The sequence below is a fragment of the Streptomyces radicis genome, from assembly GCF_003626575.1.
In the GTDB taxonomy this organism is placed as follows: domain Bacteria; phylum Actinomycetota; class Actinomycetes; order Streptomycetales; family Streptomycetaceae; genus Streptomyces; species Streptomyces radicis.
In genome coordinates this window covers 1-99,532 of sequence record NZ_RBDY01000024.1, presented here as the reverse complement: position 1 = coordinate 99,532, position 99,532 = coordinate 1, and the positions used below count along the sequence as shown (strand labels likewise).

General features: G+C 71.7%; 95 protein-coding genes, 1 tRNA gene, 1 rRNA gene and 1 pseudogene. 56 read left to right on the top strand and 42 right to left on the bottom strand.

Annotation, left to right across the window (positions count from 1 at the left end; genetic code table 11):
• Positions 1-3: 3 nt before the first annotated feature.
• Both rrf and D7318_RS24585 read left to right on the top strand, forming a co-directional pair.
• A 5S ribosomal RNA gene (gene rrf, locus D7318_RS24590) occupies positions 4-120 on the top strand.
• Between the two features lie 106 nt (positions 121-226).
• Positions 227-724, top strand: a complete 498-nt coding sequence (locus D7318_RS24585; RefSeq protein ID WP_120699387.1) for a GNAT family N-acetyltransferase — start codon at positions 227-229, stop codon at positions 722-724.
• On the opposite strand, the gene D7318_RS24580 is transcribed toward D7318_RS24585, so the two are convergent.
• From D7318_RS24580 to D7318_RS24560, 5 genes are read right to left on the bottom strand one after another with little or no spacing between them, the layout of a single operon-like run.
• Positions 696-1,904 carry a hypothetical protein gene (locus D7318_RS24580; RefSeq protein WP_120699379.1) on the bottom strand — a complete coding sequence of 403 codons (1,209 nt, stop codon included), beginning with the start codon at positions 1,902-1,904 and terminating at the stop codon, positions 696-698. The genes D7318_RS24585 and D7318_RS24580 overlap by 29 nt on opposite strands.
• A 9-nt stretch (positions 1,905-1,913) precedes the next feature.
• On the bottom strand, positions 1,914-3,326 hold the full coding sequence (locus D7318_RS24575) for an ATP-binding protein (protein WP_120699378.1): 1,413 nt from the start codon (positions 3,324-3,326) through the stop codon (positions 1,914-1,916).
• A gap of 43 nt (positions 3,327-3,369) precedes the next feature.
• Entirely contained in the window at positions 3,370-4,926 is a 1,557-nt protein-coding gene (locus D7318_RS24570; RefSeq protein ID WP_120699377.1) for an SCO6880 family protein, read from the bottom strand.
• Positions 4,923-6,227, bottom strand: a complete 1,305-nt coding sequence (locus tag D7318_RS24565) for a hypothetical protein (RefSeq protein WP_120699376.1) — start codon at positions 6,225-6,227, stop codon at positions 4,923-4,925. Before D7318_RS24565 ends, D7318_RS24570 begins: the two co-directional genes overlap by 4 nt.
• The gene (locus tag D7318_RS24560) at positions 6,217-7,038 is read right to left on the bottom strand and encodes a hypothetical protein (protein ID WP_120699375.1); all 822 of its coding nucleotides are present in this window, start codon (positions 7,036-7,038) and stop codon (positions 6,217-6,219) included. The genes D7318_RS24565 and D7318_RS24560 overlap by 11 nt, the downstream gene beginning before the upstream one ends.
• 230 nt (positions 7,039-7,268) lie before the next feature.
• On the opposite strand from D7318_RS24560, the gene D7318_RS35000 reads away from it, so the two are divergent.
• Positions 7,269-7,610, top strand: coding sequence for an STAS domain-containing protein (locus tag D7318_RS35000; RefSeq protein ID WP_120699374.1), 342 nt, complete (start codon positions 7,269-7,271; stop codon positions 7,608-7,610).
• Here the strand turns inward: D7318_RS35000 and D7318_RS24550 are convergent.
• Positions 7,497-8,573: a sigma-70 family RNA polymerase sigma factor gene (locus D7318_RS24550; protein WP_120699373.1), complete on the bottom strand. Its 1,077-nt coding sequence runs from the start codon at positions 8,571-8,573 to the stop codon at positions 7,497-7,499. The genes D7318_RS35000 and D7318_RS24550 overlap by 114 nt on opposite strands.
• 141 nt (positions 8,574-8,714) lie before the next feature.
• Between D7318_RS24550 and D7318_RS24545 the strand changes: the two genes are divergently transcribed.
• Positions 8,715-10,235: a protein kinase domain-containing protein gene (locus tag D7318_RS24545; RefSeq protein ID WP_183091586.1), complete on the top strand. Its 1,521-nt coding sequence runs from the start codon at positions 8,715-8,717 to the stop codon at positions 10,233-10,235.
• 18 nt (positions 10,236-10,253) lie between these two features.
• On the opposite strand, the gene D7318_RS24540 is transcribed toward D7318_RS24545, so the two are convergent.
• Positions 10,254-11,135 carry an Fpg/Nei family DNA glycosylase gene (locus D7318_RS24540; protein ID WP_120699371.1) on the bottom strand — a complete coding sequence of 294 codons (882 nt, stop codon included), beginning with the start codon at positions 11,133-11,135 and terminating at the stop codon, positions 10,254-10,256.
• Between the two features lie 1,375 nt (positions 11,136-12,510).
• Positions 12,511-13,653 carry a hypothetical protein gene (locus tag D7318_RS24535; RefSeq protein ID WP_120699370.1) on the bottom strand — a complete coding sequence of 381 codons (1,143 nt, stop codon included), beginning with the start codon at positions 13,651-13,653 and terminating at the stop codon, positions 12,511-12,513.
• Between the two features lie 161 nt (positions 13,654-13,814).
• Here D7318_RS24535 and D7318_RS24530 point away from each other — a divergent pair, with 161 nt between their 5' ends.
• From D7318_RS24530 to D7318_RS24495, 8 genes are all read left to right on the top strand, one after another.
• The gene (locus tag D7318_RS24530) at positions 13,815-14,480 is read left to right on the top strand and encodes a UbiX family flavin prenyltransferase (protein ID WP_120699369.1); all 666 of its coding nucleotides are present in this window, start codon (positions 13,815-13,817) and stop codon (positions 14,478-14,480) included.
• A gap of 98 nt (positions 14,481-14,578) precedes the next feature.
• Complete coding sequence (locus tag D7318_RS24525; protein WP_113685206.1) at positions 14,579-15,040, top strand: Lrp/AsnC family transcriptional regulator; 462 nt, start codon at positions 14,579-14,581, stop codon at positions 15,038-15,040.
• A 39-nt stretch (positions 15,041-15,079) separates the two neighbouring features.
• Positions 15,080-16,246 carry an aminofutalosine synthase MqnE gene (gene mqnE / locus D7318_RS24520; RefSeq protein ID WP_120699368.1) on the top strand — a complete coding sequence of 389 codons (1,167 nt, stop codon included), beginning with the start codon at positions 15,080-15,082 and terminating at the stop codon, positions 16,244-16,246.
• A 13-nt stretch (positions 16,247-16,259) separates the two neighbouring features.
• Positions 16,260-16,841 (top strand): GNAT family N-acetyltransferase, encoded by a 582-nt coding sequence (locus tag D7318_RS24515; protein ID WP_120699367.1) that lies wholly within the window; start codon positions 16,260-16,262, stop codon positions 16,839-16,841.
• Positions 16,842-16,919: 78 nt separating this feature from the next.
• The gene (locus tag D7318_RS24510) at positions 16,920-17,222 is read left to right on the top strand and encodes a DUF4229 domain-containing protein (RefSeq protein ID WP_120699366.1); all 303 of its coding nucleotides are present in this window, start codon (positions 16,920-16,922) and stop codon (positions 17,220-17,222) included.
• Between the two features lie 375 nt (positions 17,223-17,597).
• Entirely contained in the window at positions 17,598-18,959 is a 1,362-nt protein-coding gene (locus D7318_RS24505; protein WP_120699386.1) for a dicarboxylate/amino acid:cation symporter, read from the top strand.
• 285 nt (positions 18,960-19,244) lie between these two features.
• Entirely contained in the window at positions 19,245-19,697 is a 453-nt protein-coding gene (locus D7318_RS24500) for an ATP-binding protein (RefSeq protein ID WP_120699365.1), read from the top strand.
• A 221-nt stretch (positions 19,698-19,918) separates the two neighbouring features.
• Entirely contained in the window at positions 19,919-21,853 is a 1,935-nt protein-coding gene (locus D7318_RS24495) for an AMP-dependent synthetase/ligase (RefSeq protein WP_120699364.1), read from the top strand.
• Positions 21,854-21,945: 92 nt separating this feature from the next.
• Here the strand turns inward: D7318_RS24495 and D7318_RS24490 are convergent, their stop codons facing one another.
• Positions 21,946-22,149, bottom strand: a complete 204-nt coding sequence (locus tag D7318_RS24490; RefSeq protein WP_120699363.1) for a cold-shock protein — start codon at positions 22,147-22,149, stop codon at positions 21,946-21,948.
• 236 nt (positions 22,150-22,385) lie between these two features.
• Between D7318_RS24490 and D7318_RS24485 the strand changes: the two genes are divergently transcribed.
• The 3 genes from D7318_RS24485 to mqnC are packed head-to-tail and all read left to right on the top strand — an operon-like array spanning position 22,386 to position 26,076.
• On the top strand, positions 22,386-23,240 hold the full coding sequence (locus D7318_RS24485; RefSeq protein ID WP_120699385.1) for a menaquinone biosynthetic enzyme MqnA/MqnD family protein: 855 nt from the start codon (positions 22,386-22,388) through the stop codon (positions 23,238-23,240).
• The gene (locus D7318_RS24480; RefSeq protein ID WP_120699362.1) at positions 23,240-24,823 is read left to right on the top strand and encodes a serine/threonine-protein kinase; all 1,584 of its coding nucleotides are present in this window, start codon (positions 23,240-23,242) and stop codon (positions 24,821-24,823) included. Before D7318_RS24485 ends, D7318_RS24480 begins: the two co-directional genes overlap by 1 nt.
• Positions 24,824-24,882: 59 nt before the next feature.
• Entirely contained in the window at positions 24,883-26,076 is a 1,194-nt protein-coding gene (mqnC, locus tag D7318_RS24475; RefSeq protein WP_120699384.1) for a cyclic dehypoxanthinyl futalosine synthase, read from the top strand.
• 57 nt (positions 26,077-26,133) lie between these two features.
• On the opposite strand, the gene D7318_RS24470 is transcribed toward mqnC, so the two are convergent.
• The 4 genes from D7318_RS24470 to D7318_RS24455 all read right to left on the bottom strand — a co-directional run bounded on the left by D7318_RS24470 (position 26,134) and on the right by D7318_RS24455 (position 29,915).
• Positions 26,134-27,483 carry an ABC transporter substrate-binding protein gene (locus tag D7318_RS24470; protein ID WP_220729787.1) on the bottom strand — a complete coding sequence of 450 codons (1,350 nt, stop codon included), beginning with the start codon at positions 27,481-27,483 and terminating at the stop codon, positions 26,134-26,136.
• A gap of 19 nt (positions 27,484-27,502) precedes the next feature.
• Positions 27,503-28,456: a carbohydrate ABC transporter permease gene (locus D7318_RS24465; protein WP_120699361.1), complete on the bottom strand. Its 954-nt coding sequence runs from the start codon at positions 28,454-28,456 to the stop codon at positions 27,503-27,505.
• 12 nt (positions 28,457-28,468) lie between these two features.
• Positions 28,469-29,383 carry a carbohydrate ABC transporter permease gene (locus D7318_RS24460; protein ID WP_183091585.1) on the bottom strand — a complete coding sequence of 305 codons (915 nt, stop codon included), beginning with the start codon at positions 29,381-29,383 and terminating at the stop codon, positions 28,469-28,471.
• A 172-nt stretch (positions 29,384-29,555) separates the two neighbouring features.
• Positions 29,556-29,915, bottom strand: a complete 360-nt coding sequence (locus D7318_RS24455; protein ID WP_120699359.1) for a hypothetical protein — start codon at positions 29,913-29,915, stop codon at positions 29,556-29,558.
• A 94-nt stretch (positions 29,916-30,009) separates the two neighbouring features.
• Between D7318_RS24455 and D7318_RS24450 the strand changes: the two genes are divergently transcribed.
• Positions 30,010-30,714, top strand: coding sequence for a demethylmenaquinone methyltransferase (locus D7318_RS24450; protein WP_120699358.1), 705 nt, complete (start codon positions 30,010-30,012; stop codon positions 30,712-30,714).
• 128 nt (positions 30,715-30,842) lie between these two features.
• Here the strand turns inward: D7318_RS24450 and D7318_RS24445 are convergent, their stop codons facing one another.
• From D7318_RS24445 to D7318_RS24430, 5 genes are all read right to left on the bottom strand, one after another.
• Complete coding sequence (locus D7318_RS24445; protein WP_120699357.1) at positions 30,843-31,730, bottom strand: helix-turn-helix domain-containing protein; 888 nt, start codon at positions 31,728-31,730, stop codon at positions 30,843-30,845.
• A 99-nt stretch (positions 31,731-31,829) separates the two neighbouring features.
• Entirely contained in the window at positions 31,830-32,102 is a 273-nt protein-coding gene (locus D7318_RS24440; protein ID WP_120699356.1) for a hypothetical protein, read from the bottom strand.
• The gene (locus D7318_RS24435; RefSeq protein ID WP_147437807.1) at positions 32,099-32,476 is read right to left on the bottom strand and encodes a hypothetical protein; all 378 of its coding nucleotides are present in this window, start codon (positions 32,474-32,476) and stop codon (positions 32,099-32,101) included. The genes D7318_RS24440 and D7318_RS24435 overlap by 4 nt, the downstream gene beginning before the upstream one ends.
• Complete coding sequence (locus D7318_RS32465; protein ID WP_147437805.1) at positions 32,473-32,655, bottom strand: hypothetical protein; 183 nt, start codon at positions 32,653-32,655, stop codon at positions 32,473-32,475. The genes D7318_RS24435 and D7318_RS32465 overlap by 4 nt, the downstream gene beginning before the upstream one ends.
• Positions 32,656-32,769: 114 nt before the next feature.
• Positions 32,770-33,960 carry a helix-turn-helix domain-containing protein gene (locus D7318_RS24430; protein ID WP_230424025.1) on the bottom strand — a complete coding sequence of 397 codons (1,191 nt, stop codon included), beginning with the start codon at positions 33,958-33,960 and terminating at the stop codon, positions 32,770-32,772.
• Positions 33,961-34,412: 452 nt separating this feature from the next.
• Here D7318_RS24430 and D7318_RS24420 point away from each other — a divergent pair, with 452 nt between their 5' ends.
• The 3 genes from D7318_RS24420 (at position 34,413) to D7318_RS24410 (ending at position 36,935) form a co-directional block, all read left to right on the top strand.
• Positions 34,413-34,946, top strand: coding sequence for an NUDIX hydrolase (locus tag D7318_RS24420; RefSeq protein ID WP_120699352.1), 534 nt, complete (start codon positions 34,413-34,415; stop codon positions 34,944-34,946).
• 204 nt (positions 34,947-35,150) lie between these two features.
• The gene (locus tag D7318_RS34815) at positions 35,151-35,396 is read left to right on the top strand and encodes a GNAT family N-acetyltransferase (RefSeq protein WP_329604846.1); all 246 of its coding nucleotides are present in this window, start codon (positions 35,151-35,153) and stop codon (positions 35,394-35,396) included.
• Between the two features lie 270 nt (positions 35,397-35,666).
• Complete coding sequence (locus D7318_RS24410; RefSeq protein WP_230424024.1) at positions 35,667-36,935, top strand: geranylgeranyl reductase family protein; 1,269 nt, start codon at positions 35,667-35,669, stop codon at positions 36,933-36,935.
• 172 nt (positions 36,936-37,107) lie between these two features.
• Here the strand turns inward: D7318_RS24410 and D7318_RS24405 are convergent, their stop codons facing one another.
• Together D7318_RS24405 and D7318_RS24400 are read right to left on the bottom strand one after the other, a co-directional pair.
• Positions 37,108-37,866: a C40 family peptidase gene (locus tag D7318_RS24405; protein ID WP_329604629.1), complete on the bottom strand. Its 759-nt coding sequence runs from the start codon at positions 37,864-37,866 to the stop codon at positions 37,108-37,110.
• Positions 37,867-38,191: 325 nt separating this feature from the next.
• Entirely contained in the window at positions 38,192-38,971 is a 780-nt protein-coding gene (locus D7318_RS24400) for a TSUP family transporter (protein ID WP_120699349.1), read from the bottom strand.
• Positions 38,972-39,216: 245 nt separating this feature from the next.
• Between D7318_RS24400 and D7318_RS24395 the strand changes: the two genes are divergently transcribed.
• The 14 genes from D7318_RS24395 to nuoN all read left to right on the top strand — a co-directional run bounded on the left by D7318_RS24395 (position 39,217) and on the right by nuoN (position 56,276).
• Positions 39,217-39,576: an NADH-quinone oxidoreductase subunit A gene (locus tag D7318_RS24395; RefSeq protein ID WP_120699348.1), complete on the top strand. Its 360-nt coding sequence runs from the start codon at positions 39,217-39,219 to the stop codon at positions 39,574-39,576.
• 16 nt (positions 39,577-39,592) lie between these two features.
• The gene (locus D7318_RS24390; RefSeq protein WP_120699347.1) at positions 39,593-40,147 is read left to right on the top strand and encodes a NuoB/complex I 20 kDa subunit family protein; all 555 of its coding nucleotides are present in this window, start codon (positions 39,593-39,595) and stop codon (positions 40,145-40,147) included.
• A gap of 868 nt (positions 40,148-41,015) precedes the next feature.
• Positions 41,016-41,726, top strand: coding sequence for an NADH-quinone oxidoreductase subunit C (locus D7318_RS24380; protein WP_408055528.1), 711 nt, complete (start codon positions 41,016-41,018; stop codon positions 41,724-41,726).
• Positions 41,723-43,060, top strand: a complete 1,338-nt coding sequence (locus D7318_RS24375; RefSeq protein ID WP_408055529.1) for an NADH-quinone oxidoreductase subunit D — start codon at positions 41,723-41,725, stop codon at positions 43,058-43,060. The genes D7318_RS24380 and D7318_RS24375 overlap by 4 nt, the downstream gene beginning before the upstream one ends.
• Positions 43,061-43,110: 50 nt before the next feature.
• Positions 43,111-43,920 (top strand): NADH-quinone oxidoreductase subunit NuoE, encoded by an 810-nt coding sequence (gene nuoE, locus D7318_RS24370; RefSeq protein WP_120699382.1) that lies wholly within the window; start codon positions 43,111-43,113, stop codon positions 43,918-43,920.
• Positions 43,920-45,275, top strand: a complete 1,356-nt coding sequence (gene nuoF, locus D7318_RS24365) for an NADH-quinone oxidoreductase subunit NuoF (protein WP_120699343.1) — start codon at positions 43,920-43,922, stop codon at positions 45,273-45,275. Before nuoE ends, nuoF begins: the two co-directional genes overlap by 1 nt.
• Positions 45,272-47,782 (top strand): NADH-quinone oxidoreductase subunit G, encoded by a 2,511-nt coding sequence (locus D7318_RS24360; protein WP_120699342.1) that lies wholly within the window; start codon positions 45,272-45,274, stop codon positions 47,780-47,782. Before nuoF ends, D7318_RS24360 begins: the two co-directional genes overlap by 4 nt.
• A complete protein-coding gene (gene nuoH, locus D7318_RS24355) occupies positions 47,782-49,152 on the top strand; it encodes an NADH-quinone oxidoreductase subunit NuoH (protein ID WP_120699341.1) in 1,371 nt (456 codons plus the stop codon). The genes D7318_RS24360 and nuoH overlap by 1 nt, the downstream gene beginning before the upstream one ends.
• A complete protein-coding gene (gene nuoI, locus D7318_RS24350; protein ID WP_120699340.1) occupies positions 49,145-49,783 on the top strand; it encodes an NADH-quinone oxidoreductase subunit NuoI in 639 nt (212 codons plus the stop codon). The genes nuoH and nuoI overlap by 8 nt, the downstream gene beginning before the upstream one ends.
• A complete protein-coding gene (locus D7318_RS24345; protein WP_120699339.1) occupies positions 49,780-50,745 on the top strand; it encodes an NADH-quinone oxidoreductase subunit J in 966 nt (321 codons plus the stop codon). The genes nuoI and D7318_RS24345 overlap by 4 nt, the downstream gene beginning before the upstream one ends.
• Positions 50,742-51,041, top strand: coding sequence for an NADH-quinone oxidoreductase subunit NuoK (nuoK, locus tag D7318_RS24340; RefSeq protein ID WP_113690155.1), 300 nt, complete (start codon positions 50,742-50,744; stop codon positions 51,039-51,041). The genes D7318_RS24345 and nuoK (D7318_RS24340) overlap by 4 nt, the downstream gene beginning before the upstream one ends.
• A gap of 13 nt (positions 51,042-51,054) precedes the next feature.
• On the top strand, positions 51,055-52,950 hold the full coding sequence (gene nuoL / locus D7318_RS24335) for an NADH-quinone oxidoreductase subunit L (RefSeq protein ID WP_120699338.1): 1,896 nt from the start codon (positions 51,055-51,057) through the stop codon (positions 52,948-52,950).
• A gap of 10 nt (positions 52,951-52,960) precedes the next feature.
• The gene (locus tag D7318_RS24330; RefSeq protein ID WP_120699337.1) at positions 52,961-54,580 is read left to right on the top strand and encodes an NADH-quinone oxidoreductase subunit M; all 1,620 of its coding nucleotides are present in this window, start codon (positions 52,961-52,963) and stop codon (positions 54,578-54,580) included.
• Positions 54,581-54,668: 88 nt separating this feature from the next.
• The gene (gene nuoN / locus D7318_RS24325; protein WP_120699336.1) at positions 54,669-56,276 is read left to right on the top strand and encodes an NADH-quinone oxidoreductase subunit NuoN; all 1,608 of its coding nucleotides are present in this window, start codon (positions 54,669-54,671) and stop codon (positions 56,274-56,276) included.
• 121 nt (positions 56,277-56,397) lie between these two features.
• Here the strand turns inward: nuoN and D7318_RS24320 are convergent, their stop codons facing one another.
• Together D7318_RS24320 and fahA are read right to left on the bottom strand one after the other, a co-directional pair.
• Positions 56,398-56,910 carry a hypothetical protein gene (locus D7318_RS24320; protein WP_120699335.1) on the bottom strand — a complete coding sequence of 171 codons (513 nt, stop codon included), beginning with the start codon at positions 56,908-56,910 and terminating at the stop codon, positions 56,398-56,400.
• Positions 56,911-57,058: 148 nt separating this feature from the next.
• Positions 57,059-58,288 carry a fumarylacetoacetase gene (fahA, locus tag D7318_RS24315; protein WP_120699334.1) on the bottom strand — a complete coding sequence of 410 codons (1,230 nt, stop codon included), beginning with the start codon at positions 58,286-58,288 and terminating at the stop codon, positions 57,059-57,061.
• A 116-nt stretch (positions 58,289-58,404) separates the two neighbouring features.
• Between fahA and D7318_RS24310 the strand changes: the two genes are divergently transcribed.
• On the top strand, positions 58,405-59,415 hold the full coding sequence (locus D7318_RS24310; RefSeq protein WP_120699333.1) for a polyprenyl synthetase family protein: 1,011 nt from the start codon (positions 58,405-58,407) through the stop codon (positions 59,413-59,415).
• Between the two features lie 174 nt (positions 59,416-59,589).
• Positions 59,590-60,471, top strand: a complete 882-nt coding sequence (locus tag D7318_RS24305; RefSeq protein WP_120699332.1) for a LolA family protein — start codon at positions 59,590-59,592, stop codon at positions 60,469-60,471.
• Between the two features lie 72 nt (positions 60,472-60,543).
• On the opposite strand, the gene D7318_RS24300 is transcribed toward D7318_RS24305, so the two are convergent.
• From D7318_RS24300 to D7318_RS24290, 3 genes are all read right to left on the bottom strand, one after another.
• Positions 60,544-61,383: a S1 family peptidase gene (locus tag D7318_RS24300; protein WP_183091584.1), complete on the bottom strand. Its 840-nt coding sequence runs from the start codon at positions 61,381-61,383 to the stop codon at positions 60,544-60,546.
• Positions 61,384-61,550: 167 nt separating this feature from the next.
• Positions 61,551-63,065: an MFS transporter gene (locus tag D7318_RS24295; RefSeq protein ID WP_120699330.1), complete on the bottom strand. Its 1,515-nt coding sequence runs from the start codon at positions 63,063-63,065 to the stop codon at positions 61,551-61,553.
• A 15-nt stretch (positions 63,066-63,080) separates the two neighbouring features.
• Positions 63,081-63,689 carry a TetR/AcrR family transcriptional regulator gene (locus D7318_RS24290; protein WP_120699329.1) on the bottom strand — a complete coding sequence of 203 codons (609 nt, stop codon included), beginning with the start codon at positions 63,687-63,689 and terminating at the stop codon, positions 63,081-63,083.
• 242 nt (positions 63,690-63,931) lie between these two features.
• On the opposite strand from D7318_RS24290, the gene D7318_RS24285 reads away from it, so the two are divergent.
• The 5 genes from D7318_RS24285 to D7318_RS24265 all read left to right on the top strand — a co-directional run bounded on the left by D7318_RS24285 (position 63,932) and on the right by D7318_RS24265 (position 67,017).
• Positions 63,932-65,179, top strand: coding sequence for a helix-turn-helix domain-containing protein (locus D7318_RS24285; protein WP_120699328.1), 1,248 nt, complete (start codon positions 63,932-63,934; stop codon positions 65,177-65,179).
• A 261-nt stretch (positions 65,180-65,440) separates the two neighbouring features.
• On the top strand, positions 65,441-65,845 hold the full coding sequence (locus D7318_RS24280) for a hypothetical protein (RefSeq protein ID WP_147437803.1): 405 nt from the start codon (positions 65,441-65,443) through the stop codon (positions 65,843-65,845).
• The gene (locus tag D7318_RS24275; protein WP_120699326.1) at positions 65,842-66,114 is read left to right on the top strand and encodes a hypothetical protein; all 273 of its coding nucleotides are present in this window, start codon (positions 65,842-65,844) and stop codon (positions 66,112-66,114) included. The genes D7318_RS24280 and D7318_RS24275 overlap by 4 nt, the downstream gene beginning before the upstream one ends.
• A gap of 304 nt (positions 66,115-66,418) precedes the next feature.
• Positions 66,419-66,748, top strand: a complete 330-nt coding sequence (locus D7318_RS24270) for a hypothetical protein (protein WP_120699325.1) — start codon at positions 66,419-66,421, stop codon at positions 66,746-66,748.
• Positions 66,745-67,017 carry a hypothetical protein gene (locus D7318_RS24265; protein ID WP_147437801.1) on the top strand — a complete coding sequence of 91 codons (273 nt, stop codon included), beginning with the start codon at positions 66,745-66,747 and terminating at the stop codon, positions 67,015-67,017. The genes D7318_RS24270 and D7318_RS24265 overlap by 4 nt, the downstream gene beginning before the upstream one ends.
• Positions 67,018-67,207: 190 nt before the next feature.
• Here D7318_RS24265 and rarD read toward each other — a convergent pair whose 3' ends face one another.
• The 6 genes from rarD to D7318_RS24235 form a co-directional block, all read right to left on the bottom strand.
• Positions 67,208-68,161: an EamA family transporter RarD gene (rarD, locus tag D7318_RS24260; protein WP_120699323.1), complete on the bottom strand. Its 954-nt coding sequence runs from the start codon at positions 68,159-68,161 to the stop codon at positions 67,208-67,210.
• 138 nt (positions 68,162-68,299) lie between these two features.
• Positions 68,300-69,394 (bottom strand): 2-oxoacid:ferredoxin oxidoreductase subunit beta, encoded by a 1,095-nt coding sequence (locus D7318_RS24255; RefSeq protein WP_120699322.1) that lies wholly within the window; start codon positions 69,392-69,394, stop codon positions 68,300-68,302.
• Positions 69,384-71,348, bottom strand: coding sequence for a 2-oxoacid:acceptor oxidoreductase subunit alpha (locus D7318_RS24250; RefSeq protein ID WP_408055527.1), 1,965 nt, complete (start codon positions 71,346-71,348; stop codon positions 69,384-69,386). The genes D7318_RS24255 and D7318_RS24250 overlap by 11 nt, the downstream gene beginning before the upstream one ends.
• A 45-nt stretch (positions 71,349-71,393) precedes the next feature.
• Positions 71,394-72,053 carry a response regulator transcription factor gene (locus D7318_RS24245; RefSeq protein WP_120699320.1) on the bottom strand — a complete coding sequence of 220 codons (660 nt, stop codon included), beginning with the start codon at positions 72,051-72,053 and terminating at the stop codon, positions 71,394-71,396.
• 80 nt (positions 72,054-72,133) lie between these two features.
• On the bottom strand, positions 72,134-73,438 hold the full coding sequence (locus tag D7318_RS24240) for a sensor histidine kinase (protein WP_120699319.1): 1,305 nt from the start codon (positions 73,436-73,438) through the stop codon (positions 72,134-72,136).
• Complete coding sequence (locus D7318_RS24235) at positions 73,435-74,646, bottom strand: sensor histidine kinase (protein WP_120699318.1); 1,212 nt, start codon at positions 74,644-74,646, stop codon at positions 73,435-73,437. The genes D7318_RS24240 and D7318_RS24235 overlap by 4 nt, the downstream gene beginning before the upstream one ends.
• A gap of 187 nt (positions 74,647-74,833) precedes the next feature.
• Between D7318_RS24235 and D7318_RS24230 the strand changes: the two genes are divergently transcribed.
• From D7318_RS24230 to D7318_RS24175, 12 genes are all read left to right on the top strand, one after another.
• Positions 74,834-75,205 carry an NADH-quinone oxidoreductase subunit A gene (locus D7318_RS24230; RefSeq protein WP_120699317.1) on the top strand — a complete coding sequence of 124 codons (372 nt, stop codon included), beginning with the start codon at positions 74,834-74,836 and terminating at the stop codon, positions 75,203-75,205.
• A gap of 12 nt (positions 75,206-75,217) precedes the next feature.
• Positions 75,218-75,778, top strand: coding sequence for an NADH-quinone oxidoreductase subunit B (locus D7318_RS24225; RefSeq protein ID WP_120699316.1), 561 nt, complete (start codon positions 75,218-75,220; stop codon positions 75,776-75,778).
• Entirely contained in the window at positions 75,775-76,524 is a 750-nt protein-coding gene (locus tag D7318_RS24220) for an NADH-quinone oxidoreductase subunit C (protein ID WP_408055526.1), read from the top strand. Before D7318_RS24225 ends, D7318_RS24220 begins: the two co-directional genes overlap by 4 nt.
• The gene (locus D7318_RS24215; protein ID WP_183091583.1) at positions 76,524-77,480 is read left to right on the top strand and encodes a complex I subunit 1/NuoH family protein; all 957 of its coding nucleotides are present in this window, start codon (positions 76,524-76,526) and stop codon (positions 77,478-77,480) included. Before D7318_RS24220 ends, D7318_RS24215 begins: the two co-directional genes overlap by 1 nt.
• The gene (locus D7318_RS24210) at positions 77,480-78,040 is read left to right on the top strand and encodes a NuoI/complex I 23 kDa subunit family protein (protein ID WP_183091582.1); all 561 of its coding nucleotides are present in this window, start codon (positions 77,480-77,482) and stop codon (positions 78,038-78,040) included. The genes D7318_RS24215 and D7318_RS24210 overlap by 1 nt, the downstream gene beginning before the upstream one ends.
• Positions 78,037-78,585 carry an NADH-quinone oxidoreductase subunit J family protein gene (locus D7318_RS24205; RefSeq protein ID WP_120699313.1) on the top strand — a complete coding sequence of 183 codons (549 nt, stop codon included), beginning with the start codon at positions 78,037-78,039 and terminating at the stop codon, positions 78,583-78,585. Before D7318_RS24210 ends, D7318_RS24205 begins: the two co-directional genes overlap by 4 nt.
• Complete coding sequence (gene nuoK / locus D7318_RS24200) at positions 78,585-78,998, top strand: NADH-quinone oxidoreductase subunit NuoK (RefSeq protein ID WP_120699312.1); 414 nt, start codon at positions 78,585-78,587, stop codon at positions 78,996-78,998. The genes D7318_RS24205 and nuoK (D7318_RS24200) overlap by 1 nt, the downstream gene beginning before the upstream one ends.
• Positions 78,999-79,022: 24 nt before the next feature.
• Positions 79,023-80,927, top strand: a complete 1,905-nt coding sequence (locus tag D7318_RS24195) for an NADH-quinone oxidoreductase subunit 5 family protein (protein WP_120699311.1) — start codon at positions 79,023-79,025, stop codon at positions 80,925-80,927.
• 3 nt (positions 80,928-80,930) lie between these two features.
• A complete protein-coding gene (locus D7318_RS24190; RefSeq protein ID WP_120699310.1) occupies positions 80,931-82,514 on the top strand; it encodes a complex I subunit 4 family protein in 1,584 nt (527 codons plus the stop codon).
• Positions 82,511-84,040 (top strand): NADH-quinone oxidoreductase subunit N, encoded by a 1,530-nt coding sequence (locus D7318_RS24185; protein WP_120699309.1) that lies wholly within the window; start codon positions 82,511-82,513, stop codon positions 84,038-84,040. Before D7318_RS24190 ends, D7318_RS24185 begins: the two co-directional genes overlap by 4 nt.
• A 159-nt stretch (positions 84,041-84,199) precedes the next feature.
• Positions 84,200-85,066 (top strand): zinc metalloprotease HtpX, encoded by an 867-nt coding sequence (htpX, locus tag D7318_RS24180; RefSeq protein WP_120699308.1) that lies wholly within the window; start codon positions 84,200-84,202, stop codon positions 85,064-85,066.
• Positions 85,067-85,191: 125 nt separating this feature from the next.
• Entirely contained in the window at positions 85,192-85,602 is a 411-nt protein-coding gene (locus D7318_RS24175; RefSeq protein WP_113690192.1) for a YccF domain-containing protein, read from the top strand.
• A gap of 378 nt (positions 85,603-85,980) precedes the next feature.
• On the opposite strand, the gene D7318_RS24170 is transcribed toward D7318_RS24175, so the two are convergent.
• The 3 genes from D7318_RS24170 to D7318_RS24160 form a co-directional block, all read right to left on the bottom strand.
• On the bottom strand, positions 85,981-86,628 hold the full coding sequence (locus D7318_RS24170; protein ID WP_120699307.1) for a DedA family protein: 648 nt from the start codon (positions 86,626-86,628) through the stop codon (positions 85,981-85,983).
• A gap of 82 nt (positions 86,629-86,710) precedes the next feature.
• Positions 86,711-87,838 (bottom strand): magnesium/cobalt transporter CorA, encoded by a 1,128-nt coding sequence (gene corA / locus D7318_RS24165; protein ID WP_230424021.1) that lies wholly within the window; start codon positions 87,836-87,838, stop codon positions 86,711-86,713.
• 26 nt (positions 87,839-87,864) lie between these two features.
• Positions 87,865-88,353: a YajQ family cyclic di-GMP-binding protein gene (locus tag D7318_RS24160; RefSeq protein ID WP_120699306.1), complete on the bottom strand. Its 489-nt coding sequence runs from the start codon at positions 88,351-88,353 to the stop codon at positions 87,865-87,867.
• A gap of 135 nt (positions 88,354-88,488) precedes the next feature.
• On the opposite strand from D7318_RS24160, the gene D7318_RS24155 reads away from it, so the two are divergent.
• A tRNA-Tyr gene (locus D7318_RS24155) sits at positions 88,489-88,570 on the top strand.
• 171 nt (positions 88,571-88,741) lie between these two features.
• Here the strand turns inward: D7318_RS24155 and D7318_RS24150 are convergent.
• The 3 genes and pseudogenes from D7318_RS24150 to D7318_RS24145 form a co-directional block, all read right to left on the bottom strand.
• Entirely contained in the window at positions 88,742-90,112 is a 1,371-nt protein-coding gene (locus D7318_RS24150; RefSeq protein ID WP_120699305.1) for a tyrosine-type recombinase/integrase, read from the bottom strand.
• A gap of 61 nt (positions 90,113-90,173) precedes the next feature.
• Positions 90,174-90,290: pseudogene (locus tag D7318_RS34995) on the bottom strand (helix-turn-helix transcriptional regulator); the annotation flags it as partial.
• A 305-nt stretch (positions 90,291-90,595) separates the two neighbouring features.
• The gene (locus D7318_RS24145) at positions 90,596-91,339 is read right to left on the bottom strand and encodes an SDR family NAD(P)-dependent oxidoreductase (protein ID WP_120699304.1); all 744 of its coding nucleotides are present in this window, start codon (positions 91,337-91,339) and stop codon (positions 90,596-90,598) included.
• Between the two features lie 185 nt (positions 91,340-91,524).
• On the opposite strand from D7318_RS24145, the gene D7318_RS24140 reads away from it, so the two are divergent.
• On the top strand, positions 91,525-92,400 hold the full coding sequence (locus tag D7318_RS24140) for an IS110 family transposase (RefSeq protein WP_220729785.1): 876 nt from the start codon (positions 91,525-91,527) through the stop codon (positions 92,398-92,400).
• 46 nt (positions 92,401-92,446) lie between these two features.
• Here D7318_RS24140 and D7318_RS24135 read toward each other — a convergent pair whose 3' ends face one another.
• From D7318_RS24135 to D7318_RS24115, 4 genes are all read right to left on the bottom strand, one after another.
• Positions 92,447-93,595, bottom strand: coding sequence for an MAB_1171c family putative transporter (locus tag D7318_RS24135; protein WP_230424020.1), 1,149 nt, complete (start codon positions 93,593-93,595; stop codon positions 92,447-92,449).
• Positions 93,582-94,121, bottom strand: a complete 540-nt coding sequence (locus D7318_RS24130) for a regulator component (protein ID WP_120699302.1) — start codon at positions 94,119-94,121, stop codon at positions 93,582-93,584. Before D7318_RS24130 ends, D7318_RS24135 begins: the two co-directional genes overlap by 14 nt.
• An 85-nt stretch (positions 94,122-94,206) precedes the next feature.
• Positions 94,207-94,680 carry a hypothetical protein gene (locus D7318_RS24125; protein ID WP_120699301.1) on the bottom strand — a complete coding sequence of 158 codons (474 nt, stop codon included), beginning with the start codon at positions 94,678-94,680 and terminating at the stop codon, positions 94,207-94,209.
• Between the two features lie 659 nt (positions 94,681-95,339).
• Complete coding sequence (locus tag D7318_RS24115; RefSeq protein ID WP_120699299.1) at positions 95,340-96,752, bottom strand: helix-turn-helix domain-containing protein; 1,413 nt, start codon at positions 96,750-96,752, stop codon at positions 95,340-95,342.
• Positions 96,753-97,131: 379 nt separating this feature from the next.
• On the opposite strand from D7318_RS24115, the gene D7318_RS24110 reads away from it, so the two are divergent.
• Positions 97,132-98,127, top strand: a complete 996-nt coding sequence (locus D7318_RS24110; protein WP_147447439.1) for a phosphoenolpyruvate carboxykinase (ATP) — start codon at positions 97,132-97,134, stop codon at positions 98,125-98,127.
• A gap of 149 nt (positions 98,128-98,276) precedes the next feature.
• Positions 98,277-98,423: a hypothetical protein gene (locus D7318_RS32975; protein WP_183091581.1), complete on the top strand. Its 147-nt coding sequence runs from the start codon at positions 98,277-98,279 to the stop codon at positions 98,421-98,423.
• Positions 98,424-98,676: 253 nt separating this feature from the next.
• Here the strand turns inward: D7318_RS32975 and D7318_RS32460 are convergent, their stop codons facing one another.
• Positions 98,677-99,186 carry a hypothetical protein gene (locus D7318_RS32460; protein WP_147437798.1) on the bottom strand — a complete coding sequence of 170 codons (510 nt, stop codon included), beginning with the start codon at positions 99,184-99,186 and terminating at the stop codon, positions 98,677-98,679.
• Positions 99,187-99,532 lie beyond the last annotated feature (346 nt).

The following is a 99,532-nucleotide window of genomic DNA, read 5'->3' as shown; positions in this document are numbered from 1 at the left end:
TGTTCCGGTGGTCATGGCGGGAGGGAAACGCCCGGTTACATTCCGAACCCGGAAGCTAAGCCTCCCTGCGCCGATGGTACTGCATGGGGGACCGTGTGGGAGAGTAGGACACCGCCGGACAATTCTTGATAGAGGCCCCGCTGGATTATCCAGCGGGGCCTTTTCTTTGTCCCAAGAGTGGGTGAAAATCATTGCGCCCGTGGCACGCCGGTGCGAGCATCTGGCCATGGCGTACACGATCCGGCAGACGCGGCGCGCGGACTGGGAGAAGCTCAGGCGGCTCCGGCTGGCGGCCCTTCAGGATCCGGTGGCGCCCGTCGCGTTCTACGAACCCTACGAAGAGGCCGTGAGGCTCACCCGGGGCGACTGGGAGCGCCGCGCCTCTGGCGGGCGTCAGGTCACGTTCATCGGCGAGACCGAACACGGCGAGTGGGGCGGCATGGTGGGCGCCTATGTCCGGCTGGGCATCGCGTACGTGATCGGCGTCTACATGCTTCCCGAGCACCGTGGCACCGGGCTCGCCCGGCAGCTCATGGAGGCCGCCATCGACTGGGCCGGGGGACACGAAGTGCGGCTGCGCGTCCACCAGAACAACCCGCGGGCCGCCCGTTTCTACGCCTCACTCGGCTTCGAGCCCACCGGCGACCGCGACGCCGATCCCCGCGATCCCGCCCTGCACGCCTATGAGTTGGCGCTCAGAAGCGGCTCGGCTCCACGCCGCTGACCTCGAGCGTGGGCTGCTCGGCCACCAACGCGTCCACCAGCGCGCCGCGCAGCCCCGCCGTCTCCCTCTGATCCCCCACCACGAACAGCGTCGCGCCCTCGCCCGCCAGATTGGCCAGGGCCAGCGTGTCCGCCCGGCCCGCCGCGCACGCCTGGCGGATGTGCAGCTGGTCGAGGCCGTTCAACGCCCGCCCGATCAGCACCAGGGCCGCGTCCCTGCGCACCGGGTGCGACGTCAGCGTGCTCTCGAGCTCCATCGACGCGCCGCCCGCCGCCCGCGGATGGGCGCGCAGCACCTTCGCGGGCTCTCCCGACGACCTGCCGTGCGCCCAACGGTGCACGTGGGTCAGCCCGTTGCCCGAGAGGGCCGCGGCGTGCAGATAGCAGCGCAGCAGCGTCTCGGCCGCCTCCGCGTCCAGGCGGAAGATGGGCTCGGACGGTCTGATGGGTGCCAGGAGCTGACTCGCGCGGCGGCGGGCGACCGCCATGTCGTCGCAGCCGCGCTCGGGCGCCCAGCGCAGCCGGGCCGCGGCGTCCGTCAGGTGCTCGGGGTCGTACACGTGGACGGGCCCCAGCCTGCCGCGTTGCCGCGCGGTGCTGGCGTGCAGCGAGCCGTCCGGGTCCCGCACGATGAGGCCCGCGGGCGCCGCGAGGACCGCCGCCGTCTCGTCGCGCACCGGGTCGGGCGCGGGTGTCGGCGTGGGGGACGGTGTGGGGACCGCCTCCAACGGGGCCGTCTCATGGGCCTGTTCGGGGAGATCCGGCGGGCGGTGGCGTTCCGCCTCGCGGATCGCGCGGCGCGCCCGCCACGTCGCCACGCGGATCGACACCACGAGCACCGCCGAGAACAGCAGCACAAGCTGGACCAGCAGCATCAGCCACAGCATCGCCGCGCTCGGCAGCTGCGCCGGGGGCGCGTCGGGCCATGCGGCCGCGACGTCGCCCGGCGCCGTCAGCAGCGAGCGGATCGCCCGCGCGGTGTGGACGAAGGTGACGCCATCGGGCCATGCCCCGTGGCGCAGCAGCCCGGCCAGGCCCGTCGCCGTCCAGGTGAGGACGCTCGCGCCGACGAGGAAGGCGAGCGAGCCGACCAGCAGGGCGTCGGGCACCCCGCCGCCGTGCCGTTCGGGAGCCGCGGGGTCCCGCGGGGGGCCGCCGCGCGCGTGCCGGTCATACGCCATGACGCCCCGCTACCCGACGCCCTGTCGCTTCTCGAACGACATCACGCGCGCCTCGGTCTCCGCCTCGAACGGGTCCTCCGCCTCCGGCAGCCGCTCCTCGGCCAGGAGCATCGCGGACGACTCCGTCATCGCGCGGTCGGTGAAGACCAGCGGGCGCTCGGCCTCGGTGACCAGGTGCTTGACCACCTGCACATTGCCGTTGACGTCCCAGACCGCCATGCCGGGGGTCAGGGTCGGGATGATCTCGACCGCCCAGCGGGGCAGGCCGAGGACCTGGCCCGTGGATCTGGCCTCGTCGGACTTCTGGGCGTAGATGGTGCGCGTGGAGGCCATCTTGAGGATGGCCGCCGCCTCCCTGGCGGCCGCCCCGTCGACGACGTCGGACAGGTGGTGCACCACCGCGACGAACGACAGGCCGAGGCGGCGGCCGAACTTCAGCAGTCGCTGGAACAGCTGGGCCACCGAAGGGGAGTTGATGATGTGCCATGCCTCCTCGACCAGGAAGATGCGCTTCTTCCGGTCGGGCCTGATCCAGGTGTGCTCGAGCCAGACGCCCACGATGGCCATCAGGATGGGCATCGCGATCGAGTTCCGGTCGATATGGGACAGGTCGAAGACGATGAGGGGCGCGTCCAGATCGATCCCGACCGTGGTCGGGCCGTCGAACATGCCGCGCAGGTCGCCGTCCACCAGGCGGTCGAGGACGAGCGCCACGTCGAGGCCCCAGGCGCGGACGTCCTCGAGCGCGACGTTCATCGCGTCGGCCGCCTCGGGCAGCGGGTGCCGCAGGCGCTCCACGATGTCGGTCAGGATCGGCTGGCGGTCGGTCGTCGTCTGGTGCACATACGCGTGCGCGACCTTGAGCGCGAACCCCGACCGCTCGTCGAGGGAGCGCCCGAGCGCCACCTCGATGATGGTGCGCAGGAGGGCGAGCTGGCCGGTGGTGGTGATCGACGGGTCGAGGGGGTTGAGCCGGACGTTCCGGTCGAGGGTGGCCATCGGGTCGAGCCGGATCGGGGTGATGCCCAGCTCCTGGGCGATCAGGTTCCACTCGCCGACGCCGTCCTCGCCCTGGGCGTCGAGGACCACGACCTGGCGGTCGCGGAACCGGAGCTGCCGCAGCACATAGGTCTTCTCCAGCGCGGACTTGCCGTTGCCCGACTCGCCGAGGACGAGCCAGTGGGGGGCGGGCAGCTGCTGGCCGTAGAGCTGGAACGGGTCGTAGATGTACCCCTTGCCCGAGTACACCTCGCGGCCGATGATCACGCCCGAGTCGCCGAGGCCCGGCGCCGCGGTGGGCAGATAGACGGCCTGCGCCTGGCCCGTCGAGGTGCGCACGGGCAGCCGCGTGGTCTCGGTCCTGCCGAAGAGGAGGCTCGTGAACGCCTCCGTGATGAGGCTCAGCGGATCGCGCGCCGGCATGACGGCACCTCCTGTCCCCTGGGCGTCGGCCGCGCGGGGATCCTCATCGCCTGATCCCCGTCGCGAAGGGCAGTGTGTTGACGAACGCGCGGTGGTGCTCGCGATCGCACCATTCGAGCTTCAGATAAGACTTACCCGCTGAGGCGCGGATCGTGCGCTTGTCCCGGGCGAGTGCCTCGGGGTGGGGCGAGGAGACCGTGATGTAGCCGACGAGGTTGACGCCCGCCGCGCCGGACGCCAGGTCGTCGCCGCGCTGGTCGACGCGGCTGTGCGCGGCGACGTCGCGGGGGTCGACCGTGCGGTTCATCTTGGCGGCGCGGGACGCCTCGGCCTCGTCGTTGGTCTTCTCGGTGAGCATGCGCTCGATGGCGATCTCGGTGGGCTCGAGGTCCATGCAGACCGCGACCGTGCGGATCACGTCGGGGGTGTGAACGAGCAGCGGGGCGAGGAAGTTGACGCCCACCGGGGTCATGGGCCACTCCTTCACCCAGGCCGTGGCGTGGCACCAGGGCTCGCGGGTGCCGGACTCGCGGGTCTTGGCCTGGAGATAGGTGGCCTCGCGCGCGTCCAGCTCGGCGGGCCAGGCGTTGCGCCGCGACATGGCCTGGATGTGGTCGATCGGGTGGTCGGGGTCGTACATGGAGTGGATCAACGAGGCGAGGCGCGCCTCGCCGAGCGGCTGGCGGACCCGGATGTCGGCCTCGGTGAGGCGGGCGCAGATGTCGGTGAGCTCGCGGGCCATGATCACGGCGAGCGCCTCGTCCTGCGACATGCGCTGCCCGCGGCCCCTGCCCTTCCTGGCGGCGCGGGCGATGGTCTGCGCCTCGTGGCCGAGCTCGCGCGAGTGGTGCATGCAGGCGACCAGGTAGGCGCGGTGCTGCTCGCTCGAGGTGGAGACCATGGAAGCCAGCTGCTCGTAGGACTCCTGGATCCAGGCGGGGGCGCCGGTGTCGCCGCGCTCGCGCACGTCGTTGGCGTGGGCGTCGGGGTCGGCGGGGAGGGTGCGGGCGAGCATCTGGAGGCGGGTGACGTGGCCGTCGCCGTTCGCGACGTGCTTGAGGAGCGTGCCGAACCGCTCGACCAGGGCCTCCTGGTCCTCGCTGTCGCGCAGCCCGACGCCCGGGCCCTCGATCTCGATGGCGGCCGTGACGGTCCCGCGGTCGCTGTGCAGGAGCACGGCGAGCTCGTCGGGGCCGAACGCGGCCGCGAGCCAGCGGACGCCGCCCACGCCGGGGGGCGAGCCGACCTCGACCTCGGTGCCGTCGAGGCGGACCCCGGCCTCGGCGGCGCCCGAGCGGTAGGTGGCGCCGCGGCGGTGGGTGCGGCGGAACGAGCGGTTGATCTCGAACCACTTGTAGAACGTGCGGCCCTGGTACGGCATGTAGACCGCGGCGAGGGCGAGGAAAGGGAAGCCGATGAGGCCGACCAGGCGGAGCGTGAGGGTGGGGATGAGGATGCCGCTCATCATGCCGAGGAACGCGCCCGCGACGATGAGGGCGATCTCGCCCGTCTCGCGGTTCCTGCCGACGAGGGCCTGGGGCCTCGACCGCCCGATGAGGTAGGTGCGGCGGCGGCCGAAGGTCTGGGGTGGAACGGTCACCTGCTACCTCCTCGGTTGCCCTGGCTTCCCGAGCGGCCGGTGCCGCCGCCGGGGGACGAAGACGATGATGACCCGGACTGGCCCGAACGGGTACCGTGCGCGGCGACTCCGCCGGCCACGGGGTTGGCCGGGCGGGCGGCGCCGCCGCCACCACCCCCGCCACCCCCTCCGCCGCCGGCGGCCGCGCCGTCGCGGGTGCCATGGGTGCTCATGCCCTGGCGCAGCATCGAGGCGGGGGTGGAGACGGCGGCCTTGGCCGCGCGGCTCGAGGTGTCGTCGCGCATGGCCCGCTGGCTGACGATCTCGTCGCCGAAGCCGGGCACGAAGCGGTAGATCATGGCGGAGGCGAAGATGGCCAGCAGGATGATGGCCAGGCCCGAGATGATCGACGAGACGGCGGTGGGCCCCTCCTCCTCGGCGGTGGTGAGGGCCCCGGCGAGGCCGAGGACGATGACGATGACGGGCTTGATGAGGATGACCGCGATCATGATCCCGGCCCAGTTCCGGATGTGGGACCAGAGGTTCTTGTCGACCAGGCCCGCGTAGACGGCCGTGCCGAGCAGGGCGCCGACGTAGAGCATGGCGGCGCGGATGACCAGCTCGAGGGCCAGGACGCCGGCGGCCAGGATGGAGATCAGGGAGACGACGATCAGCATGATCGGGCCGCCGCCGATGTCCTCGCCCGCCTCGAGGGCGGCGGCGAAGTCGCCGAAGAACGCGTCGGAGTTGTCCCCTGTGCCCACGACGATCGCGTCCGTGACGCCGTCGGTGGCGGAGACCACGACATAGAGGATGAGCGGGGTGAACGCCGAGGCCATGACGGTCAGCCAGAGGAAGCCGATCGCCTCGGTGATGGCGGTGGTCAACGGCACGCCCCTGATGGCCCGTTTGACGATGGCGAGGATCCACAGGATCAGCGTCAGGACGGTGGAGGCGGCGAAGACGACGGCGTACTGGCGGAGGAACGACGTGTTGGTGAAGTCGACCGCGGTGGTCGAATCGACCAGCTCCGACAGCTCGTTGACGATCCAGGCGGCGGCGTCGGCGCAGGCGCGGGCCAGGGAGGACATCGGGTCGAGTGAGGCGCCCGAGCCCGCGCCGCCCCCTCCGTCGCCGTCGCCGGAGTCGGGGTTCCCCTCGCAGTACTCGCGCGCGGTCCCCGAGATGAGGTCGCAGGCGTCGTCGGGGTCTTCCTCCTGCTCCTGGGCCGTGGCGCGGGTGGCCAGGAGCAGGCCGAGCGCCCCGGCGCTCGCGAACGCCGTGCCCAGCGTCGCCAGGCGGATGCGGAGGCTAGCGCGCATACGTGAACCCTCCGTACTGTTCGACGGCTTCGGCGATCTCGTCGGCTCCGGAGACGCGGTCGTCCCCGCCCACCGGGGTGGGGCCCTCGGCCTGCTCGGTGTCGCTGACCTTCCAGTCCCCGTCCTCCCAGACGAGGTCGAAGGTGATCGTGAACCAGCTGGTGCGCACGGGGTTTCTCGACTCGGCGCCCGCCATGCCGAACAGGCCGGTGCACCAGACGGACACCTCGGCGGCGGTCTCGCCGTACTCGACGGTGGAACTGCCCACGGGCATCGTTCTGTTGACGAAGGTCATGCCGGTGGGGGCGACGCCTTCCGGGTCGAGGCCGATGTCTTCGTTCAACTGGGCACTGTAGCCCGAGTCGTAGGAGGCGCGCAGGTCGTCGCGGGTGGCGGACGCGCTGATGCTGTCGACGATGGTGCGGCGTCGCGCCTCGTTGAACATCTCGACGCCGCCGAGCGCCACCGCGTAGTTGGCCGCGGCGCTCTGGGCGCCCTGCTCGGTCTGCGCGTGTCCGGTGGGGATGCCGTTGAACGCGCCGTCCACGGGGCGCTCGCCGGTGGGCGCGGTGGGCCGCGCGTCCTCGCGGTCGCCGCCGTCGTCGCCCGAACTCCCGTCCTCGCGCGACTGGTTGGCGAACACGATGGCGGCGAGGAGGACGACGATCACCGCGACGACGGTGAGGATGGAACGCCCGGGGGAGGCGGCGGGGCGGCGCGAGGGGGGCTCGTCCTGCTCGGGGAGCCGGGTCCTGGTGGGGGAGGGGACACGACCGGTGCGTGTGTCGTCGTAGTCGTCGCCATAGCTCATGTTCGCGGCCCCCTCAGCAGTGCTTGAGTCTATTGCCTCCTCGCACGACGTTAGCGCCCCCGGCTGACGTTCCGCTCGTGCGTGGGGCGGTTGGGGCGTGGGGGTGCGATGGGGGTTGTGGGCGGCGTGGGGTGACGGCGGGTCGGGTGGGCGTGCGGGGGTGCCGACCGGGGTGCCGATGAGTTCCCCGCGGTGGGTCGGTCTTCCTTGCGTGGGGAAGGAGACCGGCGGTGCGGAGTCAACTGTTCGTGATAAAGGGGCCGGTGGCCCGGGAGGACGTGCCCGGGATCTGTGAGCGGCTCACGGCGCACGTGCGCCGCGGCGGCGTCGGGGACGTGACCGTCGACGTGGCGGAGGTCGGCGGCGCGAACGCGGTGACGCTCGAGGTGGTGGCCAGGCTGCGGCTGACGGCCAAGCGCCTCGGGTGCGGGATCCGCTTCGTCAACATGCGGGCGGGATTACCGGGCCTCGTCGGCTGGCTCGGCCTCGGGGAGGTGGGAGGGAAGGCCGAAGAGGGGGAAGAGCCGTGCTGTGTCGAGGAAGGCGTTGATCCCGATGACGTGCCCCCCTGATATCTCTATGACCTGGAGCGCCCACGGGCTGTGCCCGCCCTCCGGGGCGGGGCGGTACTGGCCGAAGGCCGCGCAGCCGTTGGCGGACGTGGGTATCAGCCGGGAGCCGCGGCACTCCTTGCCCTCGCCCACCATCCAGGCCTCGATGTCGGCCGGGCCGCGGAACCAGAGCGCGAACGGCGGCATGGACAGCGTGGCGTCCTCGGCGAGCAGCGCGGTCAGGGCGTCCATGTCGTAGCTCTCGAACGCCTCCAGATACCGGGCGAGCAGCGCCTTGTGGTCGTCGGAGAGTGGCTCGGACGGGTCGGACTCGGTGGCGCCCGTGGCGGCGAGGGTGGCGCGGGCGCGCTGGAGCGCGCTGTTCACCGAGGCGACCGTCGTGTCGAGCAGCTCGGCGACCTCGCCCGCCTTCCACGCCAGGACCTCGCGCAGGATGAGCACGGCCCGCTGCTTGGGCGCGAGGTGCTGGAGGGCGGCGACGAACGCGAGACGCACCGACTCGCGCGCCTCGGCCCGCTCGGCCGGGTCCTGCGGCAGGGCCATGCCGTCGGGCATCGGCTCGATCCACGCCGTCTCGGCCAGCGGCGGGCCGAGGACGGCGGAGGCGTGCGGGGTCGGGGAGGTGAGGTCCATGGGGCGGGCGCGCTTGCTGCTGCCGCTCAGCATGGTCAGGCAGACGTTCGTCGCGATGCGGTAGAGCCAGGAGCGGACGGAGGAGCGGCCCTCGAAGCGGTCGTACGCCCGCCAGGCGCGGACCATCGTGTCCTGCACGGCGTCCTCGGCCTCGAAGGCGGAGCCCAGCATCCGGTAGCAGTACCCGGTGAGCTCCTTCCTGTACCGCTCGAGGCTCTGCTCGACGCCGGGCTCGGCGTCCGGGGCCTGAACGCGGTCATCGACGTGGTCCTCGACGTGGTCATCGACGCGGTCAGGCCGCTGCTCTTCGGTCGCGACGTTGCTGGTCATCGGGGCTCCCCTGGCCGGTCGACGGTCGTTCGGTGCGTGGTGCGGCCAGAGTAACCAGGGCCACTGACAATGCCCCCCTGGCGCGCTGCGGCGCATAAAGTAAGCGGGTACCGCGGTGAGTTCGCAGGGGGTGCGTGTGTGATGCAGGACCGGGTTCTCGACGGCCGGTACCGGCTCGGTCGCCAGCTGGGCGCGGGCGGCAGCGGCACCGTCTGGGAGGCGGTGGACCTCAGGCTCGAGCGCCGGGTCGCCGTCAAGCTCGTCTCCACCTCCACCGTGGGCCGCGACCCCAGGGCGAGGGAGCGCTTCGAGCGGGAGGCCAAGCTGCTCGCGGGCCTTTCGAGCCCGTTCATCGTCACCGTGCACGACGTGGGGGAGGCGCGTTTCGACGGCGAGACGGACGCCGTTCTCTACCTGGTGATGGAGCGGCTGCTCGGCCGCTCGCTCGACCGGCTGCTCGCCGAGCAGCTGCCGCCGCTCGTGGACGTGGCGCGCTGGGGCGAGCACATCTGCCGGGCGCTCGCGGTGGCGCACGAGTCGGGCGTCGTGCACCGCGACCTCAAGCCCGCCAACGTCATGGTCGGGCCCGACGGCTTGGCCCGCGTGCTCGACTTCGGCATCGCCGCGGTGCTCGCCGAGTCGAGCGACCACGCGCGGCTCACGTCCACGGGCGTGGTGATCGGCACCCCCGCCTTCATGTCCCCCGAGCAGATCGAGGGCGGAACGGTCGGGCTGCCGAGCGACCTGTACTCGGCGGGCTGTGTGCTCTACGCGCTGGCGACCGGGCAGCCGCCGTTCGCGGGCGGCTCGCTGTACCAGCTGCTGCGGCAGCAGATGGAGAGCGCGCCCGCGGCGCCGAGCGCGCTGAGGCCCTGGGTGCCGCGGGAGTGGGACGCGCTGATCCTGGGGCTGCTGGCGAAGCGTCCTTCGGACCGGCCGGGGAGCGCGGCCGAGGTCGCCGACCGGCTGCGTGACCTGGCGTCCTCGGTGGTGCGGGAGCCCGCGGCGCCCGTCGCGGCGGCGTTGACGTACCAGCCGACGCGGCTCGACTCGCGCGCCGATCCGCGGGCGGTGCTGCTGGCCAGCTGCACGCGGGGCGGCGGCGGGCGGCTGCCGTTGGCGACCGGGCAGCGGATGCGGCTCGCCGATGTGCTGCCGGGGGCGGCGGCGTTCTCCATAGGGCTCGACTGGGAGGCGCCCGACGGCATGGACGCCGACGCGAGCGCGCTCGTGGTGGGGCGGGACGGGCACGCGCTGTCCGAGGAGCACTTCGTCTTCTACAACAACCCCGCGCCGCCCGGCGTCGGCGTGCGGCTCGGCGGGGACGAGCCCGAGGTGCGGTTCGGCGTGGACCTGCGGAGCCTCCAACCCGAGGCGGACCGTGTGGTGCTGGTGCTCTCGATCCACGACGCGGAGGCCCGCGGCCAGAACCTCGCGGGCGTGCGGCAGCCGCATGTGCGGCTGATCGATCCGTCGAACGACGAGGAGCTGCTGTGCTTCGGCTTCCCCGCGGGGCCGCTGCGGGGCACCGGCATGACGATCGGGGAGCTGGTGCGGGAGGACGACGGGTGGTGGTTCGCGGCGGTGAGCCGGTCGTTCCCCGGAGGGCTCGCGGAGATCGTCGAGGCGCACGGCGTGGCGGTCGAGGCGGAGGCGGGCTGAACGGGCCAGGCCCGGGCGCTACTTGAGCAGCCGGGAGAGGCGGCGGTCGGCGAGCGGCTTGCCGCCGGTCTGGCACGTGGCGCAGTACTGGAGGGCGGAGTCGCGGTAGGACACCTCGCGGATGGTGTCGCCGCACACCGGGCAGGGCTCGCCGGTCCTGCCGTGCACGCGGAGCCCCGTCTTCTTCTCGCGCTTGAGCTGGGCGGCGGCCAGGCCGTGTGAGCGGTCGACGGCGGCGCGCAACGTCTCGGTCATCGCCGCGTGCAGGGCGGCGGCCTCGTCGGGGGTGAGCCGCGCGGCGATCTTGAACGGGGACATGCGCGCCGCGTGCAGGATCTCGTCCGAGTAGGCGTTCCCGATGCCCGCGAGCACGCTCTGGTCGCGCAGCACGCCCTTGATCTGGCGGCTCTCCCCGGCGAGCAGGTCGGCGAACGCGGCGGGCGTGCAGCCGGGGCCGAGGGGGTCGACGCCGAGGCGGGCGATCCCGGGGACCTCACGGGCGGGGTCGTGCACGCAGTACACCGCGAGGCGCTTCTGGGTGCCCGCCTCGGTGAGGTCGAACCCCGCGCCCGCCGGGTCGGCGAGCGCCACGCGCAGCGCGAGCGGGCCCTTGCCGGGCCGGGGCGGCGCGGCGGGCAGGGCGTCCTGCCAGCGCAGCCACCCGGCGCGGGCGAGGTGGACGACCAGGTGCAGGTCGGCGTCGGGGGCGGCGAGCTCGATGTCGAGGAACTTGCCGTGCCGCGCGACCCCCGTCACCGTCCGGCCCTGGAGGGCGGCGAGGGGCGGGTTGTAGGTCTTGAGAACGTGGAAGGCGACGGGCAGCACGCGGGCCACCTCGGCGCCGACCAAACGGTCGGTGAGGAACTCACGCAGCGCCTCGACCTCGGGGAGCTCGGGCATGTGTTCATGGTAGGTCGCTCCGCTGGGTGAGCCGCGGCGCTTCGCGCCGGGGTCGGTCTGTGGCGCTTCGCGCCGGACCGGTGGGGTGGTTGCGGTTCGGTGGTCCGGTGGCGCGGGCCTATGGCGCTTCGCGCGGGACCGCTCCGCGGGGTCGCTCCGCTGGGTTGGGCGCGGCGTTTCGCGCCGGGTCGGTCTGTGGCGCTTCGCGCCGGACCGGTGGGGTGGTTGCGGTTCGGTGGTCCGGTGGGTCGGGCCTATGGCGCTTCGCGCCGGACCGCTCCGCGGGGTGGTACGTGGTGCTTTGTGCGGTGGGGGCCCGGTGGTCCGGGCTTGTGGCGCTTCGCGCCGGGGCGCTCTGCGGGGTGGGGTGCGGCGCTCCGCGCCGGGGTTGGTCTGTAGCGCTTGGTGCCGGATCGGTGGGGGTGGTTGCGGTTCGGTGGTCTGGTGGGCCGGGCCTATGGCGCTTCGCGCGGGACCGCTCCGCGGGGTGGGGTGGGGTGGGGCGCTTCGTGCCGGGGTCGGTCTGTGGCGCTTGGTGCCGGACCGGTGGGGTGGTTGCGGTTTGGTGGTTCGGTGGGCCGGGTCCGTGGCGCTTCGCGCCGGACCGCTCCGCGGGGTGGTACGTGGTGCTTCGTGCGGGGTGGCTGCGCTGCGTGGGGTGCGGTGGTGGGGGCCCGGTGGTCCGGGCTTGTGGCGCTTTGTGCCGGGGTCGGTCCGTGGTGCTTCGTGCCGGTCTGGTGGTCCGGGTCTGTGGCGCTTCGCGGGGTGGGGTGCGGTCGTTGGTCCGGCGCGGGGGGGCCTGGCGCTTCGTGCCGGGCTCGCTTCTGGTGCGCCGTGCGGGGGTGGCCGGTCGCGTTCCCGGCCAGGGGGCGCCGTGCCCGGAGCCGTAACGGCTCGCGTCCGCAGGGCTGGGGGGCGGCCCCCGACATCCCCCGCCCGGAGGGTGGTTTCGCCGTGGGTGCGGCTGGGGTCGGGCACCGTGCAACAGGCCGCGTGCCGCTGCGGGCGCCGCCCCGCAGGAGTCTCCCGGCCGCGCGGGGGTCGTATCGGCTTGTGCTCGCGGCGTGGGGGTTCGGGGGCGCCAGCCCTCGGCGAGTCCCGAGTGCCACCGCGGGCGCCGCCCCGCGGGAGTCTCCCGGACGTTGCCCCCCCCGCCCGGAGGGTGGGCCCGTGGGACAGGGGTTCAATTCCGGCCGCCGCTGCGGGGGGCGCTGTCCCTGAGCGTCGCGTTGCCTCGCCCGGAGGGCGGCTTCGCCGTGCAACCGGGGGGTTCGGGGGCGGTAGCCCCCGGGCGTCGACCCCCGCGCCCGGGAGGGCGGGTCCCGGCCGCCCGTAGGGCGGCCTCAGCTTGGTGGGCGGCGAGGCCAGCGCAGCGTCATGGCTGGATCGGGCCGGGGATGTCCGCCCTGCGGGGATCTTCCGCGCGGGATTCTTCCTGTTCGTTCAGGTAGAGGAGGGCCACCGACAGGTCGTCCGTGGTCAGGGGGGCGGTCGGGGTCTCAGGGGGGTTCAGGTTCAGGGCCGAGCCGCCCGCCAGGGACAGGCTCAGGGGGAGGGGCGGGGCCGACTCGGGGGCGAACTGGGCCAGGTCGACCGAGGCGTTGGACAGCACGCCGTTCCTGATGGACAGGCGCGCGGTGACCTCGGCGGCCGGGTCGGTGGGCCCGTTCACCAGGCTCGGGATGCCGAAGCGCGCGCTCTGGTCGTCCAGGAGCGCGAGCAGCGGGCCGACCGCGCGGTGCGCGTCCTCCGCGGGCATGCGGACGTCGATCAGCTCCGCGCCGCGCTCGGCGCCCGCCGGGTGCAGCGACGCGCTGGAGCGCAGCGTGCTCTCCGCGCGGCCCACCGACTCCCACACCGCCGCCTCGTCGAGCAGCGCGCTCGCGTCGGCCAGGGCGCCCGCCGCCGCGGTGGCCGTGTCGGCGGGGACGCCGCCGTGCTCGGCCAGCGTCTCCGCGTACGAGGCGAACGCGAACGGCTCGACCTCCACCCACTCGCCGCGCAGCGCGAGGGACGCCGTGGCCAGGGACTCCGGCAGGTTCGCCGCGTCCTCCTGGAAGTGCTCCGCGCGCGTCACCGCCGCCTCGTCGCCGCCGTAGACGTCCTCCACGACCGCCTCGGCGCCCACCCTGACGTAGGTGCGGCCCGCAAGCTGCTTGACGCCCGCGACGTCGCGCCCGCCGAAGTTGACGGTCATCGCGGCGTTGAGCGGGTCGTCGGCGTCCAGGTCGTTCAGCCGTGACTCGTCGGCCGGATCGCCGACGGACAGGGTGAGTTCGAGGTCGGCCAGGAGCCGCGCCTCGGCCAGCGTCGGCTCCTGGGCGCCCGTCGCCACCAGGTAGGCGTGGATCTCCTCGGGCGTCGCGTCCAGCGTCGCCTCGACGGTGACGCCCTCCCACGACAGGAGCTCGTCGACGGCGTCGGAGATCTCGAGACCGGCCCTGGCGTTCTGCACGACCTGGCAGGCCCCGGCCGTCGTGGCCAGGGCCGCGGCGCCGCCGATGGCGCTCAGCCGCATGAAAAACCGTCGGGTACCGATGGCTTCGCTCCTGCCTGTCCGTGGGGGTGGCCGGGGTGGCTCAGCCTCCAGTGTCCACGGGGCGCGGGGCGGCGCGTGCCCGGGGCGCCGTCTGTGGCCGAGGCGTCACCGTCCGGTAAGCCGCTTGTTAGCCTCGGTGCATGCGCCAGCCATGGATCGTGGGGGTCTCAGGGGCTTCGGGGACACCGTATGCCGCGGCGGTGCTCCGCGCGTTGCTCGATGCGGGGGAGTCCGTCGATCTGGTGGTCAGCAGGGCGGCCAGGCTGACGCTGCTGGACGAGACGGGGATCGCGTTCCGCGACGCGCACTGGGCCGACGACCTGCGGGCGTGGCTCGCGCGGGGCGCGGACGGCAAGCCGGACGCGTTCGCGGGGGAGCTCGGACCGCCGGGGTCCTTGCGGTACTGGTCGGCCGGTGACCTGGCCGCCGGGCCCTCGTCGGGCTCGTACCCGGCCAAGGGCATGCTGATCGTGCCCGCGTCGACCGCGGCCGTCGCGGGGGTGGCGCTCGGGCTCTCCAAGGACCTGTTGCAACGGGCCGCGAGCGTGACCCTCAAGGAGCGCAGGCCGCTCGTGGTGGCCGTGCGGGAGACGCCGCTCGGCGGGCAGACGCTGCGGCAGCTGGTCACGTTGAACGACGCGGGGGCCGTGGTGCTGCCCGCGACGCCCGCGTTCTACGCCGGGGCCACGCACATCCAGGACCTGGTGGACTTCGTCGCGGGCCGCGCGCTGGACGCGGCCGGGGTCGCGCACGCGCTCTACGGGCGGTGGGGGGGAACGCTCGGGGGAGGGCGTTCCGAACGGTGAGGGGACCGTTCGGCCCAGCCATCTTCAGGCCGCCGGGGGCTCATGCCTTAGATTCGTCTGTGCACTGGACCGATGGGGACGAGAAAGGCGCGGCGACGATGGACGCGGTGGACAGGCAGCTCATTCAGGCGTTGCGGGAGAACGGACGTGCCTCGTACGCCGAGTTGGGGCGCCTCGTCGGCCTCTCGGGGCCCAGCGTCACCGACCGCATCAACCGCCTGGAGGCGGCCGGGGTGATCACCGGCTACCGGGCCACGGTGGACGCGCGGTCGCTCGGGCTCGGGGTCACCGCGCTGATCGGGATCTCGCTGTCCGACGCGGTGGACCACGAGGATGTCGCGGCGCGGCTGCGGGAGCTGCCGGAGATCGAGGACTGCTGGTTCATCGCGGGGAACGACTCGTACATGCTCAAGGTCAGGGCGGGCGACGTCGACGGTCTCGAGCGCACGATCAGGCGGCTCTCCGGCACCAAGGGCGTCTCCCGTACCAGGACGACCATCGTGCTGTCGACCAAATGGGAGAACCGGGTCGGCGAACTGCCCGACGACGCACAGGCGTAGGCTCGATCGGGTCGGCGTGACGACGAGGAGGCACGAGGCATGGACGCTGGGCTCAAGCGGGATCTCGAGGAGAAGGTCCTCGCGGGGGAGCGGCTGAGCCGGGAGGACGGCCTCGCGCTCTACGCCTCCGACGACCTGGCGTGGCTCGGCGGGCTCGCCCACGAGGTGCGTGTGCGGAAGAACGGCGACGTCGTCCACTTCAACGTCAACCGCCACCTCAACATGACCAATGTGTGCACGGCTTCGTGCGCCTACTGCTCGTTCCAGCGCAAGCCGGGCGAGAAGGACGCGTACACGATGCGCATCGAGGAGGCCGTCAGGCTGGCCAAGGCCATGGAGGGCGAGGCGCTCACCGAGCTGCACATCGTCAACGGCCTGCACCCGACGCTGCCGTGGCGCTACTACCCGCGTTCGCTGCGCGCCCTCAAGGAGGCGCTGCCCGACACGGTGTCGCTCAAGGCGTTCACCGCGACCGAGATCCACCACTTCGAGACCATTTCAGGGCTGTCCGCGTCGGAGATCCTCGACGAGTTGATCGACGCCGGTCTTGAGTCGCTCACCGGTGGCGGCGCGGAGATCTTCGACTGGGAGGTCCGCCAGCACATCGTCGACCACCGCACCCACTGGGAGGACTGGTCGCGCATCCACCGCCTCGCGCACGAGAAGGGCCTCAGGACCCCGTGCACGATGCTGTACGGGCACATCGAGGAGCACAGGCACCGCGTGGACCACGTGCTGCGGCTGCGCGAGCTCCAGGACGAGACCGGGGGGTTCCAGGTCTTCATCCCCCTGCGCTACCAGCACGACTTCGTGGACATGAAGGACGGCAAGGTCCGCAACCGGCTCCAGGCCCGCACCACGATGGCCACGGGCGCGGAGGCGCTGCGGACGTTCGCCGTCTCCCGGCTGCTGTTCGACAACGTGCCGCACGTCAAGGTCTTCTGGGTCATGCACGGCGTGCAGACCGCGCAGCTCGCGCTCCAGCACGGCGCCGACGACATGGACGGCTCGGTCGTCGAGTACAAGATCACCCATGACGCGGACAACTTCGGCACGCCGGACAAGCTCACCCGCGAGGACCTGCTCGAGCTGATCCGCGACGCCGGGTTCCGCCCGGTCGAGCGCAACACCAGGTACGAGGTGGTCCGCGAGTACCCGGGGCCCGACCCCGACCGCCGCGAGAGCCCGCAGCCGATGCGGGTGTGAGCGGGGCGACACCATGAACGACACGCGCGCCGCCGCCCCGCGCCGCGACCTCGGGCTCCGCTACGTCCTCGACCCCGCCGTCACCCCTGCCCTGGTGGACGGGCTCGCCGCCCTGTGGGCCGACGTGGTCAACGCGGGGGGCGCGGTCGGCTTCCTGCCGACGGTCACGCCCGAGGACGTCAAGGCCGATCTGCGCAAGCACCTCATCGGGATGGCCGAGGGGACCACGCGGCTGCTGATCGGGACGACCGAGCGCGGGCGGCCCGTCGCCACCGCGTTCTTCTCCCTCAACACCCACCGCCTGATGCGGCACTGGGTGTGGCTCAAGACCGTGATGGTCCACCCCGACCTCCAGGGCCGCGGCACCGGCAGGGAGCTGATGGCCGCCGCGTCGGCCGCCGCCCGCTCCCTCGACCCGCGGATCGCCGGGATACGGCTCACGTGCCGGGGTGGCCTGGGGCTCGAGCGGTTCTACGCCGCGTGCGGCTACCGCGAGGTCGGCCGGGTCCCCGGCGCGATCGAGATCGGCGGCGGCGAGCTGCGCGACGACGTCACGATGTGGCTGCCGCTCGCCCCCGCGCCGGGCGCGGCCTGACCCGACCGCCCCGCGGGGCGCGTTGTGCCCTGTGCTTCACTGGAACGGACTTCGGGCACCGAGCAAGGAGGGACCGACATGGCCGGTGGCGGCTTCATCAGCGAGCATCCGACGCTCCGCTACACCGGGATGCGACTCGGCGTTTTCGCGGTCTGCTTCGTCGTCATCGCCGTCCTCGCCTATGTCGGCGTGCTCCCCGAGTCGTTCGGCACCGCGAACCCCCTGTGGCTCGCGCTGCTCTCCATCGTCGTCTCCGCCCCGATCAGCCTGGTGGTGCTGCGGGCGCAGCGCGAGGCGATGTCCCGGCAGGTCGCCGCGGGCGTGGACCGGGCCAAGGGAAGGCTCGCCGCGAACCGCGCCATGGAGGACGACGCGGCCTGATATCCGCGCGTTTCCGGGTGATTCCCCTCACAGTGGCCTGAACGTCCCAGGGCTGGGAATCGTTCTCCAGGGGCGTGTGTTGGGCCCCGAAGAGGTCGCGCTTCGGCCGATGACGCGTCATGTGAGGGGTGCTACCGTGCTGGGCATGTACACAGCAGCCGTGCGCCCCCGCCTGTTCGCGAGCGTTCCGCTCGTGGCGCGCCTGCATGTCGACCTCTGCCGCTGCCTGAGCGCGGCCTGTCGCTGACACACCCGCTCCCCCCCCAGCCGTTCAGCGCTGTCCGCGCGCCCGCTCACACGCCGGCGCGCCCCGTTCGTCCCGCTCCCTCCCGTTCCCTCCCTCCCGACCCATGACCTCTTGACCGGAGTGTGCCCGTGTCCTCGTCCTCCTCGTCCCCGGCCCCGGACCAGGACGCCTCGCCCGCAGCGGCGTCGCGCCCCCGCATATCCCTGCCACCGTTCTGGGCCCAGATACTCCTGGGCCTCGTGCTCGGCGCGCTCCTCGGCTGGATCGCCCGCAACTGGAACGTCGACTGGCTCGGCCGCACGCTCGACGAGATCGGCGGCATCTTCGTCCAGCTCCTCCAACTGGCCGTCGGCCCACTGGTCTTCTTCGCCATCGCGGTGTCGATCACCAACCTCCGCAACGTGGCCAACGCCGCCCGCCTCGCCGCGCACACGCTGCTGTGGTTCCTGGCGACATCGCTCATCGCCGTGGCCATCGGCCTGACCATCGGCCTGCTGACCAACCCGGGCGACGGCACCGGGCTCACCCCCGCCGACGGCGCCCTCCCGCAGAGCGAGGGCTCCTGGCTGGACTTCCTCACCGGGATCGTCCCCACCGACGTGATCTCGCCGTTCGCCAACCTCGAAGTCCTCCAGATCGTCTTCCTCGCCGCCGTCACCGGCGTGGCCGCGCTCCGCCTCGGCGACCGCGCCGCCCCGCTGATCAGCTTCGGCGAGACCGTGCTCGAGCTGCTCCAGAAGGCGCTGTGGTGGGTCATCCGCCTCGCCCCGCTCGGCACGTTGGGCCTGATCGGCCGCTCGATCAACGAGTACGGCTGGGACCTGATCGGCGACTACGCGACGTTCACCGCCGGGGTCTACATCGGCTGCGCGCTGGTGCTGTTCGGCGTCTACCCGCTGCTGCTGCGCTCGGTCGCCGGGCTCAACCCCCTGCGCTTCTTCCGCGGCGCGTGGCCCGCGATCCAGCTGGCGTTCGTCTCCCGCTCATCGGTCGGCACGCTGCCCGTCACGACCAAGGTCACCGAGCGCCTCGGCGTGCCGCGCGAGTACAACTCGTTCGCCGTCCCGCTGGGCGCCACCACCAAGATGGACGGCTGCGCCGCCATCTACCCGGCGCTGGCCGCGATCTTCGTGGCGGAGATCTTCGATGTCAGCCTGGGCGCGCAGGACTACCTGCTGATCGCGTTCGTCTCGGTGATCGGCTCAGCGGCCACCGCGGGCCTGACCGGCGCGACGATCATGACCACGCTGACCCTGTCCACCCTGGGCCTCCCGCTCGAGGGCGTGGGCCTGCTGCTGGCGATCGACCCGATCCTCGACATGATCCGCACGGCGACCAACGTGGCGGGCCAGGCGGTCGTGCCCGTGATCGTCGCGGCGCGCGCGAAGATCCTGGACCTGGAGGCGTACGACAGCGCGACCAGCTTCGAGATCGACGAGGCCGAGGCCGAGACCGCGCCGCAGCGCGAGGAGGCCAAGGCGGCCGCGTAGCGGCGCGGCCCGCCCGCACCACCGCCGATGCCCCGCCCGGATGCTCCCGGCCGGGGCATCGGCGCGTCCGGGGCCGGGGGGGCGTACGGCAGCGCGCGGGGGGCTCGGGCTGCTGACCTGGCCCTCGACGGGCCCGCGTGGGCATCGGGTGAAGGCGCTCGCATGGGGGGAGCACCCCTCGTGCGCCCCATGACCCCCCTGTGTGTCCGTGTGAACCCCCTCGTGAACGTTTCGCGAGTGCCCCCGTTGGCCCTTGACTGGAAGCCTCGACAGGGGGAGGTGCCGATGACATCACCGGACACGCGGGTCGAGCCCGCGGCCCACCGCGTGCGCTCGGTGTCGGTGCTCGCCGACCATCCGGGGGCGGCGTCCGCGGCGCGGCGCGCGGCGCGGCGCGCGCTGGTGGAGTGGGGGCTGGCGCGGCTCGTCGACGATGTGGAGCTGGTCGTCTCGGAGTTGGTGGGCAACGTCGTGCAGCACGCCAAGGGAGTGCCGGGGGAGCGGGTGGCGGTCCTGGCGCTGCGCACGTCGCCGGAGTGGCTGATCGTCGAGGTCTCCGACCAGGACCCCACCCCGCCCACGCTGCCCGCGGCCCAGCTGCCGCTCTCGGACAGCGGGCGCGGCCTGTTCATCGTGCGGGCCCTCGCCGACGCCACGTGGTGGGCGCCGCGCGAGCCCGGCGGCAAGAGCGTGCTGTGCCGCTTCGACCTCGACGCGCGGCTGCCCCACTCCCTCTGACCACCTCCGACTCCCCCTCCGATCCCCTCCGACTCCCCCTGAAACGCGCCCGCATCACGGCTCGGGCGTTTTCCGGTCACGGCGCGGTCTCGGGGATCGGGCGCGAAGTCACCGTCGGCGGCTTTCCGGTGACGTTCCGGCGGATCCGCATGTCAATGGGCTTGTCAGCGGGCAGAATTCGAGGGTTCCCCCACGTCACGCCGCATCGGGAGGCCCCCCTGATGGCACGCACCAGGACCGATGCCCCGGCACCCGCGCCGAGGCTGTTCCGACCCGAGCTCTTCCGCGAGAACGGGGTGGTCACCGGCGCGTTCGTCCCTCAGGCCGCCCCGGCCGTCACCCAGGGCAGCCTGGCGGACCTGCCGTTCATCAACGCCTACGAGGCGCCGGACCAGATCATTCTCAGCCGCCGCAACCGGGACGGCACATGGCGCGATATCACCTGTGCGGAGTTCGCCGCCGAGGTGGTGGCCGTCGCCAAGGGCCTCATCGCGCACGGGCTGCGGCCCGGCGACCGGCTGGCCATCATGTCCCGCACGCGGTACGAGTGGACGCTCCTCGACTTCGCCGCCTGGGCCGCCGGGCTGATCACCGTCCCCCTCTACCCCTCGTCGCCCGCGTGGCAGGTCAGCCGCATGCTGCGCGACTCGGGCGCGCGGGCGTGCGCCGTCGAGGGCGTGGACGAGGCGCGCACGCTCAGCGCGGTGCGCCATGACCTGCCGGGGCTGGAGCACCTGTGGCAGCTGACCGCCATCGCGGGCGACGAACGCGGCCCCATCGGCCAGATCTCCGCCGCGGGCCGCGACGTCTCCGACGCCGCCGTCACCGAGCGGCGCGGCCTGCTCGACCCGTGGCGGGCCGCCACCCTCGTCTACACGCCGGGCACCACGGGCGCGCCCAAGGGCTGTGTCCTCACCCATGGCAACCTCTTCGCCGAGGTGGACAGCGCCCTGGAGGCGCTGGCCCCGGTCTTCACCGCGGACGAGAACGGCTCGCCCCCCGCCACGCTGCTGTTCCTGCCGCTCGCCCACGTGCTCGGGCGCGTGGTCGCGATCGGCTGCCTGCGCGCCCGCGTGCGCCTCGGGCACGCGCCGAGCACCCGCACCGAGGACCTGCTCGCCGACCTGGCGGGCTTCGGGCCGACGTTCCTCTTCGCGATCCCGCACCTGCTGGAGAAGGTGTTCAGCAGCGGGCGGGCCGACGCCGAGCGCTCGGGCAGGGTCGGCGCGTTCGACCGCGCGGCGCGCGTGGCCCGCAGGTTCGGCGCCGCGGAGGAGGCGAGGCGGCATGGCGCGGCGGCGGGGCCCGGGCTCGGGCTGCGGGCGGCGCGCTCGCTCTACGACCCGCTGGTCTACCGGCGGATCAGGGCGGCCCTCGGCGGCAACCTCCGCCATGTGGTCAGCGGGGGCTCGCCGTTGGGGCGGCGCCTCGGCACGTTCTTCGAGGGCGCGGGCGTGTCCGTGCACGAGGGCTACGGCCTCACCGAGACCAGCGCCTCCGTCACCGTCACCCAGCCGGGCGCCCCGCGCCTCGGCACCGTCGGCTGGCCGCTGCCGGGCACCGAGGTGGGCATCGCCGACGACGGCGAGGTGCTGGTGCGCGGCGCCCAGGTGTTCGGCGGGTACTGGGACGCCGACCGGCGCGCGGTCGTCCCCGCGACGGACGCGGAGGGCTGGCTGGCCACGGGCGACCTGGGCGCGCTCGACGACGAAGGCCACCTCACGATCGCCGGGCGCCGCGAGCACATGATCACCACCGCGCGGGGCCTCACCGTGGCGCCTGGCCCGCTCGAGGACGCGGTCCGCTCCCATCCCCTGGTCAGCCACTGCGTGGTCGCGGGCCACCGCCGCCCCTACCTCACGGCGTTGATCACCCTGGACCGCAGGGCGCTCGCGCACTGGCGCGACACCGCCGAGCGCCGCCGCACGCCCCTGGACGAGCTGGTCGACGACCCCGATGTGCTGCGCCAGCTCCAGCGCGCGGTCGACGAGGCCAACGCGCTCGACCCCGCGGCCGAGGGCATCCGCCGCTTCCGGGTCATGCCGCGCGACCTGTCCGAGGCCAGCGGCCACCTCACGCCCTCGCGCGAGCTGCGCAGGGCCGAGGTGATGGACGCCTTCGCGGAAGAGTTCCACGCGCTCTACGCCGAGGAGTAGGGCCCGGGCGGACAACGCCGAGGCCCCCGCCCCTCGAGAGGGGTGGGGGCCTGGCGGTGATCAGGGCCGACGGCCTGTCCGAGCTGGTGGCTTCAGACGACCGTGACGTTCTCTGCCTGGGGGCCCTTGGGCCCCTGGGTGACGTCGAACGTCACGGCCTGGCTCTCCTCAAGAGAGCGGAAACCGGTGGCGTTGATCGCGGAGTAGTGAACGAAGACATCGGGGCCGCCGCCATCCTGGGCGATGAAACCAAAGCCCTTCTCGGCGTTGAACCACTTGACGGTTCCGGTAGCCATAAGCCCTCCTTGGGCCCAAAAAAGGGTCGCCCTGCTCCAGAACCCGCATATGAAGCCTGAAAACGACGAAAGCCCGCGGTCACATGCTCCGCAGGCTCGTACTGCAAGGGAAACCAAACTGCAACTCGTCGCGAGCCTAGCACGGGGGGTGCACCGCTGGAAGGGTGGAGATCACCCGCCAGGATGACCCTTCCCTCGGCGACCCCGCCGCCGGTCAGAGGCGTACCCTCCCAAGCGTGACAACACACCACAGGTCCCGCCCTCGTGTCGGCCACATCCAGTTCCTCAACTGCCTCCCCCTCTACTGGGGCCTGGCCCGCAGCGGCAGCCTGCTGGATCTGGAGCTGACCAAGGACACCCCCGAGCGCCTTGGCGAGCGACTGGTCCGTGGTGAGCTGGACATCGGCCCGGTGTCGCTCGTCGACTACCTGCGCCATGCCGACGAGCTTGTGGCGCTGTCCGACATCGCCGTCGGCTGCGACGGCCCGGTGATGTCCTGCATGATCGTGTCCCAGCGCCCGCTCGCGGACCTCGAAGGGGCGCGTGTCGCGCTGGGCTCCACGTCCCGCACCTCCGTGCGCCTGGCCAGGCTGCTGCTCGACGAGCGCCACGGCGTCGCCCCCTCCTACTTCACGTGCCCCCCCGACCTGGGCGTGATGATGCAGGAGGCCGAGGCCGCCGTGCTGATCGGCGACGCCGCGCTGCGCGCCTCGCTGCACGACGCGCCCCGCCTGGGCCTCGAGGTGCACGACCTGGGCGCGATGTGGAAGGAGTGGACGGGGCTGCCGTTCGTCTTCGCCGTCTGGGGCGTGCGCCGCGACTATCTGGAACGCGAGCCCGAGACCGTGCGCGAGGTGCACGCCGCGTTCCTCGAGTCGCGGGACCTCTCGGTGGCCGAGGCGGGCAAGGTGGCCGAACAGGCCGCCCGCTGGGAGGACTTCGACGCCGAGGTGCTCGAACGCTACTTCACCACGCTGGACTTCCGGCTGGGCGCGCGCCAGCTCGAGGGGATCGCCGAGTTCGCCGACCGCGTCGGCGTGGCCGACCAGGCGGGGCGCGTGCGGCTGCTCGATCCGCCGGGGGCGCGCTGATGGAGCCGCTGACCGCCGACGACCCGGCGCGCGTGGGCGCGTACCGCGTGCTGCGCAGGCTGGGCCAGGGCGGGATGGGCCGGGTGTACCTGGGCCGCAGCGCGGGCGGCAGGACGGTGGCGATCAAGGTCGTGCACGCGCAGATCGCCACGGACGACAGCTTCAGGGCGCGCTTCGCCCATGAGGTCGCCGCGGCGCGGCTGGTCGGCGGCGCGTGGACCGCGCCCGTGCTCGACGCCGACCCGGACGCGCCCGTGCCCTGGGTGGCCACCGGCTATGTCGCGGGCCCCGATCTGCACCGCGCGGTGCGCGTGCACGGCGCCCTGCCGACGGCGACCGTGCGGGCGCTCGGCGCGGGCCTCGGCGAGGCGCTCGCCGCGGTGCACGAACGCGGCCTGGTGCACCGGGACGTCAAGCCGTCCAACGTGCTGCTGTCCCTCGAGGGGCCCCGGCTCATCGACTTCGGCATCGCCAGGGCCTCGGGGGCGACGACCCAGCTGACCGCGACGGGCGTCACGGTCGGCTCGCCCGGCTACATGGCGCCCGAGCAGATCACCGCGGGCGCGGCCGGGCCCGCGACGGACGTGTTCTCGTTCGGCGCGGTGCTGGCGTTCGCCGCGGCGGGGCAGGCGCCGTTCCCCGGCGACATCCCGGCGCAGCTGCTCTACCAGGTGGTGCACGGGGAGCCGCGCCTCGACGCGGTGCCGGGGGAGCTGCGCGACGTGATCGCGGCCTGCCTCGCCAAGGACCCGGCCGCGCGCCCCGCGCCCGCCGAGGTGGCGCGCGCCGTCGCGGGCGAGGGCGGCGCGGAGCCGCTCGTGGCGGCGGGCTGGCTGCCGCGGCCCGTCGTCGAGGAGGTCAGCCGCAGGGCGGTCGAGCTGCTCGACCTGGACGCCGAGGCGCCCCATGACACCCCGCCCACGCCCCGACGCCCGCCCACGTCAGGGGCGTTCGGGCCCGGGCACACGGACGTCGCGGGGCGGGCCGCGCTGCCGACGGCCGACGGGTTCCCCACGCCCGCGCCCACGCCCACGCTCCAACGCCCGCGGCGCCGCCGCTGGCCCGTCGTGCTCGCCGTCGCGGTGGCCGCCGCGGCGCTGGCGACGGGCGGCTGGTTCGCGGGCGTCTTCGACAGCGGCACCGACGACGGCGGCACGAACGGCGGCGGCACCGACGGGGGCGGGGCGAACGGCGGCACCGACGGGGGCGGCGGGCCCGTGGACGGCGACGCGTTGCCCGAGTGGTTCGCCGGGGAGTGGGAGGGCGACACCCAGACGCTCGGCGTGACCAACGCCTCGCTCGGCGTCACGCTGGAGCCCGGCGCGGTCGGGGACAGGATCGGCACCGTCACCTGGACCGACGTGCTGGGCCTGACGACGTGTGTGGACCGCCTGACGCTCACCGAGGTCGCCGATGGCGAGGTGACGTTCGACGCCCTGGTGGACAACGACGCGTCCACCAGCGACGGCGCCAACTGCGAACAGGAGCCGTTCACCGTGGTGCTCGGCCAGCGGGGCGAGGTCCTGCACTACGCGAGCGACTCCTCGGGGAACCTGACCAGTGAGCTGACCCGCACCGGCTGAGAAGCGGTGACGTACGCTGGTTCGCGCCGCTGTGAGAAGGGAATCCGCCGATGGGCTCGATGGGGCGGAGCGCTGAGCTCCGGAGCGTGCTTGACCGTGCCGCCGAGGGCGGCAGGATCAGCGAGGACGAGGCGTTGGAGCTCTACCGCTCCGCGCCGTTGCACGCGCTGGGGCGGGCCGCCGACGCGGCGCGCCGTCGGCGGTACGCCGGGGTCGAGCACATCGCGACGTACATCATCGAGCGCAACATCAACTACACCAACGCCTGTGTGACGGCCTGCAAGTTCTGCGCGTTCTACGCCCCGCCCAAGAGCGAGCAGGTGTGGACCCGGGACCTGGACGACATCCTGCGGCGCTGCGCGGAGACGGTGGAGCTCGGCGGGACCCAGATCATGTTCCAGGGCGGCCACCACCCCGACTACGGCGTGGAGTACTACGAGCGCCACTTCGCCGCGATCAAGCGGGAGTTCCCGCAGCTGGTGATCCACTCACTCGGCGCGTCCGAGGTCGAGCACATGGCGCGGATCTCCGGGGTGAGCGCCGAAGAGGCGATCCGGCGCATCCACGCGGCGGGCCTCGACTCGTTCGCCGGGGCCGGGGCCGAGCTGCTGCCCGCCCGCGCGCGGCAGGCCATCGCGCCGCTGAAGGAGTCGGGCGAGCGCTGGCTCGAGATCATGGAGACCGCGCACCGGCTGGGCGTCGAGTCCACCTCGACGATGCTCATGGGCACGGGGGAGACCAACGCCGAGCGGATCGAGCACCTGCGGATGATCCGCGACGTGCAGGACCGCACGGGCGGCTTCAGGGCGTTCATCCCGTACACCTACCAGCCGGAGAACAACCACCTGAAGGGCCGCACGCACGCGACCCTCTTCGAGTACCTGCGGATCATCGCCGTGGCGCGGCTCTTCCTCGACAACGTCGCGCACATCCAGGGCTCGTGGCTGACCACGGGCAAGGAGGTCGGCCAGCTGTCGCTGCACTACGGCGCGGACGACCTGGGCTCGGTGATGCTGGAGGAGAACGTCGTCTCGTCGGCGGGCGCCAAGCACCGGTCGAACCGCATGGAGCTGCTGCACCTCATCCGCGCGGCGGGACGCGTCCCGGCGCAGCGCGCCACGACGTACGAGCACCTGGTGGTGCACGAGGACCCGGCGCTCGACCCGGTGGACGACCGGGTGGTGTCGCACCTGTCGTCGACGGCGATCGAGGGCGGCACGGCCCACCCCGAGCTGAACCTCATCCAGTCGTAGAGCGAGGCCAGTCGTGGATCCGGGGCCAGTCGTGGATTCGGGGCCGGGGCGACGCCCTCACTCGAAGAGGGCGTTGATCTCCTCGTTGACGTCAGTGAAGGACTCGACCGGCTGCTGCCCCGAGATCACCGCCTCGAACGCCGGGACGAGCAACGACCCTATGGCGCCCGGGTTCTCGGCGATCGGGAAGAGGAACGTCGTGCCGTTCTCGACGTGGTCGGTGAACGCCGTCACGTCCACGCCCTCGTCGGCGTAGCGCTCCTGCGCGATCTCCCATGCCTCGGTGATCGCGGGGAAGACGACGTGGTGCTCGCCGATGACGCGCTGACAGGCGGGCGAGGCCAGGTACTTGACCCACTGCCACGCCTCCTCGGGGTGGTCGGTGCCCGCGAAGATGGAGTCGGCGAGCCCGTTGAACATGCTGGCGCGCTCGCCCGTGGGCCCGATCGGGGTGGGCGCGATGCCCGCCTCGACGTTCTCGAGGCCCAGGTAGGTGCCGGTCATCCAGCTGCCGTCGGTGACCATCGCGGCGTTGCCCGCGGCGAACTGGTCGGCGGACGCGACGCCCTCCTGGGCGGCGAGGCTCGGCATGTAGCCCTTGTCGATGAGGCCCTTGTACCAGGCGATGGTCTCCTGGAACCTCGGGTCGTCGAAGGCGAACTCGGTGCCCCAGGGGTTCTGGTCCGTGGGCTGCCAGCCGTTGGCGGCGGCGTACATGGACCACTGGCCCTGGCCGTGGTTCCAGGTGGGGCTCAGTGACATCCACAGGCCGTAGGTGCGGACGTTGCCCTTGTCGAAGCCGGGCTCGTCGCCGCGCACGCCGTTGGCGTCCACGGTGAGGCGGGCGATGGCGTCCTCGTAGGTGCCGCCGTCCCGGGGGTTCCACTCGAGCGAGGACAGCTCGTCCTGGGTGAGGCCCGCCTCGTCGGCCATGGCCCGGTTGAAGAAGACGCCGATCGCGTCCCAGTCCTTGGGCAGGCCGTACCGGTTGCCGTCCTGGCCGACCCACAGGTCGGCCAGGCCCTCCTCGTAGATGTCCATGGGCAGGTCGTCGCGCTCCACGAACGCGTCGAGCGGCAGCAGCAGATCGCGCGTGACGTACTCGGGGTAGTAGTTGAGGTGGTCGGTGAAGACGTCGGGGGCCGACTCGGAGACCAGGCCGAGGGTGAGCCCCGTCCAGTAGAAGTCCCAGCCGCGCTGCTCGACGCGGATGTCGATGTCGGGGTTGGCCGCCTCGAAGTCGTCGGCGCACTCCTGGTATCCGGGCTGCTGGCTGGCGTCCCACAGCCAGTAGGTGAGGGTCGTGGACCCGCCGTCGGCGGCGCCGGTGCCGCACGCCGTCAGGGTCAGCGCGCCGGCCGTGGCGCACGCCGCCAACGCGCGGGCGCGTCGCAGGGTGTGGGTCATCGCTTCCGCCTCCCGCGGGTCACTTGACGCCGGTGAACTGGATGGAGTCGACGATCTTGCGGCCGAAGACCAGGAAGAGCAGCACGGTCGGGACGGCCGCGACGAGGCTGGCCGCCATGAGCCCGGCCCAGTCGGGTCCGGTCTGCGGCGTCGCGGTGCGGAAGGCGCTGAGCGCGACGGTCAGCACGCGCACGCTCTCGTCCTGGCCGACCAGCTGCGGCCAGAAGTACTCGTTCCAGGCGTTGATGAACGTCAGGATGGCGAGCGTGATCATCGGCGCGGTGGACATCGGCAGGATGATCCGGAAGAAGATCCTGAAGTGGCCCGCCCCGTCGATCATCGCGGCCTCCTCGAGCTCCCGGTTGATGCCGAGGAAGAACTGCCGCAGGAAGAAGACCGCGAAGGGCGTCATGAAGAAGAACGGCGCGACGATGCCCGGGTAGGTGTTGATCAGGTCGAGGTTCTTGATCAGCAGGAAGTTGGGCAGCATCGTGAAGACCGGCGGCACCATGAGCGCGGTCAGAAACGCGAAGAACACCTTGTCGCGGCCCGGCCAGCGCAGCCGGGCGAACGCGTAGGCGGCGAGCGCGCTGAAGAAGACCTGCCCGACGGTGATGAGCGTGGAGACGATCACCGAGTTCCGCAGATACCCCCAGAACGCCATCGACGCGCCCGAGCCGCCCTCGGCCTGGGCCTCCTCGGTGCTCGCGGTGCCGAGCACGCGCTCCAGCGGGCCCCAGGTGAAGTCGACGGGCAGCGGCGAGTCCGGGTCGGTGAACAGCACCCGGTTGTTGGACAGCGCGGTGCGCAGCATCCACAGGAAGGGCGCCAGGGTGATGACGATGAACAGGAACAGCACGATCCAGGCGATCAGGCGTCCCACGCTGTAGCGGCGCCGCCGGGGCGCTCCCGGGCGTTGCCCGGTGTCGTCCCGGCCCGGCTCCGCAGTGGCGGTCTCGGCGACGGCGGTCATCTGTGGCCCCCTTCAGGACTGGTCGGACTCGCCCGCGCGCAGCAGCTTGAGCTGCGCGAAGGCGATCCCGGCGAGGATGAGGAACAGGACCACCGCGATCGCCGAGGCGTAGCCGAAGTCGAAGCTGGTGAACGCCTGGTCGAAGATGTAGTACTGGATGACCCGGGTCGAGTCGACCGGGCCGCCCTGGGTGGTGACGGCGACCGTGTCGAAGATCTGCCAGGAGCCGATGACGGTCAGGACCAGCACGAGCGCGAGGACCGGGCGCAGCAGGGGCAGCGTGATCCTGAAGAAGATCCGCGCCTCGCCCGCGCCGTCGACGGCCGCGGCCTCGTACACGTCGCGGTTGATCGTCTGGAGGCCCGCGAAGATCAGCAGCGCGGTGTAGCCCATGTGGCGCCAGACGTTGACGAGCGCGATCGTGGGCACGGCCCAGTCGGGGTCGCCGAAGAAGCTGATGGCGTCGAACCCGACCCAGCCGAGCGCCTCGTTGACGATGCCGAGGTTGAAGTCGGCCATCCAGTACCAGACGAGGGCGACGACGACGTTGGAGATGAGATAGGGCAGCAGGAGGATGCCGCGGATCACCGTGGAGCGGGTGAGCCGGTGGATGAGGACCGCGAGGCCGAGGGCGACGACGGTCTGTACGCCGATGTTGATGAGGACGTACTTCAGGGTGACCCACAGGGAGTTCCAGAAGACGTCGTCCTCGGCGAGCCTGCGGTAGTTGTCGAGCCCGGAGAACTCGGGGGCGCTCAGCAGGTCGTAGTCGGTGAAGCTCAGATAGAGGCCGCGCAGCGTGGGCCAGGCGTAGAACGCGAGGAAGCCGAGGAGCGCGGGCGCCAGGAAGACGAGGGCGACACCGGTCTCCTTACGGCGCCAGCGCGGGGTCTCGTTGCGTCGGGGTATGCCACCGGCAACCGCCACGAACCGCACCTCCTTGTGCCGACCCGGGTGGGGATGTTGAGTCGTGGGCGGAAATGTTTCCCATCGCTCATCCCGTGTCAAGGCCGTGGGAAGCCGTGGGAAGAGGGCTTTACCTCAGCGTTATCCGGGGTGGTGTCCGAGGTGGTGTCCGAGGTGGTGTCCGGGGTGGGCGTCAGCTCAGGGCGACCGGGAGGCCGCCGAGCAGGCTTTGCGCCGTCGCCCCCGGCAGCTCGCCGATGGACGCGCCGTCGCTGAGCGGGCCCGTGGCCAACTCCGTGGAGAGCGGCGGGAAGTCGGCGACGGCGGTCCCCACGGAGTTGTCGAGCAGGTCGGCCGTGGTGTTGGCCAGCGGGTAGAGGTGGAGGTCGAACGCCGGGCTGATCGCGGCGTCGAGGGAGTCGGCGACCACAGGCAGCGTGGACGCCACGCCCCCCTGGGCGGGCGCCTGCTGGGCGGACGCGGCACCCGCGGTGGCCAGCACGGCGCCGGTGGCCGCCGTCGTGGTGAGGAGGGCACGGGAGAGGTGAGTCATGCCACGCACGGTAGTTGCTCGGGCGCGCGCGGTTCACGCCGGGAGCGGGGATGTCCCCCGAACGGGGCAGCGGGCCATCGGCGAGAATGGCACGGTGACTCGTGCCTCCCTCGACAAGAAGCCCCGCGACGTGGCCGCCATGTTCGACGCCGTGGCGGCGCGTTACGACCTCACCAACGACGTGCTCGCCCTCGGCCAGAACCGCAGGTGGCGCACCGCCGTGGCCCGCGCGGTGGCGGCGCGGCCCGGCGAGCGGGTGCTCGACCTGGCGGCGGGCACGGGCACGTCGTCCCAGCCGTTCGCCGACGCGGGCGCGTTCACCGTGCCGTGCGACTTCAGCCTCGGCATGCTCGCCGAGGGCAAACGCCGCACGCCCTGGCTGCCGTTCACCGCGGGGGACGCCACGCGGCTGCCGTTCGCCGACGGGGTCTTCGACGCCGTCACCATCTCCTTCGGCCTGCGCAACGTCCAGGACACCGGGGCCGCGCTGTGCGAGATGCTGCGCGTCACCGCGCCGGGCGGGCGGCTCGTGGTCTGCGAGTTCAGCCACCCGACGTGGACGCCGTTCCGCACCGCCTACACCGAGTACCTGATGCGCGCGCTGCCCGCCGTCGCGACCCGCGTCTCCAGCAGCCCCGACGCCTATGTCTACCTCGCCGAGTCGATCCGCGCGTGGCCGGACCAGGCCGAGCTCGCGGGCGCGCTCGGCGAGGCGGGCTGGCGCCGCGTGGCCTGGCGCAACCTGTCGGGCGGCATCGTGGCCCTCCACCGCGGGGTCAAGGGCCGCCAGGGTCTGTAGTGAACGTCCCGCCTGCCTTCGTCGGGGGGTTGCGGCGGCTCGGTTTCGCGGTGGGCGCTCCCGGTCCGGGGTGGATGACGCGGTGGCGCGTGGTCCGCGAGGACTTGATCCACACGGCTGCCGTTGCATCAGCCCCGTTCGTGGGTTCCTGCCAGTTTCGTGAGGAGGGTCCTGGAAGTTTCCTCGCTCAGTGACGTGTTCCACATGTCGGTGAATGCCGCGTCGTACTGGGCGATCTCGTTCGGCCGGTCGAGGTAGAGGTCGCCCGTGTACCTGTCGGCGTAGACGGTGGGTGGCTCGGTTTCCTTGCCTTCCCCGTTGAGCGGGAACCGCAGGATGAAGAATGATCCGGAGATCAGGCCCGGGTGGGCCCCGGCGTCCGTGGGGATCACCCGGATGTTCACGTTGTCCAGCGTGGAGACCTCGGCCAGGTGGCGCAGCTGTCCTGCCATGACGGTGCCCGCGCCGACCGGACGGCGCAGCAGCGCTTCGTCCAGCACTACCCGGAGCAAGGGTGGGGCGGTCACCCGGGTGACCAGGCTCTGCCGCGCCATCCTCAGCCGCACCCGGCGCTCGGTCTCCTCCTGGTCCACGTCGGGATGAGCCGCCCGGATGGTGATCCGTGCGTACTCCTCGGTCTGGAACAGCCCGGGCACCAAGTTCCCGCGGTAGATGGACATCTGGGAGGCGGCGCCCTCCAGGCTGTGGAAGACGTCGAAGCCCTCCGGGATGGTGTCGCCGAAGCTGTGCCACCAGCCCCGGGTCTTGCTCTCTCTCGCCAGACCCATCAGCGCCTTGGTGGTCTCCTCCGGCGCTCCGTAGATTCCGCACATGGTCTGGACGTCGTGGCTGCGCGTTGAGGTGAGCCCGGATTCGATCCGCCACATTTTCGCCTCGGACCATTCCAGTTTCTTGGCCGCCAGTTTGAGGGTGAGCCGCGCGTCGGTGCGCAGCTCCCTGAGGTGCCGCCCGAGTTGGCGCCTCGGCACGGTCGACCCGGGCATCGTTTCCCCCATGAGACTCCTTTCCTTGATCAATGTCGTAGTCGTCTCGTTGAACACTGGACGTGGGTGGTGGTCTGGCCGCCCGGGACCAGCCGCCCCGGGCAGGGGGGTTCAGGGGTGGCCGCGCGGCCGTTCGGCCAGGTGCGGCGGGCGGTCGCGTTCGCTCTCGTCGGCGCGTGCCATGGCGTAGAGGCGGCGTACGCAGCGGGGGCAGGCGTAGGCGGGTGCGGTGGCGATGCCGTTGGGCCCTGCGATGGAGACGGGTCCGATCCAGACCACGGGCTGAAGGGTCTCGGGGTCGCAGCCGAGCCAGCAGCGGCCGTTGACCGGCCGGTCGTTGCTGCGGTCGGGGTCGCGGAGGGAGAGGTCGATCGCGCCGTTCACCTTCGGGCGGCCTCTCGCAGCCGCGCCACGGTGGCGCGGGCCTCGTCGTGGGCGGCGTGCCGCTGGTCGGCGTCCAGCGTGCGGTCCTTCGTGCGGGCCACGGCGGCCAGCAGCCGACCGATCGGGGCGGCGAGCACGGGCGACTCGCCCAACGGCGCGAGCGTGGCGACCAGTTCACCGGGAACGATCTCCGGGTACGTCAGCCGCGTCCCGTCGTGGCGCAGCGGGTGGAAGGTGAGCGGGATCAGCCGCTCACGCGCCAGGCAGCGCGCGCACGCGCGATGCGTCCACCCGCCACCCGACCCGGCATGGTGCACCGCCACCACCGTCAACGGCGGCATCGTCGTCCCGCACGACGCGCAGCGCTCCGTCACGACCCACCGCCCGAACCCACGTGGGCGGCGCGGTCGCGCACCCGCTCCCGGCAGCCCGGACACAGATCAAGCGGCATCGCGGGCGGGCAGTCCCGCCCAACGATCACCGTGACCGGCTCGTCGTCGCTCAACGGCGGCGGGGCGGGCTCGGGCGGGGGCGTGCGGGGGGTAGACGCCATGGTTCGGCTCCAGTGACCGTCTCGGTGCTGACGGTCACAGCCTGCCCGCACGCAACAGACGTGGTGTTACCACGCTGGCAACACCACGTCCATTGACATACCGTCACGGAGGCGTTACACGCCGCACCAGGCCGCGTACTCCCTCAACTCATCCGACGGCGCGCGGCGAGCGCGCAGTAGCGTGCCCACCGTCTCGTGCACCCCCGGGTGATACCGCGTTTGCTGCGGCGCCACCTCGCGGGCCGTCACGAGCGACCGCAGCGCCTCGTCGTGCCGTGCCGTCCACGCTTCGGCGCGTGCCCGCGACGCCCAGTACGACGCCGCTCGGGCCTTCGGGTAGTCGTCCGGGAGCCGGAGCGCCTCGGCGACCCTCAGCGCCTCGCCGTGCTCTTCCTGATCGGCAGCCACCGACATCGTGTGGATGGACACGTTCGCGGGGCCGAAGACGAGCCCGTAGTCGTCCAGCTCGCCGGTCTGCTGAGCCAACTCCCCGGCCGCGCCGAGAAGGTCGGAAACTGCTCCGGCGGCCCCGGCGCGGCGGGCGAGGACTGACGCCTCGAGGTACAGCGCCCCACGCACGGCACGGGTCCCGGTGGCGCCGTCGTCGTCCAGGTCGCGCAACGCCTGCCGGACCAGCCGGTATCCCTTGTCGTGCCGGGCACCGTCCCCCAGGAGCCGGGCCCGGTCCCATCGCTCGATCGCGACCTGCCGAGGGTCCCCGGAGTGCGGGGCCGCGGCCGACATGCGACCGAGAGCATGCCGGGCCAGATCGACGAAGCCGAGTCGGCGGGTCGCCACGTAGGTGGTGCGGCCGAGCTCGGCCTGGAGCCAGTACGCGCGCTCACGGTCCCGGCCTGGTCGGTCGTGGAGCAACGTCGCGTGATTGACCTCGCTGATGAGCGCGGGCAGCGCTTCAGCGAGCTCGAACTGCTGGCCCGCCTCGCGCTTGTCGTCGAGTGCGCGCACTTCCGCTTCGAGGATCGACAGCGGCCGGGGTGGCGGGTCGTCCTCGCCGGGGGCGATGTCCCAGTCGTCCAGCGCGCTGGCGATCGGAGAGAGCAGGCCGTCGAGTTGGTCCTGCTGGATCATGTGGATGTACGGCTGGCCGTGCAGAACGGACACGTTGACGCTGAGGGCGCGGGCGATCGCCGCCACGATCGACGGGGAGGCGTAGCGCTTGCCCTTCTCGATACGGGAGATTTGCGCCGCCGAGACATGCGCTCGGGCGCCCAGCTCGCGGAGCGAGTAGCCGCGCAGGAGCCTGATTTCCTCGATCCTCGATCCGACGCCCTCTATGGCTGGCACTGGCCGTGATGGCATGGTGGTGCTCCGGTTGTTGCCGTCCTTGGGGTGACACCTGGACGGTACCCCCGGCGGCAGTCGGGGAACAGCGAGCGGCCCTACCATCACCACTCAGTGACGGAGGGGCCGTTGTGCTGCGGTCCACCGAGGCAGGGCCCGGGGGACGTACTCGCGCGATTCGGCAACGCGGCGAGGCACCGTAGCGATGGGCGCGCCTCCCGGCCTCGTCCCCGACGTCCACGTTGAGGACCGCGTGCGCGAGGTGCGACGAGCGCTCCAGCCTTGGCAGAACGACCGGTGCGTACGGGACTTGGACGACCGGCTGTACAGCTGGGCAACGAAGAACCGGGGGTCCGGCTTGCTGGCGCCCCAGTCGTCGGACGTGCCGATGAGGCGGGCATGCTGAAGCCCTCGGTGTGCTGGGATGGGCACTCCGAGGACGAGAGGCGACCGACGTGCGGTGGAAGAACTTGAGCGAGCACACCGTGTACGAGAACCCGTGGGTTCGGGTCCGGCTCGCCGACGTGGAGCTGCCCGACGGCCGACACCTCGACCACTACCTCCTGCGTCAGCGGCCGGTCGCTCTGGCCACGGCTGTCAACGACCGAAACGAGGTACTGCTGCTGTGGCGACACCGGTTCATCACCGACTCGTGGGGCTGGGAGATCGCCGCTGGCGTGGTCGAGGACAATGAGGACATCCAGGCTGCCGCGGCCAGAGAGATGATCGAGGAAACCGGGTGGCGACCTGCCGGACCGTTGCACCACCTGATCACCGTCGAGCCGTCGAACGGGTTCAGCGACGCTCGCCACCACGTGTACTGGTGCGAAGGGGCTGAGTATGTCGGCGAACCGGCTGACGCGATCGAGTCCGAGCGCCGTGAGTGGGTGCCGCTGGCGGATATACCAACGTTGATCTCCCGAGGGGAGATTCGCGCGGCGAACACCACCGCCGCGCTGCTCCTGCTGCATCACATGCGCTCCGGGTAGAGAGCGTCAGCTGGCGCTCTCCCTCGCTGAACGGCCCCGAGTAGCATCCCCGGGCATGCACCCGGTCAGCTACAGCACTGAGCGTCTGGTCCTGCGAGAGCTGACCGTGGACGACGTGGACGACGTTCACGCGATCTACGGCAACGACCAGGCGACAGCGCACCTCTCGTTCGTCCCGCGCAGCCGCGACCAGGTGGGCCAGATCTGGCCCACCTGGTCGCGGCTGAACTCGTCCGCGCGCTCCTCACGTTCGGGTTCGACTCCCTCGGACCGCACCGGATCTGGGCCGCACGGTCACCCGAGAACGAAGCCTCGCGCCGCGTACTCGACCGCGCCGGGCTCGTCGAAGAGGGCAGGATCCGCCACCACGTGCACGTGCGCGGCGCGTGGCGCGACTCCATCGTCCACTCGATCATCGCCGACGAGTGGACAGCCACCCCGCGGGCATGACGAAGCGGCCCCGCACCCCGCCCGAGACGGTACGAGGGAACGCGCCGCCAGCGCACCACGCGGTAGCGAAGGCCGACGACTCCCGACCCGCTGAACGCCGGGGCGAGCGGCCCCCGACCGGAACCGCCCCTACGAAGATGTGACCCTCCCCGGCCGCCAGGCCGGGGGAGCCGTTGGGCACGCCCTTCGGGCGGACGGCGCTGCTTCACAACAGACCCGAGTCATAGACTCTTCACCGACCCCCGCCCCCTTTCGATTGGGAGAGCCACCGTGGCCGAGACCGCTGATGTCATCGTCGTCGGGGCCGGTCCTGCCGGTTCGGCGACCGCCTTCCACCTCGCCCAGGCCGGGCTCGACGTGGCGCTGCTGGAGAAGACGGCGTTCCCCCGCGAGAAGGTGTGCGGCGACGGGCTGACCCCACGGGCCGTCAAGCAGCTCGTGGCCATGGGGATCGACGTCTCCGAGGAGGCGGGCTGGCTGCGCAACCGGGGGCTGCGGGTCATCGGCGGCGGGCAGCGGCTCCAGCTCGACTGGCCCGAGCTGGCGTCGTACCCCGACTACGGACTGGTCCGCAGGCGCGACGACTTCGATGAGCAGCTGGCCCAGGCCGCGGTCAAGGCGGGCGCGCGGCTGGCCGAGCGCTGCGCCGTCACCGGGCCCGTGCGCGACGAGCGCACCGGCCGCATCACCGGCGTCGAGGCCAGGCTCGGCGACGACAAGAAGCAGGTCACCTACACCGCCCCGGTCGTCATCGCCGCCGACGGCAACTCCTCGCGGCTGTCCCTCGCGATGGGCCGCCACCGCGACGAGCGCCGCCCGATGGGCGTCGCCGTCAGGACGTACTTCACCACCCCGCGCCACGACGACGACTACCTCGAGTCGTGGTTCGAGCTGTGGGACCGGCGCGACGGGCGCGAGCGGCTGCTGCCCGGGTACGGCTGGATCTTCGGCATGGGCGACGGCACGTCCAACGTCGGCCTCGGCGTGCTCAACAGCTCCCCCTCGTTCAAGGAGCTCGACTGGCGCGAGGTCCTCAAGACGTGGTGCGCCTCGATGCCCGAGGAGTGGCAGTTCACGCCGGAGTTCATGACGGGCCCGATCAGGGGCGCGGCGCTGCCCATGGCGTTCAACCGCAAGCCGCACTACGCGCGCGGGCTGATGCTGGTGGGCGACTCGGGCGGGCTGGTCAACCCGTTCAACGGCGAGGGCATCGCGTACGCCATGGAGTCGGGGCGCATCGCGGCCGAGGTCGTCAGCCAGGCGCTGGCCCGCCAGACGCCCGCGCAGCGGGAGTTGGCGCTGCGCGCCTACTCCAAGGTGCTGCGCGACACCTACGGCGGGTACTACTCGCTGGGCCGCGCGTTCGTGCAGCTCATCAGCAACCCCAGGATCATGAGGATCGCCGCCGAGCGCGGGCTGAGCCACCCGGTGCTGATGCGCTTCCTGCTGAAGCTGCTCGCGAACCTGACCGACCCGACCGGCGGCGACGCCATGGACCGGGTCATCAACGGCCTCACGAAGGTGGCCCCGCGCGCCTGACGCGGGGGCGACAACGCCGAAGGGGGCGCCGCGGTGTCGCGGCGCCCCCTTCGTGTGTCCGGCGGCTCATGTCCGGTGCGCGGCTCGGTGGTTGTCCACAGGCTGTGGACAAGCTGTGGGTCGGCGCGTGGCCGACGGGGTGTCAACGGGGCGTGTGGCTACGCGCGTTGCGTCACAGGACGCGCACGGCCCCGGTGGGCGGGTCCCAGTCGAGCGTCTTCTGGACGACGCCGGTGGAGGGGTTCTGGGCGCCGATGAACGTGCCGTCGCCCATGTACACCGCCACGTGGTAGGCGCTGCCAGCGCCGCCCCAGTGGAGAAGGTCGCCGGGCTGGAGGGCGTCGAGCGACACGGGGGTGCCAGCGACCGACTGATCGGCGGCGACGCGCGGCAGCGAGACGCCGACGGTGGCGAACGCGGCCTGCGTCAGGCTCGAGCAGTCCCACGCGTCGGGGCCCGAGGCGCCCATCGCGTACGCGTCGCCCAGCTGGGCGCGGACATAGCTCAGCACGGCGTCGGCGCCCGTGCCGGTGACGGGGGCCTCGTCGGCGGGCGCGGAGAGGGTCTGGGCCTCAGCGGCGGCGGCGCGCTCGCGGGCCTCCTCGGCCTCTTGGGCCTCCTGGGCCAGCCTGGCCTCTTCGGCCTCGCGCGCCTCCTGGGCGCGGCGGTCGGCCTCGGCGCGGCGCTCGGCCGCCGCCTGTCCCGCCTGGGAGGCGGCGCGGCTCTGGGCGCGCTGCCAGTTCTGCCAGTCGGCCTGGGACTCGGCCTGGGTGGCGTAGGCCGCGGTGGCCTGGGTGGCGCGGTCGACGCCCTGGGCGAGGGCCAGGTCGAGCGCGGGCAGCTCACCGGTGGACTCGGTGGGCTTCTCGGCGGCGAGCGCCGGTGAGGTGGAGCCGGTGACGGCGACCGAGCCGACCACGCCGGTGAGCACCCCACCGCGGAGCAGGCCGCCGGTGCGGGACGGGCGAGGTTTTCGGTGCCGACCTCGATAACGAATTGGGGACATGCCGATAACGGCTATCAGTACACGCGCATGATCACAATGATCGTGGTATCGGCCACAGTTGACAGGTGCGCGGCGAGGTTAGGGGCGTTTTGTCCGGAACGCCGTTTCGCGCGGGAGATGATCTTTCGGGTGGATGTCCCGCCGTGTCCTGCGCGTTGTCCGGAATGTCCGCCGTCGGTGCCGGGCTACCACGGGGTCGGGCGTTCGTTCAACGGAGTCCCCGTCAGATGGGTGTGCGACGTGACGCACGTCACGCCCACCACTGCTCCCAGGCCAGCCGCGTGACGAGTCCCGTGACCACCACGAGCAGTACGACGCGCACGAAGCCGCTGCCGCGGCGCAGCGCCATGTGCGCCCCGGCCCAGCCGCCCGCCATGTTGAACGCCGCCATCGGCGCCGCCAGCGCCCACAGCACCGTCCCGTGCGCGGTGAACACCGCCAGCGCGCCGAGGTTTGTGCCCACATTCACGACCTTTGCGGTGGCCGACGCGGTCAGCAGGTTCATGTGGAGGAGCGCCACGAGGGATATGACGAGGAACGTGCCCGTGCCCGGGCCGAGGATGCCGTCGTAGAAGCCGATGCCCACGCCCGCCACGAGCAGCGCGGCCGCGGCCCTGCGGCGTGAGGGGACGCGTTCGGTCGGCGCGGTGCCGAACCGGGGCCGCAGCACCACGAACGCCGCGACCCCCAGCAGCATCACCATGATCAACGGCTGGAGCACGCGCTTGTCCACGGCCGACGCGAGCAGCGCGCCACCCGCCGACGAGGCGAGCGCGAGCGCGCCGAGCCGGAGCGCGAGCCGCCTGTCGAGCGGGGACCTGCGGGCGAACGTCACGGCCGCGATCGATGTCCCGGTCACGGCCACCGCCTTGTTGGTGCCCAGCGCGTAGGTGGGGGACACGTCGGGCAGTCCGATGAGGAGCGCGGGGAGTTGGAGGAGCCCGCCGCCGCCGACGACCGCGTCGATCCAGCCCGCGGCGGCCGCGGCCACGCACAGGGCGATGGCCGTGGTGAGCGTGATGTCTGGCACTGCTGAGCCTGGTCCGAGCCTTGTCTCCACGGCCGAAGTGGATCAACGACCTTGCGTGGTACGTCCCGTCCTGGACACCTTGATCCAGAGGGTGGGTGGGAGAGATCACAGGATTGGTGGGGGGACCCGTGTCGTGGGTCACAGGGGGCGAGGCATAGGATGCCTCTTGCCTTGTGAACTGACTCACATAGCATTGATCTTTCGTGGTTGCAGCAGTCGCCGTCGACTGGAAGGAGCGAGGTGCGGTGAACGCGTATGTTCCCATCCTCGTGCTGGGCGCCCTCGCGGCGGCCTTCGCCGTCTTCTCCGTGGTAACGGCCGCGCTCGTCGGCCCCAAGCGCTACAACCGGGCGAAGCTGTCCGCATACGAGTGCGGCATCGAGCCGACACCCCAGCCGGTGGGCGGGGGGCGGTTCCCCGTCAAGTACTACCTGACGGCGATGCTGTTCATCATCTTCGACATCGAGATCGTCTTTCTCTATCCCTGGGCCGTCCACTTCGACTCGCTCGGGATGTTCGGCTTTGTGCAGATGCTGATTTTTGTCGGCCTCATCGGCGTTGCCTACGCTTATGACTGGCGCCGAGGAGGACTCGAATGGGACTGAGAGAGAGGCAATCCTGATGGGTCTCGAAGAGAAGCTGCCCAGCGGATTTCTGCTCGACACCGTCGAGAACATGGCGGCGCTGGCGCGGAAGTCCTCGGTGTTCCCGGCCACGTTCGGGCTCGCGTGCTGCGCGATCGAGATGATGACCACGGGCGCGGGCCGGTACGACCTGGCCCGCTTCGGCATGGAGGTCTTCCGCGGCTCGCCGCGCCAGGCGGACCTGATGATCGTGGCCGGGCGCGTGAGCCAGAAGATGGCGCCGGTGCTGCGGCAGGTCTACGACCAGATGCCGAACCCCAAGTGGGTCATCTCGATGGGCGTCTGCGCATCGTCGGGCGGAATGTTCAACAATTACTCGATCGTTCAGGGCGTCGACCATGTCGTGCCCGTGGACATCTACCTTCCCGGCTGCCCGCCGCGCCCTGAAATGCTGATGGACGCGATCCTCAAGCTGCACGAGAAGATCCGCGAGGAGAAGCTCGGCGTGAATCGCGAGCAGGCCGCGCGCGAGGCGGAGGAGGCGGCGCTCAAGGCGTTGCCCACGCTGGAGATCAAGGGGCTGCTGCGGTGAGCGGGGTGGTGGCCGCCGGGCGCTCGGGCGCGAAGTTTTCGCTGCGCGGGCTTGGCCGCGTGGGCGGCCCCGAGCGTGCGCCCTCACGCCGGACCCCGTCGGTGGTCGCCGGGTCACCCCCGGCGAGCGTCCGCGCGCTGCGCGGGGTTCGCCGCGTGGGCGGTGGCGTGCTTGTGCCCGTGGGCACGTGCGGGGTTCGCCCTGCGGGTGGCGCCGTTCCGCTGCGCGGGGTTCGCTGCGCTGGCCGTGCCGCGTCTGTGCGTGAGGGTGGCGGCGCGCTTGTGCCTGTGGGCGCGTGTGCGGTTCGCCCTGCGGGCGGCGCCGCTCCGCTGCGCGGGCTTGGCCTTGCGGGCGGTGAGTTGCCCTCGGTGAGCGTCCGCGAGTTCGCGCTGTCGCGCGGGGTTCGCCGCGCGGGTGGCGGCGCGCTTGTGTCTGCGGGCGCGTGTGCGGTTCGCCCTGCGGGCGGCGCCGTTCCGCTGCGCGGGCTTGGCCTTGCGGGTGGCCCCGAGCTTGCGCTCTCGCGCCGCGCTTCGTTGGTGGTCGCCGGGTTGCCTCCGGGGGGCGTTCGCGCGCTGCGCGGGGTTCGTCGCGCGGGCGGTGGCGTGCTTGTGCCCGTGGGCACGTGCGGGGTTCGCCCTGCGGGCGGTGAGTTGTGCCCGGTGGGTGTTCGCGCGTTCGCGCCGCTGCGCGGGCTGAGCCGTGTCAGCGGCGGTGCGCACGTACCCGCGGATGCGTGCGCGGTCCGCCCTGCGGGCGGCAAACTGCGCCGCGCCAGCGGCGTTTCGCCGTGCCGCGGCAGCGGCGCGTTGGTTGTCACCGTCGGCGGTTGTTTCTGTCGTGGTTGCGCCCCTGCGAGGAGGGTTTGCGGGTGAACGAGAACACAAGCGCGAACGAGGTGCCCGCGCAGCGCGGGGATGGCGGGGAGGCCATCGCCGAGCGGCGGGGGATGTTCGGGGCCAACAACGGCTCGGACACCACCGGTTACGGCGGGCTCGTGCGGACTGTGCGGATGCCGGGGGCCACGTCACGGCCTTACGGCGGGTACTTCGACGAGGTCGCCGACGAGCTCGAGGGAGCCCTCGAGGAGCAGGGGATCGACCCGGGCGCCGCGATCGAGAAGACCGTCGTGGACCGGGACGAGCTCACGTTCCACATCGCCCGCGAGCACCTGCCCGCCGTCGCGCGGACGCTGCGGGACGACCCCGCGCTCCGCTTCGAGCTCTGCACCGGCGTGAGCGGCGTGCACAACCCCCAGGACACGGGGCGCGAGCTGCACGCCGTCTACCATCTGCGCTCGCTCACCCACGGGCGGATCATCCGCCTCGAGACCAGCGCGCCCGACGCCGACCCGCACCTGCCGTCGATCGTGGACGTCTACCCGACCAACGACTGGCACGAGCGCGAGGTCTACGACTTCTTCGGGCTCGTCTTCGACGGCCACCCCGCGCTCACGCGGATCATGATGCCCGACGACTGGCAGGGCTTCCCCCAGCGCAAGGACTACCCGCTCGGCGGCATCCCCGTCGAGTACAAGGGCGCCCAGATCCCGGCACCCGACCAGCGGAGGTCGTACAGCTGATGACCACACACGCGACCCGGCCCGCGGGGGCCAGGGAGACCACCGAGGGCACCGTCTACACCGTCACGGGCGGCGACTGGGACGGCATCGCCCAAGAGGTCGCCGAGCGCGGCGACGACGAGAAGATCATCGTCAACATGGGCCCGCAGCACCCCTCCACGCACGGCGTGCTGCGGCTCATCCTCGAGATCGACGGCGAGACGGTCACCGAGGCCAGGGCGGGCATCGGCTACCTGCACACCGGGATCGAGAAGAACCTCGAGTACCGCACGTGGACGCAGGGCACGACGTTCGTCACGCGCATGGACTACCTCACGCCGTTCTTCAACGAGACGGCGTACTGCCTCGGCGTCGAGAAGCTGCTCGGCATCACCGACGACGTGCCCGAGCGGGCCAGCGTCATCCGCGTGCTGCTGATGGAGATCAACCGCCTCTCCTCGCACTTCGTCGCCATCGCCACCGGCGGCATGGAGCTCGGCGCGACCACGGTCATGATCTACGGGTTCCGCGACCGCGAGCTGTGCCTCGACATCTTCGAGCTGATCACCGGCCTGCGGATGAACCACGCGTTCATCCGCCCCGGCGGCCTCGCCCAGGACCTCCCGCCGGGCGCGGTCGACGCGTTGCGCGAGTTCGTCACCAAGATGCGCAAGAACATCGACGAGTACGACAAGCTCTGCACCGGGAACCCCGTCTTCAAGGCCCGCCTCAAGGACGTCGGCCACCTCGACCTCGCGGGCTGCCTCGCGCTCGGCGCCACCGGGCCCATCCTGCGCTCGGCCGGGCTGCCGCACGACCTGCGCAAGACCGACCCGTACTGCGGCTACGAGACCTACGACTTCGAGGTCCCGACCACCGACACGTGCGACTCGTTCGGCAGGTTCGTGCTGCGCCTCGATGAGATGCGGCAGTCGCTGCGCATCGTCGAGCAGTGCATCGACCGCCTGGAGCCGGGGCCCGTCATGGTCGCCGACAAGAAGATCGCCTGGCCCGCGCAGCTCGCCCAGGGCCCCGACGGCATCGGCAACTCGCTCGACCACATCAAGAACATCATGGGCACCTCCATGGAGGCCCTGATCCACCACTTCAAGCTCGTCACCGAGGGGTTCAGGGTCCCGCCTGGCCAGGTCTACACCGCGGTGGAGTCCCCCAAGGGCGAGCTGGGGGTGCACATCGTCAGCGACGGCGGCACCCGGCCCTACCGGGTCCACTTCCGCGACCCCTCCTTCACCAACCTCCAGTCCATGGCGGCGATGTGCGAGGGCGGCATGTTCGCCGACGTCATCGTCGCGGTGGCGTCCATCGACCCCGTGATGGGAGGCGTCGACCGGTGAGCGCCAACGAGACACCGGCCCCCGCGACCGGCCGCGACGTCCAGCTCGGCATGCCGCAGATGCCCGCGCCCGACTACCCCGCCGAGGTGCGGGCCCGTCTCGAGGCCGACGCGGCCGAGGTCGTGGCCCGCTACCCCGACAGCCGCTCCGCGCTGCTGCCGCTGCTGCACCTCGTGCAGTCCGAGGAGGGCCATGTCACCCGCACCGGCGTGCGGTTCTGCGCGGACGTGCTCGGGCTGACCAGCGCCGAGGTGACCGCGGTCGCGACGTTCTACTCGATGTACCGGCGCAAGCCGTCGGGCGACCACCAGGTCGGCGTCTGCACCAACACCCTGTGCGCGGTGCTCGGCGGCGACGCCATCTTCGACGCGCTCAAGGAGCACCTCGGCGTCGGCAACGGGGAGACCACCGCCGACGGCAAGGTCACCCTGGAGCACATCGAGTGCAACGCCGCGTGCGACTTCGCGCCGGTCGTCATGGTCAACTGGGAGTTCTTCGACAACCAGACCGTCGAGTCGGCCAAGCGCCTCGTCGACGACCTGCGCGCGGGCGCCCAGGTCACGCCCACCCGCGGCGCCCCGCTGTGCGACTTCAAGGCCACCGCCCGCGTGCTCGCGGGCTTCCCCGACGAGCGCCCAGGCGCCACCGAGGCCGGTGGCAGCGCCGGGCCCGCCTCGCTGGCCGGGCTCCGGCTGGCCAAGGGCCAGACGGGCCCCGCCACGGTCGTCGCCCCGCGCCACCCCGACATCCCGCAGGACCGGCCGCCCACGACCCACGAGAGCCGCCACGACGCCCCGCAGCCGAGCTCGGCCTCCGACCCGCACCACCCCGCGGGGCCGGTGACCGAGGAGGGTGAGTGATGAACACATCCGTTGACGAGACGAGCCCCGAGAAGCTCCTGACGCCGGTGCTCTCGGCGTTCTGGGACCAGGACAGGTCCTGGACGCTCGATGTGTACCGGGCGAACGGCGGCTATCGCGCCCTTGGCAAGGCCCTGGCCATGCCGCCGGACGATGTGATCGCCTATGTGAAGGACTCGGGCCTGCGCGGCCGCGGCGGCGCGGGCTTCCCCACCGGGATGAAGTGGCAGTTCATCCCGCAGGGCGACAACAAGCCGCACTACCTGGTGGTCAACGCCGACGAGTCCGAGCCGGGCACCTGCAAGGACATCCCGCTGCTGCTGGCGAACCCGCACTCCCTCGTCGAGGGCATCGTGATCGCCTGTCACGCCATCCGCTCCCACCACGCCTTCATCTATCTGCGCGGCGAGGTCGTCCCCGTCCTGCGCCGCCTGCACGCCGCGGTCGCCGAGGCATACGCCGCCGGATACCTCGGCAAGGGCGCCCTCGGCGACGGCGGCGACCTGGACATCACCGTCCATGCGGGCGCGGGCGCGTACATCTGCGGCGAGGAGACCGCGCTGCTCGACTCCCTCGAAGGGCGGCGCGGCCAGCCGAGGCTGCGGCCCCCCTTCCCCGCGGTCGCCGGTCTCTACGCCTGCCCCACCGTGGTGAACAACGTCGAGTCCATCGCCTCGGTTCCCGCGATCATCGACCGCGGCAAGGAGTGGTTCCGCTCGATGGGCAGCGAGAAGTCCCCCGGCTTCACGCTGTACTCGCTCTCAGGACACGTCGCCAGGCCAGGCCAGTACGAGGCCCCGCTCGGCATCACGCTGCGCGAGCTGCTCCAGATGAGCGGCGGCATCCGCCCTGGCCACACCCTCAAGTTCTGGACGCCGGGCGGCTCGTCCACGCCGATGTTCACCGCCGAGCACCTGGACGTTCCCCTCGACTACGAGGGCGTGATGGGCGCCGGGTCCATGCTCGGCACCAAGGCGCTCCAGTGCTTCGACGAGACCACGTGCGTCGTGCGCGCGGTCACGCGGTGGACCGAGTTCTACGCGCACGAGTCCTGCGGCAAGTGCACCCCGTGCCGCGAGGGCACCTACTGGCTCGTCCAGCTGCTGCGCGACATCGAGGCGGGCAAGGGCCTGCTCAGCGACATCGACAAGCTCGCCGACATCGCGGACAACATCAACGGCAAGTCGTTCTGCGCCCTCGGCGACGGCGCGGCGAGCCCCATCTTCTCCTCGCTGAAGTACTTCCGCGACGAGTACGAGCGGCACGTCACCCAGGGCGGCTGCCCGTTCGACCCCGCCAAGTCCACCGCCTGGGCGGACAACGGCACCGGAGCTCACCAGGAGGTGAACGCATGACGGCCAAGGACGCCGGGGACCTGGTGACGCTGACCATCGACGGCATCGAGGTCTCGGTGCCCAAGGGCACCCTGGTCATCCGTGCCGCCGAGCAGCTGGGCATCGAGATCCCGCGGTTCTGCGACCACCCGCTGCTCGACCCCGCGGGTGCCTGTCGGCAGTGCATCGTGGAGGTCGAGGGCCAGCGCAAGCCCATGGCCTCCTGCACCATCACCTGCACCGACGGCATGGTCGTCAAGACGCAGCTCAGCTCGCCCGTCGCCGAGAAGGCGCAGCGCGGCGTGATGGAGCTGCTCCTGATCAACCACCCGCTCGACTGCCCGGTCTGCGACAAGGGCGGCGAGTGCCCCTTGCAGAACCAGGCGATGAGCGCGGGCGACGCGGAGTCCAGGTTCGACGGCGTGAAGCGCACGTTCGACAAGCCCGTGCCGATCTCCACCCAGGTGCTGCTCGACCGCGAGCGCTGCGTGCTGTGCGCGCGGTGCACCCGCTTCTCGAACCAGATCGCGGGCGACCCGATGATCGAGCTGCTCGAACGCGGCGCGCTCCAGCAGGTGGGCACGGGCGAGGGCGACCCGTTCGAGTCGTACTTCTCGGGCAACACCATCCAGATCTGCCCCGTGGGCGCGCTGACCTCGGCCGCCTACCGCTTCCGCTCCCGCCCGTTCGACCTGGTGTCGTCGCCGAGCGTGTGCGAGCACTGCGCGGGCGGCTGCGCCACCCGCACCGACCACAGGCGCGGCAAGGTCATGCGGCGCATGGCGGCCAACGACCCGCGGGTGAACGAGGAGTGGATCTGCGACAAGGGCCGCTTCGCGTTCCGTTACGCCCAGCAGCCCGACCGCCTCACCTCGCCGCTCGTGCGGGACGAGGCGACCGGCGAGCTGGTCCCCGCCAGCTGGCCCGAGGCGCTGCGGATCGCCGCCGCGGGCCTGGCAGGGGCCGCGGGCCGCGACGCGGCCGTGCTCACCGGAGGGCGGCTGACCGTCGAGGACGCCTACGCCTACGCCAAGTTCGCGCGGGTCGCCCTCGGCACCAACGACATCGACTTCCGCGCCAGGCGGCACAGCGCGGAGGAGGCGGCGTTCCTCGCCTCCCGCGTCGCCGGGCACGGCGTCGACCTGGACGGCAACGGCACCACGCACGCCGCCCTTGAGACCGCGCCCGCCGTGCTGCTGGTCGGCTTCGAGTCCGAGGAGGAGGCCCCCGGCGTCTTCCTGCGGCTGCGCAAGGGCCACCGCAAGCACGGCACCCGCGTCTTCTCCGTCGCCACCCACATCACGCGGGGCCTGGCCAAGACGGGCGGCACGCTGCTGCCCGCCGCGCCCGGCACCGAGCCGACGTGGCTCAACGCGCTGGCCGACGGCGAGGGCGTGGGCGGCGGGCTCGACGAGCACGGCAGGGCCGCGGCCGACGCGCTGCGCGCCGAGGGCGCGCTCATCGTCGTCGGCGAGCGGCTCGCGGGCGTGCCGGGGGCCTACACCGCGGCGGTCGCCGCGGCGGCGGCCACCGGGGCGGGCCTGGTGTGGATCCCGCGGCGCTCCGGCGAGCGCGGCGCGATCGAGGCAGGCGCGCTGCCCGGGCTGCTGCCCGGCGGGCGCCCCGAGTCCTCGCGCCAGGCGCGCCAGGAGGTCGCGAACGCCTGGGGCCTCGGCGCGCTGCCCGAGCGGCCCGCGCGGGACACGGGCCGGATCGTGGAGGCCGCCGCGGCGGGTGAGGTGGGCGCGCTGCTGGTCGCGGGCGTGGACATCGACGACCTGCCGGACCCGGCGCTCGCCGCCGCCGCGCTCGACCAGGTCGCCGAGACCGGCTTCCTGGTCAGCCTGGAGCTGCGGCCCACCGAGGTCACCCGGCGCGCCCATGTGGTGCTGCCGGTCGCGGCGGTGGTCGAGAAGGGCGGCACCTTCATCAACTGGGAGGGCCGCGCCCGCTCGTTCGACCCCGCGATCAGGCCCGACCAGATGACCCGCCGCCTCGTGCAGACCGACGCGCGGGCGCTGCACATGCTCGCCGACGCCATGGACGTGCACCTCGGCCTGCCCGATCTGCGCACGATCAGGCGGGAGTTGGACTCGCTCGCCGAGTGGCGCGGCGACCTGCCGCTCGGGCCCACCGGCACCCCCGCCGAGCTGCCGAGCCCCGCCGAGGGCGAGGCCGTGCTGGCCGGGCACCGGCTGCTGCTCGACCGCGGCACGCTCCAGGACGGCGACGAGGCGCTGGCCGGCACCCGGCACGCCGCCGTGGCCAGGCTCTCGCCCGCCACCGCGCGCGAGGCCGGGGTCAAGGACGGCGACCGCGTCGCGGTGACGGGCCCCGCGGGCTCCGTCGCCCTGCCGCTCGCGGTCACCGACGAGATCCCGGACCGCGTCGTCTGGATCCCGCTCAACTCCGTGGGCCGCGGCGCCCATCGCGACCTCGGCACCCTGCCGGGCGGCGTGGTCCGCGTCGCCGCCGAGACGGCCGCCACCGCGGCCGAGGCCGAGAAGACCGAGGAGGTGAACGCGTGATGCCCCTCGCCCAGGAACCGGATCTCTCGATGTTCGGGAACGACCCGTTCTGGCTGATCCTGCTCAAGGCGGTCTTCTGCTTCGCGTTCCTGCTGATCACCGTGCTCATCTGCATCGTGATGGAGCGCAAGGTGCTCGGCTGGATGCAGCTGCGCATCGGGCCCAACCGGCACGGCCCCTGGGGCATGCTCCAGTCGCTCGCCGACGGCGTGAAGCTGATGCTCAAGGAGGACGTGGTCGTCAAGGGCGCCGACAAGGCGCTCTACATCCTGGCGCCCATGCTGGCCACGATCCCCGCGCTGATGGCGATCGCGGTCATCCCGTTCGGGCCCAAGGACGACCCGGTCAGCATCTTCGGCACCCAGACCGTCCTCCAGCTCACCGACCTCCCGGTGGCGCTGCTCTACGTGCTGGCCACCGCGGCCATCGCCGTCTACGGAACGGTCCTCGCGGGCTGGTCGTCCGGCTCGACCTACCCGCTGCTCGGCGGCGTGCGGGCCACGGCGCAGATCATCTCCTACGAGGTCGCGATGGGTCTGTCCTTCGCGGCCGTCTTCCTCTACTCGGGATCGATGTCCACCTCGGCCATCGTCGAGGCGCAGGACGACCGGTGGTTCATGGTCCTGCTGCCGGTGTCGTTCCTCATCTACATGGTGGCGATGATCGGCGAGGCGCACCGCCCGCCGTTCGACATGCCGGAGTCCGAGGGCGACCTGGTCGGCGGGTATCTCACCGAGTACTCGTCGATCAAGTTCGCCTTCTTCATGATGTCCGAGTACATCCACACGGTCACCGTCTCGGCCCTCATGGTCACCCTCTTCCTCGGCGGCTGGCGGGCGCCCGCGCCGCTGAGCTACTGGGAGAGCGCGAACACCGGCTGGTGGCCGATGCTCTGGTTCACCATCAAGCTCGTCGCGGTCATCTTCTTCTTCGTGTGGGTGCGCGCGTCGCTGCCCCGCGTCCGCTACGACCAGTTCATGGTGCTCGGCTGGAAGGTCCTCATCCCCGTCGCGCTGGTGTGGCTCATGCTGGTCGCCGCCGTGCGCGCGATGGAGAACGAGGGCTACGAGTTCCGCGACATCGTGATGTGGGTGCTCGGCGGCGCGCTCGCGCTGCTGCTGATCTCCTTCGTGGTCGACGTCTTCCGCGACCGCTCCGAACAGCGCCGCGAGGAGGCCGAGGCCCAGGAGGGCGAGGCGCCCTTCGACCCGCTCGCGGGCGGCTACCCCGTTCCGCCGCTGCCCGGACAGACCCTGCCGCCGGTGCCGCGTCGGCCCTCGCGGGCCGACCGGGCCACGGCGTCGGTCGCCGCCGACACCCCAGGACCAAGCGAGGCAAGTCCCGAAGGAAGGGAGGGCGACGATGCCTGAGTTCCGCAATCCCGTGGCCGGCTTCGGCGTGACCTTCAAGGCCATGTTCAAGAAGCGGCTCACGGAGCAGTACCCGGAGGAGAAGAAGCCGACGGCGCCCCGCTTCCACGGGCGCCACCAGCTCAACCGCCACCCGGACGGCCTGGAGAAGTGCATCGGCTGCGAGCTGTGCGCCTGGGCCTGTCCGGCCGACGCGATCTATGTGGAGGGCGCGGACAACACCGAGGAGGAGCGCTACTCCCCGGGCGAGCGCTACGGCCGCGTCTACCAGATCAACTACCTGCGCTGCATCCTGTGCGGCCTGTGCGTCGAGGCGTGCCCCACCAGGGCGTTGACCATGACGAACGAGTACGAGCTGGCCGACCGCACCCGCGCCTCCCTCATCTACACCAAGGAGGAGCTGCTGGTCGGCCTCTCCGACGGCATGGTCGACTCGCCGCACGCCCTGTACCCCGGCACGGACGAGCAGTCCTACTACCGGGGCGAGGTCCGCGGCGCCGCGCCGGGCACCGTCAGGCAGCGGGTCACCGGCGAGGGTCAGCCCGCCGACTACGCCGACGATGCCGATGACGCCGACGACGCGGTGCTCGCCGCCACCCGGCTGCACGACCCGGCGGGGGGCCAGGCATGAGCGGCACCCTGGCGGCGCTCGCCGCCGAGACCTCGACCTCGCAGGGCGAGGCCGTGCAGTTCTGGCTGCTCGGCCCGCTCGCGCTGGCCGGCGGGCTCGGCACCGTGCTGATGCGGCGCGCGGTGCACTCCGCGCTCTGCCTGGCCGGGACGATGGTGATCCTGGCGCTGTTCTACCTGGCCAACGGCGCGTACTTCCTCGGCATGGTGCAGATCGTCGTCTACACCGGCGCCGTGATGATGCTGTTCCTCTTCGTGCTGATGCTCGTCGGCGTCAGCGCCACGGACTCGCTCAAGGAGACGCTCACGGGCCAGCGTTGGCTGGCCGCGCTGTGCGGGCTGGGCCTCGGCATCCTGCTGATCGCCGGGATCGGGCAGGTCTCGGTCGGCTCGTTCACCGGCCTTTCCCAGGCGAACTCCGAGGGCAACGTCCAGGGCCTGGCCTCGCTGCTCTTCACGCGCTACGTCGTGGCGTTCGAGGTCACCGGCATCCTGCTGACCATCGCGGCCGTCGGCGCCACCCTGCTGACGCACCGCGAGCGCATCGAGCGGAACAAGACGCAGCGCGAGCAGGCCGAGGAGCGCGTGCGGGGCGGCGTGCAGCTCCCGCCGCTGCCCGCGCCCGGCGTCTACGCCCGCAACAACGCCGTCGACCTGCCGGGCCTGCTGCCCGACGGCACGCCCGCCGAGCTGACGGTCAACGCCACGCTGCGGGGCCGCGGCCAGGTCCGCGAGGTGCACCACGAGTCGGTGCCCGCGGTCAGGGCCCTGGAGTCCCGCGTCGCGCGGTACCACGGTCAGACCTATGTGCCGGGGAACGGCGAGAGCTCCTCGGTCAGCGGCGCGAACGGCGGCACCCGCGCCGCCGTCAACGGCACCACCGCCGTCGCCGACGATGCCGCCGCCGACCACGACAACAACGGTGAAGGCGATGGCGACGAGGCCGGGAAGGACCGTCCGTGAGCCCCGAGAACTACCTCTACCTGGCCGCGCTGCTGTTCACCCTCGGCGCCTGCGGGGTGCTGCTGCGGCGCAACGCGATCGTGGTCTTCATGTGCGTCGAGCTGATGCTGAACGCCGCCAACCTGGCGCTGGTCACGTTCTCCCGGATGCACGGCAACCTGGACGGCCAGATCATGGCGTTCTTCGTGATGGTCGTCGCCGCGGCCGAGGTCGTGGTCGGGCTCGCCATCATCGTCACCGTCTACCGCTCCCGCCACTCGGCCTCGGTCGACGACGCCAGCCTGATGAAGCTGTAAGGGGACGAAACCAGTGGAGTCATTGATCGGACTGCTCATCGGCGCGCCGCTCCTCGGCGCTGCCGTGCTGCTGGTGGGCGGGCGGCGGCTCGACCGCGTGGGGCACCTGCTGGCGACGCTGCTCGCCGCCGTGTCCTTCGTGCTTGCCGTGGTGCTCTTCCTCGACCTGCTGGGCGAGGAGAGCGAGGCGCGCACGCTGCACCAGCACCTGTTCACGTGGGTGCCGGTCGCCGACTTCCAGGCGGACGTGGCGTTCCGGCTCGACCCGCTGTCGATGACCTTTGTGCTGCTGATCACGAGCGTGGGCACGCTGATCCACCTCTACTCGATCGGCTACATGGAGCACGACGAGCGGCGGCGGCGCTTCTTCGCCTACCTGAACCTCTTCCTCGGGGCGATGCTGCTGCTCGTCCTCGCGGACAACTACCTGCTGCTGTACGTCGGCTGGGAGGGCGTGGGCCTCGCGTCGTTCCTGCTGATCGGCTTCTGGCAGCACAAGCCGAGCGCGGCGACGGCGGCCAAGAAGGCGTTCATCGTCAACAGGGTCGGCGACGTCGGCCTGTCGATCGCGATCCTGCTGATGTTCACGACGTTCGGCACGTTCGCCTTCGAGCCCGTCCTCGAGAACGCCTCGGGCGCGAGCGAGGCCACGCTGACCGGCATCGGGCTGATGCTGCTGCTCGCCGCGTGCGGCAAGTCGGCGCAGGTGCCGCTCCAGTCCTGGCTCGGCGACGCGATGGAGGGCCCGACCCCGGTCTCCGCGCTGATCCACGCGGCCACCATGGTGACCGCGGGCGTGTACCTGATCACCCGCTCGGGCGCGGTCTTCGACGCGGCGCCCGACGCGCAGACGGTGGTCGTGGTGGTCGGCGCGGTGACGCTGCTGTTCGGCGCGATCGTCGGGTGCGCGAAGGACGACATCAAGAAGGCGCTGGCCGGTTCGACGATGTCGCAGATCGGCTACATGATGCTGGCCGCCGGGCTCGGCCCGATCGGCTATGTCTTCGCGATCATGCACCTGGTCACCCACGGCTTCTTCAAGGCGGGGCTCTTCCTCGGCGCCGGTTCGGTCATGCACGGCATGAACGACGAGGTGGACATGCGGCGTTACGGCGGGCTGCGCAAGCACATGCCGATCACGTTCGCGACGTTCGGGCTCGCGTATCTGGCCATCATCGGCTTCCCCTACCTGTCCGGCTTCTTCTCCAAGGACGAGATCATCTACGCCGGGTTCAGCAAGGGCGGCACCGAGGGCTGGATCCTGGGCGGCGTCATGCTGCTGGGCGCGGCGCTGACCGCGTACTACATGACCCGGATCATGCTGCTGACGTTCTTCGGCGAGAAGCGGTGGCAGCCGGACGCGAGCGGGCACGAGCCGCACCCGCACGAGTCGCCGCTGACGATGACCATCCCCATGATCATCCTGGCGTTCGGCTCGGTCGGCGCGGGCTTCTTCTTCGACCTGAACGAGAACTTCGTGCACTGGCTCGAGCCCGTCACGGGCCTCGAACACGGCGACTCCCCTGTCGCCCACGGCACGGTCGGCATCGCCGCCACCGCCGTGATGGTGCTCGGCGTGGCCGGGGCCTGGTGGCAGTACGGCCGCCGCCCGGTGCCCGCGGTGGCGCCGCAGGGCCGCTTCCTCACCAGGGCGGCCCGGCGGGACCTGCTCCAGGACGACTTCAACCACGCCGCGTTCGTCCGCCCGGGGAACTACCTGACCCGCGGCCTTGTCTACCTCGACCACAAGCTGGTGGACGGGGTCGTCAACGGCACGGCGGCGGCGTTCGGCGGGGCGTCGGGGCGGCTGCGCCGGGTGCAGAACGGCTTCGCCCGCTCATACGCGGTGTCCATGTTCGGTGGCGCTGTCCTGCTCGTCGCCGCGACCCTGCTGATGCGGGCGGTCTAAGGAGTCTGCCATGTCATTTCCCTTGCTGACGGCCACGGCCCTCACCCCCGCCATCGGCGCGATCGTCACCGCGGCCGTGCCCTCCGCGCGGCGCACCGCGGCCAAGTGGATCGCGCTGGCGTTCTCCCTGGCCACGGTCGGCTTCGCGGCGGCGATCGTGCTGCGCTTCGACACGGACGCGGGCGCCGACCGGTACCAGCTCACCGAATCCCGCAGCTGGATCGAGGACTTCGGGGTCAGGTACGAGCTCGGCGTCGACGGCATCGGCGTGGCGATGATCGCGCTCACGGCGGTGCTGATCCCGTTCCTCATCGGCGCGGGCTGGAACGACGCCGATCCCAAGGAGGACGAGGACGAGGCCCCCGCGTCGCGGCGCTGGCGCCCGACCCAGGGGTTCTTCGCGCTGATCCTGGCCGTCGAGGCGATGGTGGTGCTGTCGTTCGCCGCGACGGACATCTTCCTCTTCTACATCTTCTTCGAAGCCATGCTGATCCCGATGTACTTCCTCATCGGCGGCTTCGGGGACCGGGCGGGCGAGCAGGGCGAGGAGGGCCAGGCGCGGCAACGGTCGTACGCCGCCGTCAAGTTCCTGCTCTACAACCTGGTCGGCGGCCTGGTGATGCTGGCCGCGCTCATCGGCCTCTATGTCGCGACGGCCGACCAGCTCGAGGTCGGCACGTTCTCGCTCCAGGCGATCCTGGAGGCGCGCGGCTCGGGCGAGCTCGACCTGGCGACCTCCACCGAACGCTGGCTGTTCCTCGGCTTCTTCGTGGCGTTCGCCATCAAGGCCCCGCTGTGGCCCGTCCACACGTGGCTGCCCAACGCGATGGGCGAGTCGACCGCGCCGGTGGCCGTGCTGATCACCGCGGTGGTCGACAAGGTCGGCACGTTCGCCATGCTCCGCTTCTGCCTGGGCCTCTTCCCCGAGGCCAGCGAGTGGGCGACGCCCGTGGTGATCACGCTGGCGCTGGTCAGCATCATCTACGGCGCGCTGCTCGCGCTCGGCCAGCGCGACATGAAGCGGCTCATCGCGTACGCGTCGATCAGCCACTTCGGCTTCATCGTGCTGGGCATCTTCGTGATGACCAGCCAGGGCCAGGGCGGCGCGACGCTCTACATGATCAACCACGGCATCGCGACGGCGGCGCTCATGCTGGTCGCGGGCTTCCTGATCTCGCGCCGCGGCTCGCGCCTGATCTCGGACTACGGGGGCGTGCAGAAGACGGCGCCCGTGCTGGCCGGCACGTTCCTCATCGGCGGCCTCGGCACCCTGTCGCTGCCCGGCACCGGGCCGTTCATCTCCGAATTCCTCGTGCTGGTCGGCACGTTCAGCCGGTACGAGGTGGCCGGGATCATCGCGTGCGCGGGCATCGTGCTCGCGGCGCTCTATGTCCTGGTGCTCTACCAGCGGACGATGACGGGCCCCGTGAAGCCGGGCCTGGAGAAGCTGCCCGACCTGCGGGTGCGGGAGCTGGCCGTGGTGGCGCCGCTGATCGCGCTGCTGATCTTCCTCGGCGTCTACCCCCAGCCGCTGACCGACATCGTCAACCCGGCGGTGGAGCACACCCTGTCGGACGTCGACCAGACGGATCCGGCGCCACACCTGGAAGAAGTGGAGGCTGGGCAGTGAGCGACGCACGTGCGGCTGCCCAGCGGCAGGTGTCGGCGATGGCCGCGCCGTGCCGCACGGGCGGAGAAGCGAACGAAGGAGCGGCAGTATGAATCCCGGGGAGCTTCAGGCTCCGGTCATCGAGTGGGCCGCGCTCTCGCCGAGCCTCATCGTGTTCGGCGCGGCCATCATCGGGGTGCTGATCGAGGCGTTCGCGCCACGCTCCGTGCGGTACACCGCCGAGGTGGTGCTGGGCGCGCTGGCCCTGGTGAGCGCGTTCGCCGCCGTGGTGGTGCTGGCGTCCGACGGGCACGCGACGAGCGAGGCGCAGGTCGCGGGCATGGGGTCGCTGGCCGTCGACGGCCCGGCGCTCTTCCTCCAGGGCGTGATCCTGCTGGTCGGCCTGGTCGGTGTGTTCCTCTTCGCCGAACGCCGCCTCGAACCCGCCGCGCACGGCGCCGCGGTGGACTCGTTCGCCGCGCAGCCCGCGGCTGTGCCCGGCGGGCCCGCCGAGCGCGAGGCCGTCAAGGCGGGGCACACCACGACGGAGATCTTCCCGCTGCTGCTGTTCGCCATCGGCGGCATGCTGCTCTTCCCGATGGCCAACGACCTGCTGGTGCTGTTCATCGCGCTCGAGGTCCTGTCGCTTCCGCTGTACCTGCTGTGCGCGCTGGCCCGCCGCAGGCGGCTGCTGTCGCAGGAGGCCGCGCTCAAGTACTTCCTGCTCGGCGCGTTCGCCTCGGCGTTCCTGCTGTTCGGCATCGCGATGCTCTACGGCTACGCGGGCACCGTCAGCTACTCGGGGATCGCGGACGTCGTCAGCGGCGACCCCGCCTCGGTGAACCCGGGCCTGGCCGCCACCATGGGCAACGACGCGCTGCTGCTGATCGGCGGCGCGATGATCACGATGGGCCTGCTTTTCAAGGTGGGCGCGGTGCCGTTCCACATGTGGACGCCCGACGTCTACCAGGGCGCCCCGACGCCGGTGACCGGCTTCATGGCCGCGGCGACCAAGGTGGCGGCGTTCGGCGCGCTGCTGCGGCTGCTGTATGTCGTGCTGCCTGGGCTGCGGTGGGACTGGGAGCCGGTGCTGTGGGGCGTGGCCATCGCCTCGATGGTGGCGGGCGCGGTCATCGCGATCACACAGACCGATGTCAAGCGGCTGCTCGCGTACTCGTCGATCGCGCACGCGGGCTTCATCCTGGCCGGTGTGGTCGCGGTGACGGAGGACGGCGTGTCCTCGGTGCTGTTCTACCTGGCCGCGTACTCGTTCGTGACGCTGGGCGCGTTCGCCGTGGTGACGCTCGTGCGGGACGCCGGGGGCGAGGCCACGCACCTGTCCAAGTGGGCGGGGCTCGGGCGGCGTTCGCCGCTGCTCGCCGCGGTCTTCGCGCTCTTCCTGCTGGCCTTCGCGGGCATTCCGCTGACGTCGGGGTTCTCGGGGAAGTTCGCGGTGTTCAGGGCGGCGGCCGACGCGGGCGCGATGGGCCTGGTGATCGTGGGCGTGCTGGCCTCGGCGGTGGCGGCGTTCTTCTACGTCCGCGTCATCGTGCTGATGTTCTTCAGCGAGCCCAAGGCGGACGGCCCTTCGGTGGTCATCCCGAGCCCGCTGACGATGTCGGTGGTCGCGCTGGCCGCCGCGGTCACGGTCGTGCTGGGCGTCGCGCCGCAGTTCTTCCTCGATCTGGCGAGCGACGCGGGGATGTTCGTGCGCTGACGCCGTCGTTCACGTCGTCGCGCAGGCCGAAGGGCCGGACCCGAGGGTCCGGCCCTTCGGCCTGCGCCTCCTCGTGGCCGCCCGGGCGCCGCCGCTCGGACGGGCCTCGGACGGGCGAGCGTCATATCGCCCTCGTGAACTCCTCGCTGGTGCCGGAGCCCCAGGTCACCGTGAGCGAGTCCCCGTTGAGGGCCAGGGTTCCCGTCGTCTCGGGGAACGCCTCGTCGCCGTAGACGGAGCAGGTGATGGTGAACGTGTCGCCGCTCAGGCTGCCGTTGCACAGGTCGCCCTCGTAGGCGGTGGTGTCCGTGTAGTTGACGTAGTCGCCGTAGATGTCGAGTCGCGCGTTGTTGCCGTCGGAGGCCGGGGCCTCCCACGAGCCGTCGAAATCGCCGCCCAGGTCGAAGTCGCCGCCCCCGGTGTCTCCGCCCGAGTCGCCTGACGGCGGCGGCACCTCGATGTCGCCCATTCCCTCGGACTCCTCGGACTCCTCGAGCTCGGGGACCTCGGGCACCTCGAGGTCCTCGATGTCCGGCGCCTGGAACGGGCTGCCTTCCTTGTCACCGCCACAGCCGCTGAGCAGCAGTACGGCGGCTGTCGCCGCTGGCACGGCGAGCCGTATGGACCTGCGCATGGTTTCCCCTCGGACGTTGAACTGGTCACGGCAGATTATCCTGAGGGGCTGCGGGGTAGGCAGAAGCGTTACGGCTGTGTGTCATTCGCCACCGGACTGATACCTCTCGTTCCCTCTTCGGGCGCGAACGCGCGCGCCGACGCGCGCGTCATGGCGCGGCCGGGGGAGCGGCGGGCGCGATCGTGCCGATGACCTCGCCGAGGCCGACGCGCGTCCCCGGCTCGGGCCCAGGCGCCCAGGCGGTCAGCTCGACCTCGTCGCCGTCCTGGAGGAACGTCCTGGTGCCGTCCGGCAGTTGGATGGGGTCGCGGCCGCCCCACGTCAGCTCGAGCAGGGAGCCGCGCTGCCGCGCCTCGGGGCCGCTGACGGTGCCCGAGGCATAGAGGTCGCCGGTGCGCAGGGCGGCGCCGTTGACCGTGAGGTGCGCCAACTGCTGGGCGGCCGTCCAGTACATGGCCGCGAACGGGGGCTCGGCGATCAGGTGCCCGTTGAGCCGCACCTCGATCCGCAGGTCGAGCCCGCCCGCGGGGATCCCGCTGTCAGGGCCGTCGTCGAGGTAGGGCAGCAGCGGCTCGTCGCGCGGGGGCGGCGCGACCCTGGCGCCCGCGAGGGCGTCGAGCGGGGTGACCCAGGGGGAGAGCGAGGTGGCGAAGGACTTGCCGAGGAACGGGCCGAGCGGCACGTACTCCCACGCCTGGATGTCGCGCGCGGACCAGTCGTTGAGCAGGCAGACCCCGAAGACGTGGTCGGCGAACGCCCCTTGGGGCACGGGTCGGCCGAGCGGCGAAGGGGTGCCGACGACGAACGCCACCTCGGCCTCGATGTCGAGGCGTCGCGAGGGCCCGAACCCGGGCGCCTCGCCGGGAGCGGAGGGGCGGCGTTGCCCCCGGGGGCGGACGACCGGGGTGCCCGAGACGACGACGGTCCCGGCGCGGCCGTGGTAACCGATCGGCAGGTGCTTCCAGTTGGGCGGCAGCGGGGGTGTGTCGGGGCGGAAGACGCGGCCGACGGTGGTGGCGTGGTGCTCGCTCGCGTAGAAGTCGACGTAGTCGGCCACCGTGAACGGCAGGTGCGGCACCGTCGCGTCGAGCGGCACGAGCAGCGGCTCCGTGACGGCGCGGTGGGCGGGGTCGGTGAGCCATGAGCGCACCTCGGCGCGCACGGCCCGCCAGACCGGGCGCCCGGCGGCCAGCAGCGGGTCGAGCCCGGGCGCGGTCAGCAGCGCGGCGTGCGGGGAGTCGAGCTCGACGGCGGCGGCGCCGATGTCGAGGACGCGGTCCAGATACCGCACCCCGAGCCGTCGTCCCGCGGGGTCGTCGGGCGTGCTGAAGACGCCGTAGGGCAGATTGTCGACACCGAACAGGCTCCCATCGGACATGTCTTCACCCTAGGGGCTGTGCGCGTCCGTTTCCGTGGGACGGCCCTTCGGCTGTGATCCACTTCCGACCGGATACGCTGCCGGGGACCAACGCACGTGAGACAGGGAGAACGCTCGTGACCGTCGTGGGGCCCTTCGGGGTGAGCGTGCGGGACCCGGCCCTGGAAGCCGATGTCCAGGCCGGCCTCTCGGCTGTGGAGGCCGGGCTGGCAGAGGCCACCAAGAGCGATGTCCCTTTCATAACGGAGACGGCCCAGCATCTGGTGCGGGCCGGGGGGAAGCGGTTCAGGCCGCTTCTGCTGCTGCTGGCCGCGCAGTTCGGCGATCCGCACGCCCCGGGGGTGGTGCCGTCGGCCGTGGTGGTGGAGCTGACCCACCTCGCCACGCTGTACCACGACGACATCATGGACGAGGCCGAGATGCGGCGGGGGGTGCCGAGCGCCAACGCCAGGTGGAACAACTCGGTCGCGGTGCTCACCGGCGACTTCCTCTTCTCCCGCGCCTCGACGATAGTGGCCGACCTGGGCCCGGCCGCGGTGCGCATCCAGGCGGAGGCGTTCGAGCGGCTGGTGACGGGTCAGATCCTGGAGACGGCGGGGCCGCGCGAGGGGGAGGACCCCATCTCCCACCACCTGGACGTGATCGCGGGCAAGACGGGCTCGCTCATCGCCGTCGCGGGGCGGATGGGCGCGTTGATGTCCGGCGCCTCGGAGGCGGTGGTGCACGTGCTCGCGCAGTACGGGGAGCGGATCGGGATCGCGTTCCAGCTGGCGGACGACGTGCTCGACATCACGAGCGACGGCGGCGAGTCGGGGAAGACCCCCGGCACCGATCTGCGCGAGGGCGTGGTGACGCTCCCGGTGCTGCGGCTGCGGGAGATGGCCGCGCGGAGCGGCTCGCCCGACGACCTGGCGCTGTGCGAGCTGCTCGGCGGCGATCTGACGGACGACGGGCGGCACGCGGAGGCGCTGGCGGCCCTGCGCGCCCACCCGGCCCTGACGCGGGCGCGGCAGGACGCGCTGTCGTTCGCCGAGCAGGCCAGGCGCACGCTCGAGCCGCTGCCCGACTGCTCGGCGAAGACGGCGCTTGCCGAGCTGTGCGACGCGGTGGCGGACCGCACATCCTGAGGAGACGGAGGGTGAACCCTGTCGTTCGACGGGGTACATCCCCTACGGGATGGCGCCGGTGAAGCGCCTTCCGGTCATCCGCTGGTCGTAGAGGCGGAGACTCCCGTGGGCGGATGCCGGAAAGGCCCCGGGCTGATGCAATTGAGGTGCTGAAGCCGAGTGGAGGGGCATTCGATGGCAGGGAACAGCGCTATCCGCAGGGCGGCCGTGCCCGCGGCGGTCATCGCCGGGATCGCGGCGGTGGGGGCGGGTCTGTGGCCCGCCCTCGCGAGCGACGGGAGTCCGGAGCTGCCGGACATCACGGCCGATGAGCTGCTCGTGCGGGTCGCCGAGTCGGACACGGCCCAGCTCTCGGGCACGGTGCGGGTCGACGCGGATCTGGGGGTGCCCGACCTCGGCGGGATGCTGGACGGCGTGCTGAGCGGCGTCGAGGGCCCCGCCGGGCGGCTCGCGGGGCTGGCGACCGGGGACAGCACGCTCGAGGTGGCCGTCGACGGGCCCGACCGGCAGCGGGTGGGCCTCGAGAGCGGCGGCGAGGAGTTCAGCGTCATCCGCAACGGTGACGAGCTGTGGGCGTACGACTCCGAGGGCGACACCGTGTACCACGCGGAGGTGCCCGAGCACGGGGAGTTGTCGGAGCTCGGCGCGGAGGGCGCGGGGGACGGGGACGCGTGGGCGGCCGGGCTGACCCCGCGGGAGCTGGCCGAGCGGCTGCTCGACCGGGCGGGCGAGCACGCGGAGGTGTCCGTGGACGGCACCGCCCAGGTGGCGGGCCGCGCGGCGTACCAGCTGGTGATCGTTCCGAAGGACGCGGACGCGCCGCTGAGCGAGGCGCGGATATCGGTGGACGGCGAGACGGGGGTGCCGCTCGCGCTGACGGCGGAGGGGCCCGAGGGGCGGGTGCTCGACGTGGCGTTCTCGCAGATCGACTACGCCCAGCCGCCGGGCGCGGTCTTCGAGTTCACGCCGCCGAGCGACGCCGAGGTCGTCGAGGTGAACCCGGAGGCGCCGCTGGGCGGCCTGCTGCCCGACGTCCTGCCCGGCTTCGGGCGGTAGCGCGCGGCGCCGAGCATGCGAAAGGCAGGGCCCGCCGTCGCGGTGGGCCCTGCCTCATGGGGCGTGCGGGTGTCAGTCCGCGATCGTGTCCTGGATCCAGTCCTGGACGAACGGCACGCCCGCGAGGACGTCGGAGCCGACCGCGCAGCCGTCGCCGACGCCGCGGCTCACCGTGCCGACCACCTCCCAGCGGCCGCCGTTCCAGTGCAGGCCCGGCGAGCCGGAGTCGCCGTTGCACAGGCCGCGTTCGGGCTCGGGGCTCACACACAGGTCGCCCTCGGCGATGTCCCACGCGTCGCCGACCACACACGACAGCTCGGGGGCGACCTCGGTGTCGAGCTGGCGCAGCCGGGTCGGGATCTCGGGGCCGCCGGTCTGTGTGTAGCCCCAGCCGAGCAGCCGCAGCTTGGTGCCCACGCCGGGCAGCTCGTCGGCGAGCGCGACGGGCGCCTGGTCGACCGGCCGGTCCAGCTTGACCAGCGCCATGTCCGCGACCTGGAGGGGGTCGCCGGAGAACCACAGCGGGTGGATCACGATCTCCTCGACGAGCGCCTCCTCGCCGCCGCTCATGCGGTCGAGGGAGCCGACGCGCACATCGAACAGGTCCGCGTCCCGCACCTCGCCCGTGGCCCTGTCGCTGAAGCAGTGCGCGGAGGACAGGACCCACTGCGGGGCGATGAGCGAGCCGCCGCAGCGGTGCCGCATCTCGCCGTTGTCGCGCAGCATGTCGATGGTGACGATGAAGGGGTAGGAGCCCCTCGCCTCGTCGCCGCCGACGATGAGCGGGGCCACGGTCTCGCCCGTCTCCCCGCTCCCTTCGGCGTGCGCGGTGCCCTGCACGCCCGCGAGCAGGCTGGCCGCGAGCGCCAGGGCCAGCGTGCCTGCCGAGAGTATGCGACGGCGTGGGCCCAACGATCTCTTGCTCCTCAACGTTCTCTTGCGCATGGAAAGCGTCCTCTTTCTCTTCACACGTGGGGGTGAAAGCGTTTGCCCCCGGGAAAGAGGGTGCAGCGCACGGGAGTTGGTGTCCAACGCGGAGCGACCGAGCTGTTCGTCCGCTGTAGCGGACCTGTAGGGGGTCACATGTGGACCGCCGGGGGTCCTGAGGTCGACGCCGCCGCGGGGACTCCCCTGCGGTAGATGAGGAACGACGCGACCATGCCCGCCACGAAGAACGCCGCCGACCACCAGAACGCCGTGGCGTAGCTCTCGAGCCCGGCCTGGGCCCTGACCACGGGGTCGGTGGGGTCCTTGTCCCGCAGGAAGTCGCTCGCGGCGCCGGCCGCCAGGGTGTTGAGCACGGCGGTGCCGATCGAACCGCCCACCTGCTGCATCGTGTTGACCGTCGCGGAGGCCACGCCCGCGTCCTCGGGGCGGACGCCCGCCGTGGCGAGGTTCATCGCGGGGGCGATCACCAGGCCGATGCCGAGCCCGGCCACGATCGTCGGGGGCATGACGTCGGCGGCGTACCCGCTGTCCAGGTCGAGCGCGGTCAGCCACGCGAGGCCCGCGGCGCCCAGGCCCATGCCCGCGGTGACCAGGACGCGCGGGCCGAGCCGCGGCAGCAGCACCGTGCCGACGAGCGCCGCGCTGACCATGAGACCGCCGATCATCGGCAGGAACGCCAGGCCCGTCTCGATCGGCGAGTACCCGAGCGACAGCTGGAGGTAGTACGTCAGGAAGAGGAAGACGCCGAAAAGACCGACGCCGCTGAGCAGGACGGCGACGAACGACGCGCCACGGTCCCGTTCGAGCAGCACGCGCAGCGGCAGCAGCGGGTGGGCCGACCGCGTCTGCCACCAGCCGAACGCCGCGAGCAGCGCCACGCCCGCGGTCAGGCAGCCCCAGGTCGCGGGGTGGCCCCAGTCGTGGCTCTCGGCGTTGGCGAATCCGTAGACCAGGCCGAACAGGCCCGCCGAGACCAGCACCGTCCCCGGCACGTCGAGCGTCGCCCCCGCCACCCGCCCGGTGCGCGCGAGCAGCGCGGCGCCGCCGAGGAACGCGACGGCGGCGAAGATCAGGTTGACGTAGAGGGTCCATCGCCAGTTCAGCTGCTCGGTCAGCACGCCGCCGAGCAGCAGGCCGATCGCGCCGCCCGCGCCCGCGATGGCGCCGTAGACGCTGAACGCCTTGGCGCGCTCCTTCGCGTCCGTGAACGTCGTGGTGAGCAGCGACAGCGCGGCGGGCGCCAGGAGCGCGCCGAAGACGCCCTGGAGCGCCCTCGCGGTCACCAGCACCTCGAAGCTCGACGCGGCCCCGCCGAGCGCGGACGCGGCGGCGAAGCCGACAAGTCCTGTCAGGAAGGTGACCTTGATGCCGAACAGGTCGGCGATCCTGCCGCCGAGCAGCAGGAGGCTGCCGAAGGCGAGGGCGTAGCTGGTGACGACCCACTGGCGGTCGCCGTCGGAGAAGCCGAGGTCCCCCTGGGCCGATGGCAGGGCGATGTTCACGATGGTGGCGTCGAGGACCACCATCAGCTGGGCGATGCCGATGACACCGAGGATCCACCAGCGGTGGGAGGGACTCGCCCCGCCCGTCGGCCCCTTGGTGGGCTCGATCGGTGGCTGGTCGGGGGCGATCTGGGGCTGAGACATGCGGTCACGCTCCGGTCAACTGTGCAGCAGGGCGGGCAGCAGGGTGCTGTCGAGAAAGCGGAGGAGGTAGTCGGCGTCGGCGTACTCGTCCTCGAAGAGCGGACGGCTCACCACGGTGGCGAAGACCATCTGCGGGAGGAACGCCATCGCCGCGGGGCGCCGGTCGAGCTCGCCGCGCGCTATCGCGCGGTCTATGAACGTCGTGAACTCGTCGATCTCCGGGTCCACCAGCTTCTGCCGCAGCGCGCGCGCCAGCTCGTGGTCGTCGAGCGTCGCGCGGGCGAGCCCGGCGATCAGCGCGGTGTCCTGCTCGGCCTGGTCCGAGACGCGGGTGAACAGCGAGTGCAGGTCCCCGCGGAGCGATCCCGTGTCGATGTCGGCCACGGGCGCGGGCCTGTGCGCCCGCAGCGCCGCGGCGACCAGCTCGTGCTTGCTGTGCCACTGGCGGTAGAGCGTGGCCTTGCCGCACCGGGCGCGCGCCGCGACCGCGTCCATGGTCAGCGCCTCGTAGCCGTGGTCGCGCAGCAGCTCCACGACCGTCGCGAGCACCTCGGCCTCGCGCTCGGCGGTCATCCGCGGGCGGCGGACGGGTGCGGACCCGGTGGGGGTGTGCGTGTCGGCCATGGCGCTGCTCCAGTCATATGGGTGTACTTATTGAACGGAACGGTCTCGTTCCAAAAGTACGCCGCCGACCGGGTGAGACGCAACCGTGGGTCAACGCGGAGTGACGCGTGTCAGTCGCGCACCGCGGCGTCCTCGTGCGCCGGGGCGGGCGTGTGCCGGGGCGGTGTGCCGCCGACTCGGCCACGTGAAGAGGGCCTTGCCCCTACCCTGACAGTGTCGAGCTGATCAGAAGGAGCAAGGCCATGCCCTCCGACGCTAGCCCGGATCCTTACCTTGAGCCGCTGTCCTTCGGCCAGCGCATGGAGGTGCTGCGCAACCGCCGGGGCATGAGTCGCCCCGTCCTGGCCGGGCTCCTGGGCATGTCCCCGTCGTGGGTGAAGCAAGTGGAACGCGGACGCCTGGGTGTCCCCAAGCTCGCCATGATCCTTCGGATCGCCGAAGTGCTGCGCATCCGCGACCTCTCCGAGCTGACAGGCTCCCAGGCCATGGCCACCGACCTGTTCATCGGCCCCGGGCACGCCCGACTCGCCGCCGTTGCCGAGGTCATCAACGCGTTCCCGCTGCGCGCCGAGGACCGGCAGGCGCCCCCGCCCGAGCACCTGGCCGCGCGCCTGTCCCGGGCGTGGGCAGCGCGGCACTCCGCACCCAACCACCGCGACGTCGTAGGCGCGCTGCTGCCCGGCCTGATCCGGGACGCACAGCTCACCGCGAGGCAGGCGGAGACGAGCGCCCAGCGGCGAGCGGCGCAGGCCGTGTTGGCCGAGACGTACAGCCTCAGCCAGTTCTTCCTGGCGTACCAGCCGGAGTCGGCGTTGCTGTGGCGCGTCGCCGAGCGCGGCATGGTCGCCGCGCAGGAATCCGACGACCCGCACGCGATCGGCGTCGCCGCGTGGCTCTTGGCCCAGGCCCACCGTGATGCCGCGCGGTTCGACGCGGCGGATGCCATCACCCACGAGACGCTGCGCTACCTGGAGCCGCTGCTCCCTGACGCCGCCGACGATGTCCTGGCGATCGCGGGGGCGTTGCGGTTCGAGGCCGGGTACACGGCGGCCCGCCGCGGCGACAAGGGCGTCGCCTGGGGCTACTGGGACCAGGCCAGGGCGGCCGCCGACCGGCTGCCCAAGGGCTACTACCACCCCGTCACCAGCTTCTCGCGAGCCGTCATGGGCGCCCACGCGGTGACCATCGCGGTCGAACTCCACGCCGGGGGCGAGTCGGTACGGCAGGCCGCCGCGACGGAGGCGACGACTATCCCGTCCCGGCCGCGCCGCGCCCGGCACCGCATCGAGGAGGCCCGCGGCTACCAGTTGGACGGGCAGGTGGACACAGCGCTCGCGATGCTGGAGCGGGCGCACGAGGCCGCGCCGGAGACGATCCGCTACAACGGCTACGCCAGGCGGATCGTGCTGGAGGAGACGGAGTCCCGGCAGCCCGCGCGCCGTCAGCGCGCCTCCCAACTCGCCGTGCGGCTGGGCATGCTGACGGCCTGAACAGGTGCGCGAGGGGCACAAACTGTGCCCCTCGCTCAGCTCGGGCGCCCCTACGGTCATCACACCCCTGATGACCGAGGAGGGCGTCATGCCTGGACCCACCCCGCTGCCGGAGCCCGCGCCGCCGCCATTGTCCGACGATGAACCGATGACGGTGATTGTCGGGCGGGAGTGCCCGCCCGCGGTGCCGCTTGCTCTGTGTCCGGGCTGCCCGGAGCGGGTGCGCGACCGCGCCGCCCACGTGGGTTCGGGCGGTGTGTCGTGACGGAGCGCTGCGCGTCGTGCGGGACGACGATGCCGCCGTTGACGGTGGTGGCGGTGCACCATGCCGGGTCGGGGGGCGGGTGGACGCATCGCGCGTGCGCGAGCTGCCTGGCGCGTGAACGGCTGATCCCGCTCACCTTCCACCCGCTGCGCCACGACGGGACACGCCTGCCCTATCCGGAGATCGTTCCGGGTGAACTGGTCGCCACGCTCGCGCCGTTGGGCGAGTCGCCCGTGCTGGCCGCCCCGATCGGGCGGCTGCTGGCGGCCGTGGCCCGCACGAGGGACCGCACGCTCGACGCCGACCAGCGGCACGCCGCCCACGACGAGGCCCGCGCCACCGTCGCACAACTGCGGAAGGCCGCCCGACGAGCGAGCCACGCCGTCCGGGAGGCGCGGTGAACGGCGCGATTGATCTCTATCTCCGCGACCCGGACCGAGGCAACGACCAACCCGTCAACGGCCGCTGCTGGCTCGGATGCGACCCCGAGACCCTTCAGCCCGTGGTCTGGATCGGACCCGTCTCCATCGCATCGCCGAACGGCATCGCCACCGCACCCGCCTACGCCTGCCCCCGCTGCGTACGCCGCCTCTACGCCATGGCCCGCGCCGACGAGATCGAACGCGACCGCCCCACCCACCTCGCCGAGCAGCCGCACCACCACCCCTGACCCCTGCCGTCACCCCTGAGGCCGCCCCACCGGAGAAGGCACGGCGGCCCGGGTGGCAGCAGGCCCAAGCCCGCCCGGCCCACGACCGGGCGGACATCCCCGGAGCCGCTTCCTCCTCTGCGCGCCCCGGGGCACCCGCCCGCCCCGTCCTGGTCACGACCGGGGCGGGCGGCCAGTCCTTGTCCATCACGATGACCTTCCGGAGTCCGCCATCTTCTGGCCATTCCTCTTCTGGCCCCCGACCCGGCCCTACCCCTCGCACATCTCCCGGCCCACCCGATGGCGACGCCGCCCGCGGCCGCGGATGTCCACGGCCAGCGGCGTGCACCGTGTCGAGGTCACCACGGCATCGGTCCTCACCGGGGACGTACTGACCATCGGCGAGCGCCACTTCAAGGTCATCACCCGCACCCGCGTCCACGGCGGGATCAGGCTGGGGCTCACCTCGGGCCACCTGTTCGTCATGCCCCACCGCACCACCCTCACCGTCTGGCGCGCCGACCCACCCGGCTTACGGCCCTCCTCCTTCTGGGAGACAGCTCTCCGCCAGCCCACCCGGGCGGAGATCGTTGCCCAGACCGCCGTTGGCTGCGCCCTCGTCATCGTCATCGCCCTGGCGGTGATCGCGCGATGAACCCCACCGGGATGGTGGCGATCGAGATCACCGCCACCACGGTCAGGGTCGGCGACCAACTGGTCGTTGGCGGACGGCCCTACACCGTCTGCGACATGAGCGCGCTCGCCAGCGGCGGCAAGCTGCTGCACTTCCACGGAGGCGAGTCCTTCCACATGGGCTGCTTCACCGTCCTGTGGGCCAGCCGCCACATCTCCCAGCTGCCGGGGTTCATCGCGCCGCGCGCCAGACGTTACGCGGAGACGCGGCGCCAGCGCGCTACCCGATAGCGAAGGGGTAAACGACCCCCAACCCGCTGAGCGCCGGGGCGAGCGGCCACCCCTGATCCCCCCTGCCGCCGTGTGTGAGGTCGCGTCCCGCTGGGGACGGGTGCGGCCCGGACGGCGGCAGGGGCCCACCCCGCGGGCTTGATGCCATGGGAGCGGCATAGATCAAGTCCTCGCCGGGGAGTGACGGGCCTCAGTCGCGCACCGCGGCGTCCTCGTGCGCCGGGGCGGGCGTGTGCCGGGCCACCGTGCGCCGGCGCATGCGGGCCTGGCGCAGGGCGTCCCAGGTCAGCAGGGAGAGCGCGGACCACACCAGCAGGAATCCGGCCCAGCGCTCCGGCGGCATCTCCTCGTGGAAGACCAGCAGGCCCAGCACGAACATCGTCGTCGGGGCGAGGTACTGGAGGAGGCCGAGCGTGGACAGGGGGAGGCGGACGGCCGCAGCGCCGAAGAAGATCAGCGGCAGCGCGGTGGCAAGACCCGTGCTGATCAGCAGGAGCGCGTGGCCCGTTCCCTCGGTGGTGAACGACGAGTCGCCGCGCGCCGAGAGCGCCACGAGGAAGCCGAGGGCGGGCAGGAACTGGAGCGCCGAGTCGGCCGTGAAGCCCTCGAGGCCGTCGAGCCCGGTCCGCTTCTTGACCAGGCCGTAGAGGGCGAAGGTCACGCTCAGGGACAGCGAGACCCAGGGGACCTGGCCGTAGGCGACGCTCATCACCAGCACCGCCGTGCCGCCGATGGCCACGGCCACCCACTGGAGCGGGCGCATCCGCTCCTTCAGCAGGAGGACGCCGATCGCGATGCTGAGGAGGGGGTTGATGAAGTATCCGAGCGAGGCTTCGAGGACGCGGCCCTCGGCGATGGCCCAGATGAAGATCCACCAGTTGACCGCTATGAGCGACGCCGACGTGGCGAGCAGCGCCAGCCGCCTGGGCTGGCGCAGCAGCGGCCTGATCCAGGACCAGCTGCGGGCGGCCAGGAGCAGCAGCACGGCCGTGGGCAGCGACCACACCATGCGGTGGGCCAGCACCTCGGAAGGCCCCGCCGACTCCATCAGCTCCCAGTAGAGCGGCAGCAGGCCCCAGATGCCGAAGCACGCGAAGCCGTACGCGAGACCGGCCCGGCTCGCCGTTCCGCCCCCTGCTGCCATCGCTGCCTCCCGCCGTCGAGCGCCGTCGTGTCGCCGTGCCGGGGGCGTTCCCCCGAGGGTGAGCGCCGCGCGGGCGGGGTGGTATTCCCGGGGTGCTCATTCCCGGGGTGACAGCCCGTCACCCCGGGGGTGCCCCGGTCAGCCCGCGACGGTCCAGGTGTCGTTCCCGGCGAGCAGCGTCGCCAGGTCGCCCTTGCCGCGCTGCTCGACGGCCTGCTCGAGCTGGTCGGCCAACAGGTCCTCGTACGCGGGACGTCGAACGCTGCGGAAGACGCCGATGGGCGTGCGGTGCAGGGTCACCGGGTCGGCCAGGCGCGAGAGGGCGAACGCCGTGGTGGGCGACGCGGCGTGCGCGTCGTGGACGACAAGACCCTCGGTGCCGTGCTCGGCGACGTCCACGACGACCAGGTCGCCGCTCGCCGGGTCGCGGACCACGCCCTTGCCGCCGAGGCCGTCATCGGCCGGGGCGCCGAAGCGGATCGGCTCGCCGTGCTCGAGGCGGATGACGGCCTCCTGGGCGCGCTGTTTGTCCTTGACGGCCTCGAAGGCGCCGTCGTTGAAGATGTTGCAGTTCTGGTAGATCTCCACCAGCGCCGAGCCATGGTGGGCGGCGGCCGCGCGCAGCACGCCCGTCAGGTGCTTGCGGTCGGAGTCGATCGTGCGGGCCACGAACGAGGCCTCGGCGCCCAGCGCGAGCGACAAGGGGTTGAACGGGGTGTCGAGCGAGCCCATCGGCGTGGACTTGGTGATCTTGCCCGGCTCGGACGTCGGGGAGTACTGGCCCTTGGTGAGGCCGTAGATCCGGTTGTTGAACAAGAGGATCTTGAGGTTCACATTGCGGCGCAGGGCGTGGATCAGGTGGTTCCCGCCGATCGACAGGGCGTCGCCGTCGCCCGTGACGACCCACACGGACAGGTCGCGGCGTGCGGCGGCCAGGCCTGTCGCGATGGCCGGGGCGCGGCCGTGGATGGAGTGCATCCCATAGGTGTTCATGTAGTAAGGGAAGCGGGACGAGCAGCCGATGCCGGAGACGAAGACGATGTTCTCCTTGGCCAGGCCGAGCTCGGGCATGAAGCCCTGGACGGCGGCCAGCACGGCGTAGTCGCCGCAGCCAGGGCACCAGCGGACCTCCTGGTCGGACTTGAAGTCCTTGGCGCTCTGCGGCTTCTCCGCGGTGGGAACAAGGGAAAGCGCGGTCCGCGGACCGGTCTTGATGGGCGCCTCAGCGGGCATCGTCCAGGGCCTCCTCGAAAGCGGATGCGAGCTGCTCGGCCTTGAACGGAAGGCCGGTGACCTGGGTCAGGGACCTGATGTCCACCAGGTACTTCGCGCGCAGCAGGGTGGCGAGCTGACCGAGGTTCATCTCGGGGACGACGACCCGGTCGTAGGCGCGCAGCACCTCCCCGAGGTTCTTGGGGAAGGGGTTGAGGCTGCGCAGATGGGTCTGGGCGACGCTGCCGCCCGCCCGGCGGATCCGGCGGACGGCCGCCGTGATCGGACCGTAGGTCGAACCCCAGCCGAGCACCAGGAGCTTGGCGCCCTCGCCGGGCGGCCCCTCGGGGTCGTCCACGACCAGGTCGGGCACGTCGATCCCGTCGATCTTGGCCTGGCGGGTGCGGACCATGTGGTCGTGGTTGGCCGGGTCGTAGCTGATGTTCCCGGTGCCGTCCTGCTTCTCGATGCCGCCGATGCGGTGCTCGAGCCCGGGGGTGCCGGGGACGGCCCAGGGGCGCGCGAGGGTGGCCTCGTCGCGCTTGTAGGGCCAGAAGACCTCGGTGCCGTCGGGCAGCGTGTGGTTCGGCCCGGTGGCGAACCGCACGCGCAGGTCGGGCAGCTCGCCCGTCTCGGGAACGCGCCAGGGCTCCGACCCGTTCGCCAGGTACCCGTCGGAGAGCAGGAACACCGGGGTGCGGTAGGCGAGCGCGATGCGGGCGGCGTCGATCGCCGCGGTGAAGCACTCGGCCGGGGTGGCGGGGGCGACGATCGGCACCGGGGCCTCGCCGTTGCGCCCGTACATCGCCTGGAGCAGGTCGGCCTGCTCGGTCTTGGTGGGCAGCCCGGTGGAGGGGCCGCCGCGCTGGATGTCCACGATGAGCAGCGGCAGCTCGAGGGAGACGGCCAGGCCGATCGTCTCCGACTTGAGCGCGACGCCGGGGCCCGACGTGGTGGTCACGCCGAGCGCCCCGCCGAACGCCGCGCCAAGGGCCGCCCCGATACCGGCGATCTCGTCCTCGGCCTGGAAGGTGCGGACGCCGAAGTTCTTGTGGCGGGACAGCTCGTGCAGCACGTCGGAGGCGGGGGTGATCGGGTAGGAGCCGAGGAAGAGGGGCAGGTCGGCGCACTGCGACGCGGCGATCAGGCCGTAGGCCAGCGCCAGGTTCCCGGAGATGTTCCGGTAGGTGCCCGCGGGGAACGCGGAGGCGGCGGGGGCCACCTCGTAGGAGACGGCGAAGTCCTCGGTGGTCTCGCCGAAGTTCCAGCCGGCGCGGAAGGCCGTGATGTTCGCCTCGGCGAGCTCGGGGCGCTTGGCGAACTTGGACCGCAGGAACCGCTCGGTGTTCGCCGTCGGGCGGTGGTACATCCAGGAGAGCAGGCCCAGCGCGAACATGTTCTTCGAGCGGCCCGCCTCCTTGCGGGTCAGGTCGAAGCCCTTGAGCGCCTCGACCGTGAGCGTGGTCAGCGGCACGCGGTGCACGCTGTACGCGTCGAGGGAGCCGTTCTCCAGGGGGTTCCCGTCGTACCCGACCTTCGCCAGGGCGCGGGTGGTGAACTCGTCGGTGTTCACGATGATCTCGGCGCCGCGCGGCACATCGGCGAGATTCGCCTTGAGGGCGGCGGGGTTCATCGCGACGAGCACGTCGGGGGCGTCACCCGGGGTGAGGATGTCATGGTCCGCGAAGTGCACCTGGAAGGAGGAGACTCCGGGGAGGGTGCCGGCCGGTGCCCGGATTTCCGCGGGGAAGTTCGGCAGCGTCGACAGGTCATTCCCGAGGGACGCGGTCTCGGAGGTGAATCGGTCCCCCGTCAGCTGCATTCCGTCCCCGGAATCCCCCGCGAAGCGGATGATCACCCGGTCCAGGCGCCTGACGTCCTTGCTCCCCAGGTGCGCCTGGTCGACCTCAGTGGTCACTGCTGTAGCCCTCCTTCGAGGCGGCTCTTCACCAGCCATGGTACGCGGGTTAGGCATACCTTCCTGATGGTGATCAGATCATGGACAGCCTGTCAGGGGGGACTACGAATTGAGGTAGGTCAGAACTGCCAGAACCCGCCGGTGATCTGTGTCACTCTGCGCCAAGCCGAGCTTCATAAAGATGTTGCTCACGTGTTTTTCCACCGCGCCGTGACTCACCACGAGTTGGGTGGCGATCGCGGAGTTGGTGCGGCCCTCCGCCATTAGTCCCAGGACTTCCCTTTCCCTGGGGGTGAGTCCGGCCAGGACGTCCTGCTTACGGCTTCGGCCGAGCAGCTGGGCCACGACCTCGGGGTCGAGCGCCGTGCCCCCCGTGGCGACGCGGGCGACCGCCTCGACGAACTCGCTGACGTCCGCGACCCGGTCCTTCAGCAGGTAGCCGACCCCGCGCGACGACCCGGCGATCAGCTCGGTCGCGTACTGCTCCTCGACGTACTGCGACAGGACCAGGACCCCGAGCGCGGGGAAGCGCTCGCGCAGCCGCACCGCCGCCCTGACGCCCTCGTCGGTGTGGGTGGGCGGCATCCGCACATCGGCCACGACCACGTCGGGGAGGGCGCCGCCTTCGGCCAGCCCCGACACCGCGGCGATCAGCGCCTCCCCGTCCCCGACGCCCGCGACGACCTCGTGCCCGCGGTCGTTGAGCAGCCTCGTGAGGCCCTCCCTCAGCAGCACCGAGTCCTCGGCGATGACTACCCGCACGTCCCGTTCCCCGTTCCCCTGATCACGTCGGCGTTCCCCCGGTCACATCGGCGGGATCCCCACCGGCTCCCTGAAGGATCTCACCTCGCCGCGGTCCGGGCAGCCGCGCGATCGCGCCAAGGGAGGGCGGCGGTGATGGTCGTCGGGCCGCCCGCGGGGGACCTGATCGCCAGCAGGCCGTCGACGGCGGCGAGGCGTTCGGCCAGGCCAGCGAGGCCCGAGCCCGCTTCTGCGTCGGCGCCGCCGTGGCCGTCGTCGGTGACCTGCACCATGAGCCGGTCATCGGCCCGCCACACGTCGACGCCCGCGCGCCTGGCGCCGCTGTGCTTGCTGACGTTCTGGAGCAGCTCGGACGTCGTGAAGTACGCGATCCCCTCGATCGCCGCCGCCGGGCGCTCGGCCAGCTCCACCTCGACGGCGACCGGGACGGTGCAGCGGGAGGCGACGGCGGAGAGCGCGGGGCCGAGGCCGCGGTCGGTGAGGATGGCGGGGTGGATGCCGCGGGCGAGGTCGCGGAGCTCCTGGAGGGCGAGCTTGACTTCGCCGTGGGCCTCGTCGACCATGCGGGCGGCGGCCTCGGGGTCCTCGGTGAGCTTCTCCTTGGCGAGGCCGAGGTCCATGGCGAGGGCGACGAGGCGGGCCTGTGCCCCGTCGTGCAGGTCACGCTCGATCCGCCGCAGATCGGCGGCCGAGGTGTCCACCACGACGGTCCTGTCGGTCTCGAGCTGCCGCACGCGGGTCGCGGCGGACGAGGGCCCGAGCAGCGCGGACACCAGCGTCCGCTCCACGGCGGCCAGGGCGCGGATGAGCCACCCGGCCAGGATCATCAGCAGCAGGCCGACGAGGGCGACCAGCGCGTACTCCCACGGCGTGTCCCAGATCCAGCCGCCACCCTCGCCGTCGGTGTCGATGCCGACGCCCGGCTCGTCGGTGTACCGGGTGATCGCCCAGCCCCACAGCGGCAGCGTCAACGCGCCGAGGCCCGCCGCCCACAGCGTGATCACCGCGCAGAACGTCAGGATGCCCCACGGCAGTTGGAGCAGGGCGTACGCGGTCGCGCGCCATGACACGTCGCTGCGCAGCATCGCCTCGGTCCAGGCCAGCAGGCCCCTGCGGCCCTCGCGCGTCCGCAGCGGCTCGGGCTCGGCGACGGTGCAGCCGAGGAAGACCCTGGCCCTGCCCCGCTCGAGCCGCCCGAACAGGCGCAGCAGCAGCAGGACGACCGCGAGCAGCGGCAGCCCGACGAAGGTGATCAGGAGGCCCCCGCTGACCGAGAGCCCGGTGACGGCCACCACGAAGCTCGCGATGCCGAGCGGCAGGTTGAGCAGGAGGTGGGTGCCCTCCCGCCAGGTGCGCGCCCCGAAGGGCAGGCGCAGGACGTTCATCGGGGTGCCCCTTTCGCGCTGGTCGCGCTGGTCGCGCGAGTGGTGCGGCTCCGCCAGGGCAGCTCCGCGGTGATGGTGGTCGGGCCGCCGGGCGGGGAGACGACGACCAGGACGCCGTCGACGGCGGCGAGGCGTTCGGCCAGGCCCGCGAGGCCCGAGCCCGCTTCCGCGTCGGCGCCGCCGTGGCCGTCGTCGGTGACCTGGAGCATCAGGCGTTCCTTCGAACGCCAGCACTCGACGTCCGCGTGCCGGGCGCCGCTGTGCTTGCTGACGTTCTGGAGCAGCTCGGAGACGACGTAGTAGGCGATGCCCTCGATCGCGGGCGCGGGCCTGGTCGGCAGCTCGGCGGTGACCCGCACGGGGACGGTGCAGCGGGAGGCGACGGCGGAGAGCGCGGGGCCGAGGCCGCGGTCGGTGAGGATGGCGGGGTGGATGCCGCGGGCGAGGTCGCGGAGCTCCTGGAGGGCGAGCTTGACTTCGCCGTGGGCCTCGTCGACCATGCGGGCGGCGGCCTCGGGGTCCTCGGTGAGCTTCTCCTTGGCGAGGCCGAGGTCCATGGCGAGGGCGACGAGGCGGGCCTGTGCCCCGTCGTGCAGGTCACGCTCGATCCGCCGCAGATCGGCGCTCGCCGCGTCGGTGACCGTCGCGCGGTCGCTCTCCAGCTCGGCGATGCGCCGCTCCAGCTCGTCCGACGGCGACAACAGGCCCGTCACCAGCGCCCTGTCGACCTGCGTGAACCAGCGGACGACCCACGGAAGCACGGGCCAGAGCGCCGTCGTCATCAGGGCGAACGTCAGCCAGAACGTCACCGTGGACAGCGGCAGCCGCACGACGAAGAACAGTGCGGTGCGCCAGCCCACCGGGTCCTTCAGGGCGGACCACAGCCATGCGAGGAAGCCACCGCCGCGGCCCCGGCGCAGCGCGCTCGGCTCGTCCACGCGCACGTCCAGGAGCGCCCTGGCCCGGGCCCGCTCCCAGGCGCCCATGCGGCGGAGCCCCGACAGGCCGATGGCGAGCACCGGCAGGCCGATCACCGTGAGCGACAGGAACGCCCCCGTCCACAGCCACACGACGACACAGAGGAACGTCGCCAGGGCCAGCGGCCAACTGGACAGCAGATAGCCGATCTCCCGCCATGTCCCGCGGCCGAGTGGCCCCCGGGGCGGCGGCAGCGGCTCGGCCCGCCCCGGCGATGTGCTGCTGGTCATGGGCTCAAGGGTGCCGCCGGCCGAAGGTGGCCGCCATGGGGTGGGTCGGTGAACGACGGTAGGGCTATCCCCACCGGTTCAGGCTGGGCGCGATGGTCACAACGGGCGCGGCACCCCCTAGACTCCCGTGCAGTCGTACCGCACCCGCACCCCCGAACCTGGCCGAACAGCTCCGACGGAGGCCCCCGTGCCCGACTACTTCCACGGCTACGCGGTCGTCGGACTGGTCGCGGTGGTCGGTGTGCTGTTCGTCACGGTCGCGTTCGGCGCCAACGCGCTGCTGCGGCCCACGGTGCCCACCGAGGAGAAGCTGCTCACCTACGAGTGCGGCGTGGACCCCGTGGGCGAGGGCTGGGCGCACACCCAGGTGCGGTACTACGTGTACGCGTTCCTGTATGTGATCTTCGCCGTGGACTCGGTGTTCCTCTTCCCGTGGGCCACGGTGTTCGCCGCCGACGGGTTCGGCGGAACGACGCTGGTGGAGATGTTCGTCTTCCTCGGATTCCTGACCGTCGGACTGCTCTACGCCTGGAAGAAGGGCGTTCTCACATGGACGTGACTGGGACGTGACATGGACGTGAGACCCGTGCGGTCACCCGGGCCCGCGCTGGGGCCGCTGGCCCGGCTCGCTCCCGAGCCGATGAAGGTCGTGCTCAACTGGGGCCGCCGCTACAGCCTGTGGGTGTTCAACTTCGGCCTCGCCTGCTGCGCGATCGAGTTCATCGCGGCCTCGATGGCGCGCCACGACTTCATCAGGCTCGGCGTGATCCCGTTCGCGCCTGGGCCACGGCAGGCCGACCTCATGGTGGTCTCGGGCACGGTCACCGACAAGATGGCGCCCGCGGTCAAACGGCTCTACGAGCAGATGCCGGAGCCCAAGTATGTGATCTCGTTCGGCGCCTGCTCCAACTGCGGTGGCCCCTACTGGGATTCGTACACGGTCACCAAGGGCGTCGACCAGATCATCCCCGTCGACGTCTATGTGCCGGGCTGCCCGCCGCGCCCCGAGGCGCTGCTCCAGGGCGTCCTCACGCTCCAGGAGAAGATCGCGAACGAGTCGGTGCCCGGGCGTTACGCGTCGCCCGCCGCGCTGACCAGCGGGCTCGTCGCCCCCGATGAGGACGCCCGGTGACGGTGGGCTGGCTGCCCGACGAGCCGGGCGAGCTGTTCGGCGAGGGCGCGGAGGCCGCGGAGGCGTACGGCGTGCTGACGGTCGACGTCCCCGCCGCGGCGTGGACCTCGGCCCTCACGGTCGCGCGGGACCGGCTCGGCTGCGCCTTCTTCGACTGGCTGAGCGCGGTGGACGAGCCGGGCACCGGCTTCCTGGTGTGCGCGCACGTGGTGGCCGTCGGCGCCCCGCCGCGCCGCCTGCTGCTGCGGACGACCGTGCCGCACGAGGCGCCCGCGCTGCCGACGGCGACCGGGGTGTACGCGGGCGCGGCGTGGCACGAGCGGGAGACGCACGAGATGTTCGGCGTCGACTTCCCCGGGCACCCCGGGCTGACGCCGCTGCTGCTGCCCGACGCGTTCGAGGGGCATCCGCTGCGCAAGGACTTCGTGCTGGCCTCCCGCGTCGTCAAGGCGTGGCCGGGCGCCAAGGAGCCGGGGGAGTCGGAGCACGGCGGGCCCAAGCGCCGCCAGACGCTGCCGCCCGGCGTGCCGGATCCGAACGAGTGGGGGCCGCTCAAGGGCCAGTTGCCCCCGGCGCCCGCGCGCCGGGCCCGTGCGGCGGGCGCCGGCGCGGGCGCCGAGCGGCGTGCGCCCCGGCGCAACCGCTCGGCGGGCGAGGGCTCGGCGAGTCAACGCGCCCCCCGCGCCCGGGGCGACGCGCCGGATCGCGCCGAGGGCGACGCGCCTGACGAGGGGGGCGAACGCTGATGGACGCGCTCGACGTCGCCGTGCGGGTGCTCGCCGTGCTGATGGCGTTCCTGCTGCTGCCGCTCCTGGTCGGCCAGGGCGAGCACAAGGTGATGGCGCACATGCAGGGCCGCGTCGGCCCCATGCACGCGGGCGGCTTCCATGGCTGGGCCCAACTGGTCGCCGACGGCGTGAAGTTCGCGCAGAAGGAGGACACGGTCCCGGCGGGCGCCGACCGCCGTGTCTTCCAGCTGGCGCCCGCCGTCGCGCTGATCCCCTACCTCGTGGTGCTGATCGCCATCCCGTTCGGGCCCGACGGCATGGTCGGCCAGGTGGTCGACGCCGGGGTGTTCTTCGTGCTGGCCGTTCTCGGCGTCGGGGTGCTCGGCTCGCTCATGGGCGGCTGGGCATCGGCCAACAAGTACTCGCTGCTCGGCGGGTTGCGCACCGCCGCGCAGCTCATGGCGTACGAGCTGCCGCTGCTGCTGTCCGCCGCCTCGGTCGCCATGGCCGCGGGGACCCTGAGCCTGACCGGCATCCTCGACGAGTTCAGCTGGTGGTGGGTGCCCTGGCAGCTGGTGGGCGCGTTCGTCTTCTTCACCGCGGGCCTCGCCGAGCTGCAACGCCCGCCGTTCGACGCGCCGATCGCCGCCGAGGAGATCGTCTTCGGCGCGTACACCGAGTACTCGGGGCTGCGGTTCGCGTTCTTCCTGCTCGCCGAGTACGCGGGCATCGTGGTGCTCTCGGCGCTGACCGCCGTGCTCTTCCTCGGCGGCTGGCACGGGCCCTTCGCCGACCAGCTCGGCTGGCTGTGGACGCTGCTGAAGACCGCCGCGCTGTGCTTCCTGGTGATCTGGGCGCGGGTGGCGTGGCCGCGGCTGCGCGCCGACCAGATCCAGAAGTTCGCCTGGACCGTGCTCGTCCCGCTGGCGCTGGCCCAGATCGCGCTGACCGGAACCCTCAAGGTGGTGATTTGATGAGCCTGGGATCCGGGCTCGCCAAGGGTCTTGCCGTCACCTTCCGCGCGATGACGCGGCGTGCGGTCACCCGGCAGTACCCCGAGCATCAGCCGGAGCTGCCGCCGCGCAGCCGGGGCGTGATCGCGCTGTTCGAGGAGAACTGCACGGTCTGCATGCTGTGCGCCCGCGAGTGCCCCGACTGGTGCATCTACATCGACTCGCACAAGGAGACCCTGCCGCCCGCCGCCCCGGGAGGGCGGGAGCGCAGCAGAAACGTTCTGGACCGGTTCGCCATCGACTTCTCGCTGTGCATGTACTGCGGGATCTGTGTCGAGGTCTGCCCGTTCGACGCCCTTTTCTGGTCGCCGGAATTCGAGTACGCGGAGACCGACATCCATGAGCTGACCCATGAGCGGGACCGGCTGCGGGAGTGGATGTGGACCGTGCCCGAGCCGCCGCCGCTCGACGCGGCGGCCGATGAGCCCAAGGAGGTCGCCGCGGCGCGCAAGGCCGTCGAGCGCGGGGCCGCCGAGCCCAAGGCGGTCGAGCGCCGGACCGTGTCCGGGGAGGGCGCGTGAGCGGCGGCAACGGCTACCTCTCGCCTTCGGGCCAGGAGATCGTCTTCGTCCTGACAGGGCTCGTCATACTCGGCGCCGCGGTGCTGTGCGTCACCAGCAGGCAGCTCGTGCACGCCGCGCTGTGGCTCGTCGTCGCGCTGGGCGGCCTCGCCGTCCAGTACCTGCTGCTGACCGCCGAGTTCGTCGCCTGGGTGCAGGTGCTGATCTACCTGGGCTCGGTCGTCGTGCTGCTGCTGTTCGGGCTGATGCTCACCAAGGCGCCCATCGGCCCCTCGCCCGAGGCGGACGGCCGGAACAGACCGGTCGCGCTGGTCGTCTCCCTCGCCTCGGCCGCGACGCTGGTGACGCTCGTGGTGGACGCGTTCCGCACCGCCTGGATCGACCTGGAGACCCCGCACGGCACGTCGGACCAGATCGGCGACAGCCTCTTCCGCGTGTGGGTGCTGCCCTTCGAGGCGCTGTCCGTGCTGCTGCTCGCGGCGCTGGTCGGCGCCATCGTGCTCTCCAGGCGGCGCGGGAACGCCCAGGGGAACGGGGGTTCCTGATGCATCTCGTCTACCCGGCCGTGCTGTCCGCGCTGCTGTTCAGCGTCGGCGTCTACGGCGTGCTGGCCCGCAGGAACGCCATCCTGCTGCTGATGTCGGTCGAGCTGATGCTGGCCGCCGTGAGCCTCAACCTCGTCGCGTTCGACGTGTGGCTGCGCGACAGCGTCCACTCGGGACAGGTCTTCACGCTCTTCCTGATCGCCCTCTCCGCCGCGGAGATCGGCATCGGGCTCGCCATCGTCCTCCTTGTGTACCGCGACCGTGGCGTCTCCGCGGTGGACCGGCTGACCGGGCTGCGCGAGGGCGGCGGGGGCGGGGGCGACGATCAGGATCCGATCGAGGACGACCGTTCCGTGACCGGGACAGCGACCGAAGCAGCGACAGAAGCAGCGCCCAAGTCAGCGCCCAACTGAGCGAGAAGTGCACGAGGAGTGTTCTTGAACACCACGACAGCGGCCGTTCTCGTTCCGCTGCTGCCCTTCGCCGCGGCGGCGCTCATCCTGCTCGGCGGGCGCCGCGCCCCCGGCTTCGTCAGGCCGCTCGCCGTGCTGCCCACGCTCGCCTCGGCGGCGTTCGCCGTCCTGGTCGCGGTCCGGCAGGACGGCGGCGAGCCCGTCGAGGCGGCCACGCGGCTCGCGCCCACGGGCAACGACGCGCTGCCCATCGAGCTCGCCCTGCACCTCGACGGGTTCGCCGTGCTGGTGGCCGTGCTGGTGGCCGTCGTCGCCTCGTGCGTGCAGATCTACTCCACCGGCTACCTGCGCGACGACCCCCGCTACCCCTCGTACGCCGCGCTGGTCTCCCTCTTCACCGCCGCCATGCTGCTCGTCGTCTACACCGACGACCTGGTGGTGCTGCTCGTCGGCTGGGAGACCATGGGCATCTGCTCCTACTTCCTGGTCGGCCACCACTGGGAGACGCCCGCGGCGCGGGCCGCCTCGATCAAGGCGTTCCTGGTCACCAAGCTGGGCGATGTGCCGTTCGTCATCGGCATCCTGGCGCTCGCCGCCGACGCTCAGACGTTCCGGATCAGCGACATCGCCGCAGGGCTGACCTCCACCCTGTCGCCCACCACGCTCGACCACCCCACGCTGATCGCGCTGCTGCTGCTCGCCGGGGTGGCGGGCAAGTCCGCGCAGGTGCCGCTGCACACGTGGCTGCCCGACGCGATGGCGGGCCCGACGCCGGTCTCCGCGCTGATCCACGCCGCCACGATGGTCGCCGCCGGCGTCTACTTCATCGCCAGGCTGCTGCCCGTCTTCGCGTCGTCGGCCGCCGCGCTCGTGGTCCTCGCGGCCGTCGCCGCGCTCACCATGCTGGGCTCCGCGCTCGCCGCCCTCGCCCAGGACGACATCAAGCGCGTGCTCGCCTACTCGACCATCGGCCAACTCGGCTTCATGACCGGTGCCTTGGCCGTCGCCGACCGCGAGGCGGCGGTGTTCCACCTGCTCACGCACGGCGCGTTCAAGGCGCTGCTCTTCCTGGCCGCCGGCGTGCTGATCCACACCGCGGGCACCGGGTCGCTCGCCGCCATGTCGCGCATGCGCGGGCTCAAGGGCCGTGCGCCCGACGCCTACTGGACGATGACGGTCGGGCTGCTCGCGCTGGCCGCGATACCCCCCTTCTCCGGCTTCTTCTCCAAGGAGGCCGTCATCGGCGCGGCCGAGCACGCCGCGTTCGACCCCGAGCACGGCATCCCCGCCGCCGCGGGCTGGATCGTGCTCACCGCGGGCCTGGCCGCCGCGCTGCTGACCGCCGCCTACGCGGCCAGGCTGTGGCTCGTCGCCTTCCACGACCCGGTCGCCGCCCGCACCGAGCCGGTCCCGCCCGGGCATCAGACGGGCCCCCAACTCTCCGCCGTCCTCTGGCTGTTGGCCGTGCCCACCGTGCTGCTCGGGCTCGGCTACCGGGTGCTGCCCGAGTGGTTCGACGACGGCGACCTCGCCCCGACGCTCACCACCTCGGTGCTGGCCACGGGCGCCGCGCTGCTCGGCGGGGTCGTCACCTACGCCGCCTGGCGCCGCGCCTATGAGGGCGACGGGCCCGTCGACCCCGCGCCCAGCCTGCTCGGGCCGCTGCACGGGCCCGCGGAGGAGGGGTTCCGCCTCGACGCGCTCTACGCGGCGGCGTTCGTGCGGCCCGTGCGCGCCGCGGCGCGACTGGTCCGCTTCCTCGACGCCACCGTCGTCGAGACCTATGTGCGCGGCGCCGCGGGCGCGCCCGGGCTGCTCGGCGCGCTGACCCGGCGCGCGCAGACGGGCAACGTGCAGACCTATCTCAGCGTGATGGCCTCGGGAGCCCTGGTCCTGGCCGTCGCCGCCGTCCTCGCCGCCGGAGACTGACCGATGATCACGCTGAACGACACCACCATGCAGGTGCTTCTCGTCGCGCTCATCGCGCTCCCGCTGCTGGGCGCCGCCGCGGTGCTGCTGCCCCGCGTCCCGGCCTGGGCGGGCGTCGCGGTCACGGGCGCGGTCCTGGCGGGAACGCTCGTCCTCGCGGCCGCGTTCGACCACGACGACCCGGCCGCGGTGCAGGCCGAGAGCGACGTGCCATGGATCCCGGCGCTCGGGGTGCGGCTGCACTTCGGGGTGGACGGGATCTCGCTGCCGCTCGTCGTGCTGACCGCGCTGCTGACGTTCCTGTGCGCGCTGTACACGCTGGTCAGGCCGCCTGAGGGGCCGAGGCCCGCGGCGTTCACCGCGCTGATGCTGCTGCTCGAGGCGGGCACGCTCGCGACGTTCGCCGTGCTCGATCTCGTGCTGTTCTTCCTGGCGTTCGAGATGGTCCTGGTGCCGATGTACTTCCTCATCGCGCGCTGGGGCGGCGCGGGCCGGGAGGCGGCGGCGTGGCGCTTCGTGCTGTTCACGGTGACCGGCTCGGTGGTGATGCTGCTCGGGCTGCTGCTGATCGGCGTGCGCGGCGGAACGTTCGACATGGTGGCGCTCGCCGAGGCCGACGGCGCCGGGCTCAGCCACGCCACCCAGGTCGTCGCCGTGCTGGCCATCGGGCTGGGGCTCGCGGTCAAGACGCCGATGTGGCCGCTGCACAGCTGGCTGCCCGACGCGCACACCGCGGCGCCGACCGCGGGCTCGGTGCTGCTCGCCGGGGTGCTGCTGAAGATGGGCACCTACGGCCTCGTGCGGATCGCCCTGCCGATGGCGCCCGAGGGGATGGAGACGTTCGCCCCCTACCTGGGCGCGTTCGCCGTGACCGGGATCGTCTACGGGTCGCTCGCGTGCCTGGCCCTCGTGCGGCGCGGGGCCGGCGGCGACCTCAAGCGGCTGATCGCGTACTCGTCCGTGGGGCACATGGGCTTCGTCCTGCTCGGCATATCCACGCTGACCGCGACGGGGGTCAACGGCGCGCTCTTCGCGAACGTCGCCCACGGGCTCATCACCGGGCTGCTGTTCTTCCTGGTGGGAGCGCTGAAGGAGCGGACGGGGACCACCGATCTCGACGGGCTCGCGGGGGGCGGGGGAGCGGCGCTGTACGGGCGGACGCCGCGGTTCGGGGGGCTGCTGGCGTTCGCCGCGGTCGCGTCGCTCGGGCTGCCGGGGCTCGCGGGCTTCTGGGGCGAACTCCTCGCGCTGCTCGGCGCGTTCCACCCGGCCGACGGGCTGAGCAGGCCCGCGTTCCTCACCTATACGGCGATCGCGGCGTTCGGCACGTTGCTCACGGCCGCGTATCTGCTGCTCGTGGTGCGGCGCGTGTGTATGGGGGACGCGCCGGGGGAGCGCGCCGGGGGAGTGGAGGGTGCCGGGGGCGCCGGGGACGTCGAGGGCGCGCTTCCCGATCTGCGCGCACATGAGTACGCCGCCTTCGCGCCCCTCGTGGTGCTCACGCTGCTGGCCGGGCTCTGGCCCGCCGTGCTGCTCGACCTGACCGATCCCGCCGTGCAGCACCTCCTGCCGGGAGCCGTCCGATGAACCTCGTCCAGTCCGTCGAGTGGGCCGTCTTCGCCCCGCCCCTGATCGCCGCGGTGGCCGCCGTGGCCGTGCTGGTCACCGACCTCTTCCTGCCCGCCGCGCGCAAGGCGGTCCTCGGGTGGCTCGCGGTGGGCGGCCTCGCGCTCGCCGCGCTCGCGCTGGTGCCGCTGCGCGACGGCGACCGCGCCACGTTCTGCCTGCCGGGCGACGCGGGGCTCTGCTCCTACAGCGCCGACCGTTTCGCCGTGATCGTCCAACTGCTGGTGCTGGCCGGGGCGTTCCTCGCGGCGCTGCTCTCGCTGCCGGGCTCGGGGGAGCGGGACGACGAGGGCGAGGACGGCGAACAGGCGCCGCCAAGCGGGGAGTTCTGGTTCCTGCTGCTCTGCTCCGCGTCGGGCGCCGCGCTGCTGCCCGCGGCGCGCGACCTGGCCACGCTGGTGATCGCCCTCGAGGTGACCACGCTGCCCGCGTACGCCCTGGTGGGGCTGCGGCGGGCGGGGGCGCCCGTGCGGAACGCCGGGCCCGAGGCCGCGCTCAAGTTCTTCCTCGCCTCGATCACCGCGACCGCGGTGGGGCTGCTCGGGATCAGCTTCGTGTACGCGGGCGCGGGCAGCCTCCACCTGGCCGAGATCGCCGAACAGCTGCCCGCGGCCGACCCCGGGCTCGCCACGCTCGCCGAGGCGGGCGTGGTGCTGACGCTGGTCGCGTTCGCGTTCAAGGTGGCGGCGGTGCCGTTCCACTTCTGGGTGCCCGAGACCTATCTCGGCGCCCCGCTGCCGGTCGCCGCGTATCTGTCGGTGGTCGGCAAGACGGCGGGGCTCGCCGGTCTCGCGCTGGTCACCAGCGGGGCGTTCCCCGGCCATGGCGACCTGTGGGGCCCGGCGCTCGCGGTGCTCGCCGGGCTGACCATGACCGCGGGCAACGTCGCGGCCCTGCGCACCGACCCCGAGGCGCCGCACAGCGCGATACGGCTGCTCGCCTGGTCGTCGGTCGGGCAGGCGGGCTATCTGCTGGTGCCGCTCGCCGCCGCCGCGTACACGGACGAGGGCGCGGTGGGCACGGCGGTCGCCTACGCGCTGATGTACGGGGCGGTGAACCTGGGCGCGTTCGCCGTGGCCGCCCATGTGGCGCGGCACGCCAGGGCCCATCGGATCGCGGACTACGGGGGGTTGTGGGCGCGGCAGCCGTTCGCGGCGCTGGCGCTGGCGTTCTTCCTGCTGTGCCTGGCGGGGCTGCCGCCCGGCGTGATCGGGCTGTTCGCCAAGGTCGCGGTCTTCGAGTCGGCGGTCGACGCGGGGCTCGGGGTGCTCGCGGTGGTGATGGCGCTCAACGTGGCCATCGCGCTCTACTACTACCTGCGCTGGACCGCGGTGCTGTTCAGGGCGGAGCCGGGGGGCGCGTCGCGGGTGGGCATGCGCCCCGCGGCGCCGCTGACCGGGGCGATCGCGCTGACCGCGGCCGTCGGCGCGATCCTCTCGGGTGCTCCGCAGATCATCCTCACCTTCGCGTCGGGCACCTTCTTGTAGACGCGGTGTGGCAGGGGTCTGCCTGACCGGGGAACGGATTTCCCTCGTATGGCGTTGTGCACATCGGGAGTGTCCACTGTAAGTGGAGAAACTCCGACATCCGGGTCCATCCGGGTCCATCCGGGCACCCCCCACACTGCGCTACCTGGAGGGCACACCGTGCACCGCCGGCACAACGGACTGAGGACTGCCGCACTGCTGGGCGGCATGTCCGCGCTGATCCTGGTCATCGGCAGCTTCTTCGGCCGGATGGGCCTGATCGTCGCGCTGGTGATCGCGCTCGCGACCAACGGTTACGCCTACTGGAACAGCGACAAGCTCGCCCTCCGCTCCATGCGCGCGCGGCCCGTGAGCGAGTTCGAGGCGCCCGCGTTGTACCGGATGGTCCGCGAGCTGGCCGGGCAGGCCCGCCAGCCCATGCCGCGCCTGTACATCTCGCCGACCGAGGCACCGAACGCCTTCGCCACCGGACGGAACCCCAGGAACGCCGCGGTCTGCTGCACCGAGGGCATCCTCAGGCTGCTCGACGAGCGCGAGCTGCGCGGCGTGATCGGGCACGAGCTGAGCCATGTGTACAACCGGGACATCCTGATCTCGTCGGTCGCGGGCGCGATGGCCTCCGTGATCATGTTCCTGGTGAACTTCGCGTGGTTCATCCCCATCGGGCGCGACGACGACGAGGGCGGGCCCGGGATCTTCGGGATGCTGTTCATCCTGATCCTGGGGCCGATCGCGGCGTCGTTGATCCAGCTGGCGGTGAGCCGCTCGCGCGAGTTCGAGGCGGACGCGTCGGGGGCGCAGCTCACCGGGGACCCGCTGGCGCTCGCGAGCGCGCTGCGGAAGCTGGAGGAGGGCACCCAGCGGCGGCCGCTGCGGCCCGAGCCGCAGCTCGAGACGGCGAGCCACATGATGATCGCGAACCCGTTCCGGCGGGGCGAGGGCCTGGCCCGCATGTTCTCGACGCACCCGCCGATGGCCGAGCGCATCACCCGCCTGGAGCGGATGGCGGGCGGCGGCCGATCCTGAGGCCCGCTGCGGTCCGGTCGCCGGGGGCACCCGGGATCCGCGCGGGGTCACCGTTCGGCCCCGGGGGCGTTCCGGCTCGGTCCCGTGGGATGCGGGATGGCGGTGGGCGCGGTCATGCTTGAGGGGTGAAGACGCTTCTCAATGTGATCTGGCTGATCTTCTCCGGCCTCTGGATAGCCCTGGGCTACGCCCTCGCGGGGATCATCTGCTTCATCCTCATCGTGACCATCCCCTTCGGGATCGCCTGCTTCCGGATCGCCGGGTTCGCGCTCTGGCCGTTCGGGTACCGGGTCACCGAGCGCCATGACGCGGGCGCGGCCTCCGGCATCGGCAACATCATCTGGCTCATCGTCGCCGGGATCTGGCTCGCCATCGGCCACATCCTCGCGGGGATCAGCTTCTGCGTGACGATCATCGGCATTCCGTTCGGGCTGGCCCACTTCAAGATGGTGCCGGTCTCGCTGATGCCGCTCGGGCGCGAGATCGTGCCCACCGCCCAGGCATACCCCAGCTACCGCTGGACGGGTACCTACTGAGAGGCGCGTCCGCCCGCTTTCCCGCCCCTCCCGCGCGGGCGCCCGCTTCCCCGCGGGGGCGCCCGCGCGCCCACATCGGGATGGAACGGTCACTCGAACGGCGGGAGCGCCACGGCCGCCCTCATGGCCGCCGATCCTCGCCTCCTCCCCGCGGTCACCCCGGACGCCGTCTTCGCCGAGCCCGTCCCCGCCCCGGCGGCTGGCACCGTTGGCTGACCGCCTCGGGCGGCGAGGCACTTCGCGTTCATCGATCCGCCGGTGCTCGACGCCCTCGTCGCCGCCCCACCCCGAAGTCCGTTTCCTTCCCCCGCGTTCGGGGCCATCCCATGGCCCCGCCGTTCGTCCCCCCTGCCCTTCCCCTCCCTCCGAGTGGGTGGCCTAGTCGGCGGCGGGCGCGGTGCCCTTCCGCTTCCGTGAGCGTCGCGCGCGCAGTATCCGGAAGCCCTCGTGCAAGACCGCGATGGTCAGCGCCAGGCCAAGGCCGACCGCGACCCCCAGCAGGGGGTTGTCCTCGAAGGCCGTGCCGCCGATGTAGCCGATGCCCGCCGAGTAGACGGCCCAGCTGAGCGCGGCGATCGCGTCGTACCGCGAGAAGTACTTGAGGGGGTACTTCGTGGCCCCCGTCGTCAGGGTCGCCGCCGTGCGGCCACCCGGAATGTACCGGGCGATGATCAGCACCACACCGCCCCGCTTCTTGAGCATCTCGCCCACCTGGTCATAGGCGCGTTGGGTGCGACTGCCCTGCTTCAGGCGGGAATAGATGCGTGTGCCGGATTTCCTGCCTATGTAGTACGAAATGTGATCGCCGGTGAAGGCGCCCAGGGCCGCCACGGCGATGATGAGAAAGAGGTTGGGATTGCCGTTGGGACCGCCGTCCGCCGCGGCGAAGACCCCGAGGGTGACCACCAAGGTCTCACTGGGCACCACGGGAAAGAACCCGTCCAGCTTCGCGACGGCGAAGAGCGCCACATACACCCACGGCGTGGCGACAAAGCCTTCGATCGCCTCGATGATCGCGTTATCCACGAAGCCAAGCCTAGGCAATTACCCTGAGCAGGCGGACCTGCCCTTCGGCAACGGACCGTCTTACTTTCGTCATCTTGTTGTCTCAGAGCCAACCGTTTCTGCGGAACCCCCGGTACAGCAGGGAGCAGGCGGTCAGGATCACGCCGATCACCAGCGGGTAGCCGAACCGCCAGTGCAGCTCGGGCATGTACTGGAAGTTCATCCCGTACACCCCGCACACCATGGTCGGCACGGCGATGATGGCGGCCCACGCGGTGATCTTCCGCATGTCCTCGTTCTGCGCCACCGTCACCTGCGCGAGATTGGCCTGAAGAATCGAGTCGATGAGGAAGTCGTAGCCCGACACCTGGTCGGACACCCGGGTCAGGTGGTCGGAGACGTCCCGGAAATACCGCCTGATGTCCTGGTCGACCATCGGCAGCCCGGCCTCGGTCAGCTGCTGCAACGGCCGGTCGAGCGGCGCCACCGCCCGCTTCAGCTCGAGCAGCTCCCGCTTGAGCTGATAGATCTGCCCCGGGTCGGCCCGCCGCCCCCGGGTGTCCGCGAAGACCGACGCCTCCACCTCGTCGATGTCGTCGCGCACTGCGCCCGCGACGTCGAGGTAGTGGTCCACCACCTGGTCGGCGATCGCGTGGAGCACGGCCGAAGGCCCCTTGGCCAGGTGCTCGGGGTGCGCCTCGAGCTGCTCGCGCAGCGGCCCGAGCGACCCGTGCCCGCCGTGCCGCACGGTCACCACGAAGTCCTTGCCGACGAACACCATGACCTCGCCGGTGTCCACCACCTCGCTGGTCGAGGTCAGCCGGTCGTGCTCGACGTATCTGACCGTCTTGAGCACCATGAACAGCGTCTCGTCATACAGCTCGAGCTTCGGCCGTTGATGCGCGTGGACGGCGTCCTCCACCGCGAGCGGGTGCAGCCCGAACAGCTCGGCCACCCCCGAGAACTCCTCCTCGCCCGGCTCGTGCAGCCCGACCCACACGAAGCCGCCCGGCCGCTTGCGCACATGGGCGATGGCCTCGTCGGGCCCTATCGCGGCGTGCTGGCGCACCCCGTCCCGGTAGATCGCGCAGTTGACGACGGCGTTGCCCAACGGGGAACGCCCCGGGTGCGACAGATCGACCCTGCCCCCCGAAGGACCGTCACCGACGGGGCGGCCGCGCCGCTCCCCCGCCGCCTGGGCGGCCTTACGGAGATTGCGCATGACGGACACGAGGGCTCCGGATCTCGGCGGGGGCTTCAGCGGTAGTTCACGAACTGGACCGCGAAGTCGAAGTCCTTCTCCCGCACCAGCCTCTGGACCTCCTGCAACGCGTCCCTGCTCTTCGAGGTGACCCGCAGCTCGTCACCCTGCACCTGGGCCTTCACACCCTTCGGGCCCTCGTCCCTGATCAGCTTGGCGACCTTCTTGGCATCCTCGGTGGAGATGCCCTCCTTCACGGTGGAGTACAGCCGGTACTCCTTCCCCGACGCCTGCGGCTCCCCCGAATCCAACGCCTTCAGCGAGATCCCGCGCTTGACCAGCTTGGACTGGAAGATGTCGAGCACCGCCTTGGCCCGCTCCTCGGCGTTGGCCCGGATCTCGATCCGCTCGCCCGACCACGCGATCTGCGCGCCGACGCCGCGGAAGTCGTAGCGCTGGGAGATCTCCTTGGCCGCCTGGTTGAGAGCGTTGTCGACCTCCTGCCGGTCGACCTTCGAGACGATGTCGAAACTTGAGTCAGCCATGGTGTGTCAGGCTCCTCACGCGTAGCGAATCGGGCAGGGTCGGCGCACAGCCTAGCCACCCACAACGGCGATCCACCCCGCACAACCCGGTGGCGGACCACCCCCCAGCATCGGGTATCGTTTGGTCCGTTGCCAGGCGGTGTGCCCGAGTGGCCAAAGGGAGCAGACTGTAAATCTGCCGGCTCAGCCTTCCCAGGTTCGAATCCTGGCGCCGCCACCCCGGTGAAACGGCCTCTGATCTGCGAAAACGCAGCCGGGGGCCGTTCTCGTTCAATCGAACACGCCATGGGCGCAATGCGCCCTATGTCCCACTCTGTCCCACCGGATTTCGCGTGCTGACCAGCGCGTGTGGGGTATTCGTGGACAGATCTGGGGCGATGGATCAGGTTCAGACCGGGGTGCCGCTGCGCTCGGCGAGGCGGGCGGCGATCTTGGTGTTGGTGGCGTTGTCGCTGTCGTCGATGAACTTCGCGTACACCCGGAGCAGGACCGCGACGGTGTGCCCGGCCCGTTTGGCGACGGTCTGCGGATCCGCTCCGGCGGCGAGCCAGGCGGACAGGGCGGCCACCCGCAGGTCGTACACCCGCTTCGCCAGTCGCTCCGCCTCCTCCGGCGACAGTGCCTCCTTGCGGGCGCGGGCCCAGACCTGGCCGTAGCCGCTGTCGGGGAGCAGTCCGCCGCGCAGGGTGCGGAAGAGTCGGCCGTCCGGCGCGACGCCGTATGCCTCGATGTGCCAGCGGAGCATGGCCACCAGCTCGGGTGGGATGGGCACCGAGCGCACGGTCTTGCGCGAGCGCTTCTTCAGGCCCCGTCGGTCATGTGCCTGGCCGCTGTCCGTCCATGCCCTTCCGGACCGTGGCCGGGTTTCCTGGAGTCTGAGTCGGCCCCAGCCGCGGCGGGGGAGGGTGCACTGTGAAAGCTTCAGGCCGACCACCTCGGCGGGGCGGGCTCCGGCGTAGTAGACGCAGCCGAGGAACGCCACCAACCGTCGCCCGCGGCTGCCCTGTTGACCCACGGCCCGCAGCTGGGCTCTGACCTGCTCGGGGTTGGGCACGGTCGCCGGGTCCACCTCCTCTTCCACGGGCTCGGGCAGCGACCAGCTCACCCGTGGGATCGGGTTCTCGCTGAGCAGCTCCGACTCCACGGCGAAGACCACGGCGTTGTGGAAGATGGCGCGCTTGCGGCGGATGGACGAGGCGGCGGCGGTGGTGCCGTCCAGCCTTCGTTTCAGCGCGTCAAGTGCCCGGCGTGTGACCACGCGATCGGTCAGGGCGGAGGTGGGGAGCGACTTCCGCTCGAACCAGGAGAGCACGGCCCTGACGTCCTCCGGAGGCTCGGCTCCCCAGCGGTGTTTGTTGAACGCCCAGCTGTAGAGCGCTTGGCGGACCGTTCGTGGGTCGGCCATGCCTCGGGAGTCCTCGACCAGGGCCGGTGTCACGGTGGCCATCGCCTCGGCGAGAGTCCTGCGGGTCGATGCGGGGGAGTCCGGCCACTTCATCTCGATGTAGTTCCGGGCGTGCTCGTACCAGCTCACCTCCCCCTGCTTGCGGAGCTCTGAGAGTGGCAGTCCGGTCGCCTCATCGAAGGCTTCCCCGCGTTGGACGGCGACCATGAGCTGAGCCCGGCGGTTGTCGGCCAGCGTCTTCGTGCGAAATGTCGCTGAGTGGGGCGTGGTCCCAACTTTCCAGCGGACCTCCGCGGACTGTTGCTTCGTCCGCTGACGGACGCTCCAGATCTTGATGTCGAATGTGTGGGACAAAGAGATGTTCTCCCTCCGCGGTGGCGGCACCCGGAGCTACCGGAGGGCCGCTGAGATGTCGTCACACGGTTGTGTCGGCCAAGCCCTCCAGCCATTCGTCCAGGTCGGAGCGAAGGACCCGGATATGGCCGTTGGGCAGCTTGTGGAGCCGGGGCGCTTGTCCTCGGCTGCGCATGCGGGTCGCCCCCGCACCTGCGGGGATGTTCCTGGCGACGCCCCCCGCCCGTGACCAGGGGCGGGGTCGCCCCCGCACCTGCGGGGATGTTCCCCACTACAACGAGGTATGGGGAGACCGAGAGTCGTCGCCCCCGCACCTGCGGGGATGTTCCTCAGATCGGGTGGGAAGATGTCCCGCTTGACGAGTCGCCCCCGCACCCGCAGGGATGTTCCCGGGGCGCTTCATCTCCTGGAGCGGTACCGGCTGTCGCCCCCGCACCTGCGGGTGTTCGCGCCGACTCCAGGGCGGCGTTGGTGAGGTGGGCGTCAGTTCTTCGGTGTCCGTGAGCGTGCCATGCGGGCGGCGAGGCGGCGGGGGGCGTGGTGGACGGCGGTCGCGTAGAGCTTGAAGTGCCGACCGGCGACGCTGCGCGGCCTCCTCCGCCGCAGGTCCTTCATGGCCTGGTCGACGACCTGGTCGACGGACAGCCAGATCCAGTCGGGGATGGTGTCGATGTGGGGAGCGCCGGTGTGGGTGAATCCCGGGCACACCGCGAGGACGCGGACGCCACGGGGGGCGAGGTCCAGGCGCAGGGACTCGCTGAAGTGGATGAGCCACGCCTTGGCCGCGCCATACGTTCCCGCGGGGAGAAGACCGGCGACGGAGGCGACGTTGAGGATCGCGCCATGGCCGCGTGCGGTCATGCCCGGGATGGCGGCGTGGGTGAGCCGCAGGGGGGCGCGGACGAGGAGGTCGAGCATGCGCTCCTCGTCGGCGAGCGCGCCGCGCGGGTAGGGCTGGGGGAGGGCGTGGCCCGCATTGTTGACCAGGATGTCGACGACTGCGGAGCCGAGGTGCTTTTCCACCAGGTCGCATCCCTCCACGGTGGCCAGGTCCGCGCTGATCGTGTCGACATGCACGCCGTAGCGGGACTGGAGCTCGACGGCGGTGCGGTCGAGCCGTGGCTGATCGCGGGCGACGAGGACCAGGTCGTGGCCCTCGGCGGCGAAACGGCGGGCGAAACCCAGGCCGATGCCGGAGGAACCCCCGGTGATCAGAGCGGTGGTCACTGGTGGACCCTCCTTTGTGCGGGCCTCGTTGAGAGGGTCGTGGTTAGATGCCGGTGAGAGCCGGGGTGACGGCCCGCGGTGGTCGCCCGTTCAGGGCCCGCATGACACTGCCGCCCCCGGCTCTTCCGGAGCTGTCGACCGGCAACAGAGGGACGCGCCGCAGAGCGCCAGTCAGTGACCGCCCGGTGATCAGCTTCGTCACCGGCCTGTCGCTGATAGGTACGAGGAGAGCTGTGGCACTGCCGGAGAGTGGCTACTACATCGGGATCGACTGGGGCTCGGCCGAGCACGCCGTATGCGTACTCGACGGAGCCGGCCGGGCGAAGGCCGAGTTCACCATCGCCCACACCGCGGCCGGGTTCGCCGAACTGGCCCGCCGCCTGAGGAAGTTCGGCCAGGCCGAGGAGATCCCCGTAGCGATCGAGCGTCCCGACGGGCGGCTGGTGGACGTACTGCTGGAGGCCGGTCATCCGGTGGTGCCGGTGAAGTCCAACGCCATCAAGGCATGGCGTGACGCCGAGGTCCTCTCTGGCGCGAAGTCCGACCCCGGCGACGCGATGGTGATCGCCGAGTACCTCCGGCTGCGCCACCACAAGCTCAGCGCGGCCCGCCCGTTCTCCCCGCAGACCAAGACCCTGCGCACGGTGGTGCGCACCCGGGACGACGTGGTGCGGCTGCGGGTGATGGCCACCAACATGCTCAACTCGCTGCTGGACGCCTTCTGGCCCGGCGCCAAGGCCGTCTTCGCAGGCGTAGCCCCGGTCACCAAGGCGTCCGGACGCCACCGCGGCGTGTCCTACCGCTGGGCCTGCAACAAACGCCTGCGCACCGCCATGACGACCTTCGCGGGCAACAGCCGCTTCGACAGCCCATGGGCCGCCGACATCTACCGCCGCGCCCGCGACCGGGGCATGGACCATCCCCAAGCCGTCCGCGTCCTGGCCCGAGCATGGATCCGCGTAATCCACCGATGCTGGCTCAACCACCAGCCCTACAACCCCGCCAAACACGGCGGAGCTCAACGACTCACAACCCCACAACCACTCACTCAAGCGGCCTGAGGTTGACACAGGGGGTGTCATGCGGCGTCTCCTTGACTCAGGGCGACTACGGAACGGGCTCGGGGCTCGGCAGAGCGCGGGACATGACGGCCCAGTGGCGGGCCACCGCCAGGAGCAACGCCGCATCGGCCCCGCCCAGGCCCGGCAACGAGCGAGGCTCGCCAGCGGCTTCCCCGGCGAGCTTCGCGCGCCACGCCTGCCCCAGCGCACCGGCCAGGGCCGCGGCTGCCACATCCCCGGCCGGAACGCCGAGCTCCCGAGCACGTTCCGCGGCACGGTCATAAGCGTCCGGAGCAAGATGCGCTTGCAGTGGGAGAACGGCGTCATAGATCTCGATCGTCTGCCGATGCCCCTGCAACGCGAGAGACCCGCGCAACCCGAGCAGCTGACGCAGCCGCGTGGGTCGTGGCGGGGCCAGCACGACCGTGGGAACGGCCGCGGACAGGTCCCGCCACAGGGGCCACAAGGCCCAGACGAGACGGGCCTGTTGAACGATCCGAGCGGCCCCGGTCGCGGTCGGTACCAGCAGGGTGAGAGCCCGGCAGGCGCCATGCACGTTGATGATCACCGCCAACCACGGCAGCGCGTCCGGGATGCGGACGTAGAGGTGGATGAGATGACCGGCCCAGTAGGCGAGCGCCAGCACGCTGCCCAGCGCGAACAGCCGCAGCGACCAGGCCAGATCGCGATCGCAGGTCCGAGCCCCGTACCGCACGCACAGGACCACGACCACCGCGTCGGCGATCAGGTGGGTGACGCAGACGACCAACCAGTAAGCCGTGGAAGGCTCCGGGGGACCACCGGTCGGGGGAATCAAGGGCCCTGAGTAGTCGCCCCGAGCCAGGTCCATGACCAGCAGCAGCACCACGGCGGCGGACAACGCGGAGGCGATGACCAGGCGCGCCCGACGCGGATGAGCCGAATCGACGACGAACAGCAGCATGAGCCCCGCGGCCAGAACCCCGACGACGTTGCGGGACAACGTAACCGCACCGGAATCGCCGGTGACGTCGACAGCCCAGTCGACGACCTCGGGTTGGAAGAGCGTCGTGGCGCTCGCCGCCGTCAGGATGGCGAACCACAAACCACGTTGATGGGACTCTTTCCACGCGGGCCGGGCGCGGACGATCAACGCCGCCCACATCACGACGACGCTCCAGCGACCGACGTGCTCGGCCCACTCAGTAACGCTCATCGCCCCGCACGCCGAACAACGCGCCCAGCCGTCCCAACGCTCCACCCCGAGGCGGCATCCGGCCGCCGCGCATGAGGCTGGCGAGCATCTCGGCCTCCTGCTCCTCCGCACTGGTGTAGCTGGTCCGCATCATCAGGCGTCTGATCAGATGAGGTTGAAGCCCGGTGAGCAGGCCCGCCAGCTCACCGCCCAAGCCTTCCCCCTCGCCGTCGATGTCGCCGAACCCGACGCGGTGGTGGGCCACCAACATGTGGGCGATCTCGTGCAGGATGATGTGCTCCCGGTGCAAGGGGGCAGTCCGGGCCTCGTAGAAGACGAAGTCCGCGTCATCGGTCCCCACCCACAGACCGCATGCCCCCGCATGGGCCACCTGCTGCGGCAACTCCTTCAAGACCAATGGCCGATCCCGCAGGGCCTCCATCCAACGAACAGTCGAATCAAGGGAATACGGCTGAGGGACGCCCAGGTCGTAGAGGATGTTCTGGCAGCGAGCTCGCAAGTGCGCGTATTCGGCTGCTGTCGTCATCCGCCGCTCCGGATCTTCCCCGCGCAGAGGGCATCGGTGGAAAGCCTCACCACTCACGTCACCCCTTCTCTTGCTTCACCCAGCGCTACGCCCGTGTCGACCTGCCCGGCTCCTCATGGGACTTCGAGGACTGGTCATCGTGGGTCGGCGCGTCCGACATGGCGTTCACCACCGCGAGAATCGCCTCCAGATGCGTGTCCGAGAGGCCGTCGGCCCGGGCGGCGAGAGTGCGCACCTTGCCGTTCCCGAGCGCGACGGCGAACTCCATCTGGCGCCGCACCTTCTCGGAAACCTCGGGATCCGTGAAGTAGTCCCGGGTGACACCGAAGAACTCGGCGAGCGTATGCAGATGCTCCCCCGTGACATTCTGCTTCCGCCCGGTCGCCAGCTCCCACAGGTAGGTGCTGGAGAAGGAACGGCCGGTTGCTTGTTCGATCTCTTTGGTCATCTCCTTGTAGCCGGGCCGCCGCCTGTTCCGGTAGTACGCAGAGATGATGGTTTCCAGGCGCTGGGCCAGTGGCGAAGACTCCGGGTCGGTGTCGTGAATATCGCTGACCACGTTCCCGCTCCCTGGTAGACACAACCGCTGACGGCGCCTCGTCATCGCGGACGAGATACCCGCATACCCTTATACAGTCGTCCGCCGGAATCGGCAACGAAATGCCACCTCGACACCCAGTGCGATTTCGAGATGCCGCAGGTCCACACATGAGGACCGGTCGATTTCCGACGGCACCGATCGTTCCTCGCTCTCGACTCGCAGCGGACAGATTGACAGCCTTCCATCCGCTGACTAAGTTTCACGCCACTATGCGATCACCGTCCGTAGCCGACGTGATGTCGAGTCTGTGAAGACCCTCCGCGGCGGAGAACACATTGGAGAACAGGCGTAGTTCGCCACGCAATTCAGGCGATCACGTGAGGGACATGATGGCCGGAGAAGCAAACCAGACCTCAGCGCTATGGCTCGAGACACACAAGGGCACACGAGTCATGATTCCGTTGTCCACCAACGACGACACGATCACGTTCGTCGGATCCTCCGCGTCCGCTGCTCCGAGAGAAGGGCCGGAGGAAGCGGATCAGAGGACTCTCGCCGCCGCTCGCTGGCTGATGCCGAGCCTGCCTTCAGCGCTCGTCGCGGAGGTACTCGGGCTGAGTCATGGCGACGGGTGACCGACCAGCACAGCACCCCGCCGCGAGGGACGGGGCGTCCGGTCAGTCGGCCGCCAGCGCCCCGGTGCGAAGGGCGAAGGAGCGCAGGCCTGGGATGCTTCGCGGTCCGTAGAGGAGGTCGAGGGTGAGGCCGCGCAGGGCGGGACGGCGCAGTTCCTCGGGGGCGGTGCGCTCGATCGTCTGGAGGGCGGCGAACGCCCGTGTGCCGTCGCCGAGTTGGTGCCACATACGGGCGGTGTCGGTGGCGAAACGGGCCACCCGCTCGGTGGTCGGCAGTCGTCCGGAGACCACGCGCCGGACGTACGGGACCCCCTCGTCGGGGGAGCCCAAGGCGTTGTAGGTGCTGATCCGGTACATGGCACACTCCGCCGGGCTGGCCGCGATCGTGAACAGCCCCCCGCGCGCGGGCCCGTCCGGGAGGCGTTCCGCGATCTCCTCGGCCTCGGCGAGCAGGTCGAGCGCGGTGCCGCGCGTCTGTCCGGAGGCCGCGGTATACGCGGCGGTGAGCAGGAGGCAGACGCGAGCGGCGCGCGCCTCGGCCTTGGTCGCGTCGCTTCCGTTCGTCGGCTCGAGCGAGGCGGAGGTGCGCGCGAGGAAGTCGACGGCGGAACGGCTGCGGCCCGCCCGGCGCATCGTGATGGCCAGCACCCGGGCCGCCTCGCCGACCGGCCGCGGATCACCGCTCGCACGAGCCGCCGTCAAGGCACGGTCGGCGGTGGCCCAGGCCGCTTCCGAGTGCTGCTTGACGGCCAGCTCGGTGGCCAGCACATAGGAGCGGGCGACCACGGCCTGGGCACGCTCGCGTGCTCGCCCCGTGGTCGCGTCGCGGGTCGCCTCGGCGGTGGCGATGAGGCCGGGCAGGGCAGTGCCGAGCGCGGAGTACCTCGCGTCCACGAAGTCCTGGCGGGCGCCGGAGAGCGAGGCATGGAGGTCGGCCAGGCGGGCGGGAGGCACGTCGAGCGGCTCGAACAGGGCCCGTTCCATGGCCGCGGCGGGATCGCCCGTCCCCGGGTCGGCGGCGGCCGAGGCACCGGCGCCCACGGTCAGACCGGCCCCGAGTCCCAGCGCTCCGGCCATCAGGTCGCGACGTCGCACATCGTCCTCCCGGTCGGCTGCCGCCAGCGTAGCCGCCGAGCCCGCTCGATCGGCGTCACGCGGCGGCGGAGTGGCGGACGGCGGCCCGCCGAGCCCGAGACGGGACAGCGGAATGCCGAGGCCGACGGCGACGCGCGTGAGAACGTCGATGCTGGTGACCGCCCTGATGCCGCGCTCGATCTCGCTCACATCGGACTGCGCCAGCCCGACACGTGCGCCGACGGCCGTCTGGCTGGCGCCGGTGTAACGGCGGAAGTGCCGGAACAGCATGCCCACATCCCGCTCGGCCAATGCCCTCCGCACCGCCTCGCGCTCCCACAGATCGCGGGGAATGACCAGCTGCTCCGGATGATTGCGCACGGCGGCTCCCTCGGCCCGGCGTCACGACACCACCACCGTAGAAGCGGCTCCGGCGCACCCGCACCACCGCCCGCGCGCCCCGGTCGCACGACGGTTGACGACAGGGCCGTCCTATAGGGCGCTGGGATGGGTTCGCGCGCCGCGCCGCCGCACGCTGGCAGGTACCGATCGGGCGGTGGACCGCCGTCGGTCCTGAACGTGGGAGGGAAGGGGCGCGAGCGTGCGGAGATGTGACGCGCGGGGGCTTCTGCTGTCGGCGAGCGCGAGTTCGTCGGTGCTGGTGCGGTCGGCGGAGACCTCGGTACTGGAGTGGATCAGACGCTACGTCGGGCCGTGGTGGGCGGCCGTTGAGGAACCGACGGAGGGAGGGACGGGGCCGGTGGTGACCGCCGCACTCGGCGACATCGGCAACGTCACCGCCGGGGGCACGACGACTGGTTGGGCGGAGGCGGGCTACCCCCGGACGCCGACGCGATACCGACGGAACGCCGACGGCACGGTGGTCGCCGTCGCGCCCCGCGACAGGGTCACCTACCGTTGGCGACCCGCCGCGCAGCGGATGGACGTACGGAGCGAGCACGGCCCGGCGCTCGCACGCGCGACAGCGCGCGTAACCCGTGAGATGGTGCGCGCCCAGCTCGTGACGAGTGGCTGGGTGCTCCTGCACGCCTCGGCCGCCGTTCTGGACGGGGAGCGGGCGGTGCTCGCGCTCGGCGGGCGTGGCGCCGGGAAGTCGACGGTGGCGTTGACCCTCGCCTCGCGGGGCGCCCAACTGCTCGGAAACGACCGGGTGTTCGCACGGGCCACGGAGGATGGCGGCGTCGAGCTTGCACCCTGGCCTTCGGGGGCGGCCGTCGGGCTTGGACTGATGCGCGCTTTGGGCTGGGCCGATGTGGCCCGGCGCCGTTGGGCGGCCGGTGCCGAGCCGCATCCCTCGCAGGATCCGCGGGTGACCGCCGCTCTGCTCACCGGGCGGAGTGAGCCGCCGCGTGTCGGCGAGCGAGAGTTGAAGGCGCATGTGCGCCCGGAGGACTTCACCGGCTGGTTCGGGCTGCGCGGTGCCTCGTCGGGCCGTGTCGCGGTGACGCTGTTCCCCCTCGTCCGCCCCGGTGCCGAGCCGCAAGTCGACGACGGGCGCGCGACGGCCCTGACCGACGCGGACTTCATGAGCGGCGCGGTGGAGGACTCCTACCCGGACATCTTCGGCCTGACGGGCGGCGCGAACGCCGGGACCGCCCTGGCTCGCGCCAAGGTCGCCGCGCGCCTGGGTGCGCTACCCACCCGGGCGATCGCCCTGGGCCACGACCACCGGGCGAACGTCGCCTTCCTCGAAGACATCACCACCCACCCGGACGCCGAGGCGGTGGTGCACTGATGCCCGCCGAAGAACGCCGCCTGCTCGCGCTCCACAGCGCCGGACGGCTCCAGCTGGCTGCGGTAGTAACTCACGTTCATTTTCGAATCCTTCGGACCACACAGTACCGGGCCGGGATCAGAGGCGTCCACCACTCGGGGGGAGGAGCCGTGATCAGCATCGCCTTGAATGCGCTCCGCTGGCTTGGCCTCACCCCGGAGGAGATCAACACCGTCGCTCGAGACCGCGCGGAGCGGCGCAGGAAGGGGCAAGCGCGAGCGATCTTGGACAAGTACGAGAAGATCTACGACATCTGATTCACCGGTGCTGACGGGGAAAGGGCCGTTCTTGAGTTAGCTCGGGAGCGGTTGACGAGATCCCGCCGATCTTCATGATCGGTCGGGATCTTTGTCGTTTCCGGGGCTTGTTCGAGGTGGTGTCCGAACGGGAATCGGGTCTGACGCGGTTGCTCGGCGGCCGGTGGCCCGGTGGCGGAGGTGGTTGCGGGTGCGGCAGCCCTGCTGGAGCCGCTTCCAGGCGTGCCGTGGCTGCCTTGGTGGTGCGGGGGCGTCAGGTGCTGGCGCTGCTTTCCGCCCACTGGGGTGGGGAGAGCCCGTTCGGATTCACGGGTGGCGGCACGTGTCCGGGCAGTTCGGCGGTGTCGTCCGGTTCGGCGGTGGCCGTCTGGCCGGTGGTGTTCTGCCAGGCCGACAGGATGTCCAGGTTGATGGTGCAGATCATCAGGGCCAGGAGGATGGTCTGGGCGACGCGGCCGTGAGCGAGCCTTTTCCCGGGGTCGGCGATGTCGATGCTGTGGCCCTTGGCTCTCCCGTTCAAGCCTTCGGTGTTCGCTCGGACGGGCCGGTAGGCGTCGGTCCAGGACGGGTGGAGGTAGTGCCGGTCCTGGCGGTATTTGTCGAGCTTACCGAGATCGCCGGGGTGGATGGTGATCGTGGGCCGCTGGCAGACTCGGGGCAGTTCTTCCTTGGGCTTTGGCCGCAGGCGTTCGGCCTGCGGGATGGGGATGGTGGGCTTTGCCGCGCTGGTAGCGGCGGTGGCTCGTGGGCTGGTGAGGTCCACGACCGTGGGCCGGGGTGCGGGGGTGTGGTGGACGTGGTTGAAGCGGGGGCAGGTCACCGAGGGCGAGGTGCCGGCGGCGGGGCACTGCAGCCGGATCGCGCCTTGTCGCCGACCTGCTCGCAGGCCGGTCCTGGCCCGACATCGCCACCATCGCCCGCCTCGCCGCGTTCACCGGGACGCCGCTGTGGCCGACCGGCTCCGCGATTGACCGGAAAAGGGAACACTGAGGTTTTCTCAGCGGTGGTTATTTCCATGCGTTGTTGAGTGCCAGAGCTGCTTGTGTGATGGCGCCGATGCGGGTGGGGCTGATCGTGACGTGCTGGAGGGTTCGCCAGCGTTGTTTGAG

What these genes read in the sequence shown, in the direction of transcription:
- D7318_RS24585 (WP_120699387.1), top strand. Translation starts at nt 227, where the DNA reads ATGGCGTACACGATCCGGCAGACGCGGCGCGCGGACTGGGAGAAGCTC.
- D7318_RS24580 (WP_120699379.1), bottom strand. Translation starts at nt 1,904, where the DNA reads ATGGCGTATGACCGGCACGCGCGCGGCGGCCCCCCGCGGGACCCCGCG.
- D7318_RS24575 (WP_120699378.1), bottom strand. Translation starts at nt 3,326, where the DNA reads ATGCCGGCGCGCGATCCGCTGAGCCTCATCACGGAGGCGTTCACGAGC.
- D7318_RS24565 (WP_120699376.1), bottom strand. Translation starts at nt 6,227, where the DNA reads ATGCGCGCTAGCCTCCGCATCCGCCTGGCGACGCTGGGCACGGCGTTC.
- D7318_RS24560 (WP_120699375.1), bottom strand. Translation starts at nt 7,038, where the DNA reads ATGAGCTATGGCGACGACTACGACGACACACGCACCGGTCGTGTCCCC.
- D7318_RS24550 (WP_120699373.1), bottom strand. Translation starts at nt 8,573, where the DNA reads ATGACCAGCAACGTCGCGACCGAAGAGCAGCGGCCTGACCGCGTCGAT.
- D7318_RS24545 (WP_183091586.1), top strand. Translation starts at nt 8,715, where the DNA reads ATGCAGGACCGGGTTCTCGACGGCCGGTACCGGCTCGGTCGCCAGCTG.
- D7318_RS24540 (WP_120699371.1), bottom strand. Translation starts at nt 11,135, where the DNA reads ATGCCCGAGCTCCCCGAGGTCGAGGCGCTGCGTGAGTTCCTCACCGAC.
- D7318_RS24535 (WP_120699370.1), bottom strand. Translation starts at nt 13,653, where the DNA reads ATGCGGCTGAGCGCCATCGGCGGCGCCGCGGCCCTGGCCACGACGGCC.
- D7318_RS24530 (WP_120699369.1), top strand. Translation starts at nt 13,815, where the DNA reads ATGCGCCAGCCATGGATCGTGGGGGTCTCAGGGGCTTCGGGGACACCG.
- D7318_RS24525 (WP_113685206.1), top strand. Translation starts at nt 14,579, where the DNA reads ATGGACGCGGTGGACAGGCAGCTCATTCAGGCGTTGCGGGAGAACGGA.
- mqnE (WP_120699368.1), top strand. Translation starts at nt 15,080, where the DNA reads ATGGACGCTGGGCTCAAGCGGGATCTCGAGGAGAAGGTCCTCGCGGGG.
- D7318_RS24515 (WP_120699367.1), top strand. Translation starts at nt 16,260, where the DNA reads ATGAACGACACGCGCGCCGCCGCCCCGCGCCGCGACCTCGGGCTCCGC.
- D7318_RS24510 (WP_120699366.1), top strand. Translation starts at nt 16,920, where the DNA reads ATGGCCGGTGGCGGCTTCATCAGCGAGCATCCGACGCTCCGCTACACC.
- D7318_RS24500 (WP_120699365.1), top strand. Translation starts at nt 19,245, where the DNA reads ATGACATCACCGGACACGCGGGTCGAGCCCGCGGCCCACCGCGTGCGC.
- D7318_RS24495 (WP_120699364.1), top strand. Translation starts at nt 19,919, where the DNA reads ATGGCACGCACCAGGACCGATGCCCCGGCACCCGCGCCGAGGCTGTTC.
- D7318_RS24490 (WP_120699363.1), bottom strand. Translation starts at nt 22,149, where the DNA reads ATGGCTACCGGAACCGTCAAGTGGTTCAACGCCGAGAAGGGCTTTGGT.
- D7318_RS24480 (WP_120699362.1), top strand. Translation starts at nt 23,240, where the DNA reads ATGGAGCCGCTGACCGCCGACGACCCGGCGCGCGTGGGCGCGTACCGC.
- mqnC (WP_120699384.1), top strand. Translation starts at nt 24,883, where the DNA reads ATGGGGCGGAGCGCTGAGCTCCGGAGCGTGCTTGACCGTGCCGCCGAG.
- D7318_RS24470 (WP_220729787.1), bottom strand. Translation starts at nt 27,483, where the DNA reads ATGACCCACACCCTGCGACGCGCCCGCGCGTTGGCGGCGTGCGCCACG.
- D7318_RS24465 (WP_120699361.1), bottom strand. Translation starts at nt 28,456, where the DNA reads ATGACCGCCGTCGCCGAGACCGCCACTGCGGAGCCGGGCCGGGACGAC.
- D7318_RS24455 (WP_120699359.1), bottom strand. Translation starts at nt 29,915, where the DNA reads ATGACTCACCTCTCCCGTGCCCTCCTCACCACGACGGCGGCCACCGGC.
- D7318_RS24445 (WP_120699357.1), bottom strand. Translation starts at nt 31,730, where the DNA reads ATGGGGGAAACGATGCCCGGGTCGACCGTGCCGAGGCGCCAACTCGGG.
- D7318_RS32465 (WP_147437805.1), bottom strand. Translation starts at nt 32,655, where the DNA reads ATGGCGTCTACCCCCCGCACGCCCCCGCCCGAGCCCGCCCCGCCGCCG.
- D7318_RS24390 (WP_120699347.1), top strand. Translation starts at nt 39,593, where the DNA reads ATGGGTCTCGAAGAGAAGCTGCCCAGCGGATTTCTGCTCGACACCGTC.
- nuoE (WP_120699382.1), top strand. Translation starts at nt 43,111, where the DNA reads ATGCCGCAGATGCCCGCGCCCGACTACCCCGCCGAGGTGCGGGCCCGT.
- nuoF (WP_120699343.1), top strand. Translation starts at nt 43,920, where the DNA reads ATGAACACATCCGTTGACGAGACGAGCCCCGAGAAGCTCCTGACGCCG.
- D7318_RS24360 (WP_120699342.1), top strand. Translation starts at nt 45,272, where the DNA reads ATGACGGCCAAGGACGCCGGGGACCTGGTGACGCTGACCATCGACGGC.
- nuoH (WP_120699341.1), top strand. Translation starts at nt 47,782, where the DNA reads ATGCCCCTCGCCCAGGAACCGGATCTCTCGATGTTCGGGAACGACCCG.
- nuoI (WP_120699340.1), top strand. Translation starts at nt 49,145, where the DNA reads ATGCCTGAGTTCCGCAATCCCGTGGCCGGCTTCGGCGTGACCTTCAAG.
- D7318_RS24345 (WP_120699339.1), top strand. Translation starts at nt 49,780, where the DNA reads ATGAGCGGCACCCTGGCGGCGCTCGCCGCCGAGACCTCGACCTCGCAG.
- D7318_RS24330 (WP_120699337.1), top strand. Translation starts at nt 52,961, where the DNA reads ATGTCATTTCCCTTGCTGACGGCCACGGCCCTCACCCCCGCCATCGGC.
- nuoN (WP_120699336.1), top strand. Translation starts at nt 54,669, where the DNA reads ATGAATCCCGGGGAGCTTCAGGCTCCGGTCATCGAGTGGGCCGCGCTC.
- D7318_RS24320 (WP_120699335.1), bottom strand. Translation starts at nt 56,910, where the DNA reads ATGCGCAGGTCCATACGGCTCGCCGTGCCAGCGGCGACAGCCGCCGTA.
- fahA (WP_120699334.1), bottom strand. Translation starts at nt 58,288, where the DNA reads ATGTCCGATGGGAGCCTGTTCGGTGTCGACAATCTGCCCTACGGCGTC.
- D7318_RS24305 (WP_120699332.1), top strand. Translation starts at nt 59,590, where the DNA reads ATGGCAGGGAACAGCGCTATCCGCAGGGCGGCCGTGCCCGCGGCGGTC.
- D7318_RS24295 (WP_120699330.1), bottom strand. Translation starts at nt 63,065, where the DNA reads ATGTCTCAGCCCCAGATCGCCCCCGACCAGCCACCGATCGAGCCCACC.
- D7318_RS24290 (WP_120699329.1), bottom strand. Translation starts at nt 63,689, where the DNA reads ATGGCCGACACGCACACCCCCACCGGGTCCGCACCCGTCCGCCGCCCG.
- D7318_RS24285 (WP_120699328.1), top strand. Translation starts at nt 63,932, where the DNA reads ATGCCCTCCGACGCTAGCCCGGATCCTTACCTTGAGCCGCTGTCCTTC.
- D7318_RS24270 (WP_120699325.1), top strand. Translation starts at nt 66,419, where the DNA reads ATGTCCACGGCCAGCGGCGTGCACCGTGTCGAGGTCACCACGGCATCG.
- D7318_RS24265 (WP_147437801.1), top strand. Translation starts at nt 66,745, where the DNA reads ATGAACCCCACCGGGATGGTGGCGATCGAGATCACCGCCACCACGGTC.
- rarD (WP_120699323.1), bottom strand. Translation starts at nt 68,161, where the DNA reads ATGGCAGCAGGGGGCGGAACGGCGAGCCGGGCCGGTCTCGCGTACGGC.
- D7318_RS24255 (WP_120699322.1), bottom strand. Translation starts at nt 69,394, where the DNA reads ATGCCCGCTGAGGCGCCCATCAAGACCGGTCCGCGGACCGCGCTTTCC.
- D7318_RS24250 (WP_408055527.1), bottom strand. Translation starts at nt 71,348, where the DNA reads ATGCCTAACCCGCGTACCATGGCTGGTGAAGAGCCGCCTCGAAGGAGG.
- D7318_RS24240 (WP_120699319.1), bottom strand. Translation starts at nt 73,438, where the DNA reads ATGAACGTCCTGCGCCTGCCCTTCGGGGCGCGCACCTGGCGGGAGGGC.
- D7318_RS24235 (WP_120699318.1), bottom strand. Translation starts at nt 74,646, where the DNA reads ATGACCAGCAGCACATCGCCGGGGCGGGCCGAGCCGCTGCCGCCGCCC.
- D7318_RS24225 (WP_120699316.1), top strand. Translation starts at nt 75,218, where the DNA reads ATGGACGTGAGACCCGTGCGGTCACCCGGGCCCGCGCTGGGGCCGCTG.
- D7318_RS24215 (WP_183091583.1), top strand. Translation starts at nt 76,524, where the DNA reads ATGGACGCGCTCGACGTCGCCGTGCGGGTGCTCGCCGTGCTGATGGCG.
- D7318_RS24210 (WP_183091582.1), top strand. Translation starts at nt 77,480, where the DNA reads ATGAGCCTGGGATCCGGGCTCGCCAAGGGTCTTGCCGTCACCTTCCGC.
- nuoK (WP_120699312.1), top strand. Translation starts at nt 78,585, where the DNA reads ATGCATCTCGTCTACCCGGCCGTGCTGTCCGCGCTGCTGTTCAGCGTC.
- D7318_RS24190 (WP_120699310.1), top strand. Translation starts at nt 80,931, where the DNA reads ATGATCACGCTGAACGACACCACCATGCAGGTGCTTCTCGTCGCGCTC.
- D7318_RS24185 (WP_120699309.1), top strand. Translation starts at nt 82,511, where the DNA reads ATGAACCTCGTCCAGTCCGTCGAGTGGGCCGTCTTCGCCCCGCCCCTG.
- D7318_RS24160 (WP_120699306.1), bottom strand. Translation starts at nt 88,353, where the DNA reads ATGGCTGACTCAAGTTTCGACATCGTCTCGAAGGTCGACCGGCAGGAG.
- D7318_RS24135 (WP_230424020.1), bottom strand. Translation starts at nt 93,595, where the DNA reads ATGAGCGTTACTGAGTGGGCCGAGCACGTCGGTCGCTGGAGCGTCGTC.
- D7318_RS24130 (WP_120699302.1), bottom strand. Translation starts at nt 94,121, where the DNA reads ATGACGACAGCAGCCGAATACGCGCACTTGCGAGCTCGCTGCCAGAAC.